At 58.5% G+C, this 115,343-nt stretch carries 95 protein-coding genes and 1 pseudogene (1 of these 96 running past the window's edge); 43 read left to right on the forward strand and 53 right to left on the reverse strand.

What is annotated here, in order from left to right:
* Window positions 1-361 precede the first annotated feature (361 nt).
* Together rlmF and RYC18_RS15235 are read right to left on the reverse strand one after the other, a co-directional pair.
* On the reverse strand, window positions 362-1,348 hold the full coding sequence (gene rlmF, locus RYC18_RS15230) for a 23S rRNA (adenine(1618)-N(6))-methyltransferase RlmF (protein WP_316886543.1): 987 nt from the start codon (window positions 1,346-1,348) through the stop codon (window positions 362-364).
* A gap of 86 nt (window positions 1,349-1,434) precedes the next feature.
* Window positions 1,435-4,281, reverse strand: coding sequence for a valine--tRNA ligase (locus RYC18_RS15235; RefSeq protein WP_316886440.1), 2,847 nt, complete (start codon window positions 4,279-4,281; stop codon window positions 1,435-1,437).
* Window positions 4,282-4,449: 168 nt separating this feature from the next.
* Between RYC18_RS15235 and RYC18_RS15240 the strand changes: the two genes are divergently transcribed.
* Window positions 4,450-5,517 carry an RHS repeat-associated core domain-containing protein gene (locus RYC18_RS15240; protein ID WP_316886441.1) on the forward strand — a complete coding sequence of 356 codons (1,068 nt, stop codon included), beginning with the start codon at window positions 4,450-4,452 and terminating at the stop codon, window positions 5,515-5,517.
* A gap of 44 nt (window positions 5,518-5,561) precedes the next feature.
* Here the strand turns inward: RYC18_RS15240 and RYC18_RS15245 are convergent, their stop codons facing one another.
* The 3 genes from RYC18_RS15245 to RYC18_RS15255 are packed head-to-tail and all read right to left on the reverse strand — an operon-like array spanning window position 5,562 to window position 7,990.
* A complete protein-coding gene (locus RYC18_RS15245) occupies window positions 5,562-6,005 on the reverse strand; it encodes a DNA polymerase III subunit chi (RefSeq protein ID WP_316886442.1) in 444 nt (147 codons plus the stop codon).
* Between the two features lie 7 nt (window positions 6,006-6,012).
* Entirely contained in the window at window positions 6,013-6,441 is a 429-nt protein-coding gene (locus RYC18_RS15250; RefSeq protein ID WP_005756882.1) for a DNA polymerase III subunit chi, read from the reverse strand.
* 58 nt (window positions 6,442-6,499) lie between these two features.
* Window positions 6,500-7,990 carry a leucyl aminopeptidase gene (locus RYC18_RS15255; RefSeq protein ID WP_002552285.1) on the reverse strand — a complete coding sequence of 497 codons (1,491 nt, stop codon included), beginning with the start codon at window positions 7,988-7,990 and terminating at the stop codon, window positions 6,500-6,502.
* Window positions 7,991-8,309: 319 nt separating this feature from the next.
* Here RYC18_RS15255 and lptF point away from each other — a divergent pair, with 319 nt between their 5' ends.
* Both lptF and lptG read left to right on the forward strand, forming a co-directional pair.
* The gene (lptF, locus tag RYC18_RS15260) at window positions 8,310-9,437 is read left to right on the forward strand and encodes an LPS export ABC transporter permease LptF (RefSeq protein WP_316886443.1); all 1,128 of its coding nucleotides are present in this window, start codon (window positions 8,310-8,312) and stop codon (window positions 9,435-9,437) included.
* Window positions 9,424-10,485 (forward strand): LPS export ABC transporter permease LptG, encoded by a 1,062-nt coding sequence (lptG, locus tag RYC18_RS15265; protein ID WP_002552287.1) that lies wholly within the window; start codon window positions 9,424-9,426, stop codon window positions 10,483-10,485. Before lptF ends, lptG begins: the two co-directional genes overlap by 14 nt.
* A 144-nt stretch (window positions 10,486-10,629) precedes the next feature.
* Here the strand turns inward: lptG and RYC18_RS15270 are convergent, their stop codons facing one another.
* The 7 genes from RYC18_RS15270 to RYC18_RS15300 all read right to left on the reverse strand — a co-directional run bounded on the left by RYC18_RS15270 (window position 10,630) and on the right by RYC18_RS15300 (window position 26,402).
* Window positions 10,630-10,842: a cold-shock protein gene (locus tag RYC18_RS15270; RefSeq protein WP_002552288.1), complete on the reverse strand. Its 213-nt coding sequence runs from the start codon at window positions 10,840-10,842 to the stop codon at window positions 10,630-10,632.
* Between the two features lie 412 nt (window positions 10,843-11,254).
* The gene (gene gcvT / locus RYC18_RS15275) at window positions 11,255-12,379 is read right to left on the reverse strand and encodes a glycine cleavage system aminomethyltransferase GcvT (protein ID WP_057405369.1); all 1,125 of its coding nucleotides are present in this window, start codon (window positions 12,377-12,379) and stop codon (window positions 11,255-11,257) included.
* A gap of 92 nt (window positions 12,380-12,471) precedes the next feature.
* Window positions 12,472-15,336, reverse strand: a complete 2,865-nt coding sequence (gene gcvP, locus RYC18_RS15280; protein ID WP_316886444.1) for an aminomethyl-transferring glycine dehydrogenase — start codon at window positions 15,334-15,336, stop codon at window positions 12,472-12,474.
* A 10-nt stretch (window positions 15,337-15,346) separates the two neighbouring features.
* Complete coding sequence (gene gcvH, locus RYC18_RS15285) at window positions 15,347-15,730, reverse strand: glycine cleavage system protein GcvH (RefSeq protein ID WP_002552291.1); 384 nt, start codon at window positions 15,728-15,730, stop codon at window positions 15,347-15,349.
* 322 nt (window positions 15,731-16,052) lie between these two features.
* Window positions 16,053-17,546, reverse strand: a complete 1,494-nt coding sequence (locus tag RYC18_RS15290) for a TolC family protein (protein WP_316886544.1) — start codon at window positions 17,544-17,546, stop codon at window positions 16,053-16,055.
* A 98-nt stretch (window positions 17,547-17,644) separates the two neighbouring features.
* Window positions 17,645-25,426 carry an Ig-like domain-containing protein gene (locus RYC18_RS15295; RefSeq protein ID WP_316886545.1) on the reverse strand — a complete coding sequence of 2,594 codons (7,782 nt, stop codon included), beginning with the start codon at window positions 25,424-25,426 and terminating at the stop codon, window positions 17,645-17,647.
* Between the two features lie 139 nt (window positions 25,427-25,565).
* Window positions 25,566-26,402, reverse strand: a complete 837-nt coding sequence (locus tag RYC18_RS15300) for a sulfotransferase family protein (RefSeq protein ID WP_002552296.1) — start codon at window positions 26,400-26,402, stop codon at window positions 25,566-25,568.
* A 364-nt stretch (window positions 26,403-26,766) separates the two neighbouring features.
* On the opposite strand from RYC18_RS15300, the gene RYC18_RS15305 reads away from it, so the two are divergent.
* Both RYC18_RS15305 and RYC18_RS15310 read left to right on the forward strand, forming a co-directional pair.
* Window positions 26,767-27,357, forward strand: coding sequence for a phage tail protein (locus RYC18_RS15305; RefSeq protein ID WP_002552297.1), 591 nt, complete (start codon window positions 26,767-26,769; stop codon window positions 27,355-27,357).
* A gap of 54 nt (window positions 27,358-27,411) precedes the next feature.
* Window positions 27,412-27,723, forward strand: coding sequence for a DUF6916 family protein (locus tag RYC18_RS15310; RefSeq protein WP_005745808.1), 312 nt, complete (start codon window positions 27,412-27,414; stop codon window positions 27,721-27,723).
* Here the strand turns inward: RYC18_RS15310 and RYC18_RS15315 are convergent, their stop codons facing one another.
* From RYC18_RS15315 to gap, 15 genes are all read right to left on the reverse strand, one after another.
* Complete coding sequence (locus RYC18_RS15315; RefSeq protein WP_005745809.1) at window positions 27,724-28,233, reverse strand: GNAT family N-acetyltransferase; 510 nt, start codon at window positions 28,231-28,233, stop codon at window positions 27,724-27,726.
* A 29-nt stretch (window positions 28,234-28,262) separates the two neighbouring features.
* The gene (locus tag RYC18_RS15320) at window positions 28,263-30,359 is read right to left on the reverse strand and encodes an HlyD family efflux transporter periplasmic adaptor subunit (RefSeq protein WP_316886445.1); all 2,097 of its coding nucleotides are present in this window, start codon (window positions 30,357-30,359) and stop codon (window positions 28,263-28,265) included.
* The gene (locus RYC18_RS15325; protein ID WP_316886446.1) at window positions 30,359-31,681 is read right to left on the reverse strand and encodes an efflux RND transporter periplasmic adaptor subunit; all 1,323 of its coding nucleotides are present in this window, start codon (window positions 31,679-31,681) and stop codon (window positions 30,359-30,361) included. Before RYC18_RS15325 ends, RYC18_RS15320 begins: the two co-directional genes overlap by 1 nt.
* The gene (locus tag RYC18_RS15330) at window positions 31,678-32,427 is read right to left on the reverse strand and encodes an efflux RND transporter periplasmic adaptor subunit (RefSeq protein ID WP_081025032.1); all 750 of its coding nucleotides are present in this window, start codon (window positions 32,425-32,427) and stop codon (window positions 31,678-31,680) included. The genes RYC18_RS15325 and RYC18_RS15330 overlap by 4 nt, the downstream gene beginning before the upstream one ends.
* Window positions 32,428-32,514: 87 nt before the next feature.
* The gene (locus tag RYC18_RS15335; protein WP_005778133.1) at window positions 32,515-34,632 is read right to left on the reverse strand and encodes a putative bifunctional diguanylate cyclase/phosphodiesterase; all 2,118 of its coding nucleotides are present in this window, start codon (window positions 34,630-34,632) and stop codon (window positions 32,515-32,517) included.
* Between the two features lie 9 nt (window positions 34,633-34,641).
* Window positions 34,642-35,031, reverse strand: a complete 390-nt coding sequence (locus RYC18_RS15340) for a response regulator (protein ID WP_005745815.1) — start codon at window positions 35,029-35,031, stop codon at window positions 34,642-34,644.
* Window positions 35,016-36,746, reverse strand: a complete 1,731-nt coding sequence (locus RYC18_RS15345; protein WP_005745816.1) for a PAS domain-containing sensor histidine kinase — start codon at window positions 36,744-36,746, stop codon at window positions 35,016-35,018. The genes RYC18_RS15340 and RYC18_RS15345 overlap by 16 nt, the downstream gene beginning before the upstream one ends.
* Before the next feature lie 171 nt (window positions 36,747-36,917).
* Window positions 36,918-38,426: a sigma-54-dependent transcriptional regulator gene (locus tag RYC18_RS15350; RefSeq protein ID WP_005745817.1), complete on the reverse strand. Its 1,509-nt coding sequence runs from the start codon at window positions 38,424-38,426 to the stop codon at window positions 36,918-36,920.
* Window positions 38,427-39,092: 666 nt separating this feature from the next.
* A complete protein-coding gene (locus tag RYC18_RS15355) occupies window positions 39,093-39,449 on the reverse strand; it encodes a DUF5064 family protein (protein ID WP_002552307.1) in 357 nt (118 codons plus the stop codon).
* A gap of 98 nt (window positions 39,450-39,547) precedes the next feature.
* Window positions 39,548-40,006, reverse strand: a complete 459-nt coding sequence (locus tag RYC18_RS15360) for a YbaN family protein (protein WP_005745818.1) — start codon at window positions 40,004-40,006, stop codon at window positions 39,548-39,550.
* Window positions 40,003-40,617 carry a biliverdin-producing heme oxygenase gene (locus tag RYC18_RS15365; protein WP_316886447.1) on the reverse strand — a complete coding sequence of 205 codons (615 nt, stop codon included), beginning with the start codon at window positions 40,615-40,617 and terminating at the stop codon, window positions 40,003-40,005. Before RYC18_RS15365 ends, RYC18_RS15360 begins: the two co-directional genes overlap by 4 nt.
* A 117-nt stretch (window positions 40,618-40,734) precedes the next feature.
* Entirely contained in the window at window positions 40,735-43,314 is a 2,580-nt protein-coding gene (locus RYC18_RS15370) for a TonB-dependent receptor (protein ID WP_316886448.1), read from the reverse strand.
* Between the two features lie 121 nt (window positions 43,315-43,435).
* Complete coding sequence (locus RYC18_RS15375) at window positions 43,436-44,401, reverse strand: FecR family protein (RefSeq protein ID WP_316886449.1); 966 nt, start codon at window positions 44,399-44,401, stop codon at window positions 43,436-43,438.
* 59 nt (window positions 44,402-44,460) lie between these two features.
* Window positions 44,461-44,979 (reverse strand): RNA polymerase sigma factor, encoded by a 519-nt coding sequence (locus RYC18_RS15380; protein WP_002552313.1) that lies wholly within the window; start codon window positions 44,977-44,979, stop codon window positions 44,461-44,463.
* Window positions 44,980-45,092: 113 nt separating this feature from the next.
* On the reverse strand, window positions 45,093-46,094 hold the full coding sequence (gene gap, locus RYC18_RS15385) for a type I glyceraldehyde-3-phosphate dehydrogenase (RefSeq protein WP_002552314.1): 1,002 nt from the start codon (window positions 46,092-46,094) through the stop codon (window positions 45,093-45,095).
* A gap of 219 nt (window positions 46,095-46,313) precedes the next feature.
* Between gap and edd the strand changes: the two genes are divergently transcribed.
* From edd to RYC18_RS15435, 10 genes are all read left to right on the forward strand, one after another.
* Window positions 46,314-48,140 (forward strand): phosphogluconate dehydratase, encoded by a 1,827-nt coding sequence (gene edd, locus RYC18_RS15390; RefSeq protein ID WP_004656012.1) that lies wholly within the window; start codon window positions 46,314-46,316, stop codon window positions 48,138-48,140.
* Entirely contained in the window at window positions 48,137-49,102 is a 966-nt protein-coding gene (locus RYC18_RS15395; RefSeq protein ID WP_004656014.1) for a glucokinase, read from the forward strand. Before edd ends, RYC18_RS15395 begins: the two co-directional genes overlap by 4 nt.
* Before the next feature lie 50 nt (window positions 49,103-49,152).
* Entirely contained in the window at window positions 49,153-49,890 is a 738-nt protein-coding gene (locus RYC18_RS15400; protein WP_004656016.1) for a response regulator, read from the forward strand.
* A 61-nt stretch (window positions 49,891-49,951) separates the two neighbouring features.
* The gene (locus RYC18_RS15405; protein ID WP_004666131.1) at window positions 49,952-51,358 is read left to right on the forward strand and encodes an ATP-binding protein; all 1,407 of its coding nucleotides are present in this window, start codon (window positions 49,952-49,954) and stop codon (window positions 51,356-51,358) included.
* A gap of 169 nt (window positions 51,359-51,527) precedes the next feature.
* The gene (locus RYC18_RS15410; protein WP_316886450.1) at window positions 51,528-52,814 is read left to right on the forward strand and encodes an ABC transporter substrate-binding protein; all 1,287 of its coding nucleotides are present in this window, start codon (window positions 51,528-51,530) and stop codon (window positions 52,812-52,814) included.
* A 104-nt stretch (window positions 52,815-52,918) separates the two neighbouring features.
* Complete coding sequence (locus tag RYC18_RS15415) at window positions 52,919-53,827, forward strand: carbohydrate ABC transporter permease (RefSeq protein WP_004666129.1); 909 nt, start codon at window positions 52,919-52,921, stop codon at window positions 53,825-53,827.
* Window positions 53,820-54,665, forward strand: a complete 846-nt coding sequence (locus tag RYC18_RS15420) for a carbohydrate ABC transporter permease (RefSeq protein ID WP_004656028.1) — start codon at window positions 53,820-53,822, stop codon at window positions 54,663-54,665. Before RYC18_RS15415 ends, RYC18_RS15420 begins: the two co-directional genes overlap by 8 nt.
* Window positions 54,666-54,667: 2 nt before the next feature.
* Window positions 54,668-55,834 carry an ABC transporter ATP-binding protein gene (locus RYC18_RS15425; protein ID WP_004656029.1) on the forward strand — a complete coding sequence of 389 codons (1,167 nt, stop codon included), beginning with the start codon at window positions 54,668-54,670 and terminating at the stop codon, window positions 55,832-55,834.
* 126 nt (window positions 55,835-55,960) lie between these two features.
* On the forward strand, window positions 55,961-57,322 hold the full coding sequence (locus RYC18_RS15430; protein ID WP_004656031.1) for a carbohydrate porin: 1,362 nt from the start codon (window positions 55,961-55,963) through the stop codon (window positions 57,320-57,322).
* Between the two features lie 108 nt (window positions 57,323-57,430).
* Complete coding sequence (locus RYC18_RS15435; protein WP_044321790.1) at window positions 57,431-58,306, forward strand: D-hexose-6-phosphate mutarotase; 876 nt, start codon at window positions 57,431-57,433, stop codon at window positions 58,304-58,306.
* Between the two features lie 1,373 nt (window positions 58,307-59,679).
* Here the strand turns inward: RYC18_RS15435 and RYC18_RS15440 are convergent.
* Complete coding sequence (locus tag RYC18_RS15440; protein ID WP_002552324.1) at window positions 59,680-60,546, reverse strand: MurR/RpiR family transcriptional regulator; 867 nt, start codon at window positions 60,544-60,546, stop codon at window positions 59,680-59,682.
* Window positions 60,547-60,765: 219 nt separating this feature from the next.
* On the opposite strand from RYC18_RS15440, the gene zwf reads away from it, so the two are divergent.
* From zwf to RYC18_RS15455, 3 genes are read left to right on the forward strand one after another with little or no spacing between them, the layout of a single operon-like run.
* Window positions 60,766-62,235, forward strand: a complete 1,470-nt coding sequence (gene zwf / locus RYC18_RS15445) for a glucose-6-phosphate dehydrogenase (RefSeq protein WP_004656035.1) — start codon at window positions 60,766-60,768, stop codon at window positions 62,233-62,235.
* Window positions 62,222-62,935, forward strand: a complete 714-nt coding sequence (pgl, locus tag RYC18_RS15450; RefSeq protein ID WP_057405379.1) for a 6-phosphogluconolactonase — start codon at window positions 62,222-62,224, stop codon at window positions 62,933-62,935. The genes zwf and pgl overlap by 14 nt, the downstream gene beginning before the upstream one ends.
* Before the next feature lie 17 nt (window positions 62,936-62,952).
* The gene (locus RYC18_RS15455) at window positions 62,953-63,627 is read left to right on the forward strand and encodes a bifunctional 4-hydroxy-2-oxoglutarate aldolase/2-dehydro-3-deoxy-phosphogluconate aldolase (protein WP_002552327.1); all 675 of its coding nucleotides are present in this window, start codon (window positions 62,953-62,955) and stop codon (window positions 63,625-63,627) included.
* Between the two features lie 127 nt (window positions 63,628-63,754).
* On the opposite strand, the gene RYC18_RS15460 is transcribed toward RYC18_RS15455, so the two are convergent.
* Window positions 63,755-64,009, reverse strand: a complete 255-nt coding sequence (locus tag RYC18_RS15460) for a DUF3820 family protein (protein WP_004656040.1) — start codon at window positions 64,007-64,009, stop codon at window positions 63,755-63,757.
* Between the two features lie 203 nt (window positions 64,010-64,212).
* Between RYC18_RS15460 and RYC18_RS15465 the strand changes: the two genes are divergently transcribed.
* Complete coding sequence (locus RYC18_RS15465) at window positions 64,213-64,692, forward strand: PA2169 family four-helix-bundle protein (protein ID WP_005756816.1); 480 nt, start codon at window positions 64,213-64,215, stop codon at window positions 64,690-64,692.
* Window positions 64,693-64,760: 68 nt separating this feature from the next.
* Here RYC18_RS15465 and RYC18_RS15470 read toward each other — a convergent pair whose 3' ends face one another.
* From RYC18_RS15470 to RYC18_RS15490, 5 genes are all read right to left on the reverse strand, one after another.
* Window positions 64,761-66,290: a sensor domain-containing diguanylate cyclase gene (locus RYC18_RS15470; RefSeq protein WP_010201929.1), complete on the reverse strand. Its 1,530-nt coding sequence runs from the start codon at window positions 66,288-66,290 to the stop codon at window positions 64,761-64,763.
* A 208-nt stretch (window positions 66,291-66,498) separates the two neighbouring features.
* Window positions 66,499-67,863, reverse strand: coding sequence for a heavy metal sensor histidine kinase (locus tag RYC18_RS15475; protein WP_002552330.1), 1,365 nt, complete (start codon window positions 67,861-67,863; stop codon window positions 66,499-66,501).
* Complete coding sequence (locus tag RYC18_RS15480) at window positions 67,853-68,530, reverse strand: heavy metal response regulator transcription factor (RefSeq protein ID WP_002552331.1); 678 nt, start codon at window positions 68,528-68,530, stop codon at window positions 67,853-67,855. The genes RYC18_RS15475 and RYC18_RS15480 overlap by 11 nt, the downstream gene beginning before the upstream one ends.
* Window positions 68,531-68,540: 10 nt before the next feature.
* On the reverse strand, window positions 68,541-71,645 hold the full coding sequence (locus RYC18_RS15485) for a multidrug efflux RND transporter permease subunit (RefSeq protein ID WP_316886451.1): 3,105 nt from the start codon (window positions 71,643-71,645) through the stop codon (window positions 68,541-68,543).
* Window positions 71,642-72,808, reverse strand: coding sequence for an efflux RND transporter periplasmic adaptor subunit (locus tag RYC18_RS15490; protein WP_316886452.1), 1,167 nt, complete (start codon window positions 72,806-72,808; stop codon window positions 71,642-71,644). Before RYC18_RS15490 ends, RYC18_RS15485 begins: the two co-directional genes overlap by 4 nt.
* Before the next feature lie 293 nt (window positions 72,809-73,101).
* Between RYC18_RS15490 and RYC18_RS15495 the strand changes: the two genes are divergently transcribed.
* The 7 genes from RYC18_RS15495 (at window position 73,102) to RYC18_RS15525 (ending at window position 79,970) form a co-directional block, all read left to right on the forward strand.
* Complete coding sequence (locus tag RYC18_RS15495; RefSeq protein ID WP_002552333.1) at window positions 73,102-73,479, forward strand: hypothetical protein; 378 nt, start codon at window positions 73,102-73,104, stop codon at window positions 73,477-73,479.
* Between the two features lie 307 nt (window positions 73,480-73,786).
* The gene (locus RYC18_RS15500; RefSeq protein ID WP_004656053.1) at window positions 73,787-74,371 is read left to right on the forward strand and encodes a fimbrial protein; all 585 of its coding nucleotides are present in this window, start codon (window positions 73,787-73,789) and stop codon (window positions 74,369-74,371) included.
* 63 nt (window positions 74,372-74,434) lie between these two features.
* Window positions 74,435-75,196 (forward strand): molecular chaperone, encoded by a 762-nt coding sequence (locus RYC18_RS15505; RefSeq protein ID WP_002552335.1) that lies wholly within the window; start codon window positions 74,435-74,437, stop codon window positions 75,194-75,196.
* A gap of 202 nt (window positions 75,197-75,398) precedes the next feature.
* A complete protein-coding gene (locus RYC18_RS15510) occupies window positions 75,399-77,870 on the forward strand; it encodes a fimbria/pilus outer membrane usher protein (RefSeq protein WP_029240805.1) in 2,472 nt (823 codons plus the stop codon).
* A complete protein-coding gene (locus RYC18_RS15515; RefSeq protein WP_010201905.1) occupies window positions 77,867-78,652 on the forward strand; it encodes a molecular chaperone in 786 nt (261 codons plus the stop codon). Before RYC18_RS15510 ends, RYC18_RS15515 begins: the two co-directional genes overlap by 4 nt.
* 1 nt (window position 78,653) lies before the next feature.
* On the forward strand, window positions 78,654-79,652 hold the full coding sequence (locus RYC18_RS15520) for a fimbrial protein (protein ID WP_005778174.1): 999 nt from the start codon (window positions 78,654-78,656) through the stop codon (window positions 79,650-79,652).
* 93 nt (window positions 79,653-79,745) lie between these two features.
* A complete protein-coding gene (locus RYC18_RS15525) occupies window positions 79,746-79,970 on the forward strand; it encodes a hypothetical protein (protein WP_004656067.1) in 225 nt (74 codons plus the stop codon).
* 18 nt (window positions 79,971-79,988) lie between these two features.
* On the opposite strand, the gene RYC18_RS15530 is transcribed toward RYC18_RS15525, so the two are convergent.
* The 3 genes from RYC18_RS15530 to RYC18_RS15540 form a co-directional block, all read right to left on the reverse strand.
* A complete protein-coding gene (locus RYC18_RS15530) occupies window positions 79,989-80,744 on the reverse strand; it encodes a YkgJ family cysteine cluster protein (protein ID WP_005745844.1) in 756 nt (251 codons plus the stop codon).
* 116 nt (window positions 80,745-80,860) lie between these two features.
* Window positions 80,861-81,322 carry a GNAT family N-acetyltransferase gene (locus RYC18_RS15535; RefSeq protein ID WP_316886546.1) on the reverse strand — a complete coding sequence of 154 codons (462 nt, stop codon included), beginning with the start codon at window positions 81,320-81,322 and terminating at the stop codon, window positions 80,861-80,863.
* Between the two features lie 65 nt (window positions 81,323-81,387).
* On the reverse strand, window positions 81,388-82,284 hold the full coding sequence (locus tag RYC18_RS15540) for a chemotaxis protein (protein WP_004656074.1): 897 nt from the start codon (window positions 82,282-82,284) through the stop codon (window positions 81,388-81,390).
* 611 nt (window positions 82,285-82,895) lie between these two features.
* Here RYC18_RS15540 and RYC18_RS15545 point away from each other — a divergent pair.
* The 8 genes from RYC18_RS15545 to RYC18_RS15580 all read left to right on the forward strand — a co-directional run bounded on the left by RYC18_RS15545 (window position 82,896) and on the right by RYC18_RS15580 (window position 91,027).
* A complete protein-coding gene (locus tag RYC18_RS15545; RefSeq protein ID WP_004666118.1) occupies window positions 82,896-83,405 on the forward strand; it encodes a disulfide bond formation protein B in 510 nt (169 codons plus the stop codon).
* A gap of 464 nt (window positions 83,406-83,869) precedes the next feature.
* Window positions 83,870-84,811: a ubiquinol oxidase subunit II gene (cyoA, locus tag RYC18_RS15550; protein WP_004656081.1), complete on the forward strand. Its 942-nt coding sequence runs from the start codon at window positions 83,870-83,872 to the stop codon at window positions 84,809-84,811.
* A 3-nt stretch (window positions 84,812-84,814) separates the two neighbouring features.
* A complete protein-coding gene (gene cyoB / locus RYC18_RS15555) occupies window positions 84,815-86,827 on the forward strand; it encodes a cytochrome o ubiquinol oxidase subunit I (RefSeq protein ID WP_004656083.1) in 2,013 nt (670 codons plus the stop codon).
* Between the two features lie 3 nt (window positions 86,828-86,830).
* Window positions 86,831-87,463 carry a cytochrome o ubiquinol oxidase subunit III gene (locus RYC18_RS15560; protein ID WP_002552344.1) on the forward strand — a complete coding sequence of 211 codons (633 nt, stop codon included), beginning with the start codon at window positions 86,831-86,833 and terminating at the stop codon, window positions 87,461-87,463.
* Entirely contained in the window at window positions 87,463-87,795 is a 333-nt protein-coding gene (gene cyoD / locus RYC18_RS15565; protein ID WP_002552345.1) for a cytochrome o ubiquinol oxidase subunit IV, read from the forward strand. Before RYC18_RS15560 ends, cyoD begins: the two co-directional genes overlap by 1 nt.
* A 10-nt stretch (window positions 87,796-87,805) precedes the next feature.
* The gene (gene cyoE, locus RYC18_RS15570) at window positions 87,806-88,693 is read left to right on the forward strand and encodes a heme o synthase (protein WP_002552346.1); all 888 of its coding nucleotides are present in this window, start codon (window positions 87,806-87,808) and stop codon (window positions 88,691-88,693) included.
* Window positions 88,694-88,950: 257 nt separating this feature from the next.
* Window positions 88,951-89,835, forward strand: a complete 885-nt coding sequence (locus RYC18_RS15575; RefSeq protein WP_005756784.1) for a glycosyltransferase family 2 protein — start codon at window positions 88,951-88,953, stop codon at window positions 89,833-89,835.
* 172 nt (window positions 89,836-90,007) lie between these two features.
* Window positions 90,008-91,027 carry a branched-chain amino acid aminotransferase gene (locus RYC18_RS15580; RefSeq protein WP_316886453.1) on the forward strand — a complete coding sequence of 340 codons (1,020 nt, stop codon included), beginning with the start codon at window positions 90,008-90,010 and terminating at the stop codon, window positions 91,025-91,027.
* A 56-nt stretch (window positions 91,028-91,083) separates the two neighbouring features.
* On the opposite strand, the gene RYC18_RS15585 is transcribed toward RYC18_RS15580, so the two are convergent.
* From RYC18_RS15585 to RYC18_RS15595, 3 genes are all read right to left on the reverse strand, one after another.
* On the reverse strand, window positions 91,084-92,076 hold the full coding sequence (locus RYC18_RS15585; protein WP_316886454.1) for an ATPase: 993 nt from the start codon (window positions 92,074-92,076) through the stop codon (window positions 91,084-91,086).
* Window positions 92,077-92,225: 149 nt separating this feature from the next.
* On the reverse strand, window positions 92,226-93,878 hold the full coding sequence (locus RYC18_RS15590) for a methyl-accepting chemotaxis protein (RefSeq protein ID WP_316886455.1): 1,653 nt from the start codon (window positions 93,876-93,878) through the stop codon (window positions 92,226-92,228).
* A 119-nt stretch (window positions 93,879-93,997) separates the two neighbouring features.
* A complete protein-coding gene (locus RYC18_RS15595; RefSeq protein WP_010201892.1) occupies window positions 93,998-94,789 on the reverse strand; it encodes a transporter substrate-binding domain-containing protein in 792 nt (263 codons plus the stop codon).
* 146 nt (window positions 94,790-94,935) lie between these two features.
* On the opposite strand from RYC18_RS15595, the gene RYC18_RS15600 reads away from it, so the two are divergent.
* From RYC18_RS15600 to sodC, 3 genes are all read left to right on the forward strand, one after another.
* Window positions 94,936-95,244, forward strand: a complete 309-nt coding sequence (locus tag RYC18_RS15600; RefSeq protein ID WP_016980457.1) for an ArsR/SmtB family transcription factor — start codon at window positions 94,936-94,938, stop codon at window positions 95,242-95,244.
* A 63-nt stretch (window positions 95,245-95,307) separates the two neighbouring features.
* Window positions 95,308-96,318 carry a zinc-dependent alcohol dehydrogenase family protein gene (locus RYC18_RS15605; RefSeq protein WP_005778190.1) on the forward strand — a complete coding sequence of 337 codons (1,011 nt, stop codon included), beginning with the start codon at window positions 95,308-95,310 and terminating at the stop codon, window positions 96,316-96,318.
* A gap of 234 nt (window positions 96,319-96,552) precedes the next feature.
* Complete coding sequence (gene sodC / locus RYC18_RS15610; protein WP_005745855.1) at window positions 96,553-97,071, forward strand: superoxide dismutase family protein; 519 nt, start codon at window positions 96,553-96,555, stop codon at window positions 97,069-97,071.
* Between the two features lie 104 nt (window positions 97,072-97,175).
* On the opposite strand, the gene RYC18_RS15615 is transcribed toward sodC, so the two are convergent.
* On the reverse strand, window positions 97,176-98,411 hold the full coding sequence (locus tag RYC18_RS15615; protein WP_316886456.1) for a DUF1835 domain-containing protein: 1,236 nt from the start codon (window positions 98,409-98,411) through the stop codon (window positions 97,176-97,178).
* Between the two features lie 331 nt (window positions 98,412-98,742).
* Here RYC18_RS15615 and RYC18_RS15620 point away from each other — a divergent pair, with 331 nt between their 5' ends.
* From RYC18_RS15620 to RYC18_RS15630, 3 genes are all read left to right on the forward strand, one after another.
* A complete protein-coding gene (locus tag RYC18_RS15620) occupies window positions 98,743-100,482 on the forward strand; it encodes a dipeptidase (RefSeq protein WP_316886457.1) in 1,740 nt (579 codons plus the stop codon).
* Between the two features lie 144 nt (window positions 100,483-100,626).
* Window positions 100,627-101,199: a hypothetical protein gene (locus RYC18_RS15625; RefSeq protein WP_002552358.1), complete on the forward strand. Its 573-nt coding sequence runs from the start codon at window positions 100,627-100,629 to the stop codon at window positions 101,197-101,199.
* 18 nt (window positions 101,200-101,217) lie between these two features.
* Window positions 101,218-102,231, forward strand: coding sequence for an SMP-30/gluconolactonase/LRE family protein (locus RYC18_RS15630; RefSeq protein WP_057403480.1), 1,014 nt, complete (start codon window positions 101,218-101,220; stop codon window positions 102,229-102,231).
* Between the two features lie 68 nt (window positions 102,232-102,299).
* On the opposite strand, the gene RYC18_RS15635 is transcribed toward RYC18_RS15630, so the two are convergent.
* Complete coding sequence (locus RYC18_RS15635) at window positions 102,300-103,577, reverse strand: diguanylate cyclase (protein ID WP_316886458.1); 1,278 nt, start codon at window positions 103,575-103,577, stop codon at window positions 102,300-102,302.
* Window positions 103,578-104,001: 424 nt separating this feature from the next.
* On the opposite strand from RYC18_RS15635, the gene RYC18_RS15640 reads away from it, so the two are divergent.
* Complete coding sequence (locus tag RYC18_RS15640) at window positions 104,002-104,274, forward strand: hypothetical protein (protein WP_005745863.1); 273 nt, start codon at window positions 104,002-104,004, stop codon at window positions 104,272-104,274.
* A complete protein-coding gene (locus RYC18_RS15645; RefSeq protein WP_005745864.1) occupies window positions 104,261-105,004 on the forward strand; it encodes a hypothetical protein in 744 nt (247 codons plus the stop codon). The genes RYC18_RS15640 and RYC18_RS15645 overlap by 14 nt, the downstream gene beginning before the upstream one ends.
* 194 nt (window positions 105,005-105,198) lie before the next feature.
* On the opposite strand, the gene RYC18_RS15650 is transcribed toward RYC18_RS15645, so the two are convergent.
* On the reverse strand, window positions 105,199-105,495 hold the full coding sequence (locus RYC18_RS15650; protein WP_005745865.1) for a hypothetical protein: 297 nt from the start codon (window positions 105,493-105,495) through the stop codon (window positions 105,199-105,201).
* Between the two features lie 63 nt (window positions 105,496-105,558).
* Between RYC18_RS15650 and RYC18_RS15655 the strand changes: the two are divergent.
* Window positions 105,559-105,895, forward strand: a pseudogene (locus RYC18_RS15655) (hypothetical protein); the annotation flags it as partial.
* 86 nt (window positions 105,896-105,981) lie between these two features.
* Here RYC18_RS15655 and RYC18_RS15660 read toward each other — a convergent pair.
* The 10 genes in view from RYC18_RS15660 to atzF are tightly spaced (at most 26 nt apart) and all read right to left on the reverse strand, a layout consistent with a single transcriptional unit that may run on beyond the window.
* Window positions 105,982-106,668, reverse strand: a complete 687-nt coding sequence (locus tag RYC18_RS15660) for a GntR family transcriptional regulator (RefSeq protein ID WP_005745866.1) — start codon at window positions 106,666-106,668, stop codon at window positions 105,982-105,984.
* Window positions 106,665-107,060 carry an oxalurate catabolism protein HpxZ gene (gene hpxZ / locus RYC18_RS15665; RefSeq protein ID WP_316886459.1) on the reverse strand — a complete coding sequence of 132 codons (396 nt, stop codon included), beginning with the start codon at window positions 107,058-107,060 and terminating at the stop codon, window positions 106,665-106,667. The genes RYC18_RS15660 and hpxZ overlap by 4 nt, the downstream gene beginning before the upstream one ends.
* The gene (locus RYC18_RS15670) at window positions 107,060-107,737 is read right to left on the reverse strand and encodes a cysteine hydrolase family protein (RefSeq protein ID WP_054071372.1); all 678 of its coding nucleotides are present in this window, start codon (window positions 107,735-107,737) and stop codon (window positions 107,060-107,062) included. The genes hpxZ and RYC18_RS15670 overlap by 1 nt, the downstream gene beginning before the upstream one ends.
* On the reverse strand, window positions 107,734-109,275 hold the full coding sequence (locus RYC18_RS15675; protein WP_316886460.1) for an ABC transporter ATP-binding protein: 1,542 nt from the start codon (window positions 109,273-109,275) through the stop codon (window positions 107,734-107,736). Before RYC18_RS15675 ends, RYC18_RS15670 begins: the two co-directional genes overlap by 4 nt.
* The gene (locus tag RYC18_RS15680) at window positions 109,272-109,958 is read right to left on the reverse strand and encodes an isochorismatase family cysteine hydrolase (protein WP_316886461.1); all 687 of its coding nucleotides are present in this window, start codon (window positions 109,956-109,958) and stop codon (window positions 109,272-109,274) included. Before RYC18_RS15680 ends, RYC18_RS15675 begins: the two co-directional genes overlap by 4 nt.
* A 4-nt stretch (window positions 109,959-109,962) precedes the next feature.
* Window positions 109,963-110,979 (reverse strand): formamidase, encoded by a 1,017-nt coding sequence (locus tag RYC18_RS15685; protein ID WP_005745871.1) that lies wholly within the window; start codon window positions 110,977-110,979, stop codon window positions 109,963-109,965.
* Window positions 110,980-111,005: 26 nt separating this feature from the next.
* Entirely contained in the window at window positions 111,006-111,926 is a 921-nt protein-coding gene (locus RYC18_RS15690) for an ABC transporter permease (RefSeq protein ID WP_005745872.1), read from the reverse strand.
* Window positions 111,919-113,028, reverse strand: coding sequence for an ABC transporter permease (locus RYC18_RS15695; RefSeq protein ID WP_005778208.1), 1,110 nt, complete (start codon window positions 113,026-113,028; stop codon window positions 111,919-111,921). The genes RYC18_RS15690 and RYC18_RS15695 overlap by 8 nt, the downstream gene beginning before the upstream one ends.
* A gap of 9 nt (window positions 113,029-113,037) precedes the next feature.
* Window positions 113,038-114,147 carry a BMP family ABC transporter substrate-binding protein gene (locus RYC18_RS15700; RefSeq protein ID WP_005778210.1) on the reverse strand — a complete coding sequence of 370 codons (1,110 nt, stop codon included), beginning with the start codon at window positions 114,145-114,147 and terminating at the stop codon, window positions 113,038-113,040.
* A gap of 15 nt (window positions 114,148-114,162) precedes the next feature.
* Window positions 114,163-115,343, reverse strand: partial view of an allophanate hydrolase gene (gene atzF, locus RYC18_RS15705; RefSeq protein WP_005778213.1) — the 3' portion only. The gene runs 625 nt beyond the window's last position; 1,181 of the gene's 1,806 nt are visible here — the last part of the coding sequence; its start codon lies beyond the right edge, outside the window; it ends in the stop codon at window positions 114,163-114,165.

The raw sequence follows: 115,343 nt of genomic DNA on the forward strand, positions 1-115,343 counted from the left end.
CTCACGCTCCAGCGTGGGAATGCCTTGCGTGACGCTCCGCGTCACAGATCTGTGCCGCACAGCATACTCAAGAGAGGACGCAGAGCGTCCAGAACGGCATGCGACGCGGAGCGTCGCACGATAGTCGAGGTTAAGGCATGTCGGCGGAGTGTCGTACGGTAGTTGAGATTATCGTTCCTCACGCTCCAGCGTGGGAATGCCTTGCGTGACGCTCCGCGTCACAGATCTGTGCCGCACTGCATACTCAAGAGAGGACGCAGAGCGTCCAGAACGGCATGCGACGCGGAGCGTCGCACGATAATCGAGATTAAGGCCTGCCGACGTGGCGCCGCACGATAGTCGATGCGGCACGATAGCCCTATCAGTGGGGTGTGCGCTGTGCCTTGTCGAGGAATGTCCAGGCCACGAAGCGGCTTTGTTTCTGGCCCTGGCCCATCTCGATCACTTTCACCTCAAGCGCGCCGGCTTTTTTCAGGGCGCTCTGGATCGGTGGCAGGTTGGATGCCTTGGACACCAGGGTGCTGAACCATACCACCTGGCCTGGCAATGTGGCGCTTTCCTGGATCAATTGGGTCACGAAGCCGATCTCGCCGCCTTCGCACCACAGCTCCTGAGATTGCCCACCGAAGTTGAGAACCGGCAGCTTGCGCTTGGGATCAGCCTTGCCCAGTGCGCGCCATTTTCGTTGGCTGCCACGCTGCGCCTCATCCAGCGAGGCATGGAAAGGAGGGTTGCAGAGGCTCACGTGGAAGCGTTCGCTGCTGTCGAGTAACCCGAGCAGGATCTGCTTGCGGTTGTCCTGCTGACGCACGCTGATGGCCTTGCTGAGGCCATTGGCTTTTATGACCGTGGTAGCCGCCGCGATGGCCGTGCTGTCGATGTCCGACCCAACGAACTGCCAGCCATAGTCGCTATGCCCCAGCAGCGGGTAGATGCAATTGGCTCCGGTGCCGATATCCAGCGCCTTGATGGATGCGCCGCGTGGGATCACGCCTTCATTGTCCTCGGCCAGCAAGTCGGCGAGGAAGTGCAGGTAGTCCGCACGCCCTGGAATGGGCGGGCACAGGTAATCGGCCGGAATGTCCCAATGGGCGATGCCATAGAACGCTTTGAGCAGCGCGCGATTGAACACCCGCACCGCCTGTGGATTGGCAAAGTCGATGCTTTCCTTGCCATACGGATTGAGGATCACGAACGCTGCCAGCTCGGGGCTGGATTTGATCAGCTTCGGAAAATCGTAACGACCCTGATGACGATTGCGCGGGTGCAAGGTGGCCTTTTCACGCGGCGCAGCAGGTTTGGCTGGCCGCTGAGGCTTTTTGCGCGGAGGTTTGCGGGTATCGGTCATGGGTTCGATGGTCAGCCGTGATGTCGAGTACAGAAATTCAGATAACAAAAAGCCAGCCCATAATCGGGCTGGCTTTTCTGGCCACCTTACAGGCTGGCGATGCGGGCGTGTTGCTCGGCCAGCTTGCCCAGTGCCTGTTCGGCTTCGGTCAGCTTGGCGCGTTCCTTAGCGATGACTTCAGGCGGTGCCTTGTCGACGAAGGCGGCGTTGGACAGCTTGCCGCCGACGCGTTGCACTTCGCCTTGCAGGCGCTGGATTTCCTTGTCCAGACGCGCCAGTTCGGCCCCTTTGTCGATCAGCCCGGCCATCGGCACCAGCACTTCCATGTCACCCACCAGCGCGGTGGCCGACAGTGGCGCTTCTGCACCCTCGGTCAGTACGGTCATCGATTCCAGCTTGGCGAGCTTCTTGAGCAGGTAATCGTTTTCGCTCAGGCGGCGCTGATCCTCGGCACTCACATTCTTGAGGAACAGTTGCAGCGGCTTGCCCGGACCGATGTTCATCTCGCCACGGATGTTACGCACGGCGAGCATCAGGCCCTTGAGCCATTCGATATCGTCTTCGGCCGCCTGGTCAATGCGTGCTTCGTTGGCCACTGGCCACGGCTGCAGCATGATGGTCTTGCCTTCTGCGCCCGCCAGCGGCGCAAGGCGCTGCCAGATTTCTTCGGTGATGAACGGCATGAACGGGTGCGCAAGGCGCAGTGCGACTTCGAGCACGCGTACCAGTGTACGGCGTGTGCCACGCTGACGTTCGACCGGTGCGGTTTCATCCCACAGCACAGGCTTGGACAGCTCCAGATACCAATCGCAATACTGGTTCCAGATGAACTCGTACAGCGTCTGGGCCGCGAGGTCGAAGCGGAACTGATCCAGTTGGCGGGTCACTTCGGCTTCCGTGCGCTGCAATTGCGAGATGATCCAGCGATCAGCCAGCGACAGTTCGACCGCTTCGCCGTTCTGGCCGCAGTCTTCGCCTTTGTCCAGCACGTAACGCGCAGCGTTCCAGATCTTGTTGCAGAAGTTGCGATAGCCTTCGACGCGGCCCATGTCGAACTTGATGTCGCGACCGGTGGACGCCAGCGAGCAGAAGGTAAAGCGCAGGGCGTCGGTGCCGTAGCTGGCGATGCCGTCGGCGAACTCCTGACGGGTCTGCTTTTCGATCTTCTTCGCCAGCTGCGGCTGCATCAGCCCACTGGTGCGTTTCTCTACCAGCGTTTCGAGGTCGATACCGTCGACGATGTCAAGCGGGTCAAGCACGTTGCCCTTGGACTTGGACATCTTCTGGCCTTGGCCGTCACGCACCAGACCGTGCACGTAAACAGTCTTGAACGGGACCTGCGGCGTGCCGTCCTCGTTCTTCACCAAGTGCATGGTGAGCATGATCATCCGGGCGACCCAGAAGAAAATGATGTCGAAACCGGTGACCAGCACGTCGGTGGAGTGGAAGGTTTCCAGTGCCTTGGTCTTTTCCGGCCAGCCGAGCGTGGAGAAGGTCCACAGGCCCGAGCTGAACCAGGTGTCGAGTACGTCGTTGTCCTGCTGCAGCGCGATTTCCGGGCCAAGGTTGTTCTTGGCGCGAACTTCGGCTTCGTCGCGGCCGACGTAAACCTTGCCGGACTCGTCGTACCAGGCCGGAATGCGATGGCCCCACCAGAGCTGACGGCTGATGCACCAGTCCTGGATGTCGCGCATCCACGAGAAATACATGTTTTCGTATTGCTTGGGCACGAACGCGATACGGCCGTCTTCGACAGCGGCAATCGCAGGCTCGGCCAGCGGTTTGGTGGAGACATACCACTGATCGGTCAGCCACGGCTCGATGATGGTGCCGGAACGGTCGCCTTTCGGCACCTTCAGGGCGTGATCATCGACGCTGACCAGCAGGCCGGCGGCATCAAACGCAGCAACGATCTGCTTGCGCGCTTCAAAGCGGTCGAGACCGGCGTAGTCCGCAGGCAGGCTGCCGTCGACGCTTTCGTTCAGCGTGCCATCAAGGTTGAAAACCTGAGCAGCAGCGAGAACGTTGGCATTCTTGTCGAAGATGTTCAGCAGCGGCAGGTTGTGGCGTTTGCCGACTTCATAGTCGTTGAAGTCATGCGCCGGGGTGATTTTCACGCAGCCGGTGCCGAATTCAGGGTCGCAGTAGTCGTCCGCGATGATCGGGATGCGGCGGCCTACCAGTGGCAGTTCGACGAACTTGCCGATCAATGCCTTGTAGCGCTCGTCCTGTGGGTTCACCGCAACGGCGGCGTCACCGAGCATGGTTTCCGGGCGAGTGGTGGCAACGATCAGGTAATTCAGACCTTCGGCGGTTTTTGCACCGTCGGCCAGCGGATAGCGCAGGTTCCACAGATGGCCTTTCTCGTCGTGGTTCTCCACTTCAAGGTCGGAAATCGCGGTGTGCAGCTTGGTGTCCCAGTTGACCAGACGCTTGCCACGGTAAATGAGGCCGTCTTCATGCAGGCGCACGAAGGCCTCCTTCACGGCGTCGGACAGGCCGTCGTCCATGGTGAAGCGCTCGCGGCTCCAGTCGACGGACGAGCCCAGACGGCGGATCTGACGGCTGATGTTGCCGCCGGACTCGGCTTTCCATTCCCAGATCTTGTCCAGAAACTTCTCGCGGCCCAGTTCATGACGGCTTACGCCTTGCGCTTCGAGACGACGCTCGACCAGCATCTGCGTGGCGATGCCGGCGTGGTCGGTGCCCGGTTGCCACAGCGTATTGCGGCCCTGCATGCGACGGAAACGGATCAGGGCGTCCATGATCGCGTTATTGAAGCCGTGGCCCATGTGCAGGCTGCCGGTAACGTTCGGCGGCGGGATCATGATGGTGTACGAGTCACCCACGCCTTGCGGAGCGAAGTAGTTCTCGGACTCCCAGGTCTGGTACCAGGAAGTTTCGATGGCGTGCGGCTGGTAAGTCTTGTCCATGCGCGGCGGGAACCTGTGGCATTGATTCGGAAACCGGTAAGTATAGACCTGACGGCAAGCGACAAGCCATAAGCGCCGGGCCACAACTGGCAGATCTGTCAGTAGGCGGCGAGTGGACCAAGGGGCATGATCCGGTGTTCAAGCATTGATCACAGGACGGATGCGGCCATGAACAAGACTTCGGAAAGCAGGCGCGTACTGTGCCGATATCGCTATGACGCGCTGGATCGTGTTGCCGTCGTCGATCCCGGAGCACAGGGAGCGGTGTTGCGTTTTTATCAAAAGAACCGTTTGACGGTCGAGATACAGGGTGAAACGCGCCGTCGTGTATTTCACGGCGATGATCGCTTGTTGGCTGAGTATGAAACGGACGGCTCCATCACTCGGACCGATCTGCTGGGCACCGACAGGCAAATCAGCGTGCTGCATGCCCTGAGTTCAGAGGAACGGCAGCCGCTTGCTTATAGCCCTTACGGACATCGCGCGCAGGGCGGTCCCTTTTCCGGTTTCAACGGCGAGCGCGCGGACCCTGTGACCGGGCATTACTTGCTGGGTAACGGCTATCGGGCTTTCAATCCGGTGCTGATGCGGTTCAATAGCCCGGACAGCCTGAACCCATTCGGGCGGGGAGGCTTGAATGCATATGTGTACTGTCAGGGAGACCCGGTGAACAGAAGTGATCCTAGCGGGCACGCCGGGCTATTAGGCTTACCGGATTTGGCGCTTAGAAGCATACTCAAAAACCTGACGTCCAAAGATTTGGTCAACCTGTCTTTAACATCCAAGGCGATGGGGAGGCGAGTATCTGGAGCTGTGGACCGCTTGCCAATCGATGTGACTGATCCAAACGCACTGTTTGCAATTCATAATGTTTTGAAAAGCAAGATGGGCATTTCGCCCGGCGTGCTCAAAAATGACGCGTTCAAAGCAAAGTTCGAACGCGCAGCGGCGAACATCAAGCAAGGAATAAGCAAAGAAATCCAGAGTGTTGATCGTCGAACACAATCCATTCTTGATTACATGGCGAGAGTGACAGGTGCCAGCGAGCTGCAGGCTAAGCGCGCTTTAGAGCGTGCCCAGCGCTTCCAGGCAGTTGCTCCTGAAAAATTGGCACAAATCACTCGGCAAATGGCCGAATATAGGCAGTTGCGCAATGACTGGGGTGCACTCATCAATCGTGAAGCAGATACGGGCCGGCGCATAGCCGAGATACGCACTGCATTGAACTCTCCCTGACAGAATCTCTACGCGCGAGTGTTCCGTATTCCTGACCACACCCTTCACTTCTGTTGCTGCGCCAACAACCGCTCCAGCCTTGCCTCCAGCCGACGCTTGATTTCAGTCTCGATGTGCGGAGCGAAGTCGGCGATCACGTCCTGCAGGATCAACTGCGCGGCGGCACGCAATTCGTTGTCCAGATGCAGCAGGGCATCCGGGTTCGGCAGTGCTTGAGGCTGGGCAGGCTGTTGAACGGTCTGAAGCTGCTCGACTGGTGCAGCTTGCACATCAGGCGTCAGCGTCGGGATGTCGTCTTCGTCGAAGTCCTGTTGATACGCCGCGTCGGGGCGAGCGCCGACCACATCGAATAACAGAGGAATCTGGCCTTCCGGACGAGCCGGGTCGTTCGGCAGCGGGGAGTGTGCGGGGTCATCGCCGAGCAATTGGCGGATCGATTCCAGATCGTTCAGCAAATGCGCGGATTCAGCTTTTTTTGAAGTATCCATCGTGTCCTCAAAGGCGCTGCAGTCGGTGATCTTGCGGAGGATAGCCCTGTTCACGGTAGGAACGGAAACTCTCGCGTGCGGCAAGACGTATGGCCGGGTCTTCGACAACCACTTCCGCCACGCGGGCGAAGCGTTTGAAGAAGGCCGGAATGCTCAGGTCGAGGTTGACCAACAGGTCCTCGTGAGCGCCCGAGTCGTCACCCAGACCCAGCACCACGGGGGCATCGGAGTCGCTCTCGGCGTCGCCGTGGGGCAGAAACACTTCGCCCCTGAAGCGCCAGAGCCGGGCATCAAGGTCTTCACGCTGCGCTGCATCGCTGCAATGCAGATAGACCTTGTGGCCCAAACGCCAGGCTTTTTCCGTTAGTTTGCAGGCAAAGTCCAGGCGCGCGGCAGGATCGGCGCTGGGCAGGATGTAAAAATCGACTTGGGTCATACAGGTTCCAGAACCAGTGGCGTATCGACCGTGAGGCCGACACGCCAGAGTGTCTTCTTTATACGCCGGCGCGGTCGAGCAGGTACTGGGTCAGCAGCGGAACCGGACGTCCGGTGGCGCCTTTTTCCTTGCCGCCGCTCAGCCACGCAGTGCCAGCGATGTCCAGGTGAGCCCAGTCATAGGCCTTGGTGAAGCGCGACAGGAAGCAGGCCGCCGTGATGGTGCCGCCTTTCGGGCCACCGATATTGGCGATGTCGGCGAACGGGCTGTCGAGCTGCTCCTGGTACTCATCGAACAACGGCAATTGCCAGGCACGGTCATCCGCCTGTTTGCCAGCGTCGAGCAACTGATTGATCAGCGCGTCGTTGTTGCCCAGCAGGCCGGAAGTGTGGCCGCCCAGCGCAACCACGCACGCGCCGGTGAGAGTGGCGATGTCGATGACTGCCTGTGGCTTGAAGCGTTCGGCGTAGGTCAGTGCATCGCACAGCACCAGACGGCCTTCAGCGTCGGTGTTGAGAATTTCGACCGTCTGGCCACTCATGGTAGTGACGATGTCGCCGGGACGTGTCGCGGTGCCGCTCGGCATGTTTTCGGCGCAGGCCAGAATACACACCAGATTGATCGGCAGTTTCAGTTCCAACACAGCGCGCAGGGTACCGAATACGCTGGCAGCGCCGCACATGTCGAACTTCATCTCGTCCATGCCCGAGGCAGGCTTGATGCTGATGCCGCCGGTGTCGAACGTGATGCCTTTACCGACCAGCACGAAGGGCTGATCACCTTTCTTGGCACCCTGATAGTTCATGACGATCAGGCGAGGTGGCTGGGCGCTGCCCTGAGCCACCGCGAGGAAAGAGCCCATGCCCAGTTCGGCCAGTTTCTTCTCGTCGTGAACTTCCACTTTCAGATTCTTGTGTGCCTTGCCCAGCGCCTTGGCTTCTTCGCCCAGGTAGGTCGGGTGGCAGATGTTGGGTGGCAGATTGCCCAGGTCGCGGGTCAGTGCCATGCCGGTGGCGATAGCCTTGGCGTGAGTGGAAGCGCGCTCGATGTCAGCTATGCGTACCTTGTCGGTCAGCAGGGTGATTTTTTTCAGGGCGCGAACTTCGGCTTTCTGGGTCTTGAAGCGGTCGAAGACGTATTCGCCATCGGCCAGGGCCTCGACCAGCAGGCGAGCCGTGCCGTAGGTGTCGCGGTTTTTCACTGACAGGTCATCGAGCGCAATCGCAGCGTCGCTGCCGCCCAGGCCTTTGAGGCAGGTCAGTGTTGCGCCGACGATTTTTTTCAGCTGGCGGTCCGACAGTTCGCCTTCCTTGCCGGTACCGATCAGCAGAACGCGCTCGGCCTTGATGTTGGGCAGGTTGTGCAGCAGCAGGCTCTGACCGACCTTGCCCGCCAGATCACCGCGTTTGAGAATGAGGGAGATGGCTCCGCCGCTGAGGATATCGACAGCCTGGGCAGCACCAACCAGTACACGGCTTTCGCCGACGGTGACCACCAGCGTTGCGGTTTTCAAGGTTTCTGGGCTTACGCTTTTAACAACCAATTCCATGTGGGGTCCCCGAGTAGACGATGAGAGTCGCAATATGAATGATGTACGCGGGATGGCCTGAGTGTTTTCAAGGAGGATGCCCGCGGTAAGCTTTGCAGTTTGACCCCGCTGCACGACTGCTGACAACCCCGTAGAGCCGCCTGCTTTGCGTGTATGTGCGAACTATCCCCGGTGCGCAGTGACAGAAACACACAATCACAGGATAATGCCGCATATTTTTTGATGCCCACGCCTTTTGCCGGCGTGAATCTCTGGTTGCCGTGGCTCACAATTTTTCCCTGTTTGGCTGCCTGAGCCTGACAACTCTGGAGTGTCTGGTTTGATTGTCTTCCGTTATCTGTCCCGAGAAGTGCTGCTTACCTTGAGCGCGGTCAGCGCCGTGCTGCTGGTGTTCATCATGAGCGGACGCTTCATCAAGTACCTGGCGCAGGCCGCGTCCGGTGCGCTCGATCCGGGCGTGCTGTTCCTGATCATGGGCTTCCGCCTGCCAGGCTTTCTGCAGGTAATTCTGCCGCTGGGCCTGTTCCTCGGCATTCTCATGGCTTACGGGCGCCTGTACCTGGAAAGTGAAATGACCGTGCTGGCCGCCACCGGCATGAGTCAGCAGCGGCTGCTTGCCATCACCATGGGGCCTGCCACGCTGGTCGGGCTGTTGGTCGCCTGGCTGAGTTTCAGTCTGGCTCCACAGGGCGCTACCCAGTTTTCGCTGCTGATCAACAAGCAGGACGCCATGACCGAGTTCGACACGCTGGTGCCGGGCCGTTTTCAGGCGCTGCGTGACGGTACGCGTATCACTTACACCAAGGAACTGTCGGAAGACCGCTCGCAACTGGCTGGTGTGTTCATCTCTGAAAAACGCATGTCCGGCGACAAGAGCAAGGACAACGGCATCACCGTGCTGGTGGCAGAGAAGGGCCATCAGGAGGTAAGGCCCAATGGCAGTCGCTTCCTGATCCTCGAAAACGGCTACCGCTACGATGGCAATCCTGGTGCGGCTGATTACCGTGTGATCAAGTACGACACCTACGGGGCGATGCTGCCCAAACCGGAAATCAGTGAAGAAATCACCGACCGTGAGGCCATTCCGACCAGCGAACTGGTCGGCAACCCGGCACCGCGCTCTGTCGCCGAGCTGCAATGGCGTATTTCGCTGCCGCTGTCGGTGTTCATCGTCACGTTGATGGCTATTCCGTTGTCGCGCGTCAATCCGCGTCAGGGCCGTTACCTGAAACTTTTGCCGGCGATCCTTCTGTACATGTCTTATCTGGCCATTCTGATCTCGGTGCGCAGTTCGCTGGAGAAGGGCAAGCTGCCGCTAAGCCTTGGCATGTGGTGGGTGCATGGCATCTACCTGTCCATTGGCCTGCTGTTGTTCTATTGGGAGCCTCTGCGTCTGAAGATGGCGAGTCGTCGCAGCGTCACGGAGGTGACTCGTGGTCAAGCTTGATCGATACATCGGTAAAAGCGTATTGCTGGCGATTCTTGCGGTTCTGGGAATCATTCTGGGGCTGGTTTCATTGTTCGCGTTCATCGACGAGATGGGTGATATCAGTGACACCTACACACTGGCGGATGCCCTCAGCTACGTCATGCTGACCGCGCCGCGGCGTGTCTACGACACGCTGCCAATGGCTGCCCTGATCGGTTGCCTAATTGGTCTGGGTACGCTGGCCAGCAGCAGCGAACTGACCATCATGCGTGCAGCAGGTGTGTCCATCGGGCGCATCGTCTGGGCGGTCATGAAGCCGATGCTGCTATTGATGGTTGCTGGTGTACTGGTCGGCGAGTACGTGGCTCCCTACGCCGAGAACCAGGCTCAGGCCGCTCGCTCGCTGGCTCAGGGCTCGGGTGATGCGCAGAGCGCCAGGCATGGTCTTTGGCACCGTCAGGGTGACGAATTCATCCACATCAACACCGTCCAGCCCAATGGTCTGATGCTTGGCGTGACACGTTACCGTTTCGACGATCAACGCCACATGCTGACGTCCAGCTTTGCCAAAGAGGCCAATTTCAAGACCGATTACTGGGAGTTGAAGGACGTCAGTACCACGCATTTCAATGACGGCCGTACCGAGGTCATCAATACGCCGGTCGAGCGCTGGGATGTAGCGTTGAGCCCGCAATTGCTGAGCACAGTGATCATGCCGCCCGAGTCGCTTTCGATCAGCGGTCTCTGGAACTACGCGCATTATCTGGCTGATCAGGGCTTGAGCAATGGCCGCTACTGGCTGGCGTTCTGGACCAAGGTATTGCAACCGGCTGTGACAGTAGCGCTGGTGCTGATGGCAATCTCGTTCATCTTCGGCCCGCTGCGTTCGGTTACGCTGGGGCAGCGCGTGTTCACGGGGGTGGTGGTCGGCTTTACCTTCCGCATTATTCAGGACCTGCTCGGTCCTTCCAGCCTGCTGTTCGGTTTCCCGCCGTTGCTGGCCGTGCTGATGCCTGCTGCAGCCTGTGCGCTGGCCGGTGTGTATCTGCTGCGCCGCGCCGGATAGCGTCATGTAGCCGCAGTGAAAAAGCCGACATTGAGTCGGCTTTTTCATGGGCGTACTCATGTACTTGTCGAGCGGAATCGCACATATAAAAAAGCCTCTGACATTGCTGTCAGAGGCTTTCTGTACGTACGAGAGTGTGTCGTATCAGGCTTCGGCTTGAACTTCGTCAGCCTGCATGCCTTTTTGGCCCTGCACGGCAACGAAGGTAACTTTCTGGCCTTCTTTCAGGCTTTTGAAGCCGTTACCCTGAATGGCGCGGAAGTGTACGAACAGATCCGGCCCGCTCTCAGGAGTGATAAAACCAAAACCTTTTTCATCGTTGAACCACTTGACGGTACCGCTCTGACGATCAGCCATTTTCTTATTTCCTTGACGCTTGACTTGAATTGGTTACAGCCTCTTTCACACGAAAGAGCACTGGGGCTGGTTGCAGGAAGTAAGAAACGTAGAACGGGTTGTAGCAAACCTAGAGCTACTGCCCAGGTCCAGATTCGGCGACCCATGCAAACACAGTCCGGAAACTCTACGCCAACTCTCGTTACAAATACAACCCCCCTGCCTTGTACCCTGTTTCCGGGGGGGAGAGCCTTATGCCCGGCGTGTTTGCCTGCTGTGCACGGTGTCTGGTCTGTCATAACATTTTGCACTTTATAGGTGCGTTTTTGGCATATACAACAGACTGTTCACTCGGATGAAACACGGCCGAAACAGTAGTGTGTAACAGCACCTGCGCAACAGCGAAGTGTTGCTGTTTTTTTGACGCCGTTGTTTAGCCGCGAAAGTAACGTTGTGCAACGAAAGGCATTTTTGCAACACGCATGGGCACTTTCTTGCCGCGCACCATTGCCCAGACCTGTGTATCCAGCGCGGTGTAAGCGTTGTTCAAATAACCCATGGCCAGCGGGCCAGCCAGGCTCGGGCCAAAACCGCCGCTGCAGACAGTGCCGATGACAGTGCCCTGTTCATCGACGATTTCTGTGCCCTCACGCACTGGCGTACGCTCTTCGGGAAGCAGGCCGACACGTTTTTTGGCGACACCGTTCTGTTGCTGGGCAAAGACCTGCTCTGCTCCCGGGAAGCCGCCTGCACGCGCACCGTCGGCGCGCCGTACTTTGGAAATAGCCCATAACAGGCTGGCCTCTACGGGGGATGTGTCGGTGTCCATGTCATGACCGTACAGGCACAGACCTGCTTCCAGTCGCAGCGAATCACGTGCGCCCAAACCGATCGGGGCAACTTCCGGTTCTTCCAGCAGGCGGCGCGCCAGGGCTTCAGCCTGTTCGGCCGGTACTGAAATTTCATAGCCGTCTTCGCCGGTATAGCCCGAGCGGCTGACATAGCATTGAACGTCCAGCAGCTTGACGCTGGCGAACTGCATGAAGGTCATCTTCGCCACTTCCGGCGCAAAGCGCGCCAGCACCGTGACAGCGGCCGGACCTTGCAGGGCGAGCAGGGCGCGCTCTTCGAACAACGGTTCGATAGTGCAATGCCCCGCCAGGTGCTTGCGCAAGTGCGCCAGGTCCTGATTCTTGCAGGCCGCGTTGACCACCAGCATCAGTTGATCACTGCCGAGATTGGCAACCATCAGGTCATCGAGAATGCCGCCAGCATCGTTGGTGAACATCGCATAGCGTTGCATGCCGACTGGCAGGTCAATGATGTCCACTGGCACCAGGGCCTCAAGGGCCTTGGCAGCATCTGTACCGGTAAGACGAATCTGGCCCATGTGCGAGACATCGAACAGGCCGGCCTGCGCGCGAGTGTGCAAATGTTCTTTCATTACGCCAGCCGGGTATTGCACGGGCATGTCGTAACCGGCGAAGGGTACCATCTTCGCGCCGAGTTCGCGGTGAAGGGCGTGCAGAGGAGTGGTCAGCAGGGTTTCTGTGGACATGTTCAATTCCTTGTTGAGCGGGCCATGCAGAACGGCATCGCCTGTGCGCACTCACCATCGAGCTGCGCACAGGCATGCCAAAGCACGGGCTATCAGGCTTCCTGATAGCTCTCGATGGACGGGCAGGCACAGACCAGATTGCGGTCGCCGAAGACGTTGTCGACACGGCCGACCGGAGGCCAGTACTTGTTCTCGATCAGCGAATCGACTGGATACACCGCCTGTTCGCGGCTGTAAGGATGGCTCCACTGGCCGACGATTTCCGCGGCGGTGTGCGGTGCGTTTTTCAACGGGTTGTCGTCTTTGTCCAGTGTGCCGTTTTCAACCGCGCGTATTTCTTCACGGATCTTGATCATGGCGTCGCAGAAACGGTCCAGTTCCTCTCTGGACTCGCTCTCGGTCGGCTCGATCATCAAGGTCCCGGCAACCGGGAACGACATGGTCGGGGCATGGAAGCCAAAGTCGATCAGACGCTTGGCCACGTCATCGACGCTGATGCCGCTGCTGTCCTTGATAGGGCGCAGGTCAAGGATGCATTCGTGGGCAACCAGCCCGTTGGTGCCGGTGTACAGCACCGGGTAGTGCTCTTCCAGGCGGCGCGAAATGTAGTTGGCGTTGAGGATCGCCAGTTGCGAAGCGCGTTTCAGGCCTTCGCCGCCCATCATGCGGATGTACATCCAGGTGATTGGCAGGATGCTGGCGCTGCCGAACGGGGCTGCGCAGACTGCGCCTTCCTTGCGCTCCATGCGTGCATGGCCCGGCATGAACGGGGCGAGATGGGATTTGACGCCGATCGGACCAACGCCTGGGCCACCGCCGCCGTGCGGAATGCAGAAGGTCTTGTGCAGGTTGAGGTGCGATACATCGCCACCGAATTTGCCCGGAGCGCACAGGCCGACCATGGCGTTCATGTTGGCGCCGTCGATGTAGACCTGACCGCCGTTGTCATGAACGATGCCGCAGATTTCACGGATGCCTTCTTCGAAAACGCCGTGGGTCGACGGGTAGGTGATCATGATCGCCGCAAGCTGGTCGCGGTGTTGAACGGCCTTGGCGCGCAGGTCTTCGATATCGACGTTGCCACGTGCATCGCAGGCGGTGACCACGACACGCATACCGGCCATGTTGGCTGTGGCCGGGTTGGTGCCGTGTGCCGATGAAGGGATCAGGCAGATATCGCGATGCTCATCGCCACGGCTCTGGTGATAAGCGCGGATGGCCAGCAGGCCGGCATATTCACCCTGGGAGCCGGCGTTCGGTTGCAGCGAGATTGCGTCATAGCCGGTGGCCGCACAGAGCATGGCCTCTAGCTCGTCGGTCAATTGTTGATACCCGGCGCTCTGCTCGGCCGGGGCGAACGGGTGCAGGTTGCCGAATTCGGCCCAGGTCACCGGGATCATTTCACTGGCGGCGTTGAGCTTCATCGTGCACGAGCCCAGTGGAATCATGGTGCGGTCCAGCGCCAGATCTTTGTCAGCCAGCTTGCGCAGGTAGCGCATCAGTTCGGTTTCAGAGTGGTAGCGGTTGAACACCGGGTGGCTGAGGATTGCCGACTGGCGCAGCAGTGCAGCGGGCAGACGCGACGGGACGCTGGCTGCCAGTGCGGTGAAGTCCGGAAGGTTCTGACCGTCGCTGGCGAAGATTTCCCACAGCGTTTCAACTGCCGACTGCGAGGTGGTTTCGTCCAGTGACAGACCCAGGTGCTGGTCGTCGATTTCACGCAGGTTGATGTGCCTGGCGCGAGCCGCTGCGTGCAGCGCCTCGGTCCTGCTGCCGGTGTTCAGGGTCAGGCTGTCGAAGAAGAATGCCTGCTCGGCCTTCAGACCCAGCGTACTCAAGCCTTCGGCAAGGATCGCGGTCAACTGGTGAACGCGTTTGGCGATCTGTGTCAGGCCGCGCGGGCCATGGTAGACGGCGTACATGCTGGCGATGTTGGCCAGCAGGACCTGTGCAGTGCAAATGTTGCTGGTGGCCTTCTCGCGACGAATATGCTGTTCGCGGGTTTGCATGGCCAGACGCAGGGCCTGCTTGCCGTGACGGTCCACCGATACGCCGACCAGGCGGCCCGGCATGTCGCGCTTGAAGGCATCGCGGGTTGAGAAGTAAGCCGCATGCGGGCCGCCGAAGCCCAGCGGTACGCCGAAGCGTTGTGCGCTGCCGATGGCCACGTCGGCGCCAAATTCGCCTGGCGGGGTCAGCAACGTCAGTGCCAGCAAGTCGGCAGCCACGGCGACCAGCGCGTTGGCAGCATGGAAACGTTCGACCAGCTCGCGGTAATCGAACACGTCGCCGTTGCTGGCCGGGTATTGCAGCAACGCGCCAAAGTAATCGCTGACGTCGCCCAACTCGGCTTCGTCCGCCACCACAACGGTAATGCCCAATGGCTCGGCACGGGTACGCAACACATCAAGTGTCTGCGGGTGGCAGTGGCTGGAGGCGAAAAACTGCTGGCTGCCTTTGTTCTTGCTCAAACGTTTGCAGAAGGTCATTGCTTCGGCAGCAGCGGTCGCTTCGTCGAGCAAGGACGCGTTGGCAATCGGCAGGCCGGTCAGGTCGCTGATCAGCGTCTGAAAATTGAGCAGCGACTCCAGACGGCCCTGGGAAATCTCCGGCTGATAGGGCGTGTAGGCGGTGTACCAGGCCGGGTTTTCCAGCAGGTTGCGCAGGATCGGTGCCGGCGTGTGGGTGTTGTAGTAACCCTGGCCGATGTAGGTCTTGAATAGTTGATTCTTGCTGGCGATGGCCTTGATGGACGCCAGCGCATCGGCTTCGCTCTGCCCGGCAGGCAGGTTCAGCACGCTGGTGCCCTTGATGCTTTCCGGGATAACGCTTTCGCTCAGCGCTTCAATGGAGTCGAAACCCAGCGTCTGCAACATGGCCTGCTCGTCGGCAGCGCGCGGGCCAATGTGACGGGCGATGAATTCGTTGGCAGTGGTCAGTTCAATACGGTCAGTCATGGCGTGCTCCTCAGGCTTGGGCGTTGGCTTTGATCAGGCGGTCGTAGGCGTCCTGATCCAGCAGGCCGTGGATGGCGTCGGCATCCTGTGGAATGAAACGAAAAAACCAGCCTGCACCGAGAGCGTCTTCATTGACCAGCTCCGGCGTGTCATCGAGGACTGAGTTGACCTCGACCACTTCACCGTCCAGCGGCATGTTGATGCTGCTGGCGGCTTTCACCGATTCCACCACTGACACTTCAGCGTGTTGAGTGTAGGCCTGCAAATCCGGGAGCTGCACGAAGACTACGTCGCCCAGCGACTCTTGCGCATAGGGCGTGATGCCGACCGTAATGCTGCCGTCGGCTTCGGCACGCAGCCATTCATGGTCAACGGTGAATCGCAACTCGCTCATACAAACTCCTCGGAGAACAGGGCTCGCGCAGCACGCGAACAATATGAGCTATGGCTAAGCAATTTAGCGGCCATGTTTTATTTTTTCATATAAATCAAATAGTTACTGATTATTAGGTCAGTACAACCGATTTCAGCTGTAGCGAAATCGCTACACAGTTCAGGTATTTGAAAATACGTGCCTGATCAAGGCCTTGATGCAAGGGGAGTGCGCTTTAATGGAGTGAAATCATTACAGTGGAACGATTTCGTTGCGAGGCGAGGGGCGTTACTGCACCCAGCCAGCGCACAGCGCTGACCGGGTGGTCGTTCATGACGCAGGCTTAAGGCTTGGGCGTGGTAGCGGCTACTGAAATATTACCTGCTTCCCACTGCGACTCGCGCGCATCCAGTGCAACAGCAATGGCTTGCACCTTGGTGGATGAAAGCTCCGACGGCAGTGGATCCAGACCCGCACTGGCGAAAATCTGGCCGTAAGCGTTGCGCAGGTCGGCATATGCCAGGTCGCGACGCAGATCAGCCTGCAGGGTGTTCAGTTCGCCCTGGATCAGATCCAGCTCGCCCAGACCGGCAGCCTGATAACGATTGCGCAGTTGACCGACGATCTGGCTGTCGATGCTCGACAGCTGTTGGCTGGTTTTGAACTGGCGCAACGCCTCGTTGTAGTTGGCGTTGGCCACGTAGAGCTGGGCCAGTACGGCAATGGACATTGCCTGACGACGCGCAGTAGCGACTTCCTCACCGGCTTTGGCGACGTCAATGGCGGCAGGTGCCGACAGCACATTGAACAGGTTCCAGGTGACTTTTACGCCCAGATCAGCCCATTTGTCGTTGACCAGAAACGAGTTGCTGTCGTAATGGCCGCCTGCCGAGAACTCCAGGCCGGGCAGCATGCGCAGCATGGCCTTGCGGGTTTCGGCCGAGCTGATACGGGTTTGGTAATCCTGTTCGCGCAGCTCGGGACGACTGGCCAGCGCTTCGGTTTCCAGGCGCGCCATGTCGACCTTGAGTTGCGGAATCGAGTAGTCGTCCGGCGTCGCCAGCTTCAGATCGGTGCCCAGCGGCAGGTTGATCAGGGTCGCCAGTTCGGTCTTGGCCAGTGAAAGCGCCTTGCGCTGTTCTTCAAGCTGACGCGTCGCCTGGATCAGTGAGCGCTGATAACCCAGTGCCTGTACCGGGTCACCTACACGCTGCTGGCTCATTTGCTGGCTGTTGTCCTGCGCTTTTTCAACGCGAACCATCAGGCTGTCGATCTGCTTGAGCATGCGTTCGGCGGCGACGGCGCGCCAATAGGCTGAACGCACGTCCTGAACGATGGTGTTGATCACCTTGCGACGGCGTTCCTGAACGATCAGGCGTTGGTCGCCTTGCTGTTTGGCGCTGATGTAGCTGACACCGAAGTCGAGTACGTTCCACACCATGGTCAGGTCGGCGACACGACGGCTGCGATCCTGCGAGGTTGAGGGTTCGAGAGACTGGGTCCCGGTCTCGACGCTTTCACTGCTCGATGCGCTGACGTTACTGCGTCCGGCATAGCCCGCTGAAAGTGCCATGCGCGGCAGCATGTCGAAGCTGGCGAGGTCCAACTGACGTTTGGCCAGGGCTTCTTCCATGATTTTCAGGCGCGCTTCAAGGTTGTACTTCACCGCGCGGGCCATGGCTTGGTGCAGGGTCAATGCACCGTTCAATGGTTCTTGATCCTTGTACATCAGTTGCAGATCGCTTTTGGCGCGCTGCTCGCTGACGCTTCGGTCGATAGGCTGGCTGGTAACAGCGCAACCACTCACTACCAGCGCCAGCAGGCTGATGCTGAACAACTTCTGACTTCTTTTCATGCTCCGACCGCCCCTAGCTCTAGCTACCGCATTCTTTTTTATGAGCGCCGTACAGCTACGACGCCTTACCAAACCCTGTTTCAGGCTTGCGCTTCACTCACACCGACTTCCCCTAAAGCCCATGCCAGTGCGCGCAGTTTTTCTTGCTCGTTATCGGTGATCTGTTGCAACTGCTGACCCAGGGTCAACGCGCCGAAACCTGCCTGGATGCTCTGTGACGAGTCTCGCAGGCCATTGCTGCCAGCGCTGTTGAAGGCGCCCGTCGTCGAGCTGTCCGTCGCGGATTCGCGGGAAAACAGCGTCGACAGCGTACTGGTACCGAACACGCTGCCTTCGCCGCTGTTGAAGCCTGTGAACCCGGAGCCCGGGCCGCCGACACTGCTGGAGTCGAACACCTGGGCAATAAAGCTGGGTGCCAGGGCGCGGTTGGTAATGAAGATATTGCCCACAGGCGGCAGACCACCCCCGGTAGTGCGCTGTTCGAACAACGGCGAGAAGCTCAATGGCGAACCCAGATTGCCGGTTGGCGGACCGAACAGTGCCGGCTGCAGTGGCAGATTCCGTGTGTTGACCAGCGGTGCTGGCGCGTCTATCCGGAACTGCGGGTCTCCGGTCAGCGACGTGGTCGTGATGGCGTAGTTGGGAGACAGCGCGATGCCTGTCCCTGCGTTGCCTGCCCGGTCAGTTACTGTGCTGCTGTCCAGCACAATGAAGTTGCTCGGGTCAGTGACATTCGCCGTCGGCGTCAGGGTCGCGGTCCAAGTGGCTCCGCCATCGCTGCTGGCCAGGTTGGACAGCGTGCCGTTGGCCACGCTGACATCCGCCAGCGTGAAGTTATTCACCGGCTCGCTGAAGGCAAAAGTCACCAGGGATGTCTGACCCGTCGCCAGGTTTGGATTGGCGATGGAAATGTTCGCTGTAGGACGCTGGTTATCGATGCTGTAGTTGCTGGACAGCGCGACTGTTGTGCCCGCGTTGCCGGCCAGATCATTGACTCTGCCGCTGTCCAGAACGATGAAGTTGTTGGCTGCGGTGATATTGGCATCCGGCGTCAGGGTGGCGGTCCAGGTGAGGCCGCTGTCGCTGCTGCTCAGGCCGGACAGGCTGCCGTTGCCGGCACTGATGTCCGACAGATCGAAATTGGTCACGCGCTCGCTGAAGGCGAAGGTCACCAGCGAGGTTTGACCGATGGCCAGGTTCGGATTGGCGACGGTAATGGTCGCGGTCGGGCGTACCGTATCGATTGCATAGTTGTTCGACGATGTAATGCCACTGCCGGTATTACCGGAAGCATCGGCGACTCCGGTGTTGTTCAGCGTAATCAGGTTGCTTGCATCGGTCACGTTTGCGTTTGGCGTGAAGGTTGCGGTCCAGGTGATGCCCCCGTCGTTGCTACTGACTGCGCTCAAGGTGCCATTGGCAGCTGTAAGGTCGGCATTGCTGAAGCCATTGACTGCTTCGCTGAAGGTAATCGTCACCTGCGAGGTTTCACCTGCAGACAGGGTGCTGTCGGCGATCACGATGCTGGCGGTTGGTCGGACCTGATCAACGGCGTAACTATTGGATTGCGTCGTGCCGCTACCTGCGTTGCCTGCCAGATCCGTTACGCCGCCGTTATCAAGCGTCACCACGTTGCTGTTGCTCGCGGCGTTTGCATTGGGGGTCAGCGTTGCGGTCCAGGTGATACCGCCGTCGTTGCTGCTGACGGCGCTCAAGGTGCCATTGGCGACGGTCAGGTCGGCGTTACTGAAGCCGCTTACCGCCTCGCTGAACGTAATGGTCACCCGTGAGGTTTCGCCGATCGCCAGAAGGCTGTCAGTGACCACGATAGTTGCTGTCGGGCGCTGAGTATCGATGGTGTAGTTGTTCGAGGCCGTGGTGCCGCTGCCGGTACTGCCCGATGCGTTGGTGGCACCGGTGTTATCCAGCGTGATCAGGTTGCCTGCATCGGTCACGTTTGCGTTTGGTGTGAAGGTGGCAGTCCAGGTGATGCCGCCATCGCTGCTGGAAACCGCGCTCAGCGTGCCATTGGCGACACTCAGGTCGGCGTTGCTGAACCCGCTGACCGCCTGACTGAACGTGAACGTGACCAGAGTCGTTTCGCCTGCGGACAGGGCATTGTCGGCCACCACGATGGTGGCGGAAGGTCTGGTCGTGTCGACGGTGAAACTTCCCGAACTGATGATGCCGCTGCCCGCGTTGCCCGCCAGGTCGGTGACACCTGCGCTGTTCAGGCTGATCTGCCCGGTGCTGGCATTCACATTTGCGTTTGGTGTGAAGGTGGCAGTCCAGGTGATGCCGCCGTCATTGCTGCTGACCGTGCTCAGTGTGCCGTTCGGTACGTTCAGGTCGCTGTTGTCGAAACCACTGACTGCCTCACTGAAGGTGATAGTGACCAGTGAGGTTTCACCCGCCGAAAGGGCGTTGTCTGCTATTACGATGCTGGCAGTCGGTCGCGTCTGGTCGATGGTGTAGTTATTGGAGAGCGTCAGGCCGCTGCCTACGTTACCGGCCAGGTCAGTCACACCGCCATTGTTCAGCGTCACCGAGTTGCTTGCGCTGGTAATGCCTGCGGTCGGAGTAAGCGTTGCCGTCCAGGTAATACCGCCGTCGCTGCTGCTGACCGCGCTCAGGGTGCCGTTGGCAATGTTCAGGTCTGCATTGGTGAAACCGCTGACCGCTTCACTGAAGGTGATAGTAACCAGCGAGGTTTCACCGACGGCCAGCGCATTGTCGGCCACCATAATGGTGGCGGTAGGGCGCAGGGTGTCGATGGCGTAGTTGTTCGAGGAAGTGACGCCGCTGCCGGCGTTGCCCGAGGCATTGGTGAACCCGGTGTTGTCCAGGGTCACGAGGTTGCTTGCGTCGGTGACATTGGCGCTCGGCGTGAAGGTCGCGGTCCAGGTGATACCACCGTCGCTGCTGCTCACCGCGCTCAAGGTGCCGTTCTCGACCGTCAGGTCGGCGTTGTTGAAACCGCTGACCGCTTCGCTGAAGGTGATGGTGACCAGCGAGGTTTCGCCCACAGACAACGCGCTGTCAGCGACCACAATGGTGGCGGTCGGCTGGATGGTGTCGATGCTGTAATTGTTGGAGTTGGTGACGCCGCTACCGATGTTGCCGGCCAGGTCGGCTACGCCGGTGTTGTTCAGCGTGATCAGGTTGGTGCTGTCGGCGACATTGAGGGTTGGCGTGAAGGTCGCGGTCCAGGTGATGCCGCCGTCACTGCTGCTGACCGTGCTCAGGGTGCCGTTGGCGATGCTCAGGTCGCTATTGTCGAAGCCGCTGACTGCTTCACTGAAGGTGATGGTAACCAGCGAGGTTTCACCGATCGACAGCGCGTTGTCTGCAACCACAATACTGGCGGTCGGACGCACCGAGTCGATGGCGTAATTGTTGGAGAAGGTTAGCCCGGTGCCCGCGTTGCCTGCCTGATCAGTGACGCCAGCGTTGTTCAAGGTCACCAGATTGCTGCTGTCGGTGATGCCTGCGGTCGGAGTAAGCGTTGCCGTCCAGGTAATACCGCCGTCGCTGCTGCTGACCGCGCTCAGGGTGCCGTTGGCAACGCTCAGGTCCGCATTGGTGAAACCGCTGACCGCTTCGCTGAAGGTGATCGTTACCAGAGAGGTTTCACCGACGGCCAGCGCATTGTCGGCCACCACAATGGTGGCGGTAGGGCGCAGGGTGTCGATGGCGTAGTTGTTCGAAGACGTGATGCCGCTGCCGGTCACGCCGGAACCATTGGTGAAGCCGGTGTTGTCCAGAGTGATCAGGTTGCTTGCGTCGGTCACGTTTGCGGTCGGCGTGAAGGTCGCCGTCCAGGTGATACCGCCGTCGCTGCTGCTGACCGCGCTCAACGTACCGTTCTCGACCGTCAGGTCGGCGTTGTTGAAACCGCTGACCGCTTCGCTGAAGGTGATGGTGACCAGCGAGGTTTCGCCCACAGACAACGCGCTGTCAGCGACCACTACGGTGGCTGTCGGCTGCTGCGTGGCAATGGTGAAATTGCCGGAATCGGTTGTGCCGCTGCCGATATTGCCGGCCAGATCGGTCACGCCCGTGTTGTTCAGCGTGATCACGTTCGTGGTATCGGCGATATTGGCATTCGGCGTGTAGGTCGCCGTCCAGGTGATACCGCCGTCGCTGCTGCTCACGGCGCTCAAGGTGCCGTTGGGTACGCTCAGGTCGGCGTTGGTAAAGCCGATAACGGCCTCGCTGAAGGTGATGGTCACCAGTGAGGTTTCACCTGCGGTCAAGGCATTGTCCGACATTGTGATATTGGCAGTCGGGCGTACCGTGTCGATGGCGTAATTGTTCGACGTGCTCAGGCCGCTGCCGGCGTTGCCCGCCAGATCGGTGACCCCGCCATTGTTCAGGTTCACCGAATTGCTGTTGCTGGTGACCCCTAGTGTCGGCGTCAGGGTTGCGGTCCAGGTGATGCCGCCATCGCTGCTGCTGACCGCACTCAGTGTGCCGTTGCTGATGCTCAGGTCGGCATTGGTGAAACCGCTGACCGCCTCGTTGAAGGTAATGGTTACCAGTGAGGTTTCACCGATGGCCAGCGCGTTATCGGTTACCACTATAGTGGCGGTCGGGCGCTGGGTGTCGATGGCGTAATTGTTGGAGCTGATGGTGCCGGTGCCTGCGTTGCCGGAAGCATTGGCAACGCCGCTCGCATCCAGCGTGATCAGGTTGGTGGTATCGGTCACGTTGGCGGCTGGCGTGAGGGTCGCGGTCCAGGTGACGCCGCCGTCGCTGCTGCTCACTGTGCTCAAGGTGCCATTGGCGACGGTCAGGTCGGCATTGGTGAACCCGGTTACGGCCTCGCTGAAGGTAATCGTCACCAGCGAGGTTTCACCCGCGGAAAGGGCGCTGTCGGCCACAACCACTGTGGCACTCGGGCGCACGGTGTCGATGGTGAAGTTGCCCGAGTTGCTGGTGCCGGACCCGGCATTGCCAGCCAGATCCGTTACACCTGCGTTGCTCAGGGTGATCACGTTGGTGGTGTCGTTGACGTTGTTGTTCGGCGTGTAGGTCGCCGTCCAGGTGATGCCGCCATCGCTGCTGGTGACGGTGCTCAAGGTGCCGTTGGGCACTGTCAGGTCGGCGTTGGTGAAACCACTGACGGCCTCGCTGAAGGTAATCGTCACCAGTGAGGTTTCACCGGCCGTGAGACTGGCGTCTGCCACCAGAATGCTTGCAGTCGGGCGCTGGGTATCGATGGCGTAATTGTTCGAGGTTGTGGTTCCCGAACCCGTGTTGCCCGCCGCATCGCTGACCCCTGTGTTGTCCAGGGTGATCACGTTGGTGCTGTCGGTAGTGTTGTTGGTCGGCGTGAATGTCGCGGTCCAGACAATATTGTTGCTGGTGGTCACGGCACTCAGGGTGCCGTTGACGACGGTCAGGTCCGCGTTGGTGAAACCGGACACCGCCTCACTGAAGGTGATGGTGACCTGCGAGGTTTCACCAATGCTCAGGGAGTTGTCCGCCAGCACGATGGTTGCGGTCGGGCGCGACGTGTCGATGGCGTAATTGTTGGACGTGGCAGTGCCTGAACCGGCGTTTCCGGACAGATCCTGCACGCCTGCCCGGTTCAGGCTGATCTGGTTGGTGGTGCTGGTCAGGTTGGCGGTCGGCGTCAGGGTCGCGGTCCAGGTTTTGCCGCCGTCACTGCTGCTCACAGCGGTCAATGTGCCATTGGCGACCGAGATGTCGGTGTTGTCGAAGCCGGTAACCGCTTCACTGAACGTAAAGGTGACCAGTGATGTTTCACCCGCCGCCAGTGCGGTGTCTGCTACCACGACAGTCACTGTCGGCGGAACGGTATCGGACACTGCGTAGTTGTTGGAGGTCACTGTCCCGGTACCGATATTGCCGGCTGAGTCCTGCACCGCCGATAACGGCAGGCTGATTGCATTGGAATTGGCGGAAGTATTGCTGGAGGCCGTAAGAGTGGCTGTCCAGGTAATGTTATTGGTGGTCACCAGGTTGCTCAACGTACCGTTGGGCACGGTGATTTCGGAGATTTCCAGGCCGAAGACCGGCTCACTGAACGTGAAGGTGACCGCCGATGTGCCACCCGAACTCAGCGACGAATTGGCAATCACGATGCTGGTGCCCGTTGGTGCCGTCGTGTCTGAGGTGTAGGTGGCGTTGAGCGTGCCGCCGTCGTTGAAGATATTAGTGACGGCGGTAGGCGAGGAGCCATTGGTGCCGCCGCTGGTCGCTTGTCCGCCAGATCCGCTGCCACCCACGTTGCCAGTCATCGCCGAGTTATTGCTGGAAGTGATGTTGACCGTGCCTTTGTTCCAGATCGCGCCGATGCCACGGCCACCGTTGCCACCAATCGTGCCGCCGCCACCACCACCACCACCTGCACCGATGTTGTTGCTGATGGTCGACGTGCCGATGATCGCCAGAGTGCCGGTCGAGGCGTTGTAAATGCCGCCAACTGCCGAGCCGCCTCTGCCCCCATTGGCGTCAAACCCAGAGCCGCCGCCACCCCCACCGATGGTCCGACCTCCGCTGGTCGCGGTGCCGCCTGCGCCGCCGTTGGTGTAACCGACAGGCGTGCCATTCCCTCCTGCGCCGCCTCCTGAGGAGTTACCGCCTTGGCCGGCCAGGTAAGCAGTGCTGAACGATGCCCCGTTGCCGCCGGTATTGGCTGACGGGGCGGTGGATGTATAGGTGCCGGCACTGCCACCCGCAGCACCGTTCTGCCCGCCGATGCCGCCGCCGCCACCACCACCACCACCCACGTTTGGCGAGTTGACGCCACCGCCACCGCCACCACCCGCTGCCGAGTTGGCAGTGACGGTGACATTGCGCAGCGTGAGGTTGCCGGCGTTGTTGATTCCGCCGCCCAGTGCATCAGAGGCCGCAATGGTCGCACCACTGCTGGCGCCCGCCGTGCTGGCCACGCCTCGGGTGATGATCACGCCGTCGAGTGTGGCCGTCACCCCGGAGTTGACCCGGATGACACTGGTTCTGTTCTGCCCATCGAGGGTGACGTCAGCGACGCCGTCGTTGTTCAGGTCGCCGTCGATGGTGATGTTCTTGCTGACTACCAGCTGGCTTTGCAGCGCGACGGTCATGCCGGTCGAAAAGGTTACGATATCGCCGTTCTGGGCATTGGTCAGCGCGTCACGCAAGCTGCCTGCGCCGGTGTTGCTGGTGGAGGTGACCGTAAACGTTGCCAGCCCCCACTGGTAAGCGTCCATCGACTGTCGCGAAAGGGCGCTGACGCTTTCAATGCTGCCGGTGGCGATTTCCAGATCCCAGTCGCCACCCACGCCGGTGCGGTTAGTGGACGCAGCAACATCGCGGCCAGTCAGGGTTGCCAGCGAGTCGACAAAGCTCAGGCCGGTGTCGCCCTCGGCGGTGTTGCAGGCGTAGATCAGAATATCGCCACCGACATTCATGTCGTTGCCGATTTCGGCCAGCAGGGCGCTGCGTTGCGCGATGTTGTCCGCCGAAACATAGCTGTTGCCCAGCCAAAGGTCGCCGGAGTTGCCGTGCGCAATGATCTGCACTGAGCTGACGCCCTGATGAGACCCCAGGTAATCGGCAATCTGTTGCAGGCCATCCTTGGTGGCGTCCAGTTCGACCACTTGCGCACCGGGCGCAACGCCCGCCAGCAGGCTGGCCGAATCCTTCACCCGTGAATCGACAAATACGACGGTGGTGCCGGGCACGGCGGCAGGCGTTGCAGCCACGTCCGAAGAGGCTGGCGCTTGCGCATGATGGTCGTTGCTGGCGCTGTTGGCCTGCTCGGCGCTTTTGGCCGATGCGTCGGGCGTGGGCTGGCTGTCCGGCTGGGCCGCTTCAGCAACGGTGGCTGCGACCGCACCGTCGAACAGCATGCGCGGTTCGAGAGACATGATCATGGGGGAAACGGGTGAGGTTGCACTCGAAGGTGCCCGCTTTGCAGTCCGCGATTTTTGTTTATTCCACCACATGTTGCTCACCAGAGATCGAACGTTACGAGTGATAAAACCGCAGTCAGTTAACGGCGGCGTCTGATTTCATGCGGATGACATTGGCTGCGCTGGCAGACCCGTCATTCCAGAACGACAACTTTGAATACTGCTCGAACAGGTCGGGCGGCAGGATGGTGGGCCTTTGCTCCAGCGCAACGCGCGGCTTGACCTTGTGCAAGCCTGATACGCCCAGCGCATCGTCGAACTGCGGGGCGTCATAGGCGAGGTTGTTGAAGTCGTGTTCAAACCACGGTTCTTCGATGAAGTCGTAGACCAGCCGTATGACCCGTTCCGGGGCCTGGGACAGCAGTTCGTAATCGATCAACAGAATCGAGTCGGCATGCTCGCCGTAATAGGCTTCCTTGAGCGATGCCCAGGCAAAGCCCACCAGACGATTGCGCTGCGCCAGCGTCTCGACCCGGCTGTAGACCGTATTGCGTTCCACGTCATCGTTGAACAGCTTGGTGTTTTCAAAAGGGTTGGCGCGGTACAAACGTTCGATACTGTCCATGACCCAGGCGACGTTACGCACGCAGGCAATCACTTTGCTTTGCGGGAACAGGTCCATGAGCGCGGGCAGGCGTGAACACCAGCCACGGTTTGTATCGAACACCACGTCTTTAGCGGCCTTGTCGGCGTAGTAGGACTCGAAAACACCGCGCAACAAGCGACGACGCACATCGGTGTTGATCACTGAGGAGAATTCACTGCCAGCGCTGCACTGGCCAAGAATACTGGAGAAAAGAGAGCCAACCGGGCTGCTCATACCCGCATGAAAGCGCGGGTTTTGCAGGAGAATGGCTGATAGCAGGGTGGAGCCCGATCGTGGCAAACCTGCAATGAAGTGGAATTTTTGCATCCATGCGCCCCGGAAAAACAACTGTTTATACGAGTGTGTGAACTACGTAACAAAGTGCATTCATATGCCAGTAGTTCGACAGGAGCCAGCATGTCTTGAGGGATGGGAACGTTAAAAAAACTGATGTGGCGTTCTCCCTCCCGGTTTTATTAGGGTTTTCCGGTGAAAGAATGATGAGTATCAGATGAACGGTAGTGAACTTTCCGGCAATGACTGTTGAGTGTCACTGGATGTACAACGGATAACGGTCATTTGCAAAAACATTTACACCCTGAAAACTGCGTCTACGCTTCTATCCTGCCACCTGTGGACCGTGCCCCGGTGGATCGAAGTTTCCCATGACATAGAAGAAGGATGAGGGTGTATGGAAGTTTTTATGGGTTCGATCATGACGTTTGGCTTTCCGTTTGCGCCTGCTGGCTGGATGCAATGCAATGGACAAACATTGAACATCAGTCAGTACAACGCCTTGTACGCACTATTGGGCGTCATTTATGGAGGGAATCCCTCGCAGAACTTCATGTTGCCCAATCTTCAAGGCCGGGTGCCGATAAATCAGGGGACCGGGGTCAACCTCACCAACCGGGTGATCGGCTCTGTATCGGGTGTTGAGAAGGTCACTGTGGCCATCGCCAACATGCCTGCACACGTGCACCAGATGAGCACGCTGACCGCAAACACCACCATCACATTGGCCAACCCGGCAGTGACCGGGGCGACCATCGCGCCCACCACAGACAATGCGTTCATAGGCGCTTCCACTAGCGGACCGACCTCCGCCAATATCTTTTCGCCCAATGCAGGCACCGCACCTGTCGTGCAGAAGGGCGTCAGTACCGCCATCACCGGAACCATGCAGCCCGTCGGAGGCAGCCTGCCTATCGACAGCATGAACCCGTTCCTGGTGGTGAACTTCAGTATCGCCCTGCAGGGTCTTTTCCCTACCAGGGACTGATCTGACACGAGTCCAGGGACGGGCTCTTCCCACTCATTTCACTGGAGATGCGTCATGCTGCAAGACGTTACCGTTGAACACTTCCAGAGCCTGCTGGGTAATACCTGCCAGTTGCAAATGAGCGACGGCAGCCAGTTGCCTGTACATGTCGCCTCAGTGGCCGAAAAACCGCAGGCACGAGCCGCCCGGCAACAACGTATGCCGTTCAACGTTTCACTTGAGTCACTTGAGCCCAGCGAGTTTGTCGATGGGGCCTGTGCTATCGAACTGCCGGAGCTGGGCCTGCTACAGAATGTGTTCGTCTCTCGTGTTCCCGCCATGGGCCGCGACGAGAACCTGGCCTACTACTGCATAAGCTTCAACTGATCAAAAGGCAGCGGTCTGGCCTGGATACCAGATCAGTCTCGCCGCTGCCACATCCTGCTCTTCAACCTGAAACCCCAGCGCCAGATATTGCTGGCGAGCATGCGGGTTGTTGGCCCAGACCACTGTTGCCACCGGGCAGCGGATCTGTTCGGCGGCCTGCTGCACACCCTGCAAAACGTTGCGCCCGTAGCCCTTGCCACGCGCTGCCGGAATGAACGCCAGATACAGCACGCGTATCTCGTTGTGTCCGAAATCTGTGACCAGCGCACCGATGGGCGTGCCGAGCTTTTCAATCACGTAGCGCATGGCGTTGGGGAAGTTTTCTCCCTGCCCTAGATCCTGCACGCGAAACTGCTGGGCGATGACGTCTTCAACCTGATCGCGTTCGCCGTCGATCAATTGCAGATCGGGACGCGCCGAGTGGTAGAGCATCTGCAGAAAGGCGCTGTCGGTTTCTCTCGATGGCCGCACCACCAGCCCATCGATATTGGTGAAAGGTTTTTTTGTCATGTCTGCTGTCCTCTGTCCATGTGTCAGCTTCAGAACCCGCTTTCTCTTACTCCCAGGGCGGCAAGCCTGCGCCAGGTTGCGCCCAACAGGGATTCACTGCGGCCATCCAGCACCGCTACGCCACGCAACGGCTGGGACGGTGCAGCGCTGTTGTCGACCAGTTTCAGGCGTACACCATACTGGCCCTGTACCGGTTCGGCGCGCTGATTTTCGTCACGCCGCACGGCAATCGGTCCGTGGTGATCGGAACTCAACGCCTCTTGATCCAGCCACGCCACACCGTTGGCATCGACTTCCTGAAGCTCCACGAGCAGCGACTCACGCATCGGATCATCGGCAATAAAGCGTCCGCGATCACCAGGTGCGATACGCCACAGCGCGTTCTCGGCCACGTAACCGCGAATTCGCGTGCCTTCCTCGACAATCCTCAGCAGCGGGTCTCTGGTTGAAACCCAGCGACCTTCGCTCAACTGGGGCAGCAGGTCGCGCACCTGCCCGGCCTTGGGAGCGCGTAACAGCAGACGTTCGCGTCGTGCAGCCAGGCCGCGATACTCGGCAACGGCTTCGGCCAGACGCTGTTCGAGAATCCCGGCATCGGCGGCGGTCTCGCTGCGGCCTGCCTGACGACGCATCTGCAACTGCAAAATGTTGATCTCACGGCGCACGATACTTTGCCGCGAGTCGATATCCGGGGATTCCAGTTCCATCAGCACGGCGCCTTGTTCGACCTTCTGGCCGTCGTGCACATTGACCTGCCTGACTCTGGCAGCGGCCGGGGCATGTATGGCCGTCACACTTTCGGCTTCCAGCATCACCGGCAACTCGACACTGCTGTGCCACGGTACGATGAGCAACAGGAGCAGTGCCAGCAAGCCTGCCGCACTGAGCAGCACACGGGGTGCGTACGCCTGTTCGCGGTGTGACCACCAGTGGCGACATTCCTTGAAAATCGGCAGAAAAATGAACCAGCCCAACTCCACCAGCATCAGGAAAATCCCCAGCAACTTGAAAAACAGATGGTAGACCGCCAGCGCGATACCGAAAAACAGTGCTGCACGCCACAACCAGGACAGATACCCCCACCACAGCAGACGACGCTGCATGGCCGCTGACCACGGCTCCGGTGCGGGAAGGCCGTAGCCGAACAGCGCCTCGCGCAGTCGCCAGCGACACAGGGCAAAAGCCCGACCCTGAAGATTGTCGACTTCCCAAAAATCGCTGATCAGAAAGTAACCATCAAAGCGCATGAACGGATTGAGGTTGACCACCACAGTGGTCAGCCACGTCGCGCTGGCGAGCATGAATGCTGCGGTGCGCGCCGGTCCGTCGGGTAGCAGTGACCAGGCCAGCAAGGCGATACATGCCAGCAGCATTTCCGCCAGCACGCCACCCGCGCCGATCAGCAGTCGGGCGCGGCGATCGTTGACCCGCCAGGCATCGCTGACATCGGTATAGAACAACGGCAACAGGACCATGAACGCCACGCCCATGCTCTGTACCCGGCATCCGGCACGCTTGGCCATGAATGCGTGGCCGAACTCATGGCAGAGTTTGGCGAAAAACAGCGCTATACCGAATGCCAGCGCGCCACCCAGACTGAACAGGTGGGGAAAGGTCCCGATGAAGCGTTGCCAGTCCCGGGCTACCAGAAAAATTCCCAGCCCCAGCGTGAGCGGCAGCCCGTAGCGCAGCAGCCTTGAACCGTAGCGCGCCAGCCACGGCCAAGCCTTGTTGAGAAATGCGTCAGGACGCCAGAGCGGAATCCGGAAGAACAGATATTGATGCAAGAGCATCTGCCACAGCCCATGACGTGCCGCTGCGGCCTTGTAGGCGTAGCTGGCGCGCTGTTCCGGGTCGCGCGCTGCGATCAGGTCATGGCCGCGCAAGAAACGCAGCAACTCGTCAATCTCGGTGTTGCCCAACGGCAGGCCCGGCTCGCGGTTGGCCGCTTGCAGCACCTGTGAAGCATCACCCAGCGCCCAATGACGCAACAGGCGAATGGCCTGGGTGCCAAGCTTGAAATAGCGACCGCGCACCGGGTCGGCCAAGGTCCAGCGTGGCGAACCGTCAAGGGCTGGGGCGGCAGGTGTAAGCTGCAAATCTGCACGCAGGTTGGGCAGGTTCATTACAGGCCTACACTTTGACGCAGGCCGGCAAGAGGGCGACGCAGCAGGTACAGCGCCAGTGGAGCACGGTCGCCGAATACCTTGGCTGTGCCACGCAGCCCGATCCGGGGTGGCGGCGAATCGAGAAAGCTGGCATCCAGACGATACGCCAGCTGCCCGCCGGGAGTGGGCTGGGCCTCATAGGCTGCTCGCTCAAGGCGGGCGGCATGCCGTTGCAGCGGGTCGCTGTCCAGAAACAATGCGATTTCGGCATCCGGTTGCAGGGCGATGGCGTCGCCAACTGCCAGCTCGATGCGCAGCTCGGCCTGAGTCGGGTCGGCAATTTCCAGCAGACGCTCGCCGGTCTGCACCGGCTTGCCGAGCCAGCGCTGGGCATCGGCAAATACCGCGATACCGTCGCGTTCGGCGCGCACTTCACTGCGTTTAAGCAGTTCACGGGCATAATCGCGCTCGGCACGCTTCTGCTCGACACGGGCCGCCAGCAGGTCGATTCGTGAACTGGATTCGGCATCGGCGAAAGAGCGCTGCGAGTTGGCTTTCAGTTCCGCTTCGGCAACGCCCAGTGCCCGTTCGGCTACATCAGCCTGAGCCTTGAGGGTCGTGTTCTCGAAACGCAGCAGCAGGTCCCCGGTCTTGACGACCTGATTGGGCTTGACCAGAAACTCGGCCACCACGCCATCCAGCGGCGCAGCCACCACGCGTCCGCCCAGCGGTACGACTTCGGCGGGTGCCAGTACCGACTGACGCACCGGAATCAGCAGGCACAACAGCGCCAGCATCACTAGTAAGGCCTGGCGCTTGCGGTTGAAGCGCAGGCGCCACGGTTTTCCGGGCTGCAAGGCGAGCCACGCGTGGCTGCAGGTATCGCCCAGTTGCGCCAGCAGGATTTGCTCTGCGGGTGTCCACAGCGTGTCGCGGGCCAGCCACAGGCCGCCAAACACCTCACCTTTACGGTCTTGCAGCGGCAGCCAGAAAACATGCGGTGCCGAGAGGCTGTTCCAGTCATCGCGTACCGATGCGCTGAGTGAATCCATGTGCACGACGCGCGCCGGTTTGACCTGCTCCAGTTTCAGCAACTGGCCGACGGCATGTTCGACAAAGGCCACGAACGGCGCATTGGGTTCGATGATGCTGACTCCCGTCACTGAGCGCACCTTGCCGGCGATCACCAGCGCTGCGTGGCGATAGCCGAACAACCCCTGGCTGTCGTTGACCAGGCTGTACGCCAGTTGATCTATCGCAGGTGCGGCGCGGGTCAGCCGTTCAAGGTCGAGAAACTGCGCGAAAACCCGTTCAACCGCGCCGGATGCGGGGGCGTTCACTTGAGCTCCGCAAAATGTGCAGTACCGCTCATGCCTCCCAGCAGGCCCTCCGCTTTGGGCAGGCTGGCGATCAGCAGCAATGTCTGGCTGCCTTCATCGATACGCGCACCGAGGCGCTTGACGGTGGCGGTCAGCGGCTGACCGGTCTCGTCGGGAACGAAGCTGAAGGTTTGTCCGGGCTTGAGTCTGCTCATCCAGCGCGAGGGCACCAGCAGGTGAATTTCCAGCGTGCGGTTGTCGACGATTTCGAGCATCGGCGTACCGGCTGCGACACTCTCGTAACGCTTCACCTTGCGCTCGACGACTTGCCCGTCGTAGGGCGCAACCACGCTGCAGCGCTTGATCTGTACCTGATAGACGCCAGACTGCGCCTGAGTTTCGGAAAGCTTCGCCTCGGCACGTGCCACCTCGAAACGACCCACCGAGTTGAGCGCCGCCAGTTGCCGGTTGTGCGCCAGTTCCTCGCTGGCACCACGGCTGGCTGCCTGCGCGGCATTGAGCTGAGCCTGGTAGGCCGAACAGTCGAAGCGGGCGAGGGTATCGCCTTTGTTGAAAGACTCGCCTTCCTGGAAAGGCAGGTCAGTAATACGGCCGGACAACTCGCTGGCGAGGACCGCCTGATTGGTTGCGCGCAATACGCCCCGCGCCTCGCTGGACAAGGTGGGTGTACTGGCTGCTGCGTTGTCCTCGATCAGTCCGGCATCGCTCGGCGTTTGCGCCTGAGCCAGACCTGCCACACTTAGCATCCCTAAAAGTACAGCTGGCAAACACCGCATGCAGCGAACTCCTTCAAAAATGGCATGATCGGCACCGCCTGTGCCGACTATGCTGTGTCACCCGACGCGGCTTGCCGGTGATCGAAGAAAGACCTCGAGCTCTCCAAGTGGCAGCGGCTTGCTGATCAGGTAACCCTGGATTTGATCGCAATGGTTTTCACGCAGAAACGCCAGTTGCTCGGGTGTTTCCACACCTTCGGCGATAACCTTCAGGTCGAGGCTGTGAGCCAGTTCAATGATGGCTCTGGCAATGGCCGCGTCCTGTGGGTTGCTGGTCACTTCGCGAATGAATGCGATATCGATTTTAAGCTTGTCGATAGGGAATCGGCGCAAGTAAGCCAGACTTGAATAGCCGGTGCCGAAATCGTCGATGGAAATACTCACGCCATTGGCGCGTAGCGCACCCAGGGTAGCGATGGTGTGAGAGGTGTTTTCCATCAACGAGCTTTCCGTCAGTTCGACCTCCAGCCACTGCGGCGCAACTTTGTGTTTCTCAAGTGCCTGACGAATGTCGGCCACCAGACTGCTGCTGGAAATCTGCTGCCCGGAGATGTTGACTGCCACCTGAAAAGAGCCCAGCCCGGAACGTTGCCAGCGCGCAATCTGCGCGCAAACGCTGTCGACCACCCAGTTGCCGACTTCACCGATCAACCCCAGACTTTCCAGCACCGGAACAAATACGGCGGGCGAAATGCCTGCCTGGCCAGGGCGCGGCCAGCGCAGCAAGGCTTCAAGCCCGCATACCCGGTTGTCAGTTAGGTTGAGTTTAGGCTGGTAGACAATCTCGAACGCCTGTTTTTGCACGGCGTCACGCAAGGCCGCTTCGAGGTCCAGGCGTGCCGAGACGTCAGCGTTCATCTGCGCGGTATAGAACCGATAGGTGTCCGGGCCTATTTTTTTAGCACTGTTCATTGCGGTGTAGGCGTGTTTGATCAGCTCGCGAGAGTCTTCGCCGTCCTCCGGATAAAGTGCGATGCCGATACTGGCGGTCATGACGATACTCTGGCCTTCCAACTGAAAAGGCACGCGCAATGCGTTGCGAATGCGGTCCAGTGTCTGGCGGGTATCGGCCTGGCCGTCACGAAGCATCAGAATCAGTGCAAACTGATCGCCATCCACACGGCCAAGGGTGTCGCTGGCGTTGAGGCACTCCGACAGGCGGCGGCTGACTTCCAGCAGCACCTCGTCGCCCAGTACATGCCCCCAGGTTTCGTTGATGTTCTTGAAGCCATCCAGATTCACCGTCAGTGCTGCCAGCTTCCAGCGGCTGATGGCCGCCTGGGTCACGCCCATTTGCAGGCTGGTAAAAAAAAGGTCCCGATTGGGCAGGCCGGTCAGTGCGTCGTAGTGGGCCATGGTCAGCAGGCGCTGGTCGCTTTCCTTGCGCCGGGTGATGTCGCGGACGATGCCGACGATGACCCAGTCCTCGCCGGTACGATAGGCCTGGCGATGGATCTCTACCTCGACATCGCGTCCGCTCTTGTCGCGAATCTGGGTTTCCAGTGGTTCGCTGGGGCCTTTGCCGGCGATGATCTGGTCATACACGACTTCCAGATTTTCCATTGACGTCTCGCCCAGCTCGGCCGGGGTCTTGTGCGCCAGTTCTTCAGCGGTGTAGCCCAGCAGCTGACATGCCCTGCGGTTGAATTCGATCAGGCTCATGGTGTTGCGGTTGATCAGGAAAATGGCATCTTCAGAAGCGTCCATCACCGTACGAAAACGCTCAAGGTCTATGGTGCGCTGCTGCAATTGGTCTTCGAGGATCAGGCTGTGGTTTTTCAGGTAGTCGCCAAACGCCTTGAGGCGCAGCAGGTTACGCACACGTAACCATAGCTCGGCGCTGTCCACCGGTTTGTTGAGGTATTCCTCGGCACCGGCTTCCAGCCCTGACAAACGTGCACTTTGCTCGTCAAGTGCCGAGAGCATGATGATCGGTATATTGGCGGTGCTCTTGCTGGCCTTGAGCTGACTGGCGACTTCGTAACCGTCCATGCCCGGCATCATGATGTCCAGCAGGATCAGGTCAGGCGCTTGTAGTTCGACCATGGCCAGCCCCAGCTCGCCCGATTCCGCAGTCAGCGTCCGATAACCCTGATTCTGCAGCAGAACCTCCAGCAGGTCCCGGACATGGACATCGTCATCGATAATCAGGATGGTTGCGGCGCTCTGGGTCATATCGAATGCTCAGGTAATTGGCTGTTGAGGCAGTTTTTTTTCCAGCAGGGTGTCGATAACCCGGTACAGCTCCTTGTAGCGCAATGGTTTGATGATGTAAGCGTTGCAGCCCGCCAGACGGATCTTTTCCTTGTCTTCCTTCATGGCCATTGCGGTCAAGGCGACCACCGGGATCGCGGCTGTGCCGGCGTCTTTCTTCAACAGCGCGGTGGCAATCAGGCCGTCCATTTCCGGCAGGTGAATATCCATCAGAATCAGGTCGGGCTGACGCTCAAGGGCCAGTTTCAGGCCGGTTTCAGCATCGACTGCCGACAGTACGCTGTGACCGGCGCTGGTCAATAACAGCTCCGTCAGGCGCATATTCGCCGCATTGTCTTCAATGATCAGGATCTGGGCCATCGTGCCTCCTCGCATTCAGGCGGGCGGATGGGCAGCCAGACCACAAAGCGTGCGCCGAGGTCCTTGACGCTTGCGACCGCGACGCAGCCGCCATGCAGTTCGGTCAGCTGCTTGACCATCGCCAGGCCCAGTCCGGTGCCCTCGAATTTGCGTGCCAGACCACTGTCGATCTGACTAAAGGCTTTGAACAGTTTGTTCATATCGCTTTGGGCGATACCGATTCCTGTGTCGCTGACGCTCAGTTCCAGAAACTGTTCGTATTCACTGGAGGGCAATGGAAACGTGTGCGCTGGCCAGTCACCCTCAATGACGCCTGCCTGGGCAAATGACACTTGGCGCACCGCCAGGGTCACCCAGCCGCCGGGTTCGCTGAATTTCACTGCGTTGGCCAGCAAATTGTAGACAATCTGCTTGGTCTTGCGCCGATCCAGCTCAAGCAGACCGAAGTCGGCTTCGGTTTCCAGTTTCAACTGGATGCGTTGCAGGGCGGCTTGCTCGCGAACGATCAGCAGGCTGTTACTCAGCAATTCTTCCAGATCGACCGGTTCAAGCTCCAGCGTCATCATTCCGGCTTCGACCTTGGACAGGTCGAGAATGTCGTTAATCAGCGAGAGCAGATGCTGGCCGCTGTTGAAGATATCGCCGATGTACCGTCGCTGGGCATCGGTCATGTCGCCGACCATACCGTCCTTGAGCGCCTCGGAAAAACCGATGACGGCGTTCAGCGGTGTGCGCAACTCGTGGGACATGGTGGCAAGGAACTCGGACTTCATATGGCTGGCGTGTTCCAGCTCGACGTTTTTTTCTTCCAGCGTGCGTTCGAAGCGCTTGCGCTCGGTCACGTCTCGGGCGGCAGCGAAGACACCCTTGAGCTTGCGGTCCCGGTCATGAAAAGTCGCAGCGTTGTAGGACACCACGGTTTCGGTGCCGTCGTAGGCCCGCACGGTGAGTTCGTAGTCGCTGACCTTATGTTCGCTGAGCACGCGTTTGATCGCGGCATCGGCACTCGCCGGGTCTGTGAAGAAGTTTTTGCAGGGCGCGCCGATCAACTCATCACGGGTGCGCCCGGTCAGCGCCATCATCTGCTTGTTGACGTCGGAAATGATGCCTTGCGGGTCGGTCATCATCAGCGCGTCGATGTTCGATTCGATCAGCGAGCGGGTGTAGAACTGCTGGTCACGCAACCGCTGATCCAGTAGAGCCTGGGCTTCCTCTTCCTGCTTGCGCGCGGTGTTGTCGGTGCCGATCAGCAGATAACCAATGATGGTTTCGGCGCTGTCTCGCAGTGAAGTGACCGACACCATGGCCGACAGGCGGCTGCCGTCCTTGCGGATGTAGGTCAATTCGTAGATGTCTTCGATGCCACGCGAAGCCTTGAATACCAGTGCCTCAAAGCCCGGCGTGATGGGCGTGTTCAGTTCATGGCTGAGCGCTGCCGCGCGGATGATCAGCTCGGCGGGGTCGGAGATATCTGCCGGCGTGATTTTGTCGACCACATCTTCAGAGTGGTAACCAAGCATGCGTTCGGCACCCACGTTGAATATCTGGATGACGCCGTGTTCGTCGGTCGCGATGCTGGAGAAGTAGGCGCTGTTGAAAATCGCGTCCTGCAGCGCGCCGGTTTTGAGCAGGATTTTCTGACGGCGAGATTCGACGATTTTTTCAGCACGAGACTGAGAATCGGCAAGCGGGCGGTCTGCTGGCGGGGTTGACATATCACTTCCCGGTACTACCTGACCTTTCTGCCATTACGGCCGTAATCACACTTACGGACATCCACTCAAATGGATGATAAGAGGTTTGTGGACCATACCAGATCAGTATCGGCAGATTAGTTATTAAATGAATCTTTTCGGAATATATTTTCGATAAATGGCGTCAATAGATTAGCGCTTGCCCGGTATTCCATATTTTCGCAGTCGATGAGCGATGGCGGTGTGCGAAGTATGCAGACGCGCGGCCAACTGACGGGTAGATGGATAGTCTGCGTAGAGTTTTTCCAGCAGATTTCTTTCAAATGCCTCGACGGCATGTTCGAGGCTGTCCACGGGGCTGTCGTGCGGATGCGCAACTGCAGTGCCTGCGATATCCAGATCGCCTATATCCACTTGAGTGTGTTCGCAGATGGCGGCAGCACGGAAGATCACGTTCTGCAATTGACGAACATTGCCCGGCCAGCGATTGCCCAGCAGAGCAGGGTAGGTGCCGTGCGCAAGCCTGCACACTGGACGCTGAATCTGCGCGCAGGCCTGTTCCATGAAGTAGCGGGCCAGCAGCAGAATGTCCTGCCCGCGTTCGCGCAGCGGCGGTACCTCGAGATTGAGGACGTTGAGGCGGTAGAAAAGGTCTTCACGAAAGGTACCTTCGCTGACCATTTTTTCCAGATCGCGGTGGGTAGCGCTGAGGATACGCACATTGACCCTGACCTCCCGGTCTCCACCGACACGCCGGAAGCTGCCATCGTTGAGAAAGCGCAGCAGTTTGGCTTGCAGATAAGGCGACATTTCGCCGATTTCATCAAGAAACACGGTGCCCTGATTGGCCAGTTCCATCAGCCCCGGCTTGCCACCGCGCTGGGCGCCGGTGAAGGCACCCGGGGCATAACCGAACAGTTCGCTTTCAGCCAGGTTTTCTGGCAGCGCCGCGCAGTTCAGTGCCAGGAATGGCTCGCCGTAACGCGCGCTGCTGGCGTGGCAAGCCCGCGCTACCAGTTCTTTACCGGTGCCGGTCTCACCTTGAATCAGCAACGGTGCATCCAGCGCCGCCACACGTTGCGCGCGCGCCTTGAGGGTGCGGATTGCGGCTGACTCGCCGAGCAGCGCATCGAAACCTTCGGCGTGATCGTGATGCAGCGCCGACAGGCGCTCACCGATACGGCTGGGCAGGTACAGGGTAATCAGCGCACCCGCCTCGGTGATCGGGGTGGCATCCAGCAACAGCGCTTCACCGTTGAGGGTGATTTCGCGCAGTGGCAGTCGAAAGCTGTTTTCCAGCAATGCTGCTTGCAGACCGGGGTCGGCGAACAGTTCAGCAATGGGTTCGCCCGCAGGTTCCCGGCCGATCAGTGCGATCAACGCGGGATTGGCCAGCAGCACATGCCCGGCGCTGTCCAGTGCCAACACAGGGTCGGTCATGGCGGCGAGCAGCGCGTCCAGTTGCAGATGGCGGCGCTGACCCGGCAGGATATCGACCACAGTGATTGCTTCTACCCCACGAACCCGAAACAGCGCGTCCTTGAGTTCTTCGAGCATCTGGTGGCTGAGGGTCGGCGCGTCGATGTAGACATTGGGCGGCACCATCTCCACGGCATCCAGATTCAGATTGCGTCCACCCAGGATCGCCAGCACTTCCTGGGTGATACCGACGCGGTCGATGAAGCTGACATGGATGCGCATGAGGCGTTGACGGTTCGCGGATTAGAAGGCGGCAAGTATGCCTTGTAGCGGCAGGTTTGGTGAAATCCGGTGGTGAGCATGAGCACGATAGTGTTCTCCCGGGCAACTATCGTTCCTCACGCTCCAGCGTGGGAATGCCCTTCTTGACGCTCTGCGTCATGGATTTACGCCATGCTGTTTATTCAGGAGAGGACGCAGAGCGTCCGGAACGGCATAACCACGCGGAGCATGGGCACGATGGTGTTCTGCGGAGCGTCGTTCCTCACGCTACTGCACGCTGGTGCTCTGCCGTACACCTATCGTTCCTCACGCTCCAGCGTGGGAATGCCCTTCTTGACGCTCTGCGTCATGGATTTACGCCACGCTGTTTATTCAGGAGAGGACGCAGAGCGTCCGGAACGGCATACCCACGCGGAGCATGGGCACGATGGTGTTCTGCGGAGCGTCGTTCCTCACGCTACTGCACGCTGGTGTTCTGCCGTACATCTATCGTTCCTCACGCTCCAGCGTGGGAATGCCCTTCTTGACGCTCTGCGTCATGGATTTACGCCATGCTGTTTATTCAGGAGAGGACGCAGAGCGTCCGGAACGGCATACCCACGCGGAGCATGGGCACGAGAGTGTTCTCCGGACCTCGTGCTCCCGTTGCCAAGAGGAGCCTGGCGCTTACTCCAGATGCTCCGGCTTCACCGGGTCGCCTGATTTGGCGTGGAGTTTGTCGCGAATGTCCGCGAACATTCGGTCGTAGTCCTTGTGCTGGGCGATGGGCAGTGCGGCCGAGTTGGGCAAGCCGTGTCTGATCGCGATGCGACTGGCGTCATGGGCGAAGTTGAAGGCGAGGTCACGGGGCAGCTGGAACTGCTCTTCGAACGGCTTGCCGTTGATTTCGCCCTGCATGGTGAAGTGCATGGACGTGCCTTGCTTGGGATCTTCCTCCACGTTGTAGCGCAAGTGGATGTCATAGCTGATATCCGATGGCTGCAGCGCCACGTGGGTGAGGTGCAGATGGCCTGGCTCGTACATGAAGTGACTCCATCAAGTGTTGAGTGTGTTCAGTCTGACACTCCTCGCGACCGGACGGTTCAGCCTCGTGCAGGGTGCCGCTTGCATCATGCCTGCGCTCAACGATCGATCTTGTCCGGTTCCGGCCTCGACCATATCCACATATTACCCAGCGCCATACCGGTAAGAGCCAGATAAAGCCACCAGGCGTGGCCGATCAGGCTCAGCATCACCACGGCGCAGACCAGCATGCTGATGGTGGCGCTGATCTTGGCCTTGCGGGCGACCAGTCTGCCGTTGCGCCAGTTGTGCAGGATCGGGCCGAACACACGATGGTTTTCCAGCCAGGCATTCAGACGCGGCGAGCTGCGTGTCGCCGCCCAGGCCGCCAGCAGAATGAACTCGGTGGTCGGCAAGCCGGGAATGAAGATCGCGACAATGCCTATGCCGAGGGCGACGTAGGCGAGGATGCCGTATAAAAGGCGCGAGAGTCTTGAGCCGGGTGGTTTGTACGTCATGGTCTCTACAGGCAGGTTCGGGGAGCCCGGCCAGCTTAACAGCACCGGGCGCTTTTTCATGCCTGTGCCATGTCTGCAACCGGGGCATCGGCGTAGGCGTATTGCAGCAGGACATTGAAACGCTCGAATGCGGCAATGGCGCCTCGATCAAGTGCTGCTTCCTGCTCGGCGGTCAGCGACAGCTCGTCAAGCGTCCTGACAAAGGTCTTCCAGCCTGCTGCGCGGCCTCCGGCAGGCTCGCTCAGATGCCGGGCGCCAAAGCTGTGGCTCAGGTTCAAGGCTTCGGCACGTTTGATCAGGAATGCAGCACCCAGCTTGGAACCTTCGGAGACAAATAGCCAGCCGAGCGCTTCTGCGGTGCTCGGCGCTTGTACTGCGCCAGCCACCGGCAGGGGAAGGTCCATGTTCAGGTCGGCAAGATCCGCTCCGGCCTGTTCTGCGCGGCAGCGGGCCGGCAGGTCGTTGATGATCGCCCCTAGCGCGGGCTCGTTGTACAGGCTTTGCAATTCCGTCTGAAAAAGGTATTGAGCAACCACGAAGCGAGCGTAGCTGGCCAGGGTTTCAAACGGCGCATGTGCCTTGACCGCCTTGTCGAGCTGTTCGTGTGGCGCGTGGGTGATCTGGCTCAGGCGTTGCGAACGCAGAGTCGGTCGGTTCTGATCAAGGGTCATCGAGTTCTTCCTTGCTGAAAAAGGGGGCTTGTTGAATAGACGAATAGCTGCACCCGAAAGCGTAAAAAAAGCCTGCCGCCGATGTACTCGGCGACGGGTTTTACGCTACTTTCGGGTTCAGATGTCCCACACCACGTTGACGCTGAAGTTGCGTCCCGGCTGGGTCAGGCGATCCAGATTAGCGGGCGCCGTCACACCAGCTTCGCCCACGCCGTCGTAGCCGCGCACATCATCCCAGCGCCAGTATTTCTTGTCGGTCAGGTTGTACAGACCCGCATTGACGGTCACATCGTTGCTGACCTTGTAGTAGCCGCTCAGGTCCAGAATGCCGTAGCCCGGGGTCTTGAATTGACTGGAGGTGCCGTCCGGCGTGTGGAAATTGCTGTCATCCACGCGATTCTTGCGCTTGACCAGCGTCCAGCTCAGCAGGCCGCCGTAGTCATTCTGGTCATAGCCCAGGCCGATCACACCGGTCAGCGGGTTGACGCTGTTGATTGGCTCGCCTGTATCGTTGTTGCGGCCCTGCACGTAGGCAACCGATGCCTGGCTGTAGAGACCGTTTGGCGCACCGATGCTGTCGAGATTGATGCGCCCTTTGAATTCCGCGCCCTTCATGGTTGCGTGCTTGATGTTGTTGGACTGGAACGTGAGTTCGCTGTAACCGGGGGTAATGGCGTCCTCGTTGATGAAGTCACGGTACTTGTTATAGAACACCGCGATGTCGAACGAGCCCGCTTCGAAGCGACCGCGTAAACCGGTTTCATAGCTTTTGCTGGTTTCCGGTTCCAGGTTCGGATTGGGCTCAACCACGTAGCCTGCCGTCGGGTTTGCGAAGCGTCCATAAAGTGACTTGGCCGACGGTGTGCGGAAACCTTCGGCATACTGGCCGTACCAGGTGTAGGCGTCGCTGAGTGCATAAGTCACACCGAACTTGGGCGACAAGCGATGCCATGTCCGCGTTTCGTCGTTGCCCTGACCGGGGTCGGCGAGGCTGACCGACCTGAGAAATTCTGGCGTGAACTTCGGGTCGAGTGTGGTGTGGTCATAACGCACGCCGGGCATGAAGGTCCAGTCGTTCCAGCTGATCTGATCCTGGGCGAACAGCGCATAGCTGGTGATGGTCGGGTCCGGGAAATCGCTCGTCGCGGCCAGACGGTCGCTCGGGCTGTCTGCACCGACCACGCGGCAGGAGCCGAATACGCGCGCACAGGTCCCGCTGCCGCTGCGCAGCCCGGTGACTTTCTGCTGCTTTACCGTCGTACCGTAGGTCAGCACATGGTCCGTGCTGGCGATAGAGAATGCCTTGTCCAGTTGGGCATCGAATACCCACTGCTTTTCCTGATAGTGCGTGTCGCGATCACGAATGACATCTCGGGAGAACGGAAAGTACCGCTCCCGGGTGCTTTGATCAGTCTTTGCGGTCTGGTAATTCAGGCTCCACTTGAGGTTGTCGACCAGCAGGCTATCGACGGCGAAGCTGTTTTCGACCCCGAAGCGCTCGCGGGTGATGGTGTCGTTACCCTCGCGCGATTGATACATGCCCAGCCCGCTGCCGTTGGTGAACGGCCCGCCGACTGCGCTTTTCAGGTTGCTGTCGCGGTCGTCCTTGTACTTTTCGTAAGCCAGAGCCAGACGCGAACCGTCGGTATAATTCCAGCCCAGCTTGGCCAGCACGTTGGTGCTGCGCGCATCCTCAGGGTTGGCTTCGGTGCGGCTCAGGCCTGTGCCACCTGTTTCGCCATAGGATTCGGTCTCATGACCATTGCGCTGGCTCACGTGCAGCAAGCCGTCAAACTCGCCCTGACGGCCTGCGACAGTGGCCGAGTTCAACCAGCTTTCGTCTGCCGAGCTGTAACCGGTCTTGAGGCGTGCGCCGACATCCTTGCCGGGCTTGATGATGTCATCCGGGTCCAGCGTGTAATAACTGACCACCCCACCGATTGCGCTGCTGCCGTACAGGGCCGAGGCCGGACCGCGGAGGATTTCCACGCGCTTGACGATCTCCGGGTCGACATAGTTGCGATGGGTCTGCGCATAAGGACCGGTGAAAAAGCTGTCGGGGACTTCCACGCCGTCGACCTGAGTCAGTATCCGGTTGCCGTCAATGCCGCGGATGTTATAGCCGGTTGTGCCTGCGCGCTGGCCTGCGCCGCCCACCGAAACCCCCGGCTCGTAGCGCACCAGATCACGGATGGTGTTGACGTTGCTGCGGTCCAGTTCTTCACGGGAATGCACGCTGACGGTGCTTGGTACCGTGGCGACATCCTGTGCCTGACGCGTGGCGCTGACGGTGATCTGATCGAGGGCCAAGACGCCGGCGGTTGCGGTGCGCCTTTCCAGCACTACATTGTTGTTGCCCAGATTGCGATAGCTCAGCGAGCTGCCGGCCAGCAGGGTGTCCAGCGCCTGCGCAGGTCTCAGATTGCCGCGGGCACCCTGGGAGGTGACATTTTGCGCGAGATCCGATGACACGCCCACCTGCCAGCCGGTGATGCGGCTGAATTCATTGAGTGCCGACACCAGCGATTGCTGACCAATCGAGAAGTTGTAGGTGCCTGCCGAACGTGCCGCCTGGGTGCTTTCACTGGCAGCACTGGCGTTGACCGTCTGTAGACTGGCGCCCAGCACTGCAAGTGTCAGCAGAGATAGCGTGAGCCGTACGTGTGGTTGGGCGGCAGGCGTGAACGTGGATGACATCGGTAGCGCTCCCTGGGGTGTTGCTCGTTATAGTGTTTACAAACCGTTTCAAAATGAGAATCAGTTGCATTGGCTATAACTAGACGAACGGGCAGTCGCTATCGAGTAAAAAAACTTTGCTTCAGTTGAGAATCACTAGCGCAGGCATTTCGTGAAGGCTTGCCGAGGTGATCTGTGCCAGCGACCGCACCACGTCGAGCGGGTTGTCCAGGCGATAGTTGCCGGTCACTGCCACACGATCCAGTTGCGGGTTGGTGCTGATGATCCAGCCGGGATAGTAACGACGCAGCTCGGTCAGCACTTCGCTCAGCGGGCGGTTATCGAAGATCAGTCGACCTTGCACCCAGGCGAAATCCCTGAGCGGGTCAAGCTTTTCACGATGCCCGAAGCCAGCAGGCCCCACGCGAACGCTTTCTCCGGCCCCCAGGCTGACGCTGGAGTCGCCGCGTGTGGCACGCACGTCGACAGCGCCGCGCTGCACTTTTACCTGGGCAACGCCGTTCAGATAACGCACGGAAAATTCGGTGCTGTTGGCACTCATGCGCACCGGTCCGGCTTCGATTTCCAGTGGCATGCCCGCTCTGGAACTGACATCGAAGAATGCTTCGCCTTGCAGCAGGCGAGCAGAGCGCCGCTGTTCACCTACCTGACTGGAGAACGCCGAGTCGGTGTTGAGCAGCACTTTCGAGCCGTCTGCCAGTTCCAGGCGCTGGCGCTCACCCACTATGGTCAGGTGATCGGCCTGCAGGCGCAGCGGCAGATTGCTGAAACTGAACAGCCCCAACAGCAACACCGCTGCAGTGGCGAGAGGTTTCCATTGCGCACGGACACGTTTCCACGCCGATGGCTTGCGGGGTTGCGCGATGCTTTCGGCGGCGTGCTGAACCGGCTGTGAATTCCAGAGTGTCCGGGCCTTATCGAAGGCGCGTGCGTGTTCCGGATCGGCGTTCAGCCATTCCTGAAAACGGGCAAGCCGGGTGGCGTCTGCGCCTTCCAGTTCGAGCAGCCAGGTCAGTGCCTGATCCATTGCAGCATTGCTCAACACGTCCTGCGCAATCGCGTGCGGGCGTTCGGTTCTCGGGGCCACAGTGTTCCTCGGCAATCCTGAAACTGTATCGATAAGAGTCTGGCAGCGTGCGGCAGGGTTCAGGGCGGGTCAAGTCTTGAGAGGACGCCTACGCAGATTGCCATGATCAGTTTCAGTTCTTTCTGGACAGTACTGGCGGAGACCTGAAGCTGCTCGGCGATTTCCAGATAACTGCGGCCATCGAGGCGGCTGAGGGTAAAGATTTTCTGCTGACGCGGGCTCAACGTACTCAGGCTGGCACTCAGGTTTTCAAGCAGGCGCTTGGCATGCGCAGCGTCCTCAGGCGAGCCCATCTGGGCTACGACGCTTTCTAGTTGGGCGGGTGAGACATCTTCGAGCATGGTCCGGCCATGAATACGCCGCGCACGCAAATGATCCAGCGCCAGGTTGCGGGCGGTCTGAAAGACGAAGGGTTCAAGGTGGTCGACGGGGTGTTCGGTCAATGCACGGCTGACGCGCAGCCAGGTTTCCTGAAGCAGGTCTTCGGCAGCGTTTTGGTTGCCGACCATGCGTTGCAGGGTGCGTAGCAGAACCGGGCGCTGGGCCAGAAAGACATCGTTGAAGCGTGACTGCGACACAGAGAGGCCCGACCAGAGATGTGAGCAAATGATAATGCTTCTCATCTTTTGGTCGGGTCAAGCCTGCATCTGTAAATAATTATCTTACGCTGCTGCCCGCTGCGACGCTGAATTTACTCGGCGTTGTGCAGCGCCAGGCAATTGTCGAGCATGCGATTGGAGAACGCCCATTCGTTGTCGTACCACGACAGTACCTTGAGCAACTTGCCACTGACCTTGGTGTGATTGGCGTCGAAAATCGACGACAACGGGTTGTGATTGAAGTCGTGGGAAACCAGCGGCAGGGCGTTGTAGCCCAGCACCTTGGAATGCTGGCTGGCTTCTTTCAGCAGCGCGTTGACTTCATCGACCGTGGTTTCACGCTTCAGGGTCACGGTCAGGTCGACCAGCGAAACGTTGATGACCGGTACGCGTACCGCCATGCCGGTGAGTTTGCCTGCCAGCTCCGGCAGTACCAGGCCCACTGCTTCGGCAGCGCCGGTCTTGCTCGGGATCATCGACTGCGTCGCCGAGCGGGCGCGGTACGGATCGGTGTGATAGACATCGATCAGGTTCTGGTCGTTGGTGTAGGCATGGATGGTGGTCATCAGGCCATTTTCGATCCCCAGTTCACGGTGCAGTACCTGGGCGACCGGGGCCAGGCAATTGGTGGTGCAGGATGCACTGGAGATGATCTGGTGCGACTGACGCAGCGTGTCGTGGTTGACACCATAGACGATGGTGGCATCGGCACCGCTGGCCGGGGCGGAGATAATGACCTTGCGGGCACCGGCAGTAAGGTGCGCTGCGGCCTTGTCACGGCTGGTAAACAGGCCGGTGCACTCGAACACTACATCAATGTCCTGCGCCTTCCACGGCAGCTCGGCCGGATTGCGAATGGCACTGACCGAAATACGGTCACCATTGACGGTCAGGCTATCCTTGTCGCACTCGACCGTGCCGCTGAAAGGGCCGTGTACGGTGTCGAAGCGCAGCAGGTGTGCGTTCATTTCGCTGTCGCCAAGATCGTTGATGGCGACGACCTGCAGGTCCTGGCGGTAGCCTTGGGTATACAGTGCGCGTAGGACGTTGCGGCCGATGCGGCCAAAACCGTTGATTGCGATACGAAGAGTCATACAGCCGTCCTTCTGAATTTGTTGTTGGAATTACAAGATTATTCTCATAGAAATAGAAAACAAGCCTTTTTAGTGGCAATATTTTGTTTTATCTACAACTACAAGCCTGAAAGGCCCTCCCGGTTGATCGAGATCAGGGTTCTGCTCCCCGCCCGTCACTGCTCGAAAACCGGAACCGTCTTTACGGGTGACCTTAGACGTTAGCCTGGAGTTCATCACATGCATCCCCGCGTCCTTGAAGTAACCGAGCGACTCATCGCCCGCAGTCGCGATACCCGTCAGCGCTACCTTCAATTGATTCGCGGCGCAGCGAGCGATGGCCCGATGCGCGGCAAGCTTCAATGTGCCAACTTTGCTCACGGCGTCGCTGCCTGCGGGCCAGAAGACAAGCAAAGCCTGCGTCTGATGAACGCCGCCAACGTGGCAATCGTCTCCTCCTACAACGAGATGCTCTCGGCGCATCAACCCTACGAACACTTTCCTGCCCAGATCAAACAGGCTTTACGTGACATTGGTTCGGTCGGTCAGTTTGCCGGCGGCGTGCCTGCCATGTGCGATGGCGTGACTCAGGGTGAGCCGGGTATGGAGCTGGCCATTGCCAGTCGCGAAGTGATTGCCATGTCCACGGCAGTTGCGTTGTCACACAATATGTTCGACGCCGCGATGATGCTGGGTATCTGCGACAAGATCGTCCCTGGCTTGATGATGGGCGCACTGCGTTTTGGTCATCTGCCGACCATCTTCGTGCCGGGCGGACCGATGGTTTCAGGTATCTCCAACAAGGAAAAAGCCGACGTACGGCAGCGTTACGCGGAAGGCAAGGCCAGCCGTGAAGAGTTGCTCGACTCGGAAATGAAGTCCTATCACGGTCCGGGAACCTGCACCTTCTACGGCACTGCCAACACCAACCAGCTGCTGATGGAAGTCATGGGCATGCACCTTCCCGGTGCCTCGTTCGTCAATCCCTACACGCCACTGCGCGATGCACTGACCGCCGAAGCGGCTCACCAGGTGACGCGTCTGACCAAGCAGAGCGGCAGCTTCATGCCGATCGGCGAAATCGTCGACGAGCGCTCGCTGGTCAACTCCATCGTTGCCCTGCACGCGACAGGTGGCTCGACCAACCACACGCTGCACATGCCGGCGATTGCCCAGGCCGCGGGCATTCAACTGACCTGGCAGGACATGGCCGACCTGTCGGAAGTGGTGCCAACCCTGAGTCACGTCTACCCCAACGGCAAAGCCGATATCAACCACTTCCAGGCGGCGGGCGGCATGTCGTTCCTGATCCGTGAGTTGCTGGCTGCCGGTCTGTTGCACGAAAACGTCAATACCGTGGCCGGTTACGGCTTGAGCCGCTACACCAAAGAGCCATTCCTGGAGGATGGCAAGCTGGTCTGGCGCGAAGGACCGCTTGAAAGCCTTGATGAAAACATTTTGCGTCCGGTCGCCCGTCCGTTCTCGCCGGAAGGTGGTTTGCGGGTCATGGAGGGCAACCTGGGCCGCGGGGTGATGAAAGTCTCTGCCGTGGCCCCGGAGCATCAGATCGTCGAAGCGCCAGCCAAGGTCTTTCAGGATCAGAAGGAGCTGGCCGATGCGTTCAAGGCCGGTGAACTGGAGTGCGATTTCGTCGCCGTGATGCGCTTCCAGGGTCCGCGCTGCAACGGCATGCCCGAGTTGCACAAGATGACGCCGTTTCTGGGTGTTCTGCAGGACCGTGGTTTCAAGGTGGCGCTGGTCACCGACGGACGTATGTCGGGCGCATCGGGAAAAATCCCGGCGGCCATTCATGTCTGCCCTGAAGCGTTTGATGGTGGCCCGTTGGCACTGGTGCGCGATGGTGATGTGATCCGTGTGGATGGCGTAAAAGGCACGTTACAAGTTCTGGTCGAAGCGTCAGAATTGGCCGCCAGAGAACCGGCCATCAACCAGATCGACAACAGTGTCGGCTGTGGTCGCGAGCTCTTTGGATTCATGCGCATGGCCTTCAGCTCCGCAGAGCAGGGTGCCAGCGCCTTTACTTCTAGTCTGGAGACGCTCAAGTGAAGTTGGCCCTGGTCGGTGATATAGGCGGTACCAATGCACGTTTTGCCATTTGGGAAGACGACACGCTGCATTCTGTCCGGGTATTCCCGACCATTGACTACGCCGGCCCGGAAAAGGCCATCGAAGTCTATCTGCAGGACCTTGAATTGCAGCGCGGTGATATCAGCCACGTATGCCTGGCCGTTGCCGGACCGGTGGATGGCGATTTTTTCCAGTTCACCAATAGTCACTGGCGGTTGAGCCGTGAGGCATTTTGCGCTGACCTGAAAGTCGATCACCTGCTGCTGATCAACGACTTCACCGCCATGGCGCTGGGCATGACCCGGCTCAAGGAAGATGAATACCTGACGGTTTGCCCTGGCGCTGGCAAGCCGGATCGGCCGCGTGTGGTGGTCGGGCCGGGTACCGGGCTGGGCATCGGTACGCTGATCAAGCTTGACGGCAGTCGCTGGCTGGCGCTGCCGGGCGAGGGCGGGCATGCTGACCTGCCAATCGGCACGGCACGCGAGGCCCTGTTATGGACACGCCTGATGGCTGAGCATGAGCATGTCAGCGCTGAAGTGGTACTCAGTGGCGCGGGCTTGCTGTTGCTCTATCAGGTCAGTTGCGCCCTGGACGATATCGAGCCAGTGCTCAAGTCGCCTGCGGCTGTCACCTCGGCAGCGCTGGCGGGCGACCCGGTAGCCGCAGCCGTGCTGGAGCAGTTCTGTGTGTTTCTAGGCAGGGTGGTGGGCAACAATGTGCTGACCCTGGGCAGCCTGGGCGGCGTGTACATTGTCGGCGGTGTGGTGCCGCGCTTCACTGAGTTCTTCATCAACAGCGGTTTCAAGCGCGCCATGGCCGAGAAGGGCGTGATGAGCGACTATTTCAAGAACCTGCCGGTCTGGCTGGTGACCGCCGAGTACCCTGGCCTGATGGGCTCAGGCGTCGCTCTGCAACAGGCCTTCGGTTCGCAGATCTGAGCAGCATCCCATAACAACAAAGATTCACCGTCAAACAAGGACGCCTCAACTTGAGTTCAGTCAGTAAATCGATCCTGCTGGTGGATGACGATCAGGAGATTCGCGAGTTGCTGGACACCTACCTGAGTCGTGCCGGTTTTCAGGTGCGCACGGTGGGTGATGGCGCTGATTTTCGCCGCGCCTTCAACGAAGAACCCAGTGATTTGCTGATCCTTGATGTGATGCTGCCCGATGAAGACGGTTTCAGTCTGTGCAAATGGATCCGTCAGCATCCGCGCCAGCCGCATGTGCCGATCATCATGTTGACCGCCAGTTCGGACGAAGCCGATCGGGTCATCGGCCTGGAATTGGGCGCTGATGATTATCTGGGCAAGCCGTTCAGCCCGCGTGAGCTGCAAGCGCGTATCAAGGCACTGTTGAGGCGCGCCCAGTTCGGTCAGGAGCGTCCTGGCGGCGATGTCATTCTGTTCGACGAATGGCGGCTGGACATGGTCAGTCACAGGTTGTTTCACAATGACGGCGAAGAAGTGATTCTGTCCGGTGCCGACTTTGCGCTGCTCAAGCTGTTTCTCGACAACCCCCAGCAGATTCTCGACCGCGACACTATCGGCAATGCCACACGCGGGCGTGAGCTGATGCCGCTGGAGCGGATCGTCGACATGGCGGTCAGTCGGCTGCGTCAGCGTCTGCGCGATACTGGCAAGTCGCCGCGCCTGATCCGCACCATTCGCGGCAGTGGTTATCTGCTGGCCGCGAACGTCAACTCGCAAGCGGGCAACGGCTATTAACTCGCCGGTGGCAGGAGCGAAAAGAACCGGCCTGCCACTGCCGCGCTCATTGCTGGGGCGCATGCTGCTGTTGACGTTACTGGCGGTTCTGCTGGCTCAGACACTGTCCAGTGTGATCTGGCTGTCACAGTTGCGCGCCACACAGACCGAAGGGCTGGTGACCAGCGCGCGCAGCCTCGCTTACTCGATGGCGGCCAGTGTCAGTTACTTTCGCTCATTGCCGCTGGCCTACCGGCCCATGGTGCTGGATCAACTGCGCAGTATGGGCGGCACCCGTTTCGTCGTCTCGCTCAACGATCACCCGCTGGATATGCAAATCATGCAGCCCACGCCTCGCAAGCAGGCGGTCCTGGACGTGGTGGGCGAGGTATTGCGCCAGCGTCTGGGTAATGGGCCGGACATCACCGTATGGTTTGCGCGGCCCGATGAGCTGCGTATTTTCAACAGCGGCCTGAAGCTCGATGAACTGCCGCGTTCCTGGGCGCATTACGCGCTGACACTTGAGCCGGTGAACCCGCCGGTGCTGGTTACGCAAATCGAAATGGCGCCCGGTGAATGGTTTTACATTGCCTCTCTGCTGCCTGAGCCCTACACCTCGCTGGAGGAGCAGGAGCTGCCCCTTCAGCAGGTTTCATTCATCGTCCTGACCAGCATGTTTTTGCTGTTGTTCATCGGTTTGCTGGTGCATTGGCAGAGCCGGCCGCTCAAACGCCTGGCGCGGGCCGCACGGGACATGTCACTGGGCGCGGACGTCGAGCCGGTGGTCGAGGGCGGCGGCAGCGAGGTGATCGAGGTCAGCCGTGCGTTCAACGCCATGCGCACCCGTATCAGCCGCTATCTGACCGAACGGGGTCAGTTGTTCAGTGCCATCTCGCATGATCTGCGCACGCCCATCACCCGGCTGCGGTTGCGTGTCGAGCTGCTGGAAGATGAGCACATGCAGCGTAAATTCAGCCGCGATCTGGACGAACTGGAGTTGCTGGTCAAAGGCGCGCTGCAGTGCGTCAAAGATACCGATATTCATGAAAACATCGAGCCGGTGGACCTCAATGCACTGCTTGATTGCCTGGTCGAGCCCTGGCTGAATGTTGAAGGCGACGGACGTGTCACCCAGCAAGGCGAGGCTCAGGCTGCCTATCCCGGCAAGCCGTTGGCGCTGCGGCGCTGCATGGGCAACCTGATCGACAATGCCCTTAAATATGGCCATCGCGCTCATCTGAAAGTCGAGGATAACGCCACGGCTTTCGTCCTGCATGTGGATGACGAAGGGCCTGGTGTGCCCGAACAACGTCTCGAACACGTTTTCGAACCGCATTTCCGTCTGGCAGGCAATCAGCAGCAGGGCTACGGTCTGGGCCTGGGTATCGCGCGCAACATTGCCCACAGTCACGGTGGCGAAGTCAGCCTGCAGAACCTGCGTGAGGGTGGGTTGCGGGTAACGTTGTACCTGCCGAGAACTGCGGAATGACGCGCTGCAAAGTGGCTTTTACCTATCGATTGCACCGGGATTTCAATTGTCACCATCTTGTGACAATCGCGCGTCCCTTCGTTACTGTCGGCGCTTCAGGCTTGGTTAGACTCCCACGAAGCGCAAGCATCAGACTTGCTCATGCATAACAACAAGAAAGGTCAATTCGATGAATTCCATGTCACGTCTCGCTGTTGTCATCTCTCTCGCTTCGTTGTTCCCTCTGAGCGCTACTGCCGCTGAATCCAAAGGCACTGTAGAAGTTGTGCACTGGTGGACGTCGGGTGGCGAAAAGGCTGCGGTCGACGTTCTGAAAGCGCAGGTCGAAAAAGACGGCTTTGTCTGGAAGGACGGCGCCATTGCCGGCGGTGGCGGTTCCACCGCCATGACCGTGCTCAAGAGCCGTGCGGTTGCCGGTAACCCGCCAGGTGTTGCCCAGATCAAAGGGCCTGACATTCAGGAATGGGCCTCTACCGGTCTGCTTGATACGGACGCGTTGAAAGACGTCGCCAAGGCCGAGAAGTGGGGCTCGCTGCTGGACAAGAAGGTCTCCGACACCGTGAAGTACGACGGTGATTACGTAGCGGTGCCGGTGAATATTCACCGCGTCAACTGGCTGTGGATCAACCCTGAAGTCTTCAAGAAAGCCGGTATCGACAAGGCGCCTACCACGCTCGAAGAGTTTTATGCTGCGGGCGACAAGCTGAAAAAAGCCGGTTTCATTCCGCTCGCCCATGGCGGTCAGCCGTGGCAGGACAGCACTGTTTTTGAAGCCGTTGTGCTCTCGGTCATGGGCGCTGATGGCTACAAGAAGGCCCTGGTTGATCTGGACAAGGACGCATTGACCGGTGAAGGCATGGTCAAGTCCCTCACCGAGCTCAAGAAAGTCGCGACCTACATGGATGCCGATGGCAAGGGCCAGGACTGGAACCTGGAAGCTGCCAAGGTTATCAACGGTAAGGCCGGCATGCAGATCATGGGTGACTGGGCCAAGAGTGAATGGACCGCAGCCAAGAAGGTCGCCGGCAAGGATTACCAGTGCGTAGCCTTCCCTGGCACCGACAAGGCGTTTACCTACAACATCGACTCGCTGGCGGTGTTCAAGCAGAAAGACAAGGGCACCACTGCCGCACAGCAGGATCTGGCCAAGGTCGCGATGGGCGAGGACTTCCAGAAAGTCTTCAGCATCAACAAGGGCTCGATCCCGGTTCGTGAGGACATGCTGTCCGACATGAGCAAGTACGGTTTCGACTCGTGTGCGCAAACCGCTGCCAAGGATTTCCTGGCCGATTCGAAGACCGGTGGCCTGCAACCGAGCATGGCGCACAACATGGCCACTACGCTGGCGGTGCAGGGTGCTTTCTTTGATGTAGTCACCAACTACATCAACGACCCGGCAGCTGATCCTGCAGCGACAGCCAAGAAGCTGGCCACTGCGGTCAAATCGGCCCAGTAACTCTCTCTGAACCGCCTGTACCCGCAGTTCGTGGTGCTGAAATCCTCTGTTGATTTCACCCGCGGCTGCGGCCTGGATTCGATACACCGGATGGGATACTCCCGATGAGCTCTGTCGCTGCGATCAGCAAAGCCTCGCCAATGGATGCGCTGCAACGCTGGCTACCAAAACTGGTGCTGGCACCCAGCATGTTCATCGTGCTGGTGGGTTTCTATGGCTACATCCTCTGGACATTCGCGCTTTCGTTTACCAACTCGACGTTTCTGCCGTCCTACAAATGGGTCGGTCTGGCGCAATACGCACGCCTGATGGACAACGATCGTTGGTGGGTGGCAAGCAAGAACCTTGCGGTGTTTGGCGGGATGTTCATTGCCATCAGCCTGGTGATCGGTGTTCTGCTGGCCGTCCTGCTGGACCAGCGGATCCGTCGTGAGGGCATGATCCGCACCATTTACCTGTACCCGATGGCACTGTCGATGATTGTCACCGGTACGGCGTGGAAATGGCTGCTCAACCCCGGCCTGGGCCTGGACAAGATGCTGCGCGACTGGGGCTGGGAAGGTTTCCGTCTCGACTGGCTGATCGACCCGGACCGCGTGGTTTACTGCCTGGTCATTGCTGCGGTGTGGCAGTCTTCCGGCTTTGTCATGGCGTTGTTTCTGGCGGGCCTGCGTGGCGTCGATCAATCGATCATTCGTGCTGCGCAGATGGATGGCGCGAGTTTGCCGATGATCTACTGGCGCGTTGTGTTGCCAAGCCTGCGTCCGGTGTTTTTCAGTGCCGTGATGATCCTTGCGCACATTGCCATCAAGAGCTTCGATCTGGTGGCAGCGATGACCGCCGGTGGCCCCGGTTACTCATCCGACCTGCCTGCGATGTTCATGTACTCCTTCACCTTTAGCCGCGGCCAGATGGGCATGGGCTCGGCCAGTGCGATTCTGATGCTCGGCGCGATCCTGGCGATTCTGGTGCCGTACCTGTATTCCGAGCTGAGGACCAAACGCCATGACTAGTCATGTTGGCAAACCGGGCATCAGCTTCAGTCGTATTCTGATTTACGCCGTGCTGATACTGGCCTGTCTGATTTATCTGGTGCCGCTGGTGGTGATGCTGTTCACCAGCTTCAAGACCCCCGAAGACATCGGCACCGGCAACCTGCTGAGCTGGCCAAGTGTGATCACTGCAATTGGCTGGATAAAGGCCTGGGACCTGGTAGATGGTTATTTCTGGAACTCGATAAAAATAACCGTTCCGGCAGTCATTATTTCCACCGCCATTGGCGCGCTCAATGGCTATGTATTGTCGATGTGGCGCTTCAAGGGTTCGCAGCTGTTCTTCGGTCTGTTGCTGTTTGGTTGCTTCCTGCCGTTTCAGACTGTTCTGCTGCCGGCTTCCTTTACGCTGGGCAAAATGGGCCTGGCCAGTACGACCACCGGGCTGGTGTTTGTGCATGTGGTCTACGGGCTGGCGTTCACCACGCTATTCTTCCGTAACTACTACGTCAGCATTCCCGATGCGCTGGTCAAGGCTGCACGGCTGGACGGTGCCGGGTTTTTCACCATCTTCGGGCGCATCATTCTGCCGATGTCCACGCCCATCGTGATGGTCTGCCTTATCTGGCAGTTCACCCAGATATGGAACGATTTCCTGTTTGGCGTTGTGTTCTCCAGTGGTGAGTCTCAGCCGATCACCGTGGCCCTGAACAATCTGGTCAACACCAGCACAGGTGCCAAGGAATACAACGTTGACATGGCGGCGGCGATGATTGCCGGCCTGCCGACACTGCTGGTCTACGTACTGGCTGGCAAGTATTTCCTGCGTGGGCTCACGGCCGGCGCGGTCAAGGGGTAATCATGGCGACTCTCGAATTACGCAACGTCAACAAGACCTACGGCAGCAACTTGCCGGACACGCTCAAGAACATCGACCTGTCGATCAAGGATGGCGAGTTTCTGATTCTGGTCGGCCCTTCCGGCTGTGGCAAATCCACCTTGATGAACTGCATTGCCGGTCTGGAAAGCATCAGCGGCGGTGAGATTCTCATCGATGGCCAGGACGTCAGCAGCACCAGCCCCAAGGATCGCGACATCGCGATGGTCTTTCAGTCCTATGCCCTTTACCCGACCATGAGCGTGCGTGAAAACATCGCGTTCGGGCTGAAGATCCGCAAGATGCCGCAAGCCGACATCGATGCGGAAGTGGCTCGTGTAGCCAAGCTGTTGCAGATCGAGCACTTGCTCAATCGCAAGCCGGGCCAGATGTCCGGTGGCCAGCAGCAGCGTGTCGCGATGGGTCGTGCCTTGGCGCGTCGTCCCAAGATCTACCTGTTCGATGAGCCGTTGTCCAACCTCGATGCCAAGTTGCGCGTCGAGATGCGTACCGAAATGAAACTGATGCACCAGCGCCTTAAAACCACCACCGTCTATGTGACCCATGATCAGATCGAGGCCATGACGCTGGGCGACAAGGTCGCGGTCATGAAGGACGGTATCGTTCAGCAATTCGGTACGCCCAAGCAGATTTACACCGATCCGGCCAACCTGTTCGTCGCCAGTTTCATCGGTTCGCCGCCGATGAACTTCATCCCGCTGCGTCTGCAACGCAAGGATGGCCAATTGATTGCGCTGCTCGACAGTGGTCAGGCGCGTTGCGAGCTGCCGGTCGGCGTATCCGATGCCGGGCTGGAAGATCGAGAAATCATTCTCGGTATCCGGCCGGAACAGATTATGCTTGCTGGCGCTGAGTCGAATGGCATGCCGACCATCCGTGCCGAGGTCCAGGTGACCGAGCCTACCGGGCCGGACACGCTGGTGTTCGTCACGCTCAATCAGAGCAAGGTCTGCTGTCGCCTTGCGCCGGATGTCGCACCGCAGGTGGGCGAAAGTCTGACCCTGCAGTTCGACCCTTCCAGGGTGCTGATTTTCGATGCTCAGAGCGGTGAGCGTCTTGGGGTTCTGGGAACACCACCTTTGGCTGAACGGGCAAACAATGTTCCAGTTGAGCCGCAAGTGATAAATTGATTCAGCACCGAGCATCGCTGGCCGGCTGTCTACTGCCACAATGAAGCGGCCGACCGGCGAAAACGAAGCAGTGAATGAAGCAAAACGTCTACCAAAGCTAATAACAATAAAACGAGGATTGATGGGATGAAGAAGATCAACAAAGGAAAATCGCTTTCCCGGTTCCAATTGGTAAGCACGCTGTCGGTGTTGGGTGCGATGGGGCTGGCAGGCAGCGTTCATGCGGCCGATGCATTTTCTGCCGATTCACCGTGGATGACTGGCGACTGGAACGGCAAGCGTACCGAACTGCTCGACAAGGGCTATGACTTCTCGCTGGAATACGTTTCCGAGATGGCCAGCAACATCAAGGGCGGTTACAACGACGACAAGACCGGCCGCTACAGCGACCAGTTCGCGCTGGGCATGAAAGTCGATTTGCAGAAGGCTTTCGGCTGGCAGGACGCAGAGTTCAAGCTGGCAATCACCGAACGTAGCGGGCGCAACATCTCCAACGACCGGATCGGCGACCCTCGTGCCGGTACCCTCAGTTCCTCCCAGGAAGTCTGGGGTCGCGGCCAGACCTGGCGTCTGACGCAAATGTGGATCAAGCAGAAGTATTTTGACGGCGCGCTGGACGTCAAGGCAGGTCGTTTCGGACCGGGCGAAGACTTCAACAGCTTCCCTTGCGATTTCCAGAACCTGTCGTTCTGCGGCTCGCAGGTCGGTAACTATGTGAACACCTGGTACAACTGGCCAATCAGCCAGTGGGCCTTGCGCGTGAAGTACAACATCACGCCGGAAGTGTACGCACAGGTCGGCGTCTACGAGCAGAACCCGTCCAACCTCGAAACCGGCAACGGCTTCAAACTCAGCGGCAGCGGCACCAAAGGTATGATCCTGCCGGTTGAACTGGTCTGGACCCCGACCGTCAATTCGTTGCCCGGTGAATACCGTGTCGGCTTCTACAAGAGCACGCCCAACGCCGACGATGTCTATGAAGACGTTAACGGTCAGCCACAGGCAGCTACCGGCGCTGCGTTCAAGTCGCATGACAGCAAGCACGGCTGGTGGGTTGTTGCTCAGCAACAGCTGACTACTCACGATGGCGATGCATCGCGCGGCCTGAGCATTTTTGCCAACGCTACCGTACATGACAAGGCCACCAACTTCGTCGATAACTACCAGCAGATCGGTTTCACGTACAAAGGTCCGTTCAACTCGCGTCCGAAAGATGACATCGGTATCGGTATCGCCCGTATCCACGTCAACGACGATGTGCAGGATCGCGTGCGTCTGGCCAACCAGATCAGCGGCATCAATGACTACGACAACCCTGGCTACCTGCCGGTCCAGAGCACTGAGTACAACTCGGAAATCTACTACGGCTTCCACGTCACCAACTGGCTGACCGTGCGTCCCAACCTGCAGTACGTCAAGCACCCCGGCGGTGTAGATCAGGTTGATGACGCGATTGTGGCGGGCATCAAGATCCAGTCGAAGTTCTGATTACTGATTGACGCGTAACGCGATCAAAGGTCGTGTGTGCTTTGCGGGCAGCCTGGCTGCCCGTTTTTTTTGGCTTGATCCTTTTATTTTTCAGGGACGCGATTGGCGATGACCTCTCTCGACGCGCAACTGCCTGAACATCCATTGCAACGCTTCTTCCGATCCCGACGTGCCAGACCCACTTTCGAGTGGGAGCGTCACCAGCTGCGCGATGTACTGGTTATCGATCATCCGCAGTGTCAGGCGGTCTTCAGTCGCCAAGGCGCGCAGTTGCTGCATTTTCAGCCGCAAGGCCAGAAACCCTGGCTCTGGTGCGCTGCACAATGGCCGCAGGTGGGGGCGATTCGGGGTGGCGTGCCAGTGTGCTGGCCCTGGTACGGCCGACACCCCGGTGAAAGCGGCTGGCCGGCACACGGCTGGGGGCGCTTGCTGGACTGGAAACTGATCGACAGCAGCGAGAGCGAAAAGGGCGTCAGCCTGCACTGGCGCTTGCAGCTGTGGGACTGGCAGGTCGATCTGCATGCCGAGCTGGGGCAGGGCATGGAGTTGCGTCTGAGCACCCGCCACGAGGACAGTGAACCGTGTCATTTCAGTCATGCGCTGCATGCGTACTGGCGGATTGGCGATGTGGCTGAAGTCGCGCTTGAGGGCCTTGATGGGGCGCAGGGTTATGACGAACTCAGCCGACAGGTCTGCCAGCAACATGGCGAATTGCGTGTGGCAGGCGGCTGCCAGCGAGTTTTCGAACATGCGGGAGCCCTGCAACTGCAGGACCCGACCTGGCAGCGCAGGCTGAACATCGACACCGGCGACAGCGCCAATACCGTGGTCTGGCACCCCGGCAACAGACCGCTACTGGGGGTGTGTGGCAGCGAGACCGCAGGCTTTGTGCGCGTGGAAGCCGCTTCGGCTTCCGGCGACGCCTTCAGCCTGCAACCGGGCGAGCAGGTGCAACTCAAATTGCAGGCCAGCCTGGCGGGGTGATTTGCGTGTGACGCAGAGCGTCTCGAACTGCATGCCGACGCGGAGCGTCGGCACGATAGTGATATCTGAATCGTGCCTTTAACAAACTGCTCTAAGCGCTTTTCAACCACGATGACACAGACAACGCAGAGTACGACGTTAGTGACGGCTGAGTCCTGGCGCTGATCCGGGGGATGCGAGGCAGGACGCCGAGCAAGCCGCATCGGGCCAAGGATGGCCCGTTGCGGCGCCCCCCGGATCAGTGACAGGGCGAAGGAACCCGACGAAGTCGGGCCGGAAACAGGAGCGATGGGATTTGCCTACTTTGGCCCCATCAAAGTAGGTCGCCGAGGGGCGAAAAGGTGACTCAAGTCGAGCCTGAATCTCACTGAATCGCAAAACTATGTGACGCAGAGCGTCACGAAGGGCATTACCACGCGGAGCGTGGGAACGAGAATCTGAGTCAAACGCCAATCCATTTGATGTCACAGATAGTGATATCTGAATCGTGCCTTTAACCAAACTGCTCTAAGCGCTTTTCAACCACGATGGCACAGACAACGCAGAGTGCGACGTTAGTGACGGCTGAGTCCTGGCGCTGATCCGGGGGATGCGAGGCAGGACGCCGAGCAAGCCGCATCGGGCCAAGGATGGCCCGTTGCGGCGCCCCCCGGATCAGTGACAGGGCGAAGGAACCCGACGAAGTCGGGCCGGAAACAGGAGCGAGGGGATTTGGTTACTTTGGCCCCATCAAAGTAACTCGCCGAGGGGCGAAAAGGTGAATCGAGTCGAGCCGAAATCTCACTGAATCGCAGAACTGTGTGACGCAGAGCGTCACGAAAGGCATTACCACGCGGAGCGTGGGAACGAGAATCTGAGTCGAACGCCAATCCATTTGATGTCACAGATAGTGATATCTGAATCGTGCCTTTAACCAAACTGCTCTAAGCGCTTTTCAACCACGATGACACAGACAACGCAGAGTGCGACGTTAGTGACGGCTGAGTCCTGGCGCTGATCCGGGGGATGCGAGGCAGGACGCCGAGCAAGCCGCATCGGGCCAAGGATGGCCCGTTGCGGCGCCCCCCGGATCAGTGACAGGGCGAAGGAACCCGACGAAGTCGGGCCGGAAACAGGAGCGAGGGGATTTGGTTACTTTGGCCCCATCAAAGTAACTCGCCGAGGGGCGAAAAGGTGAATCGAGTCGAGCCTGAATCTCGCTGAATCGCAGAACTGTGTGACGCAGAGCGTCACGAAGGGCATTACCACGCGGAGCGTGGGAACGAGAATCTGAGTCGAACACCAATTCACCTGAAGTCACAGAACCGCTGTGTGACGCAGAGCGTCACAAAAGGCATTACTACGCAGAGTGAACGATAGTCAACGACACCCAGTCAGCCCTGATCCTCGATCGGATAGCGGCTGTCATTCAGGCTTTCCTTGATCTTGCGCAGGTGCGGCTGGAAGTCGACGCCGCGGCGCAGGGTCATGCCGGTGGCCAACACATCGAGAACGGTGAGCTGGATGATCCGCGAGGTCATCGGCATGTAGATGTCGGTATCTTCCGGCAATGGAATGTTCAGGCTCACAGTGCTGGCCTGCGCCAGTGGCGAGCCAGCGGCGGTCAGTCCCAGCACCGAAGCACCATTTGCACGGGCGATGCGGGCCACTTCCACCAGCTCGCGCGTGCGCCCGGTGTAGGAAATGATCACGAACAATTCGCCGGTATGGGCCACCGACGCAATCATCCGTTGCATCAGCACATCGGCATGCGCCGTGACCGCCAGGTTGAAACGGAAGAATTTGTGCTGCGCATCAAGCGCCACCGGCGCCGAGGCACCCAGCCCGAAAAAGTGGATCTGCCGTGCCTGGATCAGCATGTCCACGGACTTGCTGATCAGCGCCGGGTCCAGTTGCTGGCAGGCGCTGTCGAGCGAAGCAATGGCGCTACCGAAAATCTTCTGGGTGTAGGCCTCGGGATTGTCGTCGGCTTCCACAGCGCGGCTGACATAGGCTGCGCCGCTTGCCAGGCTCTGGGCCAGTTGCAGTTTGAGCTCCGGATAACCGCTGACGCTGAACGAACGGCAGAAGCGGTTGACCGTCGGTTCGCTGACCTTGGCGGCCTGGGCAAGCGCTGCAATGCTCAGCCGCGTTGCCATCTGCGGGTTGAGCAGGATCACTTCGGCCACCTTGCGCTCGGCCTTGTTCAACTCATCGAGTCGGCCCTGGATTTGCTCCAGGAGGTTTCTTACGCGGTCCATTCAAAGTCCTTGTCGGGGGCTGATTCACCAACGGTTTTGGCCTGAGCTTTTTTTAGCTCTTTAGCCTGTAGCAAAGGTGGCCTATCGTACTGAGGGCCTGTGTTGATCACCACTGGAATATGCTTTTAGGCAGAATGTTGTGGTTATTACTACATATGGCCTTGAGTAACGCCTTTAAAAAAGGTATTTGTAGCCTAACTTGATAAAAGAACCAACATTATGCCCTTGATTACGGTTGAACCGTGCACATTTGCCCTGTTTGGTGCCCTGGGGGACTTGGCGGTACGCAAGCTGTTCCCGGCTCTTTATCAGCTTGATCGCGCTGGACTGCTGCACGAAGACACAAAAATTCTTGCCCTGGCGCGTGAACCCGGCGACGAACAGTCGCATCTGGCGTATATCGAAAAATCCATGCGCCGCTTCATTCCCGAGGCCGAACTCGAGCCCGACAACCTGGGCCGGTTTCTGGCGCGCCTCAGCTACCTGCATGTCGACTTCCTCAAGGCTGAGGACTACGTCGCGCTTGCCGAACGCGTCGGCACTGCCGAAACCCTGATCGCCTATTTCGCCACCCCGGCCTCGGTCTACGGCGCAATCTGCGAGAACCTCGCTTCGGTCAATCTGGCCGAGCGGACGCGCGCCGTCCTGGAAAAACCCATTGGCCACGACCTGGCTTCTTCGCGCCGGGTTAACGATGCAGTGGCGCAGTTCTTCCCGGAAAACCGCGTCTATCGTATCGACCACTACCTGGGCAAGGACACGGTACAGAACCTTATTGCCCTGCGTTTCGCCAACAGCCTGTTCGAAACCCAGTGGAACCAGAACCATATTTCTCATGTGGAAATCACGGTTGCCGAGAAGGTCGGCATCGAGGGCCGTTGGGGGTACTTCGATCAGGCCGGTCAATTGCGCGACATGATTCAGAACCACTTGCTGCAACTGCTTTGCCTGATTGCCATGGACCCGCCCAGCGATCTGTCGGCAGACAGTATTCGCGACGAGAAGGTCAAGGTGCTCAAGGCGCTGGCACCGTTCACGCCCGAGCGTCTGGCGACCCAGGTGGTGCGTGGCCAGTACACCGCTGGCTACAGCGAAGGCAAGGCGGTGCCGGGTTATCTGGAGGAAGAGAACTCCAACACCCAGAGCGATACTGAAACCTTCGTCGCGCTGCGTGCCGATATCCGCAACTGGCGCTGGTCGGGTACGCCGTTTTATCTGCGTACCGGCAAGCGCATGCCGCAGAAAATGTCGCAGATCGTGATCCATTTCAAAGAGCCGCCGCACTACATCTTCGCGCCTGAACAACGTTTGCAGATCAGCAACCGCCTGATCATTCGCCTGCAGCCCGACGAAGGTATTTCCTTGCAGGTGATGACCAAGGACCAGGGGCTGGACAAAGGCATGCAGCTGCGCAGCGGGCCCTTGCAACTGAATTTTTCCGACACCTACCGCAGCGCTCGTGTCCCCGACGCTTATGAGCGGTTGTTGCTGGAAGTCATGCGTGGCAATCAGAACCTGTTTGTCCGCAAAGATGAAATCGAGTACGCCTGGCAATGGTGCGATCAGTTGATCGCTGGCTGGAAGAAGGCGGGCGATGCGCCCAAGCCTTATCCGGCCGGAACCTGGGGGCCAATGAGCTCCATTGCCCTGATTACTCGTGACGGGAGATCCTGGTATGGCGATATGTGACCTTGAGCTGCCAGCAGGGCTGGTAGCACGTGATTTCGACACACCGCAGCAACTGGCTGATGCGCTGGCTGCCAACGTCGCCGAGCGCCTGAAGCAGGCAATTGGCGAAAACGGTCTGGCGACCCTGGTGGTGTCCGGTGGTCGCAGTCCGGTGGCCTTTTTCCAGAGCCTGGCCGTGCAGCCGCTGGACTGGTCGAAAGTAGTCATCAGCCTGGCTGACGAGCGTTTCGTGCCGACCGAGCATGCCGACAGCAATGCGGGCCTGCTGAAGCGCCACTTGCTGCAGGGTCCTGTGGCGAAGGCGAAGTTTCTGGGGTTGTACAGCGTGGCGGGCAGTGTCGAGGAGGCAGCGCTGGCTGCCGATCAGGCGCTGGCCGAGCTGCCACCGATTGATGTATTGATTCTGGGCATGGGCGACGACGGGCATACCGCGTCGCTGTTCCCTGGTAGCCCGAACCTGAAAGAAGCCCTTGATCTGCAAGGTGAGCGCCGCTGCCTGCCGATGCTCGCACCGAGCGTGCCGCATCAGCGCCTGACCCTGACCCGCCGCCTGTTGGCGTCGGCACGTTCGCCGATCCTGTCGGTGTCCGGTCAGGCCAAACTCGACACCCTGCGCACCGCGCTGGCGGGCGATGACCTCGCCGAGATGCCGGTGCGTGCGTTTCTCAACCCGTCTCTCGAGATTTACTGGTGCCCATAAGCAAAGGAAACGTCGCCATGACACAGAACGAAAATAATCAGCCGCTCATCAGCATGGCGAACAAGATTGCCCAGATTGACGAACTCTGCGCCAAGGCAAAGATTCTGCCTGTCATCACCATTGCCCGTGACCAGGATGTGCTGCCTCTGGCCGATGCTCTGGCCGCTGGCGGCATGACTGCACTGGAAGTTACGCTGCGCTCGGCGTTCGGTCTAAGCGCCATCCGTATTCTGCGTGAGCAGCGCCCGGAGCTGTGTGTGGGCGCCGGCACCATTCTGGACCGCAAGATGCTGGCGGACGCCGAGGCGGCAGGTTCGCAGTTCATTGTGACCCCTGGCAGCACGCAAGACCTGCTGCAAGCCGCAGTCGACAGCCCGTTGCCCCTTTTGCCGGGCGTCAGCAGTGCTTCGGAAATCATGATCGGTTATGCCATGGGCTATCGCCGCTTCAAGCTGTTTCCGGCCGAGATCAGCGGCGGTGTGGCGGCAATCAAAGCCCTGGGCGGACCTTTCAATGAGGTGCGTTTCTGCCCGACTGGCGGCGTCAACGAGCAGAACCTGAAGAGCTACATGGCCTTGCCCAACGTCATGTGCGTGGGCGGGACCTGGATGATTGATAACGCCTGGGTCAAGAATGGCGACTGGGGCCGCATACAGGAAGCCACTGCGCAGGCAATGGCGTTGTTTGACTGATTTTCAGGATATCGGAGTCAGCCCCTTTGCGGCTGACTCCGGCAAGGAAGTTGTTGTTGGTTGTATGGCTTTTCGGTGCTCCCTGGTCCGGAGCACCGTTTTTTTCTCCCCCGGACCGCCTCTTTGTTTATCCCTTGTCCTTGAACGACTGACGCGGACGTGTGCGCAATGGATCCAATAGCGCGCCAAGGCCGTTGTGATCGATTTCCTGCATCAATGCCAGCAAACCTCCCAGTTCACCTTTCGGAAAGCCTTCTCGCGCGAACCAGTTCAGATAATGACCTGGCAAATCGGCGATCAGCCGTCCTTTATATTTGCCAAATGGCATTTCCTGCGTCACCAATAACCTGAGTTTCTCCGGGTTCACCTGCAAGCCTCCCATCAATACATGTCGAACATCACGATACGTGCATTCTGCATGCAGGCCAAACGACAGATCATGCAGAAGTCACGAACAGCCAATTGTGAAAATTTCGTAATTCATTGATTTTAAACAATTATTTCCATATCGAAAACTGGCACGGTGTCTGCAATTACCTATACATCGAACACTTTCGTATCAACCTGCCATTAGGAAATTATCAAATGACTGATATCAACAAAGAAACGATCTCTATCCTGAATGACCTGATCGAAACCAGCAAAGATGGTGAAGAAGGTTTCCGTACCAGCGCAGAACACGCAAAAAGCGCTCAGGTAAAATCGTTCCTTACCAATCGCTCCACTGAGGTGGCTGCAGCCGTTCGTGAATTGCAAGCTGAAGTGACCGCACTGGGTGGCAAGCCTGAAGATTCTTCCAGCGTGTCTGGCGCACTGCATCGTGCATGGGTCAACCTGAAGTCGATGGTGACTTCGGATGACGACAAGGCCGTACTGGAAGAAGTCGAAAAAGGCGAAGACGTTGCCAAGAAGGCCTATCGCGAAGCGCTGGAAAAAGCCCGTGCCAAGAACGTTTCCCCTAACGTTATCGCGCTGATTGAAAAGCAGCAGGCTGGCGTTCTGGCCAACCACGACAAAGTAAAAGCACTGCGTGACGCAGCACGTGCAGCCCACGCCGCATCGTAATTCGATGTTGCAGCGGTAGCCGAAAACGCCAGCCAGTCTGGCGTTTTTTTATGTCCGTGGGTAGCTCATCAAAGCTGGTCGGTCATCTCTCTGGCAACCGAACTGCGATGCTCTACACGGTTACGACCCTTGTGTTTGGCCTGATAAAGCGCCTTGTCGGCTATTCCGAAAAACGCCTCCAGTTTGTCTCCCTGACGCACCATCTCTGAAACGACACCGATACTCACGGTTATGGGCTGTTGTGCACCCGGAAACAGCGGCAGTGATTCAGCTGCCTTGCGGATCTGTTCGGCAATCATCATGGCTCCCGGCAAGTCGGTTTCCGGCAGCACTACCACAAACTCCTCGCCGCCATAGCGTGCAACCCGGTCGCCGGGACGACGGATATTGAAGGAGATGGTTTGTGCAATCAGGCGCAGTGCTTCGTCACCGCCCTGATGACCATGACGCTCGTTGAATGCCTTGAAATGGTCTACGTCGATCATCAGTAAAGACAGCTGTTTGCCTGAGCGCTGTGCCCGCGCCCATTCGGTTTCCATGGCCTCGTCAAGCTGGCGACGATTATCGAGCCCTGTCAAACCGTCCGTTGCAGCCAGGCTGGCCAGTGCATCCTCAGCGCGATGGCGTCGTCGCAACTCGCGACACAGCAGCCATGTCAGCCACAGGATTCCGAGACACAGTACGCTGGTAGCGGAGCCGACCAGCCAGGCATTGCGCCGCCATACGGCATACACCTCATCCTCGGACTGACCGATCACGACAACCAGCGGCAGATTGCCGACCCGGGAAAACGTATACAGCCGACGAGCGTTCAACTGCGTCGACATGGCAGCAAAGCTGCCATCTCCTTCCTGAAGAATGCGCTGAAAGTTGGGGCTGTGGCTGTAATCCTTGCCAATCAGATCTTCACCCTCCAGATCGGGGTAGCGGACGATCAGGATGCCTGCGGTATTGATCAGGTTGATACTGCTGCCGACACCCAGATTCTGGCTCATGAACAAGTGTTTGAAATACACCAGTCGCATTGCCGCACTTACCATTCCGGTGAACTCTCCATTGGGGCCTGACATGCGACGGCTGAAACTGATGCACCAGTCCTTGTAACCCCAACGGCTTTTGTACGGCGCACTGACGTGCAGACCCAGTGAAGGGTCCGCCTTGTGTTCCTTGAAATAGGAACGGTCAGAGAAATTGTCGTTTCGAGGGATGACGGACAGTGAGTCAGCCAGGATGGCGCCCTTGTTATCGAGCAATACCAGATCGCCTTTGAAAGACGCCGCAGTGGAGCGATCAAACAGGACAAGTTGTCGCAGTTCAGGTGACAGGTTCTGAAGATCCGGACGCTGCCATGCGCTGATCATGCCTTGCAGGGACGAGTCGTAAAGTTCTGCGTTATGCATGACGTCGGCATCAATCAATTGCACGATATTGGCCGCCGCACGCGCCGCAGTCTGCGCTGCGTCGTCACGCTCTCGGGCCAGTAAAGACGCCACAATCCCCAGTATGGCGAACATTGACAGTGAGCTGCCAAAGATCAGCATGAGTTCCGGTCGGGTCCATTTGAGCCGGTCTTGCCGAGATGACGCAAACAACATCATTGGTTGTTCTACCTGCAGACGAATGAATCTTGATAAATGGTTAAGATAGTTATCATTATTTTTATGATTTTAATGCTGGGTGTATAGCACGCTCCTTATAGCCTCATATGAATGGAATGTGAATAAAGCAAGTGTATTTAAAATGATGCGAACAGACGCACACGGACGACTGTAAAAAACAGGGGGAGTAATTTATTTCTTGAAGGGATCAGCGAGGCAGCTGTATGCCGAACGTATTGACACCCTTGTCGCTGTTCACGAACACGGTGCCGCCGTGCATCAATGCAATGGCCTTGACGATGGCCAGCCCCAGGCCATGATTGGCGCCGCTGTTGCTGCGTGAGGCATCGACCCGATAAAAACGCTCGAACAGCCTGGGCAAATGTTCCGGGGCTATCTGCACGCCAGGATTGGTCACGCTGATACTCACATCGGCATCGCGCGACTCGATAGTTACCTCAATGACCTGACCGGCGTCGGTATGTTGCACGGCGTTGTGCAGCAGGTTGATCAACGCGCGGCGCAAGTGGGGCTTTTCAATCGGCGCGCTGGCGTCGCCCTGAACCCGGACTTGTACGTGGGCATCTTCCAGAATGAAATCCAGGTAATCCAGCGTGGTGGCGACTTCGTCTGCCAGTGACGCGCAGGTCTGTGCTTTGACCTTGGTGCCTTGATCCGCGCTGGCCAGAAACAGCATGTCGTTGATAATCGAGCGCAAACGCTCCAGCTCTTCGAGGTTTGATTGCAACACCTCGAAATAATGCTCGGCAGAGCGGCCGCGGGTCAGCGCCACCTGGGTCTGGCCGATCAGGTTGGTCAGCGGTGAGCGAAGCTCATGTGCCACATCGGCATTGAACGACTCGAGCCTAGAGTAGGCCTGCTCGACCCGTTCCAGCGTGGAGTTGAACGAGGCTACGAACTGTTCAAGCTCAGGTGGCAGCGGCGACAGCTGCAAGCGTCCGGACAGCCGTGGTGGGGCGAGCTTCTGGACTTCCTGCGATAGGCTGGTCAACGGACGCAGGCCAATACGAGCGACCCAGTAACCAAGCGCCGAAGCCAGCAAAATACCCAGCGTGGCCAGGCTGATCAGCGCGACCAGCAGCGAGTGTTGGGTATGCCAGAATGTCTCTGTATCGATGGCGGTCAGAAAACGCAGCGCCGGGCGCTGTTCCTTGGCCGGGAATTCGCTGACCAGCACCTTGAATGCGAACGGGTGATCGGCCAGCTTCAGGTCATGCATACCCGGTGCGCCTTGCGCGAAACGACGAATGTTCGCGTCCGGGTTGCCGAATTCGTACAGCGGGTTGTCGCTGACTACCCAGAAACGCAAGCGCTTGTCTTCCTCGCTGAGCAACTCCAGTTTTGCCTTGATCTTGCCCCAGTGCTCCGGGTTGCCGAAACGTCCGACAGCCGATTCCAGAACACTGTAGCGCGCATCGACTTCGGCACGCGGCAACAGGTCCAGGCTCTTGTCGACCTGCAGGTACAAGGCCCAGCCGATCAGCAGGAATACCACCAGTGCCACCAGCGCGAACAGCCCGCTGAGGCGCAGGGCGATCGAATCAACCCGCACTGCGGTTCTCCAGCACGTAGCCCATGCCACGAATGGTGTGCAGCAGTTTGTGTTCGTGAGGACCGTCCAGCTTGGCCCGCAAGCGTTTGATCGCGACTTCGACCACGTTGGTATCACTGTCGAAGTTGATGTCCCAGACCATCTCGGCGATTGATGTCTTGGAGAGGATGTCGCCCTGGCGTCTGGCCAGCACGCTGAGCAGCGAAAACTCCTTGGCGGTCAGGTCCAGACGCATTCCGGCGCGGGTCGCCTTGCGGCTGATCAGGTCGATCCACAGGTCGGCGATGGTGATCTGCACCGGTTCGTGGCCGCCGCTGCGGCGGGTCAGAGCCTGCAGGCGGGCGACCAGTTCCAGAAAGGAAAACGGTTTGCCGAGATAGTCATCGGCACCTTCGCGCAGGCCGCGAATGCGGTCATCGACCTGCTCGCGAGCGGTCAGCATGATGACGGGCGTCTGCTTGCGCGCACGCAACGCACGCAACACGCCAAAGCCGTCCAGGCCGGGCAACATCACATCAAGAATGATGATCGCGTGGTCGTTCTCCAGCGCCAGATGCAGACCTTCGATGCCATCGCGCGCCACGTCGACGGCGTAGCCCTGTTCGGTCAGGCCGCGACGCAGGTAGTCTGCGGTTTTCTCTTCGTCTTCGATAATCAGCACGCGCATCGGGTGACTCTCACTTGTGAAGGGCCAGCGCGGGTGCGGCGGGCGCCGGGTGGCGTTTATGAAACAGCCGCTCCAGTTGCAGGTAAATGACCGGCGTAGTGAACAGGGTCAGCATCTGGCTCACCAGCAGGCCGCCGACCACTGCGATACCCAGAGGTTGACGCAGTTCGGCACCTACCCCGAAACCCAGCATCAGCGGCAGTGCGCCGAGCAGGGCGGCAAGGGTGGTCATGATAATCGGTCGGAAGCGGGTAATGCAGGCCTCATAAATGGCCTCCTGTGGCGACAGGCCCTGCTCACGCTGCGCTTGCAGGGCAAAGTCCACGAGCAGAATGCCGTTCTTCTTGACGATGCCGATCAGCAGCACGATGCCGATCAGGGCCATGATCGAGAAGTCCTGCCCCATCATCCATAGCAGCAACAGCGCGCCGATACCTGCCGAGGGCAGGGTGGAGATAATGGTCAGCGGGTGCACGAAGCTTTCATAAAGCACACCCAGAATGATGTACACCGCCACCAGCGCGGCGAGAATCAGCCACGGCTGGTTGGCCAGCGAACTCTGGAATGCCTGCGCCGCACCCTGAAAACTGCCGATGATCGAGGCAGGCATGCCGATCTCTTTCTTGGCCTGATCGAGCATGCTTACCGCGTCGCCCAGCGCGACTCCGGACGCCAGGTTGAATGACAGGTTGGCAGCCGGGAACATACCGTCGTGGCTGATCGACAGCGGGCCCATGCGCGGCGCACTGACTTTGGCCAGTGCCGACAGCGGCACCATTTCATTGGTCAGCGGTGAGCGCAGGTAGAAGTAAGCCAGGCTTTCGGCCTTGCCACGCTGCTGGGCATCCAGTTCGAGGATCACTTTGTACTGGTTGACTTCGGTCTGGTATTCGCTGATCTGCCGCTGGCCGAACGCATCGTACAGCGCCTGATCGACGTCGGCGGTGGTCAGGCCGAATCGCGCGGCAGCACTGCGATCAATATCGATATGGGTGACGCTGCCGCCCAGTTGCAAGTCGTTGGACATATCGCGAAACGCTGGATTGCTACGCAGCTTTTCAGTCAGCCGTTGCGTCCAGGTGTTGAGCAATTCGCCGTCGTTGCTCTTGAGCACGTACTGATACTGACTGCGGCTCGGCCCGGAACTCAGGTTGATGTCCTGCCCGGCGCGCAGATACAGAACGATGCCGGGGACCTTTGCCAGTTTGGGGCGCAGGCGGTCAATGAACTCACTGACCGACACATCGCGTTCAGAGCGCGGTTTGAGCGAGATCCAGAAGCGACCGTTGGCGATGGTCTGGTTGCTGCCTGACACACCGACTGAATGCGAGAACGCCAGCACTGCCGGGTCTGCACCGACGATTTTTGCCAGTTGCAGGTGTTTTTCCACCATATCCGGGTAGGAAATGTCGGCAGCGGCCTCGGTGGTGCCGAGTGCAAAAGCAGTGTCCTGAACCGGAAAGAAACCCTTGGGTATGAGGATGTAGCCGACCACCGCAAGCGCCAGGGTCAGGCCGAACACGCCGAGCATCAGTCGCTGATGGGCCAGCGCCTTACGCAAGCCTCGCTCGTAGGAAGCCAGCAAACGTTCACCGAAGCTCGGCTTCTGATGCGGGTTGTGCGTGGGGGCGCGCATGAACAATGCCGCAAGGGTCGGCGCCAGGGTCAGGGAGACGACCACCGAAATCAGAATGGTCGCCGTGGCGGTCAGGGCGAATTCCTTGAACAGCCGCCCGACCACGCCGCCCATGAACAACAGCGGGATGAACGCCGCCACCAGCGAGAAACTGATCGACACCACGGTAAAACCGATTTCCCCCGAGCCTTTTATGGCAGCCTCGCGCATGCCTTGTCCGGCTTCAAGGTGGCGATGGATGTTCTCCACCACCACGATAGCGTCGTCCACCACGAACCCGACCGCGACCACGATGGCTACCAGTGTCAGGTTGTTCAGGCTGAAGCCGAACAGGTACATCATCGCAAAGCTGGCGATCAGCGATACCCCGAGCACCGCGCTGACGATCAACGTGGCCGACAGCTGGCGCAGAAACAGCGCCATGACTGCCACCACCAGCAGCACTGCGATCATCAGGGTCAGTTCCACTTCGTGCAGCGAGGCACGAATGGTGCGGGTCCGGTCGTTGAGTACCGAGACCTCAACGGTGGCCGGGAGCATTTCCTGCAGCCTTGGCAGTTCACGCTGAATGCGGTCAACGGTGTCGACAATGTTGGCGCCCGGCTGACGAAAAATAGCGATGTTGACGCCTTGCTGGTCGCCGGACCAGGCCTTGACGTAGGCGTTTTCCGAACCCGCGACCACCCGCGCCACATCCTTGAGCTGGACGGGGGCGCCGTTCTTGTAGGAAACGATCAGTTGCGCGTAGTCCTGCGGCTTGAACAACTGGTCGTTGGACGACAGTGTCGAAATGCTGTCCTTGCCATACAAGGCACCTTTGGCCAGGTTAAGGCTGGTCTGTTGCACCGCCAGGCGAATGTCGGCCAGGGTCAGCCCCAGCGCGGCCAGTTTTTCGGGGGCGGCCTGCACTCGAATCGCCGGCCTTTGCTGGCCGGTGATGAACACCTGGCCCACGCCTTCGATCTGGCTGAGCTGGCGCGCCAGGATGGTTTCGGTGACATCGCTCAGCTCCGTGCCGGGCATCAGGCTGGAGCTGACACTGAGGATCAGCACCGGACTGTCAGCCGGGTTGACCTTGCGCCAGGTCGGCAGGCTCGGCATGTCGGCTGGCAGGCGTCCCGCCGCAGTGTTGATCGCGGCCTGGACTTCCTGGGCGGCAGTGTCGATGCTTTTGTTGAGGGTGAATTGCAGCGTCAGGTTGGTGGACCCCAGCGCGCTGCTGGAGGTCATCTGGGTCATGCCGGGGATCGCGCTGAACTGCACTTCCAGCGGCGTGGCAACCGAAGACGCCATGGTTTCCGGGCTGGCACCGGGCAACTGCGCGGTAACCTGAATGGTCGGGAACTCCGCTTCCGGCAACGGCGCAATCGGCAGTCGTGGAAAGGCAATGACCCCCAGCAGTACCAGCGCGAAGGTCAATAACAAGGTGGCCACCGGGTGGTCGATGCACCACGCCGATACCGAGCCTCGGCCACTCATCGTGCGTGCTCCACTTGCGCGCTCGCGACATCCGGGGCGGGCGCGCTGACCACTTCGACAGTTGCCCCAGGCCGCAGTCGCGACTGGCCGTCGCTGACCAGCACATCTCCGGCATTTGGACCGTTGATCAATGTCTGCTCGCTGTCCTGATAAAGCACCTTGACCGGTACGACTTCCACTTTTTTATCAGCAGTGAGTCGATAGACGAAGTGCTGATCGATGCCGCGCTGCACTACTTGTGGCGGTACCTTGAGCGAGTTGAGTTCGACACCGGTCTGGATCTTCACCGTGACCAACTGCCCAGGCCAGAGTTGTTCGCCGGGGTTTTTGAATTGAGCCTTGGCGCGGATCGTGCCGGTGGTTGCCGAAACCTGATTGTCGATCAGCGAAAGCGTGCCTTCACCCAAAAGCAGTCCGTTGGCCGCGCCGTCGCCCTGATACGCCTTGACGGTCGCAGCGCTACGCTCGGCAATCAGCCCCTGCAGGGTCGGTAACATTTGCTGAGGCAGAGAGAATTCCACCGCAATCGGGTCAATCTGTGTCACCGAAAACAGCCCGGTAGCATCGCTGACGCGCAGGAAGTTGCCTTCATCGACATTGCGGATGCCGACCCTTCCCGTGACCGGCGAGCGAATCTGGGTGTAGGAGAGCTGCACCTGTGAGGCGTTGATGCTTGCTTCGTTGCCTTTCGCCGTGGCTTCGAGTTGCCTGACCAGTGCCTGCTGCTGATCGAATGTCTGGCGCGAAATGCCATTGTCCTGAGTGAGTTGGCGATAGCGCTTCAGGTCCAGTTGCGCGACATCAAGCTGCGCCTTGCTCTGCGCCAGCTGCGCGCGTGCCTGCTCCAGCGAGGCGCGGATCGATCGATCATCCAGCGTCGCCAGCAACTCGCCGGCCTTGACCTGTTGACCTTCCTTGACCAGCACGCGCGTCAGTACGCCATCTACCTGAGGACGGATCACCACACTTTGCAGTGACAGCACCGAACCGATACCTGTGACGAAACGTGGTACGTCCTCAATGCTGACCGTGATCACCTTCACAGGCACCGCAGTCACGGAGTTTTTCGGGAGTGTGGCAGGGCGTGTCAGTTTCCATCCGGCCATGGCCGCGCAGGCTATCAGCAGGACTACAGCGGTGACGGTCAGGGTCTGTCTGCGCATATGAAGAAAACGCCAAATGTCGGTACGGGAGTAATATTTTTTTAGGGCTTCCTTATAGCCTGCAAACCCGGTCAGCAGAATGACTTTTAGCTGTCAGGTTTGTCAGGAAGCCTCCACCGCGCATAGCGTGCAGTCAAGAAAATCCGCTAACGGACGATATCTATGTTGAAGAGATATTTGTCCAGATGTTTATAAAGTCCTAAGAGTTTTCCTACATTTTCCTAGGCCGGCTTCTGGCAGTTAATTCTCCCATCAACTTAACTCACTGTATGAGCCTATAAGTGGAGAACGCCATGAACAGTAAAAAATCGACCTGGAAATTTATGTTGAGGTGTTTGTTTCTTCGTCAAGGTTTGGGGGCCGTCATGGTGTCGATTCCCTTGCTGGCTGCGCCTGCTTTTTCATGGGCAAAGGACGGCGCATTGACGTTGCATGGCAGTATCGTCAACAGCAGTTGCGTGATTTCCGACATTAATGTGAATACGCCTGTTGCTCATGCGCGCATTTTGCAAGTTGCACCGGGCATCAATATGCAGGTGAGCACTGAACACAATGCATGTGGTGATCAGGCCGTGCCCTTTGTCGCGCAGTATCAGGTACTTCCGGTCGCCGAGACCGACGGCGAGGCCCTGCAGGCCCGCGCTGGAGTCATCACGTTGAGCTATCAATAAATACAGATCTGTATTATTTTTTCGACCGGACTGTCACCCACGCTTAAGTGACGGTCCCGTGTCCGGTCAGCCCTTTCAAAACTGAAAGCGCCGCGGTTTAAAACATCGGCGCCACACTGTTTAACAGCCGTAATTAGCCTACTTGCGCAAGACGCCTGGTTATTCCTACAGACCTGTCCTGCGTGTCGTGTTGTGTTGTCTGCGGGTTAAAAGTTATCCAGCTGACAGCATCGAAATAGACCTGGATCTATAGTGCTCACCGTCCGATAGCGGGCACACACGACATAACACAAGGAAGGTCGTTAGCATGAAAAAGCTTTCTCTTACATTGGCAGTTCTGGGCGTAATGGGCGTTGGCATGGCGGGTAACGTCAGTGCAGCGAACAACGGAAAAATGGTCTTCAATGGCACACTGACCAATATCTCCTGCGATGTGGGACCGGGCACAGGCGTCAGTACGGGCACCAACCCTGGCGAAATCAATGTCGACCTGGGTAACGTTTCCTTCTCCGATATTGGTGTATCGAGTGAAAGTCGATTCGAAACGGCTGCGCCTATTCAGCTGCTGGTCAACTGTAGCGCGGGCGCAGATCAATACAGCATGGTCAAGATGCGCCTTACTGCCCGTAACGGCAGCGGCCTGGACAATAACGATGCCAAACTTCTGCGCACCACCGGCGCGGCAGATGGTGTCGGTATCGGCCTGCTCAATACCTCCAGCGTTCTGATGGACCTGAGCGGTGCTGAAACCGTCGACACCACGCTCATCAAGGATGGTGCCGGCGGCGCGACTGCTGAAATAAATTTTGGCGCGGTCTATGTGCTTAACGGCACGCCGACCAATCCGGGTAATGCCGACGGCTTCCTGCCGTTCGTGATGGATTACGAGTAACCGTGTCGGACAGGGCGGGCACGGCTCGCCTTGTCCCTTATCGAATTCAAGGCGAACGCCAGTATGTTTCCTGTTTTTTTTCGCTACACGATGCTTGTTGCGCTAGTGTGCTGTGCGTCCTCTGTTCAGGCGGGCATCGTATTGAATACGACGCGCGTCATTTATCAGGGTAATGAAAAAGAGGTCAGTCTGGGTGTTCATAACAGTGGCGGGGGAGAGATTCTCCTGCAGTCCTGGCTTGAATCTCCGACAGTGGCGACCAACAAGACTGATAACAACGACACCCCAGCGTATTTGCCTTTTATCGTCACGCCTGCGCTGACGCGCATGGCCGGAGGTGGCAAGCAACTGTTGCGCATCATTCATTCCGGTGCAGACATGCCCACTGATCGTGAATCAGTGTTATGGCTCAATGTGCAGGAAATCCCCCAGACTGCTGCCGAGAACACACTGCAGATTGCGATACGTCAGCGCATAAAAGTGTTCTTTCGGCCTGACGGTTTGCAGGGCGATCCGCAGCAGGCACCTGAACAGCTGAACTGGCAATCAATCGATAACGCGGGTGTGCAGGTGGAAAATCCAGGGCCCTATCACGTGTCCATGCTGAGGATTTCCATACGCCAACACGATAGTGAACTTGCCCGTCTCGACAGTCAGATGCTTGCCCCCCATCAACAACTGCGTATCCCGTTGCTGCACACACCGGGAAGTGCGCCGTTGCTGGTGAGTTTCGTGAGTATCAATGATTACGGCGGGCAAGTGCCTTATCAAGTGACACTGGCCGATAAAGAACCGGGTCATGCCCACAAGGCCTTGCCTCGGTAACCTGCCGCATCACACATCAGCGTTAACTGTTCAAACCGTTGGGCCTGCGTGACAAACCGGCCCGGCAGACCTGCGTCTGTGTAAAGGATTGCGCGGCGCGCGCGACAGCCGAAGTAGAGTGAAGACCGCTATGGAATGGCGCAAAAAAGATCACAAGGGAGTCATTGCACAGTTCGCTCTGCCTCACCCACGACACTGTCCGCTGGGTATCGGCCTGGGGTTGACGTTGATGTTTTCGCTCAGCGCGTTCGCAGCCTCGCCTGGCGGTACTCGGGCTGACGGGACAGTCAAATTCAATACGGCATTTATCCAGGGAAGCGATCAGCCGCCTGACCTCCAGGAGTTTCTGCGTACCAACAGCGTACTGCCCGGCACTTATCGGGTTGATATTTACGTCAATCGCAAACTGAGCGGCAGGCGAGATATCGCCTTTTCAAAAAATCGGGTGTCAGGCCTGATTGAACCCTGTCTGTCGCTTGAAATGCTACAGAGCTTCGGTCTGGACCTGAGTCGCCTGCCTTCAGATGAAGGCGCTGCTCAGGGCTGTTTCGATTTGCCTGCGCGTGTCGAGTTTGCGCGCGTCGACTATCAGCCCGGTGCGCTGCGACTCACAATCAGTGTGCCGCAAGCCGTTATGTCGCGGGGCGCTCGCGGTTATGTTTCACCGGAGCTTTGGGATCAGGGTGAGACGGCAGGTTTTATCAATTACAACGCCAATGGCAGCAGACGCCGTAACAAGGGTCTGGAAACGGACCAGTATTATCTCGGGATGCGAAATGGCCTGAACCTCGGGGCCTGGCGATTGCGCAATGAGTCCTCGCTGGTCGGCGGCAGTGATCGGCCCTGGCGTTATCGCAGCAATCGTACTTTCGCGCAGCGTGACATCACTTTCCTGAAAAGCCAGTTCACGGTGGGGGAGACCTTCAGCGACTCGCAGGTTTTCGACAGTGTTCGCTTCAAGGGCGCAGCACTGGCTTCTGACGATGGCATGCTGTCCGACAGCGAGCGCGCCTATGCCCCGGTCATCCGCGGGGTTGCCGAGACCAACGCGACGGTGGAAGTTCGTCAGAACGGTTTTCTGCTGTACAGCGGCAGTGTTTCACCGGGGCCTTTCGAAATTGCCGATATCTACCCCAGTGGTTCCAATGGTGATTTGTCGGTGTCGGTCATTGAGGCCGATGGGCGCGTACGGACTTTTACCCAGGCCTACGCATCGCTGCCGATCATGGTCCCCTGGGGATCCTTGCGCTACAGCCTGGCCGTCGGGCAGGTCGATAACAGTAATGATGTTCAAGCCTCTCCCGACTTTGCCAGCACAGCCCTGATCTATGGGCTTTCCGAGCGGATTACCGGGTTTGGGGGGCTGCAGCTGGCCGAAGATTATCAGGCCGCGAATATAGGTGCCGGGATCAATACCGGGCTGGGCGCAGTGTCGCTGGATATCACCCGGTCTGTCAGTCAGGTTGCTCAACAGTCGCGCAGCGGCCAGAGCATACGGGTGCGCTATGCCAACACGCTGGACGTTACCGACACCACGCTGGCCGTGGCAGGTTACCGCTATTCCACTGAAGCGTACCGGACCCTGAGCCAGCACATCAGCGATACCGACCCGCAGAGACATGCGCTGTCCACTGGCCTGGCTCGGGATCGGCTTGAGCTAAGTGTTACCCAGATAGTGTCGAGCCACGCCGCATCGCTGAGTCTGACCGCTTCCGAGCAGCGCTACTGGAATCTGCCCGGCAAGACCCGGCAACTTTATCTGTCCTATAACGCTGCCTGGCAGACCGTCAATTACAGCCTGTCCATTGAACGCAACGAGGACTTCGGGCGAAACGGTGAAGCGAGCACCGACAATCGTGTTGCCTTGAGCGTGACCCTGCCACTCGGATCGAGCCCCGGTTCGTCGCGACTGTCTTTCAATGCCGTGCGCGACAGCACCGGTGAGTACAACGCTCAGACCGGGCTCAACGGCCAGGTGCTGGGGGATCGTGATACGTTTTATTCGGTACAGGCCGGGCATGACAGCAGCTCCGGCAGTTTCGGTGCCGGGAAGATCAGTACCACCACCGGGTTCGGTCGCTTCGAGGCAGGTTATAGCCAGGGCCAGGACTACGATGCATTCAGCCTGTCTGCGGCGGGTTCGCTGGTGGCTCACCCCGGAGGTGTGAACCTGGGGCAGGCGCTGGGTGAAACCTTCGCCCTGGTTCAGGTCCCGGACGTCAGCGGGGCTCGGTTGAAGTCCTTCAGTAACGTCGAAACCGCAGGCAACGGCTATGCGGTTCTGCCCTATGCGCAGGCCTACCGGACCAATTGGGTCAGCCTGGATACCCGCCAGTTGGGTGCTGATGTCGACCTGGAAAATGCCATCACCCAGCTCGTACCGCGCCGGGGAGCGATACCGTTGGTGCGCTTCAAAGCCGTTGTGGGCCGCCGGGTCCAGTTTGAACTGGTGCGCGCCGACGGTAGCAAAATACCGCTGGGTGCCAGTGTCGAAGATGAACAGGGCAGGGCACTGGCGGTGGTCGACCCTGGCAGTCAGGCGTTGGTTCTCAGTGAGCATGATGTCGGCAGCTTGCGGGTTCGCTGGTCTGATCAAAGTTGTCAGGCAGCATTCTCGCTGCCGCCCAGAGATCCGACCCGTGCCTACGAGCGGATCAGGGTGACATGCCAATGAGCGCCCTTGCTGATTCATGCCCGGCAATGTTGGCGGTGCTGCTGCTAATGGGCAGCGTTGGCGCACAAGGGGCGATTTCGCTGAGCGGCACACGGCTGGTCTTTGATGGCCAATATCACGAAGCCAGTATTGAGGTGCGCAACCGAGGTGATTCCGAGGCACTTTTTCAGGCATGGATAAGTGATGCCCGCGATGACGACGACACTCCCCAGGCCCGGCGCAGTACGCTGCCGTTCGTGGTCACGCCACCGCTTTCACGTCTGCCGGTGGGTGGCAGGCAGGCCCTGCGCGTGTTGTATCAGGGTACAGGCATGCCACAGGGGCGCGAGTCACTGCTGCATTTGTATGTGCTTGAGGTGCCCCGACGGCAGGAAGGCGTTCGCCAGCTGAATGTTGCCGTGCGCCAGCGCATCAATGTGTTTTACCGGCCCATTGGTCTAGAGGGGAATCCGGCTGACACGGGCGCAAAGTTGCTGTGGACACTGACTCATGACGAGGCAGGCGTTTCCGTACTGACGGTTAGTAACCCAATGCCTTATCACGCTTCCCTGCAAGCGTTGCGCATCGACGCTGTTCAAATCAGCGAGTACCTGTTGCTGGCACCGGGTGCCCATTCTGAAATGGTTGTGCCAGCGAGCGTTCTGCCTTCTGCAACCCGCCGTTTTTCATACAAAGCGCTGACCGACTACGGCGGTCAGCGAACTTATTGCACACCGCTCAAGGGGCATGCGGTCTTTACAGCCCGCCTGCTGGAGAACAATTCCTTTCAGGACGAATGCTGATATGAAACTACTGTCTGCCAGACGCTGGCTGCGCTCCACTGTGGTGTTGCTGATGCTGAATCCGACTTCCGTCTTCGCGTTGGTCTGTACCACCCAGGGGACGGGCGAAACCGAAATTCACGATGATCTGGGTAGTACGGTGGCGATCCCGGAGTCGATTCCCAACGGGGAGGTAGTGTGGCGTTCCGAGCCTGTGAATGTTCAGGTCGAATGTGCCAAGGAGGGCTCGCAGTCTGTCGAGGAAGAAATTTTCATCTACCTGAATCCGGACAATCGTTTGATCGGTCAGGGTATCCGCGCTGGCATGACACTTCAGGGTACCGATTACCTGCAAGGCAGTGGACGGGTCAGTACCGGGAGTTACCTGCCTGTCTGCCATGAAGGCGATAGCAATATCGAAAATTGTCCAAAGGTGCGCTTCAATCTGGCGTTTTCCGTGTTTATTCAGAAGTTCGGCGCAACACCACCCTCTGGGGTGGCCAGTGATCTGCTGGATTACCGGTTTTTTCAACTGGGTGGTGCGACGGACTCCAGCCGGGTGCCGGGACGCAGCCTCAGTTACGTGATCAACAACCTGCGGGGGCTGCGGTTCGTGGCCTGCGACGCCGACCTGCAGGTGCTCCCGGAAACCGTGGAGTTCGGCGACGTTGCCATACACGAGGTGACTATTGGCAAGGTGATCGCCACACAGACATTTTCTCTGCTGACCAGCCGCACGTGCGATTCGCCTTTCAGCATTGATGCGCGTTTCAGGCCGGTGACAGGCAGTCTGTCGGGCGAACTGCTCGTTCCCTCTGGCAACGACTCACTGGGAATTCGCATTGCCAGTGCCGTCAATGGCCAGCCGTTACGTTACAACGAGCCGTTCCATCTGGCGGAACTGCTGGGCGAAACCAACGCTGCCAGTGCTGACTTCAATGCGCAATTGCTCTGGAATACCAACACACCAAGGCCGGGGCCGTTCAATGCCGAGATCATGGTCGATCTGTTCTACAAATGACGGCGACAGGAGGCTCGGGCGGTTGCGCGGCGATTGATGTATGCTGCGCGACCGCGGGCATGTGCCCGGCCAATTCGACTTTCTGGTGACACCATGACCACTCCTGAACAACCCACTGTTCAAGACGCCGCAGCCGACTCCAACGCAGACACTGAAAAGAAGGCTGTCATTGCGCCTTTCAGCTTTCCGTTCAAGCCTTCGGAGTTTGCCCAGGCCAAAAAGGAACCCGCATGGCATCAGAAAGCCAACAAGCATGGCCATCACAAAACCCCTGGCGTAGCCCCGGCGGGCACTCGCAGATCGATGGGCAAGCGCTGATCGCGTGAGTAATCCTGTTCAGGCTGCCTGCAAGGGTATGAACAGGTAGGAAACCGGCTCCCGATCCGTAACGTCGGCACCCTCCTGTTGCAGGGTGTCTAGAACCTGCTGTCCCGCCACATGAAATTCCCAGTGCGCGCCATTGGGTTGCATATCCTGCGCACGGTTTGCGACTTCCGCGATGGCGGTCGCAAATGCGTTCATGTCCGGCAGATACGCGACGAAGCCGTTGCCCTTGAGGGCGGTGGTGCGTATGCCCAGTTTCTGACAGATCAACTGTTTGGTCTCTATCTCATCCCGATCGGCCTGACGGGATTGTTCGATCAAGTCCATCAATTGCGTATCAACCAGCCTGTCGCCAACGATCAGGTCGGGGCCCTGCTCCCAGGACTCTGGCGGGCAGCCCTTGGTTTCGGGGCGCAAGGGAATGTGCGGATTGATCTCCATCGGATAGATCCGGCACACCAGCGGCCTGCGCTCGTAAATGCGACACAGGTTTTTCTCGTCAAGATTCCGGCAACGCCCAACGTTGTAGGCCGCGAAGGTGATCGCCACAAAGGCTGTGGTGCTGCCGCTGTTCACCTGCGTCGAGCGACGGCTGGCATGGGTCAGTTGGGTCTCGGACACACCATAGCCATTGCTTAGAAACGCTTCGGTCAAGACAATCACGTTGCCGCCGTCTGCCGCCCATTGCGCGGCTTCGCCGAGCGTGAGAGGCACGTGGTGGTCGGTGCAGCAACCGCCGCAACCCACACAGGAAAACTTGGTGTCCATTGTCTCGATGACCCTTTCAGAGCTGCGCGCCGAGCGACAACAATTGGTCACTCTCCCGGCTGATGCAGCTCAGGAAGCAAGTTGTGCGCCAGTCGCTGGTTGAGTCAACGGGCCCGTCAGGCTTCGGGGATATCGAAACGTTTCAGGTAGGACATCCCTGATTTCTCGTAAAGACGCCGTGCCTTGAGGTTGTTTTCCATGACGTGAAGATCGACCGCTGCTTCGCCACACTTACTCAAATGGGCGAACAGGTGGTTGAGCAGAGCGAAACCGATCCCGCTATGTCGCACATCGGGATGCACGACCAGGTCTTTGATGAATGCGCTGGTCCAGCAGACGATCACGCCCACCACTGTTCCGTCGAGCATGGCCAGAAAGCACCGCGACGTGTCGAATTCAGGGTCTTGTTCGAAGGCAGCTCGCCAGTGCGGATAATCCGGCACACTGCCTGTCGCGCTGGCATGACCCAATGTCAGCAGGCGGTGAACCTCTGGGGCTTGCTCAAGGGTGAAAGGTCGCGGCAGGACGCGCGGTGGCCAGACCGCGGATGGTACTGGCAAGGCGAGAGTCCGACGCATCAGCCAGTAGTGTCCGGCAGATGCATCGGTCAGGTTCGGACGTTGCGTCGGTGCGCGCTCCGGGATCAGAGCCCTTGGGCGACCACCGTACGTGCGGCCTCGATCAGGCATTTGGTCAGCTCGGGTGACGAGAACTTGGTCAGCACAGCGTTGGCCCCGGCGATCTGCGACTTCTCGCTGTTCATCGCGCTGTCGAGCGAGGTGTGCAAGAGGATATACAGATCGCTGAAGTCGGGCGTGTCGCGAAGAGTACGGGTGAGCGCGTAGCCATCCATCTCCGACATCTCGATGTCGGAAACCACCACGTTGATCTGCCGATCAGTACCTTGAAGATCCAGCAGAACGTCGATGGCTTCCTTGGCACTGCGCGCCGTGTGGCATTCGATGCCCAGATTGCGCAAGGTGATGATCGACTGCTGCAGGGCAACCTGGCTGTCATCGACGACCAGAATTCGCGCCTTGCTGAGCATTTCGGCATCCTCTTTGGCCAGCTCCGTCGACTGCACGACGATTTGCGCCGGAGCAATACCGTGAATCACTTTTTCGATATCCAGAACCTGTACCAGCACGCCATCGACCTGAGTGACCCCGGTGATGAACGATTTGCTGCTCGACCCATAGGGTGGAGGACGGATATCGGTGGTCAGGCAGTGCACAATCTTGCTCACGGCCTGAACGTGCAGGCCCTGTTTGGAGCGGCTGACGTCGGTAACGATCAGGCAGCCACCGTCGGGATCGGCCAGAGGGCGCTCACCGATTGCACGACTCAGGTCAATGACCGACAGTGATGAGCCGCGCAACGTGGCGATACCTTTGACGTGCGGGTGCGATTCGGGAAGATGGGTCAGGGGAGGGCAGGGAATGATCTCACTGACCTTGAGCAGGTTGATCGCCATCAGCTTGCCGCTGCGCAACGTGAAGAGGAGCAGCGAAAGTGAATCTGCTCGGACGTTCTTGGACATATGAACCTTCTGGCTGTAGGTGTTTCGTCGCCTGGAAGCGGCAAACAACTTTCTATGACAGGTTATCGACCTGCGACGAGCAGGCTTGAGGATTTTTAACGGACGGCTGGCCGCGCCGCTCGCTGGTCCTTGAAAGTTGTTTCAACACGTAACGGCAGCCGGCATAAGCTGCCAGTGCAAGCGTGAATAGTGGCAGTCTGGCTCCGGTCCAGTCAAACCGGGCGAGATGCGGCACACTGTCGCTCTGCGCATTCCGACAGTCAGCGTCGCAGGTTCGTACGCGACTGTGCTTTGACATCAGCATGCCCTGCGGCAAAATACCGCAGCTATATATAGAAGAGGTGGTGCGACATAGTGACGCACCCTCTATATATAGAAGCGTTTTTCATCCAGCCCTTGGCGAAGACCGCCTGGTTGATCGCATAGGCACTGCTCAGACCATCCAGCGGGCAAATGTGCCCGTATAGCTGGCGAGCGCTTGAGTTGCAGAATCAGACAGATGATCATCGCACACGCTTCGGTACGGTCGGGCCGTGCACTCCTGTTTCAGGCTTCGCCCTTACATTGCAGGGCGTTGACCAACCACCTCATCAGTTCAGTAAGGTATGTGAATGAGCGACAACACGTTGTACCTGAGACGCGAAAAGCGCTTTCTGGTTTTGCTGGGGATTATCTGCCTGGCTCTGATCGGCGGTGCCCTGTACATGCAGATCGTGCTGGGCGAGGCGCCTTGCCCGCTATGCATCCTGCAGCGCTACGCACTGCTGTTCATCGCCATTTTTGCGTTCATCGGCGCTGCCATGTCCGGACGTCGCGGCGTTACGGTGTGTGAAACGCTGGTCACCCTCAGCGCATTGGGCGGAATTGCCGCGGCCGGTCGGCATGTATGGATACTTGCCCATCCGTCCGACAGTTGCGGTATCGACGTCCTGCAACCGATCGTTGATGGCCTGCCATTGGCTACACTGTTCCCAACAGGGTTTCAGGTCAGCGGTTTCTGTACGACGCCGTATCCGCCGGTCCTCGGATTATCACTCGCGCAATGGGCGCTGGCAGCGTTTGTTCTGACTGCAGTTCTGGTACCGGCGTGCATCATTCGTAACCGCCGCAAACCTTACTAAATACAGGGGCTTTCGAGAAAAAAGCCCCGTGATTACGGGGCTTTTTTTGGGTGAAATGACGTGTTTGGAGGGTGATTGTTACGAATTGAGAGAATAACTGTTACAAAATTAGGCATAGTCATTAAAAATTTACGTATCTACAATCCCCACCACTTGTCGTCCAGCCTGGCTGAACGATCAGCATTTTGAGGCTTGGAGCGTCCCCTGTGCACTCTGAACAGGCAGCGCAACGCTTGCCTCTGAGGGCGTATGATGGCCGCGTCGAAAGCGTCTGCCCGATATTTTGGGCAGTTCCAGCAACTCAAAAAACAAGAATCCATAGCTAAACCCGGACTTGTCGATATGCCGCTGTGCGTACTGGCAGGCCCTTGTTCAATTCAAAAAAATTAGCCGGCACTGGCAGGGCGAAGTGTTGGCGGTCGAAACCCAACTGCACCGCGCAAGCTGCTTTTAGAGGTCGTGAAATGAGTAAAAAAAGGTACCCCAGGTTTTTTGGCTTCTTGGCCCTTTTCTGTATGCTTTTGCTCAGTGGATGCGATGGCGTACCTCTGCTCGATCCAAAAGGGCAGGTGGGTATCGAGCAGCGGAACCTGATCGTAATCGCTACGTTGCTGATGCTGATTGTCGTGATCCCGGTCATTCTGATGACCCTGATCTTCGCATGGAAGTATCGCGCTTCGAACAAGGCCGCCAAGTACACGCCGGACTGGTCCCACTCCACCAAGATCGAAATCGCAGTCTGGGGCGTACCCATGCTGCTGCTGGTCTTCCTGGGGTACATCACTTACGTCTCTACTCACTCGCTGGACCCTTACCGTCCGCTTGAGTCGGACGTGAAGCCGATCACCATTCAGGCGATCTCGGTCGACTGGAAGTGGGTATTCGTCTATCCGGACTACGGCATCGCCACGGTCAACAAGATCGTGTTCCCGGCCAAGACCCCGATCAATTTCCAGGTTACCTCGGACAGCGTGATGAACTCCTTCTTCATCCCTGGTCTGGGTGGTCAGATCTACGCAATGGCGGGCATGCACACCAAGCTGCACCTGATTGCCAACGAAAATCACGAATTCAACGGTATTTCGGCCAACTACAGTGGCGCGGGCTTTACCGGTATGAAGTTCAAGGCTATCGCCACCAGCCAGGCTGATTTCGACAGCTGGGTCAGCGAAGTCAAGAGCTCACCTAAAAAGCTTGGCACGGCCGAATACGCCGAGTTGATCAAGCCGAGCGAACGCAACCCTGTCGAACTCTTTTCCTCGGTCACCCCGAACCTGTTCCAGATCGTCATCGACAAGTATGAAGGTATGAATCCAGGCAAGAAGGTTGTTGCTGGTGAGAAGGAAGTGGCCGGTGACGCTGGTGCGGAAAAAGGCAAAAATTCAGCTGCTGGGGCAGAGGAGTAAACGATGTTTGGCAAATTAAGTCTGGAAGCGGTGCCGTTCCACGAGCCGATAGTCATGGTGACACTTGCCATGATTGCGCTCGGCGGCATTGCGGTTGTCGGGTTGATCACCTATTTCCGCAAGTGGACGTACTTGTGGTCTGAATGGCTGACCTCTGTCGACCACAAGAAAATCGGCGTGATGTACATCGTCGTTGCCATGGTCATGCTGCTGCGCGGTTTTGCCGACGCCATCATGATGCGTACCCAACTGGCGATGGCCCAGAACGGTTCCGAAGGGTTCCTTCCGCCTGAGCACTATGACCAGATCTTCACCGCTCACGGTGTGATCATGATCATCTTCATGGCGATGCCGTTCTTCACGGGTCTGATGAACATTGTTCTGCCTCTGCAGATCGGCGCTCGCGACGTGGCGTTCCCGTTCCTGAACTCCCTGAGCTTCTGGCTGCTGGTCGCAGGTATGCTGCTGATCAACATCTCCCTGGGTGTCGGTGAATTCGCCAAGACCGGCTGGGTAGCGTATCCACCTCTTTCCGGGTTGCAATACAGTCCTGGCGTAGGGGTTGACTACTACATCTGGGCGCTACAGTTATCCGGGTTAGGTACGACGCTGACGGGGGTCAACTTCCTCGTGACCGTTCTGAAGATGCGTACCCCTGGCATGAAACTGATGGACATGCCGATCTTCACCTGGACCTGCACCTGGGCAAACATCCTGATCGTGGCTTCGTTCCCGATCCTGACCGCTACCCTGGCGTTCCTGACCCTTGACCGCTACCTGGACTTCCACATTTTCACGAACGAAATGGGCGGCAACCCCATGATGTACGTGAACCTGTTCTGGGCGTGGGGTCACCCTGAGGTGTACATCCTGATCCTGCCGGCTTTCGGCGTTTTCTCGGAAGTCATCTCCACGTTCTCCGGCAAGCGTCTGTTCGGCCACAAGTCGATGATCTTCGCCTCCGGTGCGATCTGTATCCTGGGCTTCATGGTCTGGCTGCACCACTTCTTCACGATGGGTGCGGGTGCCAACGTCAACGCCTTCTTCGGCCTGGCGACGATGCTTATCGCGATCCCGACGGGTGTGAAGCTATTCAACTGGCTGTTCACCATGTATCAAGGGCGTCTGCGCTTTACCGCGCCAGTACTCTGGACCCTGGGCTTCATGGTCACCTTCTCGATCGGCGGTATGACCGGCGTTCTGTTGGCGATTCCAGGTGCTGACTTCGTACTGCACAACAGCCTGTTCGTAATCGCTCACTTCCACAACGTCATCATCGGCGGTGCGGTATTCGGTTACATCGCCGGCTTCGCGTTCTGGTTCCCTAAAGCGTTCGGCTTCACCCTGAACGAGAAGTGGGGCAAGGCAGCGTTCTGGTTCTGGATCGTCGGCTTCTTCGTCGCGTTCATGCCGCTTTACGCGCTGGGCTTCCTGGGCATGACCCGTCGTCTGAACGCTACCGACATGCCAGAGTGGAACATCTACCTGGACGTCGCGCTGTTCGGTGCCGTGCTGATCGCCATGGGTATCGCTTCGCAGCTGATCCAGCTGTTCGTGAGTATCCGTGACCGCGACAACAACCGCGATCTGACCGGTGACCCATGGAATGGCCATACCCTGGAATGGTCCACTTCTTCGCCACCGCCGTTCTACAACTTTGCCGAACTGCCAAAAGCTGACGACATCGACGCGTTCACCGATGCAAAACGTGCCGGCACCGCTTACAAGGTTCCTGCCCGCTACTCGGCGATCCACATGCCTAACAACACTGCAACAGGCCTGTACATGGGTATGTTGCTGACGGTCTTCGGCTTCGCATTCATCTGGCACATCTGGTGGCTGGTAGGCGCAAGCCTGGTGGCGACCATTGCAGTCTTCGTTGCTCACGCTGTCCGTGACGACCAGGGTTATATGGTGCCGGCTGAAGATGTAGCGCGTATTGAAGGTGAGCATCACAAGGTCCTGGCGGCCAACGGTGCATACACTCCTGTCAAGTCCTCGCTGGAACAGGTTTAAACAATGTCAAATATTGCAATCAACTCCGGAGCCCACGATCACGGTCACGACCATGATCATGGGCATGACGATCACCACGACAGCGGTGGCATGACGGTCTACGGCTTCTGGCTGTACCTGATGACTGACTGCGTGTTGTTCGCTTCGTTCTTCGCGGTGTACGCCGTGATGGTCAACAGTGTCGCGGGCGGCCCGTCGGGCCAGGACATCTTCCTGCTGCCATTCGTGGCTGTGGAAACCGCGTTCCTGCTGGTCAGTAGTATCACCTACGGCTTCGCCATGCTGGCGCTGTACAAGGGCAAGAAAAGCCAGGTTCTTGGCTGGCTGGCCCTGACCTTCCTGTGTGGTGCTGCGTTTATCGGTATGGAAATCTATGAATTCCATCACCTGATCCACGAAGGCTACGGTCCGAGCCGCAGCGGCTTCCTGTCAGCGTTCTTCGCGCTGGTAGGCCTGCACGGCGCACACGTGACCAGCGGTCTGATCTGGATGGCGATCATGATGTTCCAGGTCCAGAAAAAGGGCCTGACCAACACCAACAAGACTCGCCTGAGCTGCCTCAGCCTGTTCTGGCACTTCCTGGACGTTGTCTGGATCGGCGTGTTCACCGTTGTCTATCTGATGGGAGCTTTGTAATGTCAAATTCGCATCACTCCGCTGAAGACAATAGTCACGGCTCAGTGAAGTCGTACATCATCGGTTTCGTACTGTCGATCATCCTGACCGCCATTCCGTTCGCCCTGGTGATGTCGCCGTCGCTGCCGAAGGACATGACGATTGCAATCGTTCTGGTCTTCGCGATCATCCAGATCCTTGTGCACCTGCATTACTTCCTGCACCTGGATTTCACGAGCGTGCAGCGCAACAACGTGATGGCCTTCGCCTTTACCACGATGGTTATCGTCCTGCTGGTTGGCCTGTCGCTGTGGATCATTTTCAGCGTCCACCGCGAAATGATGGCGCATTGAGGAATACCAGATGTCACTGAAGCACTTTATCCAAATCACCAAGCCGGGGATCATTTTCGGTAACGTGCTTTCGGTGGCAGGTGGCTTTTTTCTGGCTTCCAAGGGAAATATCGACTTCGGCGTCTTCCTCGCTGCAGTAATCGGTACTTCCCTGGTCGTTGCGTCTGGTTGCGTGTTCAATAACTGCATCGATCGCGATATCGATCAGCGAATGGAAAGGACCCGTAACCGGGTCCTGGTGCAGGGCCTGGTTTCATTGAAACTGGCGCTGCTCTACGCAACCATACTCGGCGTTGCGGGCGTTGCCCTGCTGTACACCGAGGCCAACCCGTTGGCTGCCTTGTTTGCGGTCATCGGGTTTGTGATCTATGTCGGCCTTTACAGCCTGTACCTGAAACGCAGATCGGTTCACGGCACACTGGTGGGCAGTCTCTCGGGGGCCATGCCTCCAGTGATCGGCTACTGTGCAGTGACCAACAGCTTCGACTTCGCGGCCCTGACGCTACTGGTGATGTTCAGCCTGTGGCAGATGCCGCATTCGTATGCGATCGCCATCTTCCGTTTCAATGACTATCGTGCGGCGAAAATTCCGGTACTGCCGGTCAAGCGCGGCATTCTGGTCACCAAGCGCCACATCATGCTCTACATCCTGGCGTTCCTCGTGGCGACCCTGATGTTGACCGTAGGTGGTTATGCGGGCCTCAACTACCTGGCTGTTGCAGCAGGCATGGGGATGTACTGGTTGTACATGGCCTGGAAGGGTTACAAAGCCGTTGACGATACTGTCTGGGCTCGCAAGCTGTTCGTGTTTTCTATCTTCACCATCACTGCCTTGAGCGTGATGATGTCGGTGGACTTTCAGGTGACAAAAGAGTTGTTGGTGACCTACGCCTTCTGATTTTCACCTGATGCACAACCTGAAAACCCCGTTCTGCGCAGAGCGGGGTTTTTTTTTTGGATGCGATCTACACTTGATGAATGACAGCAAACGGCAGCAGATTCCTGGTGGCTGGATACACCTGTTTACACGGCGTTTGTGACCTGCTGTAGAAAATCAGGATCGCTTGTCGCATGATGTGCCGTTTTCAAGCGACCTGTTATAGATATCCGGTTTCCGACCCCGTCAGGGCCGATAATGATTATGGCTATTACCCCATGATGCCCTCAGAAAGTCAGAGCCTCACGCCTCAACCCCTGGTTTCGATCGTCGCCCCTTGCTATAACGCCGAGCGCTTCCTTGAAGCTGCCCTTCAGAGCATCTTTGCTCAAGACTACGGTAATTTTGAAGTCATCATCGTTGACGATGGTTCGACCGACAACAGCATCGCGATGCTTGAGTCATTGCAGGCGCGTTACCCGTTCCAGCTCTATCGCCAAGCCAATCAGGGGGTCAGTGCCGCTCTCAATCATGGCCTGCGATATGCGAAAGGCGTCTATCTGTCCACACCGGACCTCGATGACATCATGCTCCCGTTTTCGCTGCGTATCCGTGCGCAGTATCTCGACGAGCACCCCGAAGTCGGCTGCGTAGGCGCACTGATCAGCTACATGGACTGCGACGGCAACACGATCAAATGCCAATCGCGCGACTATATCGAACGGCTGACATTCGACGACGTGTTGCGCGGTGCGGTCGTTGTCGGGGCGCCGGTGGCCCTGTATCGGATGCAGGCCATGCGTGACGCGAACGGCTACGATCCGGAGATAAAGGTTCAGGATTTCCAAGCCACGCTGAGAATTGCCCGCCTGGGCTATGAAATGCATGTGATCCCCGAAGTCGTGACACGCTATCGACGTCACCCCAACAACCTTTCACGCAAGTACAAGGTGCTGCTTGAGGCTGATCTCAAAAGTATCGAGCCCTATCGTGAGCATCCCGAATATCAGAGTGGCCGCACTCAAGTCGTCAACAAGGCATTGAAATACGCTGCGGTCGCGGATAAGCGATACGCCTGGAGTCTTTTGCGTACCATCCCCTGGAAATATTTCAATGGAACGACCTGGCGACGCTGCAAGCGTTTGCTGCTGAGCTATCGGTAAGCATCATCGTCGTTGGTCAACTCACTGAGCATACAGAGCGCCCATGTTTGGGCCTGGGTCAGAAATGCCATGTCGGTTTGCATTTATTTCGAGCCTCAGGGCCTGAATGATCTGGCAGAATAAGGCATTGGCCTGACTCGTCCAGGCAGTCGCTAAAATGATAGAGGGCGTTATGAGTCAAGAAAGCATCAACTGGGACACTCTGGGTTTCGATTACATCAAGACTGACAAGCGCTACCTTTCTCATTGGCGCGACGGCGCCTGGGATCAGGGGTCGCTGACCGAGGACAACACGCTGCATATCAGCGAGGGTTCGACCGCGCTGCATTATGGTCAGCAGTGCTTCGAAGGTCTCAAGGCCTATCGCTGCAAGGATGGCTCGATCAATCTTTTCCGTCCCGATCAGAACGCGCAGCGCATGCAGCGCAGTTGTTCTCGTCTGTTGATGCCTCATGTACCGACTGATGTGTTCATCGAGGCCTGCAAACAGGTCGTCAAGGCCAACGAACGTTTCATCCCGCCATATGGTTCAGGCGGCGCGTTGTATCTGCGCCCGTTCGTGATTGGTGTGGGTGACAACATCGGCGTGCGTACGGCCCCGGAGTTCATCTTTTCGATCTTCTGCATCCCGGTGGGTGCCTATTTCAAGGGCGGCCTGAAGCCAAACAATTTCGTGATTTCCGGGTATGACCGCGCTGCGCCCAATGGCACCGGGGCTGCCAAGGTTGGTGGCAACTATGCCGCCAGCCTGATGCCCGGCTCTGAAGCCAAGAAACACAGTTTTGCCGATTGCATCTATCTCGACCCGCAGACCCATTCCAAGATCGAGGAAGTGGGTTCGGCAAACTTCTTTGCCATCACCAAGGATGATGTGTTCCTGACGCCGAAATCACCGTCTGTGCTGCCGGGCATCACCCGCCTGTCGTTGATCGAACTGGCAAAATCCCGTCTTGGCCTGACGGTCGAGGAGGGCGATGTATTCATCGACCAGCTCGACACCTTCAAGGAAGCGGGCGCTTGCGGTACGGCTGCGGTGATCACCCCGATTGGCGGGATTTCCTACAAGGACAAGCTGCATGTGTTCTACAGCCAGACCGAAGTCGGTCCGGTCACTCAGCGTCTGTACAAGGAATTGACCGGCGTTCAATCCGGTGATATCGAGGCGCCAGCGGGCTGGATCGTCAAGGTCTGATAGCTTGACCTGTATCGTTCCAGCGCCATGCGCTGGAACGGTCACTGGCCGCATGCTCAAGGCGCAGCGGGTTTCCCTTCCTCGACCAGGTCTTTCGCTGGGCCCAGCACAATCGCCAGATGCCGCAAGTCATCGACTTCCAGGCCATAACTCTTGCCCGATGGACTTTGCGTGACCGTTCCCAGTGCATATACCGTGAAGAACTTCACGTCATCCGCGTGGCTTAACAACTCACTGATATAGCGGCTTGAACGGTAGGCCTGCATTTGCGCGGGCGATACGTAAAGCGTCACCAGTTTGCCGTCGATACGGTCAAAAAACCTGAACTTGAAGCCCAGCCCGTAACGTTGCTCAATCAACCCTCCACCAAATAGCACACGGCCGTTGTCACCCGTTTGCGCGTACTTGATATGGCGAAAATACCCGCGTAGCGACACTTCGCCCTGACCGGGAATTCTCAGTTTCAACAGCTTGAAATCTTCCAGTGACAACTCGGCCTTGGCCTGTCGATAGCTGTCTACCAGGCGCTCCAGGTTGTTGGTGCGGGTTTCGCTGTAGCGGGCGGCCTTGGGTGACGCGGGTTCGGTCAAAGGCTGGCTGACGATGGGCTGCAGATTGTCTGCACCGGCTTTTTCTTCACCGGACTTCTCTTTGACCGGTGTTTTGAGCGTCGGGTCGAATATGTCGATGTAGTCATCCAACTTGCGCTTGGCCTGGCGCACACGCGTCTGAGCATCTGTTTCTTCGACATGAACATCCGGCTTTTCGTCGGTGCTCTCGTCCACCCATTCACACTCCGGATGGTGATCGTAGTGCGGGTTGGCGCGGAAGTGCGCAGCAACGAAGGTTGGGTTGTCCTGTGGTTTCACGTCATAGCGAACCCCGGTCACCTTTGCCCCCATTGCCCTGCAAGCCTCATTCGAGCAGAGAAACTCGAAGCGTTTGCGTGGCGGCTCCTGAGAGAAGTATTCGCGTCGGGCAGCCGCGATTGACAGCTCTTGCTGCAACTCGACACAAAATGCGCGTGTGATAGGTTTGCCGGGCTTCATGCGTGTAGTCCTTGTTCGTCCAGAACACCACGCTATTTCAGGCGCAACGGGCTTGCAACAGAATATGTACGCAGACGCGGATATAGGCCCGGCCAGGTCCGGAATTTGCGCACTCTGCGCGCTATGGCAGCGCACAGAGTGGTCTCGCATCAGGACAGACGGAAGCGCCCGACGATATTGTTCAGGTCCAGAGCCAGCGTCGACAATTCACGGCTCGCGCTGCTGGTCTGCTGTGCACCTGATGAAGATTGCGCAGACAGGTCACGAATGTTCACCAGATTGCGGTCCACTTCCCGCGCAACGTGTGCCTGTTGTTGTGCGGCGCTGGCGATGACCAGATTGAGGTCGTTGATTTCACTGACTGCTGTACTGATGACGCTCAGAGAATCATTGGCACCCTCGGCGATACTGAGCGTGTCGCTGGCCAGTTCAGTGTTGCCGCGCATGGAGCTCACCGCCCGGTCAGTGCCGTTCTGAATATTGCTGACCAGGCGCTCGATTTCGCTGGTTGATTGCTGAGTGCGGTGCGCCAAGGCACGCACTTCATCCGCCACCACGGCAAATCCGCGTCCGGCTTCACCCGCTCGCGCTGCCTCAATAGCAGCGTTGAGGGCCAGCAGGTTGGTTTGCTCGGCGAGACCACGGATCACATCCAGAACCTTGCCGATGTCGCGCGACTGATCAGCCAGCTCGCCAATCAGCACGGCTGTTTTCTGTACGTCGGTGCTCATGGTATTGATTGCGCTGACGGTCTTCTTAACCAGGCCCAGACCTGCTTGTGCTGCGCTGGTCGCGTTGCTTGAAGAGCGTGCGGTGTGTTCGGCATTACGCGCCACTTCTTCTACCGCACTGGTCATTTCATTGACGGCAGTCGCGGCCTGGTCAATCTCGTTGTTCTGTCGCTGGATGCCCTGAACCCCGTCTTCAGTGATGGCGGTCATCTCTTCAGCAGCGGCAGCCAGCTGGGTCGCTGAGTTTGAAATCTGTTGCAGGGTGTCCCGCAGTTGAGTCTGCATGGCAACCACGGCAGCGGCGACGCTGGTGTTGTCATTGGCATTGACCTTGATAGTACTGCTCAGGTCGCCTCTGGCGATGGTGCGGGTAATGGTGGCCACCGTACCCGGTTCGCCACCGATGGCGGCCAGAATGCTGCGTATGGTCAGTAGTGTCACCACGACACCCAGCACCGCAATCAAAAGTGTGGCGGTGATGGACAGGTTGTTGGTCCGGGTAGCACTTGCTTCCTGAGCCTCAAAGCGCTCGCCTGCCTTTTGTTTGCCTTGTTCGCGCAGGGTTTGCAGGGTTTTGAAGACCTGCTCGGCGAAGGGTTTGACCTCGGTGCGATTGATGTTGGTGGCGGCGGCGATATCACCCGTCTGGATAACGCTCGTCTGGTGCCGCATACCATCACGTAACTTAGTGTAGTCGCGCTGCAACTGCTGGGTCAGCGTGACATCCAGCGTTTCAGCGGTGTCCTTGCCGAGCAGAACAGTCAGCTCATCAAGCTTGGCAAAAGCGGCCTCGTTCTCGTTTTTCCAGCCCGCAGTCTGCTCCGGATTGCCGATGGCGATCATGCGCAGGATATTGATGTCCACACGGGTCAGTGCACCGTCGATATTGTTCACGACCTCGGTGGCCAGAAAATCCCGGTTGTACAAAGCGTCGACATTCTCAGTGGATGTCTTGAGTGTATGGATCATGAAAAACGACAAAGCGATAAACGCAACAATGATGGCGAAGGTCGAGGCCATCAATCGTTGTTTTATAGTGAAACCGCCATGAGGCGCTTGAGTTTGAGACATGGGAGTTCCCCTGTAGGGTTTGTTCGCCTGCTGAATCAGGACCTTGCGAATGCATCGCTGGTCATCAACTATCGGCGTCCCGAACTCAAGCTTTAGGGATGGTGGCTAAATGATACTTTTTACAGTTGCGTAGGCACTGCCAGCCATTCCCCGAGCGCCTGCTGATACTCGCCAGTGGCCTTGCTCAGGTGCAGCCATTGGTCAACGTAGCTTTTCCAGGTCACATCATCGCGGGGCAACAGGTAGGCCTTTTCGCCGTATTGCATGTACGCGGTCGGGTTGACCGCACACAGGCCTGGCATGCGTTTCTGCTGATAAAGCGCTTCGGAGGCATCGGTGATCATCACGTCAGCCTTCTTGTCCAGCAGTTCCTGGAAGATGGTCTTGTTGTCGTGAAATGCCAGAGACGCCTTCGGCAGATGAGCGCGCGCGAAGGCTTCATTGGTGCCGCCAGCAGGTTCTATCAAGCGCACCGAGGGCTGATTGATCTGCTCGACCGTCTCGTACATGGCCTTGTCTTCACAGCGCACCAGGGGAATCTTGCCATCGACATCAAGCGTATTGCTGAAGAAGGCTTTCTTCTGGCGTTCCAGGCTGACCGAGATGCCGCCCATGCCTATGTCGCATTTGCCGGCAACCATGTCCGGCATCAGGTTTTTCCAGGTGGTAGGCACCCACTGCACGTTAACTCCCAGGCTCTTGGCCAGCGAGCGTGCCATGGTGATATCGATGCCTTCGTATTCACCGTCTTCGCGCAGCAGGGTATACGGCTTGTAATCGCCAGTCGTGCAGACTGCCAACTGGCCGGCTTGCAGAACCTTGTCCAGATGCGAGGTGGATTCCTGAGCCTGAGCCATGCCTGTCATGCCCAGCAGCAGGGCGGTGAATGCGCTGTATTTAAGGTTCATCATGAGTCTGAGTGCTCTCAGCCGTGCAGTCGGTTTTGTTGGAGTCGACAGATTGCTTCATTTGTCAGGCCGGTGTGAAGCTGTAATGAAAACATGCGTTCAGATGTACGGGCATAAATCAGGGGTTGAACATTTCGTAAAAAAGCGTAATGTTGTGCCCCATGATTCTTGAGCAAATCAAAGCGGTCGGCAATGACACTCGCATGTTGATCATGGAGTGGCTGAAAAACCCGCAAGCCCATTTCCCTCCACAGGACCACGGTGATCCGGCGATAGGCGTGTGCGTCTCGCACATTCAGGCCAAGGCCAGTCTGTCGGCTTCCACCGCGTCTGCGCACCTGGCGATTCTGCAACGCGCCGGGCTGGTTCAGGCAACAAGGATCGGCAAATGGACTTATTTTCGCCGCGACGAGCTAGCCATCGACCGGTTTGCCGATCGGCTCAAGAAAGAACTATGACCCTTTAGCGTTACTCACACATTTCGTCATTTTGCGTAATGTTGAATTGATAGGAGATTGACCATGAGCAATACAACCATCTACGTGCAGGCTGGCGGCGGCTACGATCAGGTCAGCGTTGGCGAAAGCGAAGTACTGGCACCGAAAGCCGATGAGATTACTGTGCGTCTGCACGCAAATTCGCTCAACTATCACGACTTCGCAGTCGTCACCGGCATGTGGGCACCGACTGAAAAACGCATTCCCATGGCCGATGGCGCAGGCGTGGTAACCGCAGTAGGCGAGGGCGTCAGCGAGTTCGCTGTCGGCGACTCTGTCGTCAGCACGTTCTTCCCTGAGTGGATCAGCGGCGAGCCGCTGGTTGAAGGTTTCGTCACTGTGCCGGGCGATGGCATCGACGGTTATGCCCGCGAGCAGGTGACTGCCCGTGCCACCTCATTCACCCACGCGCCACTGGGTTATACCCATGCCGAAGCGTCCACCCTGACCACCGCAGGCTTGACCGCGTGGCGCGCGCTGATGGTCGATGATGCGTTGAAAGCCGGTGATACCGTTCTGGTGCAGGGCACTGGCGGTGTATCGATTTTCGCGCTGCAGTTCGCCAAGATGGTGGGTGCGACCGTTATCGCGACGTCGTCGAGTGATGAAAAGCTGGAGCGTCTGAAAGCCATGGGCGCCGACCACCTGATCAACTACCGCAAGGACAGCAACTGGGGCGAGACGGCCCGCAAGCTGACTGGCGGCCGTGGTGTTGATCACATCATCGACGTGGGCGGCCCCTCGACATTGCAGCACTCCATGACAGCCGCACGGGTCGCTGGGCATATCTCGGTCATCGGCATTCTGAGCGGTGTCGCCGGTCAGCTGGAATTCGTCCCGGCACTGGTCAAGCAACTGCGCATGCAGGGTGTATTGGTGGGTAGCCGCACCCAGCAGCAGGACATGATCCGCGCCATTGATGCCAATGGCATGCGTCCGGTCATGGATCGCTCCTTCCCGATGACCGACATTGTCGAGGCGTTCCGTTACCAGGAAACCAATCAGCATTTCGGCAAGATCTGCCTGGATATCTGAGTGGCGCCCCTGCGCCCATAGCTGAGCGCAAGTCAATGTCGCTGGTCTGCCAACTTTCGTAATGGCAGGCCAGTCGAGACGTTTTGCATAACTTTCCTCGGTCATCTTTTTGCATCAAGTGCGTTGGTCTGTGGTCACACCCTCTGTGACATCAAGGACGTTGCGTGGCATGCCGCTTCACGCTGCCCGTCGCGACGTTCAATCCGATTACCAGATCAGGGACGCATTGAAATCATGAAACCTCATCTTTGGCTAGGCCTGCTTGGCGTTTTCTCCCTCAGTGTCCAGGCTGCATCGCTGGACGTTCCCATCAATCTGGTCAGCGCTGACGGCGCGCCCAAACCTATTGGCAACGTGACGGTGAGCGAAACACAGTACGGCTTGCTGTTTACCCCGAATCTGAAAGACTTGCCTGCGGGCATTCACGGTTTTCACGTACATGAAAACGGCAGCTGCGAAGCCGGTACGAAGGACGGCAAGAAGGTCGCTGCGCTGGCCGCAGGCGGCCACTTTGACCCGGCCAAGACCGGCAAGCATCTGGGGCCTTACGCCGATGGCCATCTAGGCGATCTGCCTGCGTTGTACGTTAACGCCGACGGCACTGCAAACTATCCGGTACTGGCACCACGGTTGAAGAAAATCTCCGAAATCAAAGGCCATGCGCTGATGGTTCATGCGGGCGGCGACAACCATTCCGACCACCCTGCACCCTTGGGCGGTGGCGGTGATCGTGCAGCCTGTGGCGTGATCTGATACGCCGTGCCTGTGTCCGGTTCGGGTGCAGGCACCCCTTGGATATTTTCGCGACCGATCAGCATCATCAGCGTTACAACTGGCCGTCAGTGCGTTCCTGAGAGTCAGGCGCGCCATAGGGGGCGCAAGTGGTTATCTATCATCCAGTGAGGTTGTCCGGGCTGAATACAGACGCCGCCAACCCAGCGCGCTTGATGGCAGTAGTTGGGCCAATAGGCTTTTGCGGCCAATACTTGCTGTCCCAGCGGGGTTAGCCTGAGCGAGCGGCGAGGCCATTCAAGTTGGGGGTCTGATTCGATCAGTAGCGCGGTCGGAGAATCAATCAAGGGGCGCATCATCGCGTGAAACATCATGTCGCCCAGAAACGGTAAAGGCTCGCGCTTGTCCGTCAGCTCAGCAAACACTTGGCCGAAGGTCATTGACCCGGCTTCGCTGATGCACTGCAACGACAGGCGCTCGGTGAGTGACAGGCCGTCTTCGACGCCTGGTAATTCCTGTAGCTGACGTAACAGGGCCGGGGCAAGGCAGGGCAATGATGGTTGCGCGGTGTGGGCCAGCTCGGCGAGGGCAACCGGCGAGGCGTTGCAGTAAGCCGCCCATGTCTGGCGGGCCAGATGCAGCATTTCTTTGGTCACCGCCTTGCGCTGCGGCCACAGCCAGGCAAGCAGGTCGGGCGCCAGTTGGCCAATGCCGATGAAGCGCTGGACGCCTGGAATCTGGCTCACCTGAATAATTTCAAGCCTGGCAGGCAGTTGCTCAAGGGTTGACAGCGTCCTGATCAGGAAAAGCTGATCGTAGGCATCTGCCTCGCACCACAGCACGCAGTGATCGGCACTGCTCATTTGCTGCAGGTCGGTGTATTCATCATCAAACCGGCGTGCGACATTCGTAAGGCTCAGCCCGAATGCCTGGCTGATGTACTGACTGCGCGCTGCCTGATATGCCTTTTCAGGCACAGCCTGAACCGGACCCATGCACAAAGGGTCTGTCAGCATCTTGAAAGAGCCTTTGAAGCCCGCGAGTTTGAGAGTGTGGGCAATGTCGCTGCCGCATCGCCAATGCACGGTTCGCGCTTCGTCGCTTGCTTCGAAGTCCGGATTCCGGGCTGCGAAGTCGACTGCATCGACATGGGCCTTTAGCCTGGGCCAGCTGCTGAAGCCCAATTGCCTCGCGATCAGCCATTGGGCATCAGATAAGGTCGGCGCCGTCTTGTCGAGCAGGATGAGCTGATCAGATGCAGTGCCGTCTTTCATCCGCAGCAGAAGCTCTTTGGCACGCTTACGCTGCTGTTCGAGGTTGATACGGCCGTGATGGGACGAGGACGTTTTATTGCTGGGCATACGATCTCCTTGCAAAAACCTTGTCCGCTTGAAGGTCGGGAGTCGTAGTGACGGAATATCGAATCAGAATCCTGGGCGCAGCCCTTTCCGCGGTAGGTGGCGTAGATGGCGCCACGCCGGAATATAGGTAATCGGATGGGTGATTGCAACTCGGTCAGGTTGTATTGATCACGTGTGTTTCAAGGCACATTGATCATTCGAGCCCTTTAAGGCATTGCCTCATTTCAAAGCGGGGATTCTCGCATCATTGCTCATGGTGTAAGTTTGAAATCTTACTGATCAAGTGGTCAGAATTTTTGCGTGCTGTACCTGCCAAGGAATGCCCTGAACAATGAACCTGTCACTCAAGCAACTGGCCGCAACCGCGCTGATAATGGCCAGCCTTTCGTCCTTCACCTGCGTGGCGAATGCCAACGTTACTGCACAACAGAGCACGATCATTCTCAAGACTTTCGGTGAGAAATCGGTCACGGATTTCAGGCAGTTTCTGAAAAGTCTGTCCTGCACTGATGTTGTCAAAGCTGCTGATTTTGGCCCGGCCATCAACGCCTTTCTCGACAACAAAACACTTTCCGACGCGCAACAGAACGACATTAATCGCCTGCTCGGTCTGTATACCCGGTTGAAGTATGGCAATGCGGCAACCGACACATTGCGTGAGCTGGTCGCCATTCCAACCGCCCGTGTTGACGGCGTTGCCCAGCATGAAAACCCGGAGTTCATCAAGATCGCCAACGCGATCAAAGGCCTTGCCGAACGCTTCGATCTGAAATTTCGCAACGTCGATAACCGCGTTTATGAAGTTTCGCTCGACGGGGCGGGCGATGAAGTCGTGGGCATTCACGTCCATGCCGATGTTGTACCGGTCACGCCGGAAAACTGGGTGTTGCCGGACGGCACGCGGCTCGATCCGTTCAAGGTTACATTGATTGGTGATCGCCTGTATGGGCGTGGCACCGAAGACGATAAGAATGGCATTGTCGTGGCGCTCTATGCCATGAAGGTCATCAAGGAAGAAAAGCTGCCGCTGGCCAGAAACTTCAAGTTGCTGATCGATACAACTGAAGAGACCACGGGTGACGCAATCCCCTACTATTTTGAACGCAACCCAACGCCTGGTTACAACCTGGCGCTGGATGGCAGCTACCCGGTTGTCATCGCGGAAAAAGGTTATGGGACGGTCATGGCCAGTTTCGCGCGACGCAACGCTGACGGCGAGGGTGCTGAAATCGTTTCGATGACCGGAGGTGCGGCCACCAACCAGATTCCATCGAAATCGGTCGCTACTCTGTTAACCGACAAGCCTGCGCAACTGGCTGCCAGCCTGCAACAGGCCGGTGCGGATTACGTGAAAAACAATGGCGGCAATTTCGCGGTCGATGCCAGCGTCGACGGCAATGACGTCAAGCTGACAGTGACGGGTGTTTCCGCGCACTCATCGGCGCCCCAGTCTGGAGTCAACCCGGTTGCGAGGATGCTTGACTTCATCAACAGCCTTCAAGGCAAGGTCGCGCTCAAACATAACCAGATTACTGACGCTGCTCGCTATGCAGCCGACAACTGGGGCCTTGATTATCTGGGCAACAAGTTGGGCGTTGGTTTCTCCGACGAGTTCATGGGGCCGCTGACCGCTTCTCTTACCTATGTCGCGATGGATGAAACAGCGTTCAAACTTGCGGTCAACTTGCGCGTGCCCAAGGGCAGGTCTCCGGAAGAGCTCAAATCCGAAATCTCCGAAAAACTTGCAGCGTGGAGCGTGAAAACCGGCATCAAGCCTGCGTTCGACTATTCCATTGCCAAGCCGATGTACCGCAATCCAGAGGGCGAATGGGTCAGGGCGCTGCTTGCGGTTGCCAGCGAAAATCTGGGTATGGAACACGCGTTCGGCACCTCGGCTGGCGCGACGTCGGTACATGAACTGCCCAATGGCGTGCAGTTCGGTCTGGCGAGGCCCGAAGTCAAATATACCGGCCACACGGACAACGAGTTCAAGACGACCGGACAGTTTCTGCTGGACCTGCAGATCGTTACCGAAATGATGGCGCGCATCGGTCAGTTACCGAAACTCTGATTTAACGTCCGGGCCTGTCAGGGCAGGTCCGGTTTCGATGAGTGATTGTTTGATCGCGCGTTATTACGCGACTGGCCTAGTGATTGGTAGTGGCACAGCGACGTTGTCTTCCCACCCAGTGTTCTCGCGAACAAGGATTTACCCATGAAAACGCTCTTTGCATTTGCACTGACCTTTGCTGCCGTTTGTGCGGCAAGCAGTAGCGTCAATGCGGCGGTACTGTCTGTACCCGCAAACTCTCAAGAAAGTACCACCAGCAACGGCAAGCTTCAGCCCCCCGTCAAGTACGCCACTGTCTGGGCTGACGAGACAGGGGCCACCCATGTCGAACATTGCCGTATCGAGGGGCTGGAATTCAAAAGTTACGCGCCACCTGCCGAGCCTCAGTGGATCGGAGTATCGCCCGACGAAGTAGAAAGTATTGCCTACGCGGTACTGCCGCCGGGTTACGTCGGCAGTTGGCACCATGCGCCGGGCCCTCAGTGGGTGATCACCTTACAGGGTCAGTGGTCGGTGGAAACCACCGATGGCACGGTATTGGTTCAGGGCCCCGGGGAAATGCAGTTCAATGCCGACAGCAGCTCCAAAGCAAGGCCTGGCGACAACAGGGTCGGGCATCTGACTCGTACCGTGGGTGATCAGCCCAACGTTCAGCTCATCGTGAAACTCAAGCCGGATGCTGCTGCCAAACGTTCTTCTGGCCGATGTGCCTACTGATCAATTGGGGCGAAATGCATGAATCGAGTCTTCCGTCATCCAGGCAGGAAAACCACTTCGCTCGTGTTGGCGGGCGCGCTTCTCGCCGCAGGCGCAGTGATGGCTTCAGACGCGTCGCCAGTCACGGTGGTTGCCAGTAATCCGCGGTTTGCTGCACTCATCCAGCCCGGCGCGCAGGCACAAGTGCTTACCGCCGATGCGCAGTGGGCGGAAGGCCCTTTGTGTTTGACCGACGGTCGGTTGATCTGGAGTGATGTGAAGGCGAACAAGGTCATGAGCTGGAAAGAGCATGACGGCGTCACTGTATGGCTCGACCCCGCCCATTATCAGAACGGGCATGCTCTGGATGCCGAAGGCCGAGTCATCGCCGCATCCCATGGCGAACGCGCAATAGTGCGACAGGAGGCGGATGGTCAATGGCGCACAGTGGTCGACAGGTACGAGGGCAAGCGTTTGAACAGCCCGAATGACGTCGTGGTCGATAAGCGCGGTGGTATCTGGTTCAGTGATCCAACCTTCGGCGTGTTGAACAAGGCTGAAAGTTATGGCGGCAAACCGGAGCAGGGCGGCGAGTATGTATACCGCTACGACCCGGAACAAAACCATTTGGTAAGGTTGAATACCCCGGGACTTCATTCGCCGAACGGTCTTGCGTTTTCACCCGATCAAAGCTTGCTGTATGTCGCCGACTCGCAACTGGCGCATGATTTCAAGAATCCTAAACTGGCACACAGCATCCGGGTGTATCAGGTGCGCGACGGGGCGCTGAGTAACGGCAAGGTGTTTGCCGAGATTGCCCCCGGCATCCCTGACGGACTCAAGGTCGACGCGCAGGGCAACGTCTGGAGCAGCAGCAAAGAGGGCATTCAGGTGTTCTCTGCCAGCGGTGAGTTGCTGGGGAAAATAAAGGTGACGGCGAAAGACACCGGCAATCTTGCATTCTGTTCTACCGGTTCACAGCACTGGATTTACATCACCGCTGCCAACAAGGTGCTGAGAATACCCGCTCTTGTTGGTGGTAGTCGGCCGTAAAGCCTCCGTCACGGTGAGATACCAATAGCGCCGTGCGGTATTCCTGAAGACTCCGCTCGTAGCCAACCTCAATAAATCGTGTCGTCTGCCTGTGCGATATCGACACGGTTGCGGCCCCGGCGCTTGGCCTGATAAAGCGCTTTGTCTGCACGCTGAATCAGGCTTGCCGCTGTTTCTCCCGGGCTGAGTTGCGCAACTCCCAGAGAAATAGTCACTGAGCCTGTATTCGGTATCAACAGACCCTCAACGCCCTCGCGAATGCGATCGGCCAATTCAGCGGCATGATCCAGTGAGCTATCGGGCACGAGTATCAGAAACTCTTCTCCTCCCCATCGAGCCGCGACATCCTGCAGGCGGATCCGTTGTTTAAGGATGACTGCAACGCTGGTCAATACCCTGTCACCAGCAGGGTGGCCGTATCGGTCATTGACCGATTTGAAATGATCAATGTCGCCGATGATAAGACTGAACGGCTTGCCCGATATTCGCGCGGTATCGATGAGCCGCTCAAGGGTGTGTTCCGCCGCCCTTCGGTTGTTCAGCCCGGTCAGCGGGTCGCTGTGAGCAATCTCCAGCAACTTCTGTTCACGGCCCAGCCTCGTGGTTACATCCTGGCTGATGCTGACGTAATGCGTGATGGTTCCTTCCAGGTTACACAGCGGGGAAATGCTGTGTTCTGCGTAGAACAGAGAGCCATCCTTGCGCTTGTTGATAAAGGTAGTACGAAAGGGCGTACCACTGGCCAGCGCTTCATTGAATTGCGCATAAAACATCTCATCATGTTTACCCGAGCTAAGCACTCGCGGGTTTTCGCCGATTATTTCCGACGCGCTGTAACCGGTGATGTGCTGAAAGGCCTCATTGGCAAAAACGATAGTGGCGTTGCAATCGGTAATCATGATCGGATCAAGCGCGGCGTTCAGCGCCTGAGCCAGCAAATGCTGTTCGCGCTCTGCTCGAATGCGCGGGCTGATGTTTTGCTGCACCGATACAAAGTTGCAAACCGCACCCGCATCGTCGCGCACCGGGGAAATTTTCCACTCGACGACATAGGGGCTTCCGTCCGCGCGGTAATTGACTGTCGACCCTTCGAAAAAGAGGCTTTCGCTCAAGCACTGACGCATACGCTCGATCACCTGACGATCGGTGTCGGGTCCTTGCAGGATCCGTGGCGAAAGGCCGATCAATGCCTCTGCTGCGTAGCCGGTCATCGCGCAGAATGCCGGGTTGACATACACAATGAACGGGCCGCCATTGGTCAGATTTGCATCGGTGATCAAAACGGCATTGAATGACTGCTCGACAACTGCTTCCAGCAAGGCCAGGCGCTGGCTGGATGAGGTCATCTGATGTCCTGTCGAGTGATCCGTTGAATTGATCGCGGCTCTGATCAGATGATGGGTGACGCGATGCCGGGCGGGTAGTAAGTGCAGTGAGTTGGACCGCAAGCACCAAGCCTTGTTGCACAGGCACTATACCTACATGACCAAAATGATTTATTGCGCGCGTGACGACGATATCCAGTGCACTGCCGGGCGTCTGCGACCGTGGGGCTGATAGGTACGCTGTTGTTGTGGCATTGGCTGGTGTGAAACGGGGTTGTCCGCATCGGTAAAATGGCTGCTTGTACGAAAGGAATTGGCGCAGACAAGTCTCTCGTTTGCGCCACATCTGCTAAACAAGGTTTAATCTGTCTCGTGTCGAAAAGCATTTTTTCGGGCTACTATGAAGTCGTTCACGCTCACCTAAGCAGAAGGACCAGGAGGATTCATGCCTAAAGCCGTCAACAAAGCATTGTCTGAAGAGGCCACTCAAAAGCTTGAAGCTCAGATCCCGGCTCAGGCTTCTCTTGCGACACGGATGGCTTACGAAAAAGCCAAGGCAGCTGGTCGTACCGTTGTGCTTTCCAAGGGCGGATTTATCGTTGCCGAACGAGCAGACGGTACCGAGCAAATTGTTTGTGCTTCCAAACCCCGTCGCAGCGTGAAGGCTGGAGTTTGCTTCAAAATCGGCTCTGGGGCGTCCGCCAGTGCCGGTTCCTAGACTCCGTGTATTTGCAGGGCCAAACGGCTCTGGCAAAAGCACCATTAAGCGTCTTCTTGATCCTGATTTAATCTATATATACGTTAATGCTGACGACCTGGAACGTGAGGCGGGAGAGAACGGTTTCATAGACCTCTCGCCTTTCTCCGTGAGCCTCGATCAGCAAGCGTTTCAAGACTTTTTTACTTCTCATCCGTTGATCGTCAGAGAACAGCTGGGGGCTCAGGCTGAGCATTTCACTGTTGTCGGTCAATCCCTGATGATCGACTCGATCCAGATAAATTCGTACCACTCATCGGTCGTCGCTGACTTCATCCGGCATCAATTGCTTGAACAAGCCGCCAGCTTCACTTTTGAAACGGTTATGTCAGACCGCTCCAAGGTTGATTTCATCAAGAAAGCCAGGTCGTTGGGATACCGCACATACTTGTATTTCGTTTCAACCGAGGCCCCGGAAATCAATATCAACCGGGTTGCCATTCGTGTTGGCGAAGGAGGGCACGACGTTAAGCCAGAAACGATACGTGCTCGTTATCATAGGTGTCTGGCACTGCTTCCTGAGGCCATTCAAGCGTCAAGTCGAGCTTACTTGTTTGACAACTCCGGGGCGGAGGCAGAACTTGAAGTTGAAATCACCGACGCCTTGGCAGTGGAGTACAAATTCGATGATGTGACCGAATGGTGCAGCTCGGCAATTGATGCACTTGACCGGCTTGTCACTCACAGCTGACAGACACTGCAGACCGCAACAGACCTCATGACCTCCTCCAGAGCTTCCGACCTTCACGTCCTCGGCACATTCCTGCCTGACACCGAGCGACTAGGCCCAGCTCCGCACTGCAGGTTCGCTGGTTTTCAGATAATCAACGACCTATCGATGGTAAGGCAGTGGCGTCAGGCAGGTGATATCCAGCGCAATGTTGTTCATGTTTTACGCCCGGACAGTTCTAGATGGCCGTCGCAACTCAACAGCGCCTGTAATCTTTCCTGGCCGACGTCGACCGGAACTATCCACCAGTGGGTACGATTGTCGTAACGGGCACCGTCAGGAATGGTCACGGCTTTACCGGCTTTTGGTGGATGTTTGTCAAAATACGCGTTGATGGATTCAGCAAAAAAATTCGCATCTTTGTCAGGGCAGTGCATTTCGTCGCCATCACCACTTTGCGCCAGCCATGCAACCGAGAGGATCAACAGCACCAATAATACGGCTCGTGTCATTGTGGGCTTCCATTTCCGGAAAGTGCTGACGATAGCGTTAATAGCTGAACAACAACGGGCACGCTGTTTTCCTCTAAAAGACGTTTTGTCCAACTCACGTATCGCATTTTCCCGAATCTGCCGTCCGGTTTTTCTGAAGCTCTTGTGGATAACATCACTACCGGCAAGCGCGACTCATGTGGACTAGGCATATTGACCGGGAAAACCATCGACGTTCCGAACGTGGCAAACGACCGGCGCTTTTCGCAAGAATGGAAAGCGCTCTTCGCCCGACGCGTATAGCAGGTCGCAGAAATCCAACGCGCTTATTCTGGGCGAGCTTGAGCTCCGTATTCGACATCTGTTTCTGACAATTGGCGGTATCGCCAATCTGATCTTGAAACGATCTCCCGACGCCCGTTCACCGGCAAACTCGGCAGAAGCAGCTGATAATCTTCAATGCTTCATGCTTCATGCTTCATGCTTCATGCTTCAATGCTTCATGCTTCATGCTTCATGCCGCCGTCGCGCATCACTGAGCATCGATATCGTCAGTTTGCGCACTTCGAGTTTGCTGATTTCCACATGAGAGCGCAGTAGCAGCAGCGCTTCGTCCCGTTTGCGTGCCTGCAATGCATTGAGGATCGCGGCGTGCTCCAGGTAGGTATGTTCGATACGGGCGCTTTTGAAGAAGTCCAGCCTGCGCACGATGCGAATGCGCTCGGTCACTTCCTGATGAACACGAGCCATTTCCAGATTGCCCGAGGCGGCCACCAGTTGGGTGTGAAACTGTTCGTCGAGGTCTGCGACGACTTGCATGTCGCTCTGCCAGTGGCTGCGATCAATCAGCCAGTGCTGACGCAGCACATTGAGTTCCGGATGCACTTCGTGGGATGCACAGATGCGCTCGACCGCAGCACATTCAAGCACGATGCGCAGATCGTACAACTGGTCGATCTGGTCGAAATCCAGCGGCTTGACTGACCAGCCCCGACGAAACTCGACGTCCAGATATCCCTCACGCTGTAGCCGGTACAACGCGTCACGCACCGGCGTGCGTGAGACCTGATAACGATCAGCCAGCTGGGTTTCAGTGAAGCGGTCGTAGGGCAGTAGATAGAAGTCGAAGATCTCCTGCTTGAGCCGACGATAGACGTCTTCTGCCAGCGCGTTGGTGGTGTTGGGGGAATTCAAGGACGTGGCTCCAGGCTGCTCAGGTCAATGCTGACATGTGCGGCAACGACTTTCCAGCCGCCGTCCAGGCGTGCCCACGTTTGCATCTGCCGTCCCAGACGCTCAGTAACGCCATCGTGAAACTCGGTGCTGACGGTGGCGAAGTCTTCACCGAAGGTGCTCACCACGGTGCGTAATAACTTTCGACCGGGCCCGACTGGCTGACAGTGGCGTCGATAGCGCGCGATGGCTTCGGCACCGTGCAGGTTTTCCGCGACGCCATAGCGAACGGTCTGTTCGGAATTCCAGAAATACGCATCCAGTGTGGTCAGCTCGTTGGCCATCAGGGCGCGCTCGTAATCAGTGAAAGCGTGGGTCACTTCGGCGACGATGTGCGCAATATTGATGTCCATCAGGGTGTACTCCTTGTTTGCAGGGCCTGTTGCAGATCGGCCAGCGACGCTGCACGCCCGACAATCGCGTTTTGTGCGGTGATCATGTCCAGCGTGGCTTGTTTGAAGGTTGGGAAATAGCTTTCGGTCGCATCCTCGATCAGCAGGCAGCGATAACCCCGATCACTGGCTTCGCGCATGCTGGTCTGCACGCAAACTTCGGTGGTAACGCCTGCGAAGATCAAATGCGTGATCCCGGCGTCGGTCAGCCGCTGATGCAGGTCGGTGGCGAAGAACATGCCCTTGCCGGGTTTGTCGATGATCCACTCGCAGGCGAGCGGCGTCAGGCTGTCGATAATCTGATTGCCGGGTTCGCCGCGAATCAGGATGCGGCCCATCGGGCCAGAGTCGCCGATGCGCAGGCCTGGTGAGCCGTGGGCCAGCTTGGCGGGCGGGCAGTCGGCAAGGTCCGCGCTGTGCGATTCACGAGTGTGTATCACCGTGATGCCCTGATCACGGGCCAGCGCCAGCAGTTGTTGCACCGATGGCACGATGGCCTGCAACGGTACGACATCGTTGCCCAGCGCGGCACCAAAGCCGCCGGGTTCGAGGAAATCGCGCTGCATGTCGATGATCACCACAGCGGCACAGGAGGGGGCGAACGTGAAACAGTCCGGACGCGCATTGACGCTGATCATGCCGGTTCTCCGGCAAGCTGTTCGGCACCGGCCATGTGTCGACCCAGCTCGGTTCGATCAGCGGCCGCTGCGCTGGTTTCAAAAACCAGTTCGCCGTCATGAATGACCACGATGCGGTCTGCCAGGCTCAGCAGCTCGTCGAGGTCTTCACTGAGCAGCAGGACTGCTGTGCCGCTGTTACGTGCGTCAATCAGGCGCTGGTGGATAAGCGCGACGCTGGCAAAGTCCAGGCCGAATACCGGATTGGCGACGATCAGCACCGCGACGTCGCGGGTCAGTTCACGCGCCAGTACAGCGCGCTGCACATTGCCTCCCGACAAGGTGCCGATGGGGCGGTTCGGGTCGTTGGGCGAGACCTTGAACTGTTCGATCAGGGTGCGTGCCTGTGCGCCTATTGCACGACGATCAAGACGCCAGCCCTGACGGCACAGCGGCGCCTGGTCGAAGTTGCGCAGGGCCAGATTGTCGGCCACGCTGAAGCTGCCGATACAGGCGTTGCGCAAGGGCTCCTCGGGCAGGCTGAACACGCGCAGGCGCTGCATTTGTTCACGCTGCGCATGATAGGGCTGGCCATCGACCGATATCTGTCCGGCACTGAATGGTCGCTGGCCGAGCAGGGCTTCGGTGAGTTCGCGCTGGCCGTTACCGGAAATACCCGCAACCCCGACGATCTCTCCCGGATGCACCGCCAGAGAAAGGTTTTTCACCGCCAGCGTGCCTTTGTCGCCAGGAACATCCAGAGCTGCCACCTGCAACTGCGGCGGACGAGCCGCCATCACCGGGCGCTCGGTGCTAACCCCGCGAACCTGTGCGTCGCCCATCATCCAAGCTGCCATCTGTTGTGTGGTGGTGTCAGCCACTGCTGCGCTGCCCACCCAGCGACCTTTGCGCAGCACAGTAACGTCATCGGCATAGGTGCTAACCTCGCGAAACTTGTGGGTGATCATCAGCACGGTGAGTTCACCGCGATGCGCCATCGACTGCATCAGCCCCAGCACTTCATCGGCCTCTTGCGGCGTGAGTACCGAGGTCGGTTCATCGAGAATGATCAGCCGACGCTGCAGATACAACTGCTTGAGGATTTCCAGTTTCTGTTTTTCACCGGCGGCCAGGCTGCTGACCGGCCGATGGATATCCAGACGAAAAGGCATCTTTGCCATGAAGGCTTCGAGACGCTCATGCTCGCGGGTCCAGTTGATACGCCACGGCAGATCACCACGTGAGAGCACCAGGTTTTCAGCCACGCTCAGGCCCGGCGCGACGGTGAAGTGCTGATACACCATGCCGATATGCAACTGATGAGAATCGCGCGGTGTGCTGATCGCATGCTCGCGGTTGTTGACCAGAATACTGCCCGATTGCAGCGGGCTGTAGCCGATGATGCCTTTGACCAGCGTGCTTTTGCCGGCGCCGTTGTCGCCGAGCAGGGCGTGGACGGTGCCGGCGCGGACCTTGAACGACACCTCGTCGAGTGCGCGAAACGTACCGAAATGCTTGCTGGCACCAATCGTCTCAAGGCTTGGGGCGTGCATGTTCATGCTCCAAACAGGTCGCGAAACATCGAGGAATGTCCCACTGCGCCGAACACACCGCCCTGCATTTTGACCATGCTCAGTGCCGCCGCATGGTTGGCGGGATCGGTCGCGCCGCAGCAGTCTTCCAGCAGCACGCACTCGAAGCTGCGGTCATTGGCTTCGCGCATCGTGGTGTGCACGCAGACATCGGTGGTAATGCCGGTCAGGATCAGGTTGTCGATGCCGCGTGTGCGCAGGATCAGTTCCAGATCGGTGGCGCAGAAGGAGCCTTTGCCGGGTTTGTCGATAATGATTTCGCCAGGCAATGGTGCCAGTTCTTCGATGATTTCCCAGCCCGGTTCGCCACGCACCAGAATCCTGCCGCAGGGACCTGGGTCGCCTATTCCCGCGCCGATGCGTTGCGAGCGCCAGCGTTTGTTGGCTGGCAAGTCACTGAGGTCCGGGCGGTGGCCTTCTCGGGTATGAATAATGGTGAAGCCGAGCGGGCGCATCACCGCCAACAGTGCCTTGATCGGCTCGATGGGCGCACGGGTCAGCGACAGGTCGTAACCCATGCTGTCGACGTAGCCGCCGACGCCACAGAAGTCGGTCTGCATGTCGATGACGATCAGCGCGGTGTTGTGCGCATGCAATTGCCCGTTCCAGGGCCAGGGGTAGGGCGCCGATGCAATATGACGTTCACTCATGGCATTACTCCTCCCAACTGCTGGGGGTAGGTTTGAAGTCGCGCTCGGGGGCCGCAAACCCGCACGAGCTGCCATCGGTATGCACGACATCGTTTTCCCACGGCAGACGGTACTGGCCTGCGGTCAGATCATGCATGTAGGTGTAAGGACAGTCGCGCGCGCCACCCTTGACCGCCACATAGCCGCGATGGCCGAATTGATAGATGTTGTTCTCCACGCCCCAGTGCACACGGGCCTCACGGACCAGATCGGGGCGCAGTTCGCAGCAGACGATTTCGTCGGCCCGACCGCCGCCTTCAGCCATGATCGTGCCGTCGAAGTCGACGAACATGGCCTCGCCCATGGAATCGAACGTGCCGTCGGAGCCACACATACAGACGCTTGCGGTCTGCATCAGGTTGGTGAAGGCATTGCTCTGGTTGGTGATCTTCCACGAGTGACGGATCGGTGCGGTGTAACCCGCGGTGCGCAGCATGATGTCGGCACCCTTGTAGGCGCACTCGCGAGCCATTTCCGGGAACATGCCGTCATGGCAGATGATCAGCGCCAGCTTGCTGCCGCGCGGTCCGTCGCAGACCGGAATACCCAGATCGCCAGGTTCCCAGGGCTCGACCGGCACCCACGGATGGAGTTTGCGGTAATACAGGCGAATCTCGCCGAGATCGTCGACGATCAGGCCGCTGTTGAATGGATTGCCGTGCGGGTTGGCCTCCATGATCGAGAAACAGCCCCATATGTGCTGCTCCCGGCACGCCTCGCGCAGCGCCAGTACTTCCGGCCCGTCGAGGCTGCACATGATCTCTGGCGCGGTGCTCATCGACAGGCCGTGAAGCGAGTACTCGGGAAACACGATCAGGTCCATGCCCGGATTGCTGCGTCGCGCCTTGGCCACCATGCTGACCACTTTCTGCGTTTGTGCCCACAACGCCTCACGGGTGTGCGGATCAGGCAGCGCCAGTTGCGCTAGGCCGATCACCACACCATTGGGCGACTTGTTCAAACCACCAAGACCACTGGCCATGTGCATGCCTCCTCGAAAAGATCAGTTCATCGCGTCAGACTGAGTTCGCCAGGTGCGCCGTTCAGAGTGCGACCACGGCGGCAGGTGGCGTACATCACCACCAGCGTCAGCGCATAAGGTGCTGCGGCAAACAGGTAGTAGCCGGTGCTGATCCCGACCGCTTGCAGGGCCGGGCCTATGGCTCCGGCAGCGCCGAACAGCAACGATGCCCACAGGCACGCCAGTGGACGCCAGCGGGCAAAGATCACCAGCGCGACGGCCATCAATCCTTGCCCGCTGGACAGCCCTTCATTCCAGCTGCCAGGGTAGTAAAGCGACAGGTAAGCGCCGCCTATTCCGGCCAATCCGCCGCCGACCGCTGTCGCCAGAATGCGCACCTTGAGCGGTCGATAGCCCAGCGCCTGAGCGGTTTCGGCGTGGTCGCCGACCAGGCGCAGCATCAGCCCCCAGCGTGTGGTGCGCAGCCCCCAGTGCAGTACGAATGCCAGCGCTGCGCCGACGAAGAACAGCACATTGATATTCAGCGCCGAACGCACCCGTTCTTCGTCGCTCCAGGCACCCAGCGCCAATGAAGGCAGCATGGGCGCTTGCGGCTGGATAAACGCCTTGCCTAGAAAAAACGCCAGCCCGGTGCCGAGCAGAATCAGCGCGATGCCGAACGCGATGTCGTTGACCCGAGGTAACGAGCACGCCAGGCCGTGCAGCAGCCCCAATAAAATGCCGACCCCGGCGGCAGCGCCAACGCCCAGCCACGCCGAGCCGCTCAGGCACGCCACGGCGTATCCGGACATCGCGCCGGCAACCAGAATGCCTTCCAGCCCCAGATTGATCCTGCCACTTTTCTCGGTCAGGCATTCGCCCAGGCTGACGAACAAAAAAGGTGTGCCGACGCGGATAGCTCCGGCCAGCAGGGCGAGGAGAAAGGTAGTCAGGTCGATATCAGCCATGTTGCAGTGCTCCCTTGTCGAGTGACGCGGGCGACGTCGTCAGCCTGATCTTCCAGGCGGCGATACGCCCACCCAGGGCTTCCCAGAGCAGCAGATTGGTGAACAGCAGACCTTCAAGAATCAGCGTGGTGGCGTCCGGCAGGCCAAGCCGTCGTTGCAGCAGCCCACCACTGGCTTCCAGACCACCCAGCAAAATGGCACAAACGACAATGGCCAGCGGATGATGGCGTGCGGCAAAGGCGACCAGAATGCCACTGGTGCCGTAGCCGGCAATCAGCGCGGCGTTGGCGCTGCCTTGCACTGCGGTGACCTCGAACATGCCGGCCAGACCCGCTGCCGCGCCGCCCAGCAGGCAACTGAGCAGGATCAAGCGGTCTACCGGAAGACCGATCATCAACGCCGTGCGTACGTTGCCGCCGACCACGGCGAGGGCAAAACCCTTGATGCTGTGGCGCACCAGCACATACGCCAGCAGACACGCGACCACGCCCGCCACCAGCCCCCAATGCACCTCGAAACTGTCGCTGATGGTGCCGAGCATATAGGCATCGTCCAGCGGTGGAGTCGAAGGCTTGTTCAGGCTTGCCGGATCGCGTAACGGCCCTTCCACCAACTGCCGGAACAGCGCCAGAGCGATGTAGGAAAGCAGCAGACTGCTGATCGTTTCGTTGACTCCGCGACGCTGGCGCATCCAGCCACTCAGACCGATCCACAGCGCGCCGACGCTCATCGCCGCCAGGGCCATGCAGACGAGCATCACCCCGGGTGACAAAGGGCCGAGCCACAAGGGTGTCACTGCCGCTGCCAGACCGCCCAGTACCAGCGCGCCTTCGCCGCCAATAATGATCAGCCCGGCCCGGGCGGGCAGGGCCACACAGAGTGCGGTCAACATCAATGGCGCTGCACGCTGCAAGGTATTTTCCAGGGCGAACCATGAACCAAACGCGCCTTCGCCGACCAGTTGCAGGGCTTGCCAGGCAGGTTTGCCCTGAACCGCCAGAAACAGCCCGAACAGCACGCACGAGGAAAACACCGCCAACACCGTAGGCAGCCCCGGCAACAGCGCGCTGGCGAGGCGACGCAGACTAATGGATAGGCTCATGAACATTCCTCAGAGCTGGCCAAGTACACCTTCGACCAGGTAATTCATGCTCTCCAGGGCGATGTCGGTCTGGCCTTGTGACACACCATCGGCAATCACCACTGCGCCTTTGTTGTCCTTGAGTGGGCCTTTGAAAATCACGAACTGACCGGCCATCATCTGCGCCTTGATGGCATCCGCTTTCTGTTTGGCGTCGGCTGTTACCGCAGGCCCGTAGGCGGACGTTTTGACGAAGCCTTCCTTCAGCCCGCCACGCAGGAAGTTGATCATCGGCGCGCCGCTCTGGGCTGCCGCGACGTGAGCACGATAAGGCGTCTCCCAGTTCCATTCGGCACCGGTCAGGTAGCCCTTGGGCGCCAGCGCAGCCTGGCTGGCGTGGTAGCCACAGGTCATCACACCGCGCTTTTCAGCCGTCTCGACGATCACCTTGGGGCCGTCGACATGGCAGGTCAGCACGTCACAGCCCTGGTCGATCAGGCCGTTGGCGGCTTCTGCTTCCTTGACCGGCAACGACCAGTCACCGGTAAAAATCACCGTGGTCACGATGCTCGGGTCTACCGAGCGTGCGCCCATGGCAAAGGCATTCAGGTTGCGCAGTACCTGAGGCACAGGCTTGGCGGCGACGAAACCGAGTTTTTTGCTCTTGCTCATGTGCCCGGCAATCACGCCGTTCAGGTATTGCGCTTCGTCGATGTAACCGAAAAAGCTGCCCGCATTGATCGGGTCCTTACCTTTCTGCCAGAGGCCGCCGCAATGCGCGAAACGCACGTCCGGGTACTTTTTCGCGACCTTGACCACATGCGGCTCAAAGTAGCCGAATGAGGTCGGAAAAATCAGTGTCGCACCGTCCTGACGGATCATGGCTTCCATTGTCTTCTGCACGGCCACGGTTTCCGGAACGTTTTCTTCCTCGATCACTTTGACGTTGGGCAGCGTCTTGATGATGGCCGCTGCTTGGGCGTGGGCCTGGTTGTAACCAAAGTCGTCGCGAGCGCCGACGTAGATGAAACCCACCACCAGCGGCGCATCGGCTGAGTAGGCACGACCAAACGGCAGTGCTGCGCTCAGGCCGATAATGCCTGCCAACTTGATGAAACTGCGACGATCAACGTTCGACATGCGTGCTACCCCTGATCAATGAGTGATGGAAGATGTGTGCGCGGCGCGGTAGGCGCGCCAGCCTTTGAAATCAGTGATGTCCAGCGCGCCCTCAAGGCCGGCTGGCTCACAGATGAAACCCTTGACCCACTGGCCGTCGGCCAATTGCAGAGAACCAATGCCCAATGGCGCGGGAATCGCGGCGACGAAGGCCCCGAACAGGTTCAGCGGCATTTCCCAGACCTCGACTTCGATGCGCTCGCCCTGGTCAGGCACACGCACCAGGCCCGGCTTCGGTGGCGAAGTCCCGGCCAGTGCATACAACCGGTAATCTGCGCTGGTGGTTGTGATACGCAGCAGACGGGCACTGCCTTCGAGCAATTGCCAGTTGAGCGGCTGGCCGACGAGGTGCGCGCCGACAACCGCGACCTGCACGACAGGGCTGTTGCGGGGCAGGGGTGCCATCGCGACGGCTTCGCTCTGGTCTGCCTTGCCGAAGAGTGGCTGCCAGGCTGCGGCTATTTCTGCCAGGCGTTGGTCGGCACCGGCGGGGCCGATCAGCGTGATGCCCGCAGGCAAACCGTCGGCACGGCGCTCTGCCGGGACGGCGAGGGCGCACATATTCATCAGGTTAACGAAGTTGGTGTAATAGCCGAGCTGTGAATTGAGCTCGACCGGATTGGCGAGCACTGCATCAATGGTCGGCATACAGGGCGCCGTCGGGACCACCAGCACATCGACCCCGGCCAGCAGTTGCTGGGCTGTTCGCGTCAGTTCCGCCAGTCGATAGCGGGCATTGAATGTGTCCACGGCATCAAACGAAGCGGCGCTCTGCAGGATGCCGCGCACCACTTGGTGAACATCGTCAGCATGGGTGGTGAAGAATTTGCCTACCGCTGCCCTTCGCTCGGCCACCCATGGGCCTTGGTACAGCAGGGCCGCCGCTTCGGCGAAGACATCGAAGTCGATGGGTTCGACAGTCACCAGCGGGTCGCTTTGCAGGGCTTCCAGGGTTTTGATGTAAGCCGTTTGCGCCTGAGCATCACCGAAGAACTCGCAGTGCCTTGGCACCGCGACACGCCGAGCCCTGCGCTGCACCGCCAATGCCTGCACGGCCACACTGGCCGGGTCGAGCGGATCATAAGCCGCGATGACCTGCGCCACTTGCCAGGCTTGTAGCACATCCCCGGCAAATATCGACGAGCAGTCCAGCGTGC

The sequence above is a fragment of the Pseudomonas syringae group sp. 247E2 genome (assembly GCF_032587795.1).
Classification (GTDB): Bacteria; Pseudomonadota; Gammaproteobacteria; order Pseudomonadales; family Pseudomonadaceae; genus Aquipseudomonas; species Aquipseudomonas amygdali.

Bases quoted from the DNA above. Each gene is read 5' to 3' on its own strand.
- rlmF (WP_316886543.1), bottom strand. From the start codon at position 1,348: ATGACCGATACCCGCAAACCTCCGCGCAAAAAGCCTCAGCGGCCAGCC.
- RYC18_RS15235 (WP_316886440.1), bottom strand. From the start codon at position 4,281: ATGGACAAGACTTACCAGCCGCACGCCATCGAAACTTCCTGGTACCAG.
- RYC18_RS15240 (WP_316886441.1), top strand. From the start codon at position 4,450: ATGAACAAGACTTCGGAAAGCAGGCGCGTACTGTGCCGATATCGCTAT.
- RYC18_RS15245 (WP_316886442.1), bottom strand. From the start codon at position 6,005: ATGGATACTTCAAAAAAAGCTGAATCCGCGCATTTGCTGAACGATCTG.
- RYC18_RS15250 (WP_005756882.1), bottom strand. From the start codon at position 6,441: ATGACCCAAGTCGATTTTTACATCCTGCCCAGCGCCGATCCTGCCGCG.
- RYC18_RS15255 (WP_002552285.1), bottom strand. From the start codon at position 7,990: ATGGAATTGGTTGTTAAAAGCGTAAGCCCAGAAACCTTGAAAACCGCA.
- RYC18_RS15270 (WP_002552288.1), bottom strand. From the start codon at position 10,842: ATGGCTGATCGTCAGAGCGGTACCGTCAAGTGGTTCAACGATGAAAAA.
- gcvT (WP_057405369.1), bottom strand. From the start codon at position 12,379: ATGTCCACAGAAACCCTGCTGACCACTCCTCTGCACGCCCTTCACCGC.
- gcvP (WP_316886444.1), bottom strand. From the start codon at position 15,336: ATGACTGACCGTATTGAACTGACCACTGCCAACGAATTCATCGCCCGT.
- gcvH (WP_002552291.1), bottom strand. From the start codon at position 15,730: ATGAGCGAGTTGCGATTCACCGTTGACCATGAATGGCTGCGTGCCGAA.
- RYC18_RS15295 (WP_316886545.1), bottom strand. From the start codon at position 25,426: ATGCTGTTCGACGGTGCGGTCGCAGCCACCGTTGCTGAAGCGGCCCAG.
- RYC18_RS15300 (WP_002552296.1), bottom strand. From the start codon at position 26,402: ATGCAAAAATTCCACTTCATTGCAGGTTTGCCACGATCGGGCTCCACC.
- RYC18_RS15305 (WP_002552297.1), top strand. From the start codon at position 26,767: ATGGAAGTTTTTATGGGTTCGATCATGACGTTTGGCTTTCCGTTTGCG.
- RYC18_RS15310 (WP_005745808.1), top strand. From the start codon at position 27,412: ATGCTGCAAGACGTTACCGTTGAACACTTCCAGAGCCTGCTGGGTAAT.
- RYC18_RS15315 (WP_005745809.1), bottom strand. From the start codon at position 28,233: ATGACAAAAAAACCTTTCACCAATATCGATGGGCTGGTGGTGCGGCCA.
- RYC18_RS15320 (WP_316886445.1), bottom strand. From the start codon at position 30,359: ATGAACCTGCCCAACCTGCGTGCAGATTTGCAGCTTACACCTGCCGCC.
- RYC18_RS15330 (WP_081025032.1), bottom strand. From the start codon at position 32,427: ATGCTAAGTGTGGCAGGTCTGGCTCAGGCGCAAACGCCGAGCGATGCC.
- RYC18_RS15335 (WP_005778133.1), bottom strand. From the start codon at position 34,632: ATGACCCAGAGCGCCGCAACCATCCTGATTATCGATGACGATGTCCAT.
- RYC18_RS15340 (WP_005745815.1), bottom strand. From the start codon at position 35,031: ATGGCCCAGATCCTGATCATTGAAGACAATGCGGCGAATATGCGCCTG.
- RYC18_RS15345 (WP_005745816.1), bottom strand. From the start codon at position 36,746: ATGTCAACCCCGCCAGCAGACCGCCCGCTTGCCGATTCTCAGTCTCGT.
- RYC18_RS15350 (WP_005745817.1), bottom strand. From the start codon at position 38,426: ATGCGCATCCATGTCAGCTTCATCGACCGCGTCGGTATCACCCAGGAA.
- RYC18_RS15355 (WP_002552307.1), bottom strand. From the start codon at position 39,449: ATGTACGAGCCAGGCCATCTGCACCTCACCCACGTGGCGCTGCAGCCA.
- RYC18_RS15360 (WP_005745818.1), bottom strand. From the start codon at position 40,006: ATGAAAAAGCGCCCGGTGCTGTTAAGCTGGCCGGGCTCCCCGAACCTG.
- RYC18_RS15365 (WP_316886447.1), bottom strand. From the start codon at position 40,617: ATGACCCTTGATCAGAACCGACCGACTCTGCGTTCGCAACGCCTGAGC.
- RYC18_RS15370 (WP_316886448.1), bottom strand. From the start codon at position 43,314: ATGTCATCCACGTTCACGCCTGCCGCCCAACCACACGTACGGCTCACG.
- gap (WP_002552314.1), bottom strand. From the start codon at position 46,094: ATGACTCTTCGTATCGCAATCAACGGTTTTGGCCGCATCGGCCGCAAC.
- edd (WP_004656012.1), top strand. From the start codon at position 46,314: ATGCATCCCCGCGTCCTTGAAGTAACCGAGCGACTCATCGCCCGCAGT.
- RYC18_RS15405 (WP_004666131.1), top strand. From the start codon at position 49,952: ATGCTGCTGTTGACGTTACTGGCGGTTCTGCTGGCTCAGACACTGTCC.
- RYC18_RS15410 (WP_316886450.1), top strand. From the start codon at position 51,528: ATGAATTCCATGTCACGTCTCGCTGTTGTCATCTCTCTCGCTTCGTTG.
- RYC18_RS15415 (WP_004666129.1), top strand. From the start codon at position 52,919: ATGAGCTCTGTCGCTGCGATCAGCAAAGCCTCGCCAATGGATGCGCTG.
- RYC18_RS15420 (WP_004656028.1), top strand. From the start codon at position 53,820: ATGACTAGTCATGTTGGCAAACCGGGCATCAGCTTCAGTCGTATTCTG.
- RYC18_RS15425 (WP_004656029.1), top strand. From the start codon at position 54,668: ATGGCGACTCTCGAATTACGCAACGTCAACAAGACCTACGGCAGCAAC.
- RYC18_RS15430 (WP_004656031.1), top strand. From the start codon at position 55,961: ATGAAGAAGATCAACAAAGGAAAATCGCTTTCCCGGTTCCAATTGGTA.
- RYC18_RS15435 (WP_044321790.1), top strand. From the start codon at position 57,431: ATGACCTCTCTCGACGCGCAACTGCCTGAACATCCATTGCAACGCTTC.
- RYC18_RS15440 (WP_002552324.1), bottom strand. From the start codon at position 60,546: ATGGACCGCGTAAGAAACCTCCTGGAGCAAATCCAGGGCCGACTCGAT.
- zwf (WP_004656035.1), top strand. From the start codon at position 60,766: ATGCCCTTGATTACGGTTGAACCGTGCACATTTGCCCTGTTTGGTGCC.
- pgl (WP_057405379.1), top strand. From the start codon at position 62,222: ATGGCGATATGTGACCTTGAGCTGCCAGCAGGGCTGGTAGCACGTGAT.
- RYC18_RS15455 (WP_002552327.1), top strand. From the start codon at position 62,953: ATGACACAGAACGAAAATAATCAGCCGCTCATCAGCATGGCGAACAAG.
- RYC18_RS15460 (WP_004656040.1), bottom strand. From the start codon at position 64,009: ATGGGAGGCTTGCAGGTGAACCCGGAGAAACTCAGGTTATTGGTGACG.
- RYC18_RS15465 (WP_005756816.1), top strand. From the start codon at position 64,213: ATGACTGATATCAACAAAGAAACGATCTCTATCCTGAATGACCTGATC.
- RYC18_RS15470 (WP_010201929.1), bottom strand. From the start codon at position 66,290: ATGATGTTGTTTGCGTCATCTCGGCAAGACCGGCTCAAATGGACCCGA.
- RYC18_RS15480 (WP_002552331.1), bottom strand. From the start codon at position 68,530: ATGCGCGTGCTGATTATCGAAGACGAAGAGAAAACCGCAGACTACCTG.
- RYC18_RS15485 (WP_316886451.1), bottom strand. From the start codon at position 71,645: ATGAGTGGCCGAGGCTCGGTATCGGCGTGGTGCATCGACCACCCGGTG.
- RYC18_RS15490 (WP_316886452.1), bottom strand. From the start codon at position 72,808: ATGCGCAGACAGACCCTGACCGTCACCGCTGTAGTCCTGCTGATAGCC.
- RYC18_RS15495 (WP_002552333.1), top strand. From the start codon at position 73,102: ATGAACAGTAAAAAATCGACCTGGAAATTTATGTTGAGGTGTTTGTTT.
- RYC18_RS15500 (WP_004656053.1), top strand. From the start codon at position 73,787: ATGAAAAAGCTTTCTCTTACATTGGCAGTTCTGGGCGTAATGGGCGTT.
- RYC18_RS15505 (WP_002552335.1), top strand. From the start codon at position 74,435: ATGTTTCCTGTTTTTTTTCGCTACACGATGCTTGTTGCGCTAGTGTGC.
- RYC18_RS15515 (WP_010201905.1), top strand. From the start codon at position 77,867: ATGAGCGCCCTTGCTGATTCATGCCCGGCAATGTTGGCGGTGCTGCTG.
- RYC18_RS15520 (WP_005778174.1), top strand. From the start codon at position 78,654: ATGAAACTACTGTCTGCCAGACGCTGGCTGCGCTCCACTGTGGTGTTG.
- RYC18_RS15525 (WP_004656067.1), top strand. From the start codon at position 79,746: ATGACCACTCCTGAACAACCCACTGTTCAAGACGCCGCAGCCGACTCC.
- RYC18_RS15530 (WP_005745844.1), bottom strand. From the start codon at position 80,744: ATGGACACCAAGTTTTCCTGTGTGGGTTGCGGCGGTTGCTGCACCGAC.
- RYC18_RS15535 (WP_316886546.1), bottom strand. From the start codon at position 81,322: ATGCGTCGGACTCTCGCCTTGCCAGTACCATCCGCGGTCTGGCCACCG.
- RYC18_RS15540 (WP_004656074.1), bottom strand. From the start codon at position 82,284: ATGTCCAAGAACGTCCGAGCAGATTCACTTTCGCTGCTCCTCTTCACG.
- RYC18_RS15545 (WP_004666118.1), top strand. From the start codon at position 82,896: ATGAGCGACAACACGTTGTACCTGAGACGCGAAAAGCGCTTTCTGGTT.
- cyoA (WP_004656081.1), top strand. From the start codon at position 83,870: ATGAGTAAAAAAAGGTACCCCAGGTTTTTTGGCTTCTTGGCCCTTTTC.
- cyoB (WP_004656083.1), top strand. From the start codon at position 84,815: ATGTTTGGCAAATTAAGTCTGGAAGCGGTGCCGTTCCACGAGCCGATA.
- RYC18_RS15560 (WP_002552344.1), top strand. From the start codon at position 86,831: ATGTCAAATATTGCAATCAACTCCGGAGCCCACGATCACGGTCACGAC.
- cyoD (WP_002552345.1), top strand. From the start codon at position 87,463: ATGTCAAATTCGCATCACTCCGCTGAAGACAATAGTCACGGCTCAGTG.
- cyoE (WP_002552346.1), top strand. From the start codon at position 87,806: ATGTCACTGAAGCACTTTATCCAAATCACCAAGCCGGGGATCATTTTC.
- RYC18_RS15575 (WP_005756784.1), top strand. From the start codon at position 88,951: ATGATGCCCTCAGAAAGTCAGAGCCTCACGCCTCAACCCCTGGTTTCG.
- RYC18_RS15580 (WP_316886453.1), top strand. From the start codon at position 90,008: ATGAGTCAAGAAAGCATCAACTGGGACACTCTGGGTTTCGATTACATC.
- RYC18_RS15585 (WP_316886454.1), bottom strand. From the start codon at position 92,076: ATGAAGCCCGGCAAACCTATCACACGCGCATTTTGTGTCGAGTTGCAG.
- RYC18_RS15590 (WP_316886455.1), bottom strand. From the start codon at position 93,878: ATGTCTCAAACTCAAGCGCCTCATGGCGGTTTCACTATAAAACAACGA.
- RYC18_RS15595 (WP_010201892.1), bottom strand. From the start codon at position 94,789: ATGATGAACCTTAAATACAGCGCATTCACCGCCCTGCTGCTGGGCATG.
- RYC18_RS15600 (WP_016980457.1), top strand. From the start codon at position 94,936: ATGTTGTGCCCCATGATTCTTGAGCAAATCAAAGCGGTCGGCAATGAC.
- RYC18_RS15605 (WP_005778190.1), top strand. From the start codon at position 95,308: ATGAGCAATACAACCATCTACGTGCAGGCTGGCGGCGGCTACGATCAG.
- sodC (WP_005745855.1), top strand. From the start codon at position 96,553: ATGAAACCTCATCTTTGGCTAGGCCTGCTTGGCGTTTTCTCCCTCAGT.
- RYC18_RS15615 (WP_316886456.1), bottom strand. From the start codon at position 98,411: ATGCCCAGCAATAAAACGTCCTCGTCCCATCACGGCCGTATCAACCTC.
- RYC18_RS15620 (WP_316886457.1), top strand. From the start codon at position 98,743: ATGAACCTGTCACTCAAGCAACTGGCCGCAACCGCGCTGATAATGGCC.
- RYC18_RS15625 (WP_002552358.1), top strand. From the start codon at position 100,627: ATGAAAACGCTCTTTGCATTTGCACTGACCTTTGCTGCCGTTTGTGCG.
- RYC18_RS15630 (WP_057403480.1), top strand. From the start codon at position 101,218: ATGAATCGAGTCTTCCGTCATCCAGGCAGGAAAACCACTTCGCTCGTG.
- RYC18_RS15635 (WP_316886458.1), bottom strand. From the start codon at position 103,577: ATGACCTCATCCAGCCAGCGCCTGGCCTTGCTGGAAGCAGTTGTCGAG.
- RYC18_RS15640 (WP_005745863.1), top strand. From the start codon at position 104,002: ATGCCTAAAGCCGTCAACAAAGCATTGTCTGAAGAGGCCACTCAAAAG.
- RYC18_RS15650 (WP_005745865.1), bottom strand. From the start codon at position 105,495: ATGACACGAGCCGTATTATTGGTGCTGTTGATCCTCTCGGTTGCATGG.
- hpxZ (WP_316886459.1), bottom strand. From the start codon at position 107,060: ATGGACATCAATATTGCGCACATCGTCGCCGAAGTGACCCACGCTTTC.
- RYC18_RS15670 (WP_054071372.1), bottom strand. From the start codon at position 107,737: ATGATCAGCGTCAATGCGCGTCCGGACTGTTTCACGTTCGCCCCCTCC.
- RYC18_RS15675 (WP_316886460.1), bottom strand. From the start codon at position 109,275: ATGAACATGCACGCCCCAAGCCTTGAGACGATTGGTGCCAGCAAGCAT.
- RYC18_RS15680 (WP_316886461.1), bottom strand. From the start codon at position 109,958: ATGAGTGAACGTCATATTGCATCGGCGCCCTACCCCTGGCCCTGGAAC.
- RYC18_RS15685 (WP_005745871.1), bottom strand. From the start codon at position 110,979: ATGGCCAGTGGTCTTGGTGGTTTGAACAAGTCGCCCAATGGTGTGGTG.
- RYC18_RS15690 (WP_005745872.1), bottom strand. From the start codon at position 111,926: ATGGCTGATATCGACCTGACTACCTTTCTCCTCGCCCTGCTGGCCGGA.
- RYC18_RS15695 (WP_005778208.1), bottom strand. From the start codon at position 113,028: ATGAGCCTATCCATTAGTCTGCGTCGCCTCGCCAGCGCGCTGTTGCCG.
- RYC18_RS15700 (WP_005778210.1), bottom strand. From the start codon at position 114,147: ATGTCGAACGTTGATCGTCGCAGTTTCATCAAGTTGGCAGGCATTATC.